The organism is Micromonospora echinospora, from assembly GCF_014203425.1.
GTDB lineage: Bacteria > Actinomycetota > Actinomycetes > Mycobacteriales > Micromonosporaceae > Micromonospora > Micromonospora echinospora_A.
Genome location: NZ_JACHJC010000001.1, coordinates 5601813 through 5715242 on the forward strand (window position 1 = coordinate 5601813; position 113430 = coordinate 5715242).

At 73.4% G+C, this 113430-nt stretch carries 104 protein-coding genes, 1 tRNA gene and 6 pseudogenes (2 of these 111 running past the window's edge); 29 read left to right on the forward strand and 82 right to left on the reverse strand.

Features of this window, described 5'->3' with window-relative positions; all coding sequences use genetic code 11:
- From polA to FHU28_RS25015, 11 genes are all read right to left on the reverse strand, one after another.
- On the reverse strand, nt 1-387 hold the beginning of the coding sequence (gene polA / locus FHU28_RS24965) for a DNA polymerase I (protein WP_184686844.1). Its footprint begins 2313 nt before the window's first position; only the first 387 of its 2700 coding nucleotides appear in the window; its start codon is at nt 385-387; its stop codon lies beyond the left edge, outside the window.
- Nucleotides 388-459: 72 nt separating this feature from the next.
- Entirely contained in the window at nt 460-1263 is an 804-nt protein-coding gene (locus FHU28_RS24970; RefSeq protein WP_311773647.1) for an amino acid ABC transporter ATP-binding protein, read from the reverse strand.
- The gene (locus FHU28_RS24975; protein WP_184686845.1) at nt 1260-2231 is read right to left on the reverse strand and encodes an amino acid ABC transporter permease; all 972 of its coding nucleotides are present in this window, start codon (nt 2229-2231) and stop codon (nt 1260-1262) included. Before FHU28_RS24975 ends, FHU28_RS24970 begins: the two co-directional genes overlap by 4 nt.
- 2 nt (nt 2232-2233) lie before the next feature.
- Nucleotides 2234-3145 (reverse strand): ABC transporter substrate-binding protein, encoded by a 912-nt coding sequence (locus FHU28_RS24980; protein WP_184686846.1) that lies wholly within the window; start codon nt 3143-3145, stop codon nt 2234-2236.
- A 32-nt stretch (nt 3146-3177) separates the two neighbouring features.
- Nucleotides 3178-3888 (reverse strand): ABC transporter ATP-binding protein, encoded by a 711-nt coding sequence (locus FHU28_RS24985; protein WP_184686847.1) that lies wholly within the window; start codon nt 3886-3888, stop codon nt 3178-3180.
- Nucleotides 3878-4723 (reverse strand): ABC transporter ATP-binding protein, encoded by an 846-nt coding sequence (locus tag FHU28_RS24990; RefSeq protein WP_376700829.1) that lies wholly within the window; start codon nt 4721-4723, stop codon nt 3878-3880. The genes FHU28_RS24985 and FHU28_RS24990 overlap by 11 nt, the downstream gene beginning before the upstream one ends.
- Nucleotides 4716-5855: a branched-chain amino acid ABC transporter permease gene (locus tag FHU28_RS24995; RefSeq protein ID WP_184686848.1), complete on the reverse strand. Its 1140-nt coding sequence runs from the start codon at nt 5853-5855 to the stop codon at nt 4716-4718. Before FHU28_RS24995 ends, FHU28_RS24990 begins: the two co-directional genes overlap by 8 nt.
- Nucleotides 5852-6802, reverse strand: a complete 951-nt coding sequence (locus FHU28_RS25000) for a branched-chain amino acid ABC transporter permease (RefSeq protein WP_116507345.1) — start codon at nt 6800-6802, stop codon at nt 5852-5854. Before FHU28_RS25000 ends, FHU28_RS24995 begins: the two co-directional genes overlap by 4 nt.
- Nucleotides 6803-6907: 105 nt before the next feature.
- A complete protein-coding gene (locus FHU28_RS25005; protein ID WP_116507347.1) occupies nt 6908-8068 on the reverse strand; it encodes a branched-chain amino acid ABC transporter substrate-binding protein in 1161 nt (386 codons plus the stop codon).
- A gap of 257 nt (nt 8069-8325) precedes the next feature.
- Nucleotides 8326-9534 (reverse strand): beta propeller repeat protein, encoded by a 1209-nt coding sequence (locus tag FHU28_RS25010; protein WP_184686849.1) that lies wholly within the window; start codon nt 9532-9534, stop codon nt 8326-8328.
- 36 nt (nt 9535-9570) lie between these two features.
- Nucleotides 9571-10191 (reverse strand): ANTAR domain-containing response regulator, encoded by a 621-nt coding sequence (locus FHU28_RS25015; RefSeq protein ID WP_030503803.1) that lies wholly within the window; start codon nt 10189-10191, stop codon nt 9571-9573.
- 104 nt (nt 10192-10295) lie between these two features.
- Between FHU28_RS25015 and FHU28_RS25020 the strand changes: the two genes are divergently transcribed.
- Together FHU28_RS25020 and FHU28_RS25025 are read left to right on the forward strand one after the other, a co-directional pair.
- Nucleotides 10296-10372 (forward strand) — tRNA-Leu (locus FHU28_RS25020).
- A gap of 31 nt (nt 10373-10403) precedes the next feature.
- Nucleotides 10404-11153: a helix-turn-helix domain-containing protein gene (locus FHU28_RS25025; RefSeq protein ID WP_184686850.1), complete on the forward strand. Its 750-nt coding sequence runs from the start codon at nt 10404-10406 to the stop codon at nt 11151-11153.
- A 30-nt stretch (nt 11154-11183) separates the two neighbouring features.
- Here FHU28_RS25025 and FHU28_RS25030 read toward each other — a convergent pair whose 3' ends face one another.
- Nucleotides 11184-12359: a trans-sulfuration enzyme family protein gene (locus FHU28_RS25030; RefSeq protein WP_184686851.1), complete on the reverse strand. Its 1176-nt coding sequence runs from the start codon at nt 12357-12359 to the stop codon at nt 11184-11186.
- Nucleotides 12360-12442: 83 nt separating this feature from the next.
- Here FHU28_RS25030 and FHU28_RS25035 point away from each other — a divergent pair, with 83 nt between their 5' ends.
- Nucleotides 12443-12922: an Lrp/AsnC family transcriptional regulator gene (locus tag FHU28_RS25035; protein WP_184686852.1), complete on the forward strand. Its 480-nt coding sequence runs from the start codon at nt 12443-12445 to the stop codon at nt 12920-12922.
- A gap of 61 nt (nt 12923-12983) precedes the next feature.
- Nucleotides 12984-13979, forward strand: coding sequence for an LLM class flavin-dependent oxidoreductase (locus FHU28_RS25040; protein WP_184686853.1), 996 nt, complete (start codon nt 12984-12986; stop codon nt 13977-13979).
- 167 nt (nt 13980-14146) lie between these two features.
- Here the strand turns inward: FHU28_RS25040 and FHU28_RS25045 are convergent, their stop codons facing one another.
- The 7 genes from FHU28_RS25045 to FHU28_RS25075 all read right to left on the reverse strand — a co-directional run bounded on the left by FHU28_RS25045 (nt 14147) and on the right by FHU28_RS25075 (nt 22835).
- Nucleotides 14147-16429, reverse strand: a complete 2283-nt coding sequence (locus FHU28_RS25045) for a rhamnogalacturonan lyase family protein (RefSeq protein ID WP_184686854.1) — start codon at nt 16427-16429, stop codon at nt 14147-14149.
- 353 nt (nt 16430-16782) lie between these two features.
- Nucleotides 16783-17820: a sulfite exporter TauE/SafE family protein gene (locus tag FHU28_RS25050; RefSeq protein ID WP_184686855.1), complete on the reverse strand. Its 1038-nt coding sequence runs from the start codon at nt 17818-17820 to the stop codon at nt 16783-16785.
- Between the two features lie 111 nt (nt 17821-17931).
- Nucleotides 17932-18399 carry an RrF2 family transcriptional regulator gene (locus FHU28_RS25055; protein ID WP_184686856.1) on the reverse strand — a complete coding sequence of 156 codons (468 nt, stop codon included), beginning with the start codon at nt 18397-18399 and terminating at the stop codon, nt 17932-17934.
- A gap of 9 nt (nt 18400-18408) precedes the next feature.
- A complete protein-coding gene (locus FHU28_RS25060; RefSeq protein WP_116507359.1) occupies nt 18409-19308 on the reverse strand; it encodes an acyl-CoA thioesterase in 900 nt (299 codons plus the stop codon).
- Nucleotides 19305-20753, reverse strand: coding sequence for a pyruvate kinase (gene pyk / locus FHU28_RS25065; RefSeq protein WP_184686857.1), 1449 nt, complete (start codon nt 20751-20753; stop codon nt 19305-19307). Before pyk ends, FHU28_RS25060 begins: the two co-directional genes overlap by 4 nt.
- 168 nt (nt 20754-20921) lie before the next feature.
- Nucleotides 20922-22349: an FAD-binding oxidoreductase gene (locus FHU28_RS25070; RefSeq protein ID WP_184686858.1), complete on the reverse strand. Its 1428-nt coding sequence runs from the start codon at nt 22347-22349 to the stop codon at nt 20922-20924.
- A gap of 120 nt (nt 22350-22469) precedes the next feature.
- Nucleotides 22470-22835 (reverse strand): YciI family protein, encoded by a 366-nt coding sequence (locus FHU28_RS25075; protein WP_184686859.1) that lies wholly within the window; start codon nt 22833-22835, stop codon nt 22470-22472.
- Between the two features lie 175 nt (nt 22836-23010).
- Here FHU28_RS25075 and FHU28_RS25080 point away from each other — a divergent pair, with 175 nt between their 5' ends.
- Nucleotides 23011-23877 carry an aldo/keto reductase gene (locus FHU28_RS25080; protein ID WP_184686860.1) on the forward strand — a complete coding sequence of 289 codons (867 nt, stop codon included), beginning with the start codon at nt 23011-23013 and terminating at the stop codon, nt 23875-23877.
- A gap of 89 nt (nt 23878-23966) precedes the next feature.
- Nucleotides 23967-25559: a GMC family oxidoreductase gene (locus tag FHU28_RS25085; protein ID WP_184686861.1), complete on the forward strand. Its 1593-nt coding sequence runs from the start codon at nt 23967-23969 to the stop codon at nt 25557-25559.
- A gap of 52 nt (nt 25560-25611) precedes the next feature.
- Here the strand turns inward: FHU28_RS25085 and FHU28_RS25090 are convergent, their stop codons facing one another.
- From FHU28_RS25090 to FHU28_RS25110, 5 genes and pseudogenes are all read right to left on the reverse strand, one after another.
- A complete protein-coding gene (locus FHU28_RS25090) occupies nt 25612-26415 on the reverse strand; it encodes a lipase family alpha/beta hydrolase (protein ID WP_184686862.1) in 804 nt (267 codons plus the stop codon).
- 169 nt (nt 26416-26584) lie between these two features.
- The gene (locus tag FHU28_RS25095; RefSeq protein WP_184686863.1) at nt 26585-26848 is read right to left on the reverse strand and encodes a DUF6244 family protein; all 264 of its coding nucleotides are present in this window, start codon (nt 26846-26848) and stop codon (nt 26585-26587) included.
- Nucleotides 26849-27012: 164 nt separating this feature from the next.
- The gene (locus tag FHU28_RS25100; RefSeq protein WP_184686864.1) at nt 27013-27819 is read right to left on the reverse strand and encodes a hypothetical protein; all 807 of its coding nucleotides are present in this window, start codon (nt 27817-27819) and stop codon (nt 27013-27015) included.
- Nucleotides 27820-27877: 58 nt separating this feature from the next.
- Entirely contained in the window at nt 27878-30394 is a 2517-nt protein-coding gene (locus tag FHU28_RS25105) for an FtsK/SpoIIIE domain-containing protein (protein WP_184686865.1), read from the reverse strand.
- A gap of 679 nt (nt 30395-31073) precedes the next feature.
- A pseudogene (locus FHU28_RS25110) lies at nt 31074-31371 on the reverse strand (transposase family protein); the annotation flags it as partial.
- Between the two features lie 17 nt (nt 31372-31388).
- Between FHU28_RS25110 and FHU28_RS25115 the strand changes: the two are divergent.
- Nucleotides 31389-31793 carry a transposase gene (locus FHU28_RS25115; protein WP_184686866.1) on the forward strand — a complete coding sequence of 135 codons (405 nt, stop codon included), beginning with the start codon at nt 31389-31391 and terminating at the stop codon, nt 31791-31793.
- Between the two features lie 169 nt (nt 31794-31962).
- Nucleotides 31963-32181: a hypothetical protein gene (locus tag FHU28_RS25120; RefSeq protein WP_184686867.1), complete on the forward strand. Its 219-nt coding sequence runs from the start codon at nt 31963-31965 to the stop codon at nt 32179-32181.
- Between the two features lie 506 nt (nt 32182-32687).
- Here the strand turns inward: FHU28_RS25120 and FHU28_RS25125 are convergent.
- Nucleotides 32688-33752 (reverse strand): annotated as a pseudogene (locus FHU28_RS25125) (IS701 family transposase).
- A gap of 213 nt (nt 33753-33965) precedes the next feature.
- Nucleotides 33966-34747, reverse strand: a pseudogene (locus tag FHU28_RS25130) (transposase family protein).
- Between the two features lie 417 nt (nt 34748-35164).
- Here FHU28_RS25130 and FHU28_RS25135 point away from each other — a divergent pair.
- The 3 genes and pseudogenes from FHU28_RS25135 to FHU28_RS25145 all read left to right on the forward strand — a co-directional run bounded on the left by FHU28_RS25135 (nt 35165) and on the right by FHU28_RS25145 (nt 37830).
- Nucleotides 35165-36508: pseudogene (locus FHU28_RS25135) on the forward strand (alkaline phosphatase PhoX).
- Between the two features lie 156 nt (nt 36509-36664).
- On the forward strand, nt 36665-37252 hold the full coding sequence (locus tag FHU28_RS25140; RefSeq protein ID WP_116507373.1) for a Panacea domain-containing protein: 588 nt from the start codon (nt 36665-36667) through the stop codon (nt 37250-37252).
- The gene (locus FHU28_RS25145) at nt 37249-37830 is read left to right on the forward strand and encodes a Fic/DOC family protein (protein ID WP_116507375.1); all 582 of its coding nucleotides are present in this window, start codon (nt 37249-37251) and stop codon (nt 37828-37830) included. Before FHU28_RS25140 ends, FHU28_RS25145 begins: the two co-directional genes overlap by 4 nt.
- Nucleotides 37831-37943: 113 nt before the next feature.
- Here the strand turns inward: FHU28_RS25145 and FHU28_RS25150 are convergent, their stop codons facing one another.
- Complete coding sequence (locus FHU28_RS25150; protein ID WP_184686868.1) at nt 37944-38525, reverse strand: TetR/AcrR family transcriptional regulator; 582 nt, start codon at nt 38523-38525, stop codon at nt 37944-37946.
- Nucleotides 38526-38802: 277 nt separating this feature from the next.
- On the opposite strand from FHU28_RS25150, the gene FHU28_RS25155 reads away from it, so the two are divergent.
- The gene (locus FHU28_RS25155) at nt 38803-40257 is read left to right on the forward strand and encodes an MFS transporter (RefSeq protein WP_184686869.1); all 1455 of its coding nucleotides are present in this window, start codon (nt 38803-38805) and stop codon (nt 40255-40257) included.
- Between the two features lie 63 nt (nt 40258-40320).
- Here the strand turns inward: FHU28_RS25155 and FHU28_RS25160 are convergent, their stop codons facing one another.
- Nucleotides 40321-41106, reverse strand: coding sequence for an SGNH/GDSL hydrolase family protein (locus tag FHU28_RS25160; protein WP_184686870.1), 786 nt, complete (start codon nt 41104-41106; stop codon nt 40321-40323).
- Nucleotides 41107-41302: 196 nt separating this feature from the next.
- Here FHU28_RS25160 and FHU28_RS25165 point away from each other — a divergent pair, with 196 nt between their 5' ends.
- Nucleotides 41303-42838 (forward strand): M1 family metallopeptidase, encoded by a 1536-nt coding sequence (locus tag FHU28_RS25165; protein WP_184686871.1) that lies wholly within the window; start codon nt 41303-41305, stop codon nt 42836-42838.
- Between the two features lie 62 nt (nt 42839-42900).
- Complete coding sequence (locus FHU28_RS25170; RefSeq protein ID WP_184686872.1) at nt 42901-43419, forward strand: SRPBCC family protein; 519 nt, start codon at nt 42901-42903, stop codon at nt 43417-43419.
- Nucleotides 43420-43466: 47 nt separating this feature from the next.
- Here the strand turns inward: FHU28_RS25170 and FHU28_RS25175 are convergent, their stop codons facing one another.
- Entirely contained in the window at nt 43467-44972 is a 1506-nt protein-coding gene (locus FHU28_RS25175; protein WP_184686873.1) for a glutamate synthase subunit beta, read from the reverse strand.
- Entirely contained in the window at nt 44965-49632 is a 4668-nt protein-coding gene (gltB, locus tag FHU28_RS25180) for a glutamate synthase large subunit (RefSeq protein WP_184686874.1), read from the reverse strand. Before gltB ends, FHU28_RS25175 begins: the two co-directional genes overlap by 8 nt.
- Nucleotides 49633-49777: 145 nt before the next feature.
- Between gltB and FHU28_RS25185 the strand changes: the two genes are divergently transcribed.
- A complete protein-coding gene (locus FHU28_RS25185) occupies nt 49778-50620 on the forward strand; it encodes a GNAT family N-acetyltransferase (RefSeq protein WP_184686875.1) in 843 nt (280 codons plus the stop codon).
- 158 nt (nt 50621-50778) lie between these two features.
- On the opposite strand, the gene FHU28_RS25190 is transcribed toward FHU28_RS25185, so the two are convergent.
- Nucleotides 50779-51966 carry an FAD-dependent oxidoreductase gene (locus FHU28_RS25190; protein ID WP_184686876.1) on the reverse strand — a complete coding sequence of 396 codons (1188 nt, stop codon included), beginning with the start codon at nt 51964-51966 and terminating at the stop codon, nt 50779-50781.
- Between the two features lie 11 nt (nt 51967-51977).
- Nucleotides 51978-53198 carry a prolipoprotein diacylglyceryl transferase gene (gene lgt, locus FHU28_RS25195; protein WP_184686877.1) on the reverse strand — a complete coding sequence of 407 codons (1221 nt, stop codon included), beginning with the start codon at nt 53196-53198 and terminating at the stop codon, nt 51978-51980.
- A 102-nt stretch (nt 53199-53300) separates the two neighbouring features.
- Here lgt and FHU28_RS25200 point away from each other — a divergent pair, with 102 nt between their 5' ends.
- Nucleotides 53301-53834 carry an NUDIX hydrolase gene (locus FHU28_RS25200; RefSeq protein WP_184686878.1) on the forward strand — a complete coding sequence of 178 codons (534 nt, stop codon included), beginning with the start codon at nt 53301-53303 and terminating at the stop codon, nt 53832-53834.
- A gap of 136 nt (nt 53835-53970) precedes the next feature.
- Here the strand turns inward: FHU28_RS25200 and trpA are convergent, their stop codons facing one another.
- The 3 genes from trpA to trpC are packed head-to-tail and all read right to left on the reverse strand — an operon-like array spanning nt 53971 to nt 56844.
- A complete protein-coding gene (trpA, locus tag FHU28_RS25205; RefSeq protein WP_030500292.1) occupies nt 53971-54774 on the reverse strand; it encodes a tryptophan synthase subunit alpha in 804 nt (267 codons plus the stop codon).
- Nucleotides 54775-54778: 4 nt separating this feature from the next.
- Nucleotides 54779-56005, reverse strand: coding sequence for a tryptophan synthase subunit beta (gene trpB / locus FHU28_RS25210; protein WP_184686879.1), 1227 nt, complete (start codon nt 56003-56005; stop codon nt 54779-54781).
- A 35-nt stretch (nt 56006-56040) separates the two neighbouring features.
- A complete protein-coding gene (gene trpC, locus FHU28_RS25215) occupies nt 56041-56844 on the reverse strand; it encodes an indole-3-glycerol phosphate synthase TrpC (RefSeq protein ID WP_030271968.1) in 804 nt (267 codons plus the stop codon).
- A 443-nt stretch (nt 56845-57287) separates the two neighbouring features.
- On the opposite strand from trpC, the gene FHU28_RS25220 reads away from it, so the two are divergent.
- A complete protein-coding gene (locus FHU28_RS25220) occupies nt 57288-57563 on the forward strand; it encodes a hypothetical protein (RefSeq protein ID WP_184686880.1) in 276 nt (91 codons plus the stop codon).
- Here the strand turns inward: FHU28_RS25220 and FHU28_RS25225 are convergent.
- The 5 genes and pseudogenes from FHU28_RS25225 to FHU28_RS25240 form a co-directional block, all read right to left on the reverse strand.
- On the reverse strand, nt 57556-58113 hold the full coding sequence (locus FHU28_RS25225; protein ID WP_184686881.1) for a Trp biosynthesis-associated membrane protein: 558 nt from the start codon (nt 58111-58113) through the stop codon (nt 57556-57558). The two genes, FHU28_RS25220 and FHU28_RS25225, sit on opposite strands and share 8 nt — an antisense overlap.
- Nucleotides 58110-59663 carry an anthranilate synthase component I gene (locus FHU28_RS25230; RefSeq protein ID WP_184686882.1) on the reverse strand — a complete coding sequence of 518 codons (1554 nt, stop codon included), beginning with the start codon at nt 59661-59663 and terminating at the stop codon, nt 58110-58112. Before FHU28_RS25230 ends, FHU28_RS25225 begins: the two co-directional genes overlap by 4 nt.
- Nucleotides 59660-60073, reverse strand: coding sequence for a phosphoribosyl-AMP cyclohydrolase (gene hisI / locus FHU28_RS32850; protein ID WP_311773707.1), 414 nt, complete (start codon nt 60071-60073; stop codon nt 59660-59662). Before hisI ends, FHU28_RS25230 begins: the two co-directional genes overlap by 4 nt.
- A gap of 195 nt (nt 60074-60268) precedes the next feature.
- Nucleotides 60269-60904: pseudogene (locus tag FHU28_RS32855) on the reverse strand (phosphoribosyl-AMP cyclohydrolase); the annotation flags it as partial.
- Between the two features lie 151 nt (nt 60905-61055).
- On the reverse strand, nt 61056-61445 hold the full coding sequence (locus tag FHU28_RS25240; protein WP_184686884.1) for a MerR family transcriptional regulator: 390 nt from the start codon (nt 61443-61445) through the stop codon (nt 61056-61058).
- A 110-nt stretch (nt 61446-61555) separates the two neighbouring features.
- On the opposite strand from FHU28_RS25240, the gene FHU28_RS25245 reads away from it, so the two are divergent.
- The 3 genes from FHU28_RS25245 to FHU28_RS25255 are packed head-to-tail and all read left to right on the forward strand — an operon-like array spanning nt 61556 to nt 63623.
- Complete coding sequence (locus FHU28_RS25245; protein WP_184686885.1) at nt 61556-62278, forward strand: ABC transporter ATP-binding protein; 723 nt, start codon at nt 61556-61558, stop codon at nt 62276-62278.
- Nucleotides 62275-63030 (forward strand): ABC transporter permease, encoded by a 756-nt coding sequence (locus FHU28_RS25250; RefSeq protein WP_184686886.1) that lies wholly within the window; start codon nt 62275-62277, stop codon nt 63028-63030. Before FHU28_RS25245 ends, FHU28_RS25250 begins: the two co-directional genes overlap by 4 nt.
- Nucleotides 63027-63623: a TetR/AcrR family transcriptional regulator gene (locus FHU28_RS25255; protein WP_184686887.1), complete on the forward strand. Its 597-nt coding sequence runs from the start codon at nt 63027-63029 to the stop codon at nt 63621-63623. Before FHU28_RS25250 ends, FHU28_RS25255 begins: the two co-directional genes overlap by 4 nt.
- Before the next feature lie 43 nt (nt 63624-63666).
- On the opposite strand, the gene FHU28_RS25260 is transcribed toward FHU28_RS25255, so the two are convergent.
- Nucleotides 63667-64395 (reverse strand): DUF2470 domain-containing protein, encoded by a 729-nt coding sequence (locus FHU28_RS25260; RefSeq protein WP_184686888.1) that lies wholly within the window; start codon nt 64393-64395, stop codon nt 63667-63669.
- Nucleotides 64396-64523: 128 nt separating this feature from the next.
- Between FHU28_RS25260 and FHU28_RS32315 the strand changes: the two are divergent.
- Nucleotides 64524-64626: pseudogene (locus FHU28_RS32315) on the forward strand (S4 domain-containing protein); the annotation flags it as partial.
- 26 nt (nt 64627-64652) lie between these two features.
- On the opposite strand, the gene FHU28_RS25270 reads toward FHU28_RS32315, so the two are convergent.
- Together FHU28_RS25270 and FHU28_RS25275 are read right to left on the reverse strand one after the other, a co-directional pair.
- The gene (locus tag FHU28_RS25270) at nt 64653-66434 is read right to left on the reverse strand and encodes an ABC transporter ATP-binding protein (protein ID WP_184686889.1); all 1782 of its coding nucleotides are present in this window, start codon (nt 66432-66434) and stop codon (nt 64653-64655) included.
- Complete coding sequence (locus tag FHU28_RS25275) at nt 66431-68329, reverse strand: ABC transporter ATP-binding protein (protein WP_221453290.1); 1899 nt, start codon at nt 68327-68329, stop codon at nt 66431-66433. Before FHU28_RS25275 ends, FHU28_RS25270 begins: the two co-directional genes overlap by 4 nt.
- 168 nt (nt 68330-68497) lie before the next feature.
- On the opposite strand from FHU28_RS25275, the gene FHU28_RS25280 reads away from it, so the two are divergent.
- From FHU28_RS25280 to FHU28_RS25290, 3 genes are all read left to right on the forward strand, one after another.
- Nucleotides 68498-69127: a TIGR03085 family metal-binding protein gene (locus tag FHU28_RS25280; RefSeq protein ID WP_073830975.1), complete on the forward strand. Its 630-nt coding sequence runs from the start codon at nt 68498-68500 to the stop codon at nt 69125-69127.
- Nucleotides 69128-69253: 126 nt separating this feature from the next.
- Nucleotides 69254-70204, forward strand: coding sequence for a terpene synthase family protein (locus FHU28_RS25285; RefSeq protein ID WP_184686890.1), 951 nt, complete (start codon nt 69254-69256; stop codon nt 70202-70204).
- A gap of 139 nt (nt 70205-70343) precedes the next feature.
- Nucleotides 70344-72170: an AMP-dependent synthetase/ligase gene (locus FHU28_RS25290; RefSeq protein WP_184686891.1), complete on the forward strand. Its 1827-nt coding sequence runs from the start codon at nt 70344-70346 to the stop codon at nt 72168-72170.
- A gap of 63 nt (nt 72171-72233) precedes the next feature.
- On the opposite strand, the gene FHU28_RS25295 is transcribed toward FHU28_RS25290, so the two are convergent.
- On the reverse strand, nt 72234-73505 hold the full coding sequence (locus FHU28_RS25295) for a low temperature requirement protein A (protein ID WP_184689894.1): 1272 nt from the start codon (nt 73503-73505) through the stop codon (nt 72234-72236).
- 113 nt (nt 73506-73618) lie between these two features.
- Entirely contained in the window at nt 73619-75070 is a 1452-nt protein-coding gene (gene yczR / locus FHU28_RS25300) for a MocR-like transcription factor YczR (RefSeq protein ID WP_184686892.1), read from the reverse strand.
- 59 nt (nt 75071-75129) lie between these two features.
- Between yczR and yczE the strand changes: the two genes are divergently transcribed.
- Nucleotides 75130-75765 carry a membrane protein YczE gene (gene yczE / locus FHU28_RS25305; RefSeq protein WP_184686893.1) on the forward strand — a complete coding sequence of 212 codons (636 nt, stop codon included), beginning with the start codon at nt 75130-75132 and terminating at the stop codon, nt 75763-75765.
- Between the two features lie 116 nt (nt 75766-75881).
- Nucleotides 75882-76343: a hypothetical protein gene (locus tag FHU28_RS25310; RefSeq protein ID WP_073830981.1), complete on the forward strand. Its 462-nt coding sequence runs from the start codon at nt 75882-75884 to the stop codon at nt 76341-76343.
- A 9-nt stretch (nt 76344-76352) separates the two neighbouring features.
- Here the strand turns inward: FHU28_RS25310 and hisF are convergent, their stop codons facing one another.
- The 12 genes from hisF to hisD all read right to left on the reverse strand — a co-directional run bounded on the left by hisF (nt 76353) and on the right by hisD (nt 84576).
- Complete coding sequence (gene hisF, locus FHU28_RS25315; RefSeq protein ID WP_184686894.1) at nt 76353-77120, reverse strand: imidazole glycerol phosphate synthase subunit HisF; 768 nt, start codon at nt 77118-77120, stop codon at nt 76353-76355.
- A gap of 86 nt (nt 77121-77206) precedes the next feature.
- On the reverse strand, nt 77207-78214 hold the full coding sequence (locus FHU28_RS25320) for an NADP-dependent oxidoreductase (protein ID WP_184686895.1): 1008 nt from the start codon (nt 78212-78214) through the stop codon (nt 77207-77209).
- Nucleotides 78211-78636 carry an organic hydroperoxide resistance protein gene (locus FHU28_RS25325; RefSeq protein ID WP_064445243.1) on the reverse strand — a complete coding sequence of 142 codons (426 nt, stop codon included), beginning with the start codon at nt 78634-78636 and terminating at the stop codon, nt 78211-78213. The genes FHU28_RS25320 and FHU28_RS25325 overlap by 4 nt, the downstream gene beginning before the upstream one ends.
- A 1-nt stretch (nt 78637) precedes the next feature.
- The gene (locus tag FHU28_RS25330) at nt 78638-79084 is read right to left on the reverse strand and encodes a MarR family winged helix-turn-helix transcriptional regulator (protein WP_184686896.1); all 447 of its coding nucleotides are present in this window, start codon (nt 79082-79084) and stop codon (nt 78638-78640) included.
- A gap of 79 nt (nt 79085-79163) precedes the next feature.
- Nucleotides 79164-79550 carry a RidA family protein gene (locus FHU28_RS25335; protein ID WP_311773648.1) on the reverse strand — a complete coding sequence of 129 codons (387 nt, stop codon included), beginning with the start codon at nt 79548-79550 and terminating at the stop codon, nt 79164-79166.
- Nucleotides 79551-79576: 26 nt separating this feature from the next.
- Nucleotides 79577-80305: a bifunctional 1-(5-phosphoribosyl)-5-((5-phosphoribosylamino)methylideneamino)imidazole-4-carboxamide isomerase/phosphoribosylanthranilate isomerase PriA gene (gene priA, locus FHU28_RS25340; protein WP_184686898.1), complete on the reverse strand. Its 729-nt coding sequence runs from the start codon at nt 80303-80305 to the stop codon at nt 79577-79579.
- A 19-nt stretch (nt 80306-80324) separates the two neighbouring features.
- Nucleotides 80325-80645: a hypothetical protein gene (locus FHU28_RS25345; protein ID WP_073830987.1), complete on the reverse strand. Its 321-nt coding sequence runs from the start codon at nt 80643-80645 to the stop codon at nt 80325-80327.
- A gap of 19 nt (nt 80646-80664) precedes the next feature.
- Nucleotides 80665-81288 (reverse strand): imidazole glycerol phosphate synthase subunit HisH, encoded by a 624-nt coding sequence (gene hisH, locus FHU28_RS25350; protein WP_073830988.1) that lies wholly within the window; start codon nt 81286-81288, stop codon nt 80665-80667.
- Nucleotides 81288-81455, reverse strand: coding sequence for a hypothetical protein (locus FHU28_RS25355; protein WP_184686899.1), 168 nt, complete (start codon nt 81453-81455; stop codon nt 81288-81290). Before FHU28_RS25355 ends, hisH begins: the two co-directional genes overlap by 1 nt.
- Before the next feature lie 117 nt (nt 81456-81572).
- Entirely contained in the window at nt 81573-82184 is a 612-nt protein-coding gene (gene hisB / locus FHU28_RS25360) for an imidazoleglycerol-phosphate dehydratase HisB (protein ID WP_030500263.1), read from the reverse strand.
- Nucleotides 82181-83254 (reverse strand): histidinol-phosphate transaminase, encoded by a 1074-nt coding sequence (locus FHU28_RS25365; RefSeq protein ID WP_184686900.1) that lies wholly within the window; start codon nt 83252-83254, stop codon nt 82181-82183. The genes hisB and FHU28_RS25365 overlap by 4 nt, the downstream gene beginning before the upstream one ends.
- Nucleotides 83251-84576: a histidinol dehydrogenase gene (gene hisD / locus FHU28_RS25370; RefSeq protein WP_184686901.1), complete on the reverse strand. Its 1326-nt coding sequence runs from the start codon at nt 84574-84576 to the stop codon at nt 83251-83253. The genes FHU28_RS25365 and hisD overlap by 4 nt, the downstream gene beginning before the upstream one ends.
- A 108-nt stretch (nt 84577-84684) precedes the next feature.
- Between hisD and FHU28_RS25375 the strand changes: the two genes are divergently transcribed.
- Entirely contained in the window at nt 84685-85389 is a 705-nt protein-coding gene (locus FHU28_RS25375; protein ID WP_184686902.1) for an LON peptidase substrate-binding domain-containing protein, read from the forward strand.
- On the opposite strand, the gene FHU28_RS25380 is transcribed toward FHU28_RS25375, so the two are convergent.
- From FHU28_RS25380 to mraZ, 25 genes are all read right to left on the reverse strand, one after another.
- Complete coding sequence (locus tag FHU28_RS25380) at nt 85355-86188, reverse strand: DUF2567 domain-containing protein (protein ID WP_184686903.1); 834 nt, start codon at nt 86186-86188, stop codon at nt 85355-85357. The two genes, FHU28_RS25375 and FHU28_RS25380, sit on opposite strands and share 35 nt — an antisense overlap.
- A gap of 49 nt (nt 86189-86237) precedes the next feature.
- Nucleotides 86238-87842, reverse strand: a complete 1605-nt coding sequence (locus FHU28_RS25385; protein ID WP_184686904.1) for a MinD/ParA family ATP-binding protein — start codon at nt 87840-87842, stop codon at nt 86238-86240.
- A 140-nt stretch (nt 87843-87982) separates the two neighbouring features.
- Entirely contained in the window at nt 87983-88837 is an 855-nt protein-coding gene (locus tag FHU28_RS25390; protein ID WP_184686905.1) for a hypothetical protein, read from the reverse strand.
- Nucleotides 88838-88839: 2 nt separating this feature from the next.
- Nucleotides 88840-89784, reverse strand: a complete 945-nt coding sequence (locus FHU28_RS25395) for an RluA family pseudouridine synthase (RefSeq protein ID WP_184686906.1) — start codon at nt 89782-89784, stop codon at nt 88840-88842.
- Nucleotides 89781-90380: a signal peptidase II gene (gene lspA, locus FHU28_RS25400; protein ID WP_184686907.1), complete on the reverse strand. Its 600-nt coding sequence runs from the start codon at nt 90378-90380 to the stop codon at nt 89781-89783. The genes FHU28_RS25395 and lspA overlap by 4 nt, the downstream gene beginning before the upstream one ends.
- Nucleotides 90381-90446: 66 nt before the next feature.
- A complete protein-coding gene (locus FHU28_RS25405) occupies nt 90447-90866 on the reverse strand; it encodes a TraR/DksA family transcriptional regulator (RefSeq protein WP_184686908.1) in 420 nt (139 codons plus the stop codon).
- A gap of 223 nt (nt 90867-91089) precedes the next feature.
- Nucleotides 91090-92595, reverse strand: a complete 1506-nt coding sequence (locus FHU28_RS25410) for a potassium/proton antiporter (RefSeq protein ID WP_184686909.1) — start codon at nt 92593-92595, stop codon at nt 91090-91092.
- A gap of 22 nt (nt 92596-92617) precedes the next feature.
- Nucleotides 92618-92926, reverse strand: a complete 309-nt coding sequence (locus FHU28_RS25415; protein WP_184686910.1) for a DUF167 domain-containing protein — start codon at nt 92924-92926, stop codon at nt 92618-92620.
- A gap of 2 nt (nt 92927-92928) precedes the next feature.
- The gene (locus FHU28_RS25420) at nt 92929-93690 is read right to left on the reverse strand and encodes a hypothetical protein (protein WP_184686911.1); all 762 of its coding nucleotides are present in this window, start codon (nt 93688-93690) and stop codon (nt 92929-92931) included.
- A 72-nt stretch (nt 93691-93762) separates the two neighbouring features.
- Nucleotides 93763-94563, reverse strand: coding sequence for a DivIVA domain-containing protein (locus tag FHU28_RS25425; protein WP_073831001.1), 801 nt, complete (start codon nt 94561-94563; stop codon nt 93763-93765).
- A gap of 41 nt (nt 94564-94604) precedes the next feature.
- Nucleotides 94605-94910: a YggT family protein gene (locus tag FHU28_RS25430; protein ID WP_030500249.1), complete on the reverse strand. Its 306-nt coding sequence runs from the start codon at nt 94908-94910 to the stop codon at nt 94605-94607.
- Between the two features lie 28 nt (nt 94911-94938).
- Nucleotides 94939-95637, reverse strand: coding sequence for a cell division protein SepF (locus FHU28_RS25435; protein ID WP_184686912.1), 699 nt, complete (start codon nt 95635-95637; stop codon nt 94939-94941).
- A 193-nt stretch (nt 95638-95830) separates the two neighbouring features.
- Nucleotides 95831-96577 carry a YggS family pyridoxal phosphate-dependent enzyme gene (locus tag FHU28_RS25440; RefSeq protein ID WP_184686913.1) on the reverse strand — a complete coding sequence of 249 codons (747 nt, stop codon included), beginning with the start codon at nt 96575-96577 and terminating at the stop codon, nt 95831-95833.
- 9 nt (nt 96578-96586) lie between these two features.
- A complete protein-coding gene (gene ftsZ / locus FHU28_RS25445) occupies nt 96587-97702 on the reverse strand; it encodes a cell division protein FtsZ (protein ID WP_184686914.1) in 1116 nt (371 codons plus the stop codon).
- 248 nt (nt 97703-97950) lie between these two features.
- Nucleotides 97951-98769, reverse strand: a complete 819-nt coding sequence (locus FHU28_RS25450; RefSeq protein ID WP_184686915.1) for a cell division protein FtsQ/DivIB — start codon at nt 98767-98769, stop codon at nt 97951-97953.
- Complete coding sequence (murC, locus tag FHU28_RS25455) at nt 98766-100247, reverse strand: UDP-N-acetylmuramate--L-alanine ligase (protein ID WP_184686916.1); 1482 nt, start codon at nt 100245-100247, stop codon at nt 98766-98768. The genes FHU28_RS25450 and murC overlap by 4 nt, the downstream gene beginning before the upstream one ends.
- 31 nt (nt 100248-100278) lie before the next feature.
- Entirely contained in the window at nt 100279-101385 is a 1107-nt protein-coding gene (murG, locus tag FHU28_RS25460) for an undecaprenyldiphospho-muramoylpentapeptide beta-N-acetylglucosaminyltransferase (protein ID WP_073831006.1), read from the reverse strand.
- A complete protein-coding gene (locus tag FHU28_RS25465) occupies nt 101385-102800 on the reverse strand; it encodes an FtsW/RodA/SpoVE family cell cycle protein (RefSeq protein ID WP_184689896.1) in 1416 nt (471 codons plus the stop codon). The genes murG and FHU28_RS25465 overlap by 1 nt, the downstream gene beginning before the upstream one ends.
- 240 nt (nt 102801-103040) lie before the next feature.
- Nucleotides 103041-104168 carry a phospho-N-acetylmuramoyl-pentapeptide-transferase gene (mraY, locus tag FHU28_RS25470; protein WP_073831008.1) on the reverse strand — a complete coding sequence of 376 codons (1128 nt, stop codon included), beginning with the start codon at nt 104166-104168 and terminating at the stop codon, nt 103041-103043.
- Nucleotides 104165-105574: a UDP-N-acetylmuramoyl-tripeptide--D-alanyl-D-alanine ligase gene (locus tag FHU28_RS25475; RefSeq protein ID WP_184686917.1), complete on the reverse strand. Its 1410-nt coding sequence runs from the start codon at nt 105572-105574 to the stop codon at nt 104165-104167. The genes mraY and FHU28_RS25475 overlap by 4 nt, the downstream gene beginning before the upstream one ends.
- Nucleotides 105571-107133 (reverse strand): UDP-N-acetylmuramoyl-L-alanyl-D-glutamate--2,6-diaminopimelate ligase, encoded by a 1563-nt coding sequence (locus FHU28_RS25480; RefSeq protein ID WP_184686918.1) that lies wholly within the window; start codon nt 107131-107133, stop codon nt 105571-105573. The genes FHU28_RS25475 and FHU28_RS25480 overlap by 4 nt, the downstream gene beginning before the upstream one ends.
- Nucleotides 107134-107185: 52 nt before the next feature.
- Nucleotides 107186-109399 carry a peptidoglycan D,D-transpeptidase FtsI family protein gene (locus FHU28_RS25485; protein ID WP_184686919.1) on the reverse strand — a complete coding sequence of 738 codons (2214 nt, stop codon included), beginning with the start codon at nt 109397-109399 and terminating at the stop codon, nt 107186-107188.
- 3 nt (nt 109400-109402) lie between these two features.
- Entirely contained in the window at nt 109403-109984 is a 582-nt protein-coding gene (ftsL, locus tag FHU28_RS25490) for a cell division protein FtsL (RefSeq protein ID WP_184686920.1), read from the reverse strand.
- Nucleotides 109981-111090 carry a 16S rRNA (cytosine(1402)-N(4))-methyltransferase RsmH gene (gene rsmH / locus FHU28_RS25495; protein ID WP_184689898.1) on the reverse strand — a complete coding sequence of 370 codons (1110 nt, stop codon included), beginning with the start codon at nt 111088-111090 and terminating at the stop codon, nt 109981-109983. The genes ftsL and rsmH overlap by 4 nt, the downstream gene beginning before the upstream one ends.
- 204 nt (nt 111091-111294) lie before the next feature.
- Nucleotides 111295-111726 (reverse strand): division/cell wall cluster transcriptional repressor MraZ, encoded by a 432-nt coding sequence (gene mraZ / locus FHU28_RS25500; protein WP_073831045.1) that lies wholly within the window; start codon nt 111724-111726, stop codon nt 111295-111297.
- 355 nt (nt 111727-112081) lie between these two features.
- Between mraZ and FHU28_RS25505 the strand changes: the two genes are divergently transcribed.
- Nucleotides 112082-113329 (forward strand): MurT ligase domain-containing protein, encoded by a 1248-nt coding sequence (locus FHU28_RS25505; RefSeq protein WP_184689900.1) that lies wholly within the window; start codon nt 112082-112084, stop codon nt 113327-113329.
- Nucleotides 113319-113430: the start of a type 1 glutamine amidotransferase gene (locus tag FHU28_RS25510; protein ID WP_073831013.1), read on the forward strand. It continues 611 nt past the right edge of the window; only the first 112 of its 723 coding nucleotides appear in the window; its start codon is at nt 113319-113321; the stop codon falls past the right edge of the window. The genes FHU28_RS25505 and FHU28_RS25510 overlap by 11 nt, the downstream gene beginning before the upstream one ends.

The following is a 113430-nucleotide window of genomic DNA, read 5'->3' on the forward strand; positions in this document are numbered from 1 at the left end:
CTGGTCGCGGGCCTGGCAGGCGAGCGTCGCGATGACGTCGTCGGCCTCGTAGCCCTCCCGCTCGACCACCGGCACGCGCAGCGCGGCGAGGACCTCCTTGACCAGGCTGACCTGGCCCTTGAAGTCGGTCGGGGTCTCGCTGCGGCCGGCCTTGTATTCGGCGTACCTGTCCGTGCGGAAGGAGCGGCGGGAGACGTCGAACGCCACGACGATGTGCGTCGGCTGCTCGTCGCGCAGCACGTTGATCAGCATCGAGGTGAAGCCGTAGACGGCGTTGGTCGGCTGCCCCGTCGTGGTGGAGAAGTTCTCCACAGGCAGGGCGAAGAAAGCCCGGTATGCCAGGGAATGTCCGTCGACGAGGAGCAGGCGCGGCGTCGTAGCTGTCACGGCAGCGACTCTAGTCCGTACGCCCGACAACTCCGGCCTCCGGTGCGGCGCGCGCCGCACCGGAGGCCGAGGTCAGAGAACCTTGGCCAGGAACGCCTTGGTCCGCTCGTGCTTCGGTGCCGAGATCACCTCGCGCGGGTCGCCCTGCTCGACGACCACGCCACCGTCCATGAACACGAGGTGGTCGCCGACCTCCCGGGCGAAGCCGATCTCGTGGGTCACCACGATCATCGTCATGCCGTCGCGGGCCAGGTCCTTCATCGTGTCCAGCACCTCGCCCACCAGCTCCGGGTCGAGCGCGCTGGTCGGCTCGTCGAACAGCATCAGCTTCGGCCGCATGGCCAGCGCCCGGGCGATCGCCACCCGCTGCTGCTGTCCGCCGGAGAGCTGACCGGGGTACGCGCCGAGCTTGTCGCCCAGTCCCACCCGGTCCAGCAGCTGAGCGGCGTGCTCCCGGGCCTGCGCCTTCTTGGCCTGGCGCAGCAGCACCGGGGCCTCCATGACGTTCTGCAGCACCGTCATGTGCGGGAACAGGTTGAACCGCTGGAACACCATGCCGATGGCGCGGCGCTGCGCGGCCACGTCCTTGTCCCGCATCTCGTACAGCTTGCCGCCGCGCTCCCGGTAGCCGATCAGGTCGCCGTCCACCCGGATCCGGCCGGCGTCGATCTTCTCCAGGTGGTTGATGCAGCGCAGGAACGTCGACTTGCCGGAGCCGGAGGGCCCGAGCAGGCAGCACACCTCGCCGGAGCGGACCTCCAGGTCGATGCCCTTGAGCACCTCCAGCGGCCCGAACGACTTGTGCACCTGCTCGGCCCGCACCATCAGCCCGGACTCGGCGGTCGGCGCCTGCGGGGAAGCGGTCGTGTCCGTCATTGCGCCGTCCCACTCGTCGTGCTGCCGCTCTCGGCGGCGAGCCCTCGCAGCCGCTGTCGAGCCCGCGTACTGCGCCCGAAACCCTTCGAGTAGTGCCGCTCCAGGTAGTACTGCCCCACCAGCAGGACGCTGGTCAGCAGCAGATACCACAGCGTCGCGGCGACGTACATCGGGAAGGGCTGGAAGGTTCGGGAACCGACGGCCTTGAGCTGGAAGAACAGCTCCATCGACACCGGCACGAAGGCCACCAGCGAGGTGTCCTTGAGCATCGCGATGGTCTCGTTCCCGGTCGGCGGAATGATCACCCGCATCGCCTGCGGCAACACGATCCGCCGCAGGATCTGCGCCCGGCTCATGCCCAGCGCCTGAGCCGCCTCGGTCTGCCCCTCGTCCACCGACTGGATGCCGGCCCGGACGATCTCGGCCATGTACGCGGCCTCGGACAGACCCAGCGCCAGCATGCCGGCGACGAAGCCGGTCAGGATGTCCACCGCGCTGAACCCGAACAGCCGGGCCTCGAAGTCGTGCAACCCGAACAGGGCGCCGATCTGCCTGTCGAACGGCAGACCGAACTCCAGCCGCGACCAGAGGATGCCGAGGTTGCCGAAGAGGATCGCCAGCACCAGCCGCGGCACCGCCCGGAAGAACCAGGTGTAGACCCAGGCCACGCCGCGCAGCACCGGGTTGGGCGACAGCCGCATGATCGCGATGACGATGCCCAGGCCGATGCCGATCACCATCGACGTGATCAGCAGCAGGATGGTGCCGCGCAGCCCTTCGATGATCGGCGGGCGGAACATCTCGTCCACCATGAACGACCACTGGAACGCGGAGTTCGTGACCAGCATGTGCACGAACATCGCTACCAGCACGGCGATGACCGCCACACCGGCCCAGCGCCCGGGGTGCCGCACGGGCACGGCCTTGATCGGTTCAGGCCGTGCCCGTCCGGATGTGTCGGCCGACATGGTCAGACCGACGGGTTCAGTTCAGCGTTGGTGATCGCGCCGCCCTCGACACCCCACTTGCTGAGCGCCGCCTTGTAGCTGCCGTCGGCGATGACCGCCTGCACGGCCTCCTTGAGCACCTCGGCGAACGCCTGCTGCTCCTTGTTCACCGCGTAGCCGTACGGCGCCGACTCGTAGATGTCGCCGAGCACCTCGAGCTGACCGTTGCTCTGCTTCACCGCGTACGCGCCGACCGGGGAGTCGGCCAGCATGGCGTCGTTCTTGCCGCTGCCCACGGCGGCGGTGGCGTCGCTCTGCGCCTGGTACTGGTCGATCTTGATCGCCGGCTTGCCGGCGTCGGTGCACTTCTTCGACCGGGCGGTGATGTCGTCGAGCTGGACCGTACCGACCTGCACGGCGATCTTCTTGCCGCAGGCGTTCTCCGGGTCCACCCCGGCCGGGTTGCCCTTCTTGGTCGCCCACTGGGTGCCCGCCGAGTAGTAGCTCACCATGTTGACCGTCTTCAGACGGTCGGCGTTGATGGTGAACGACGAGACGCCGACCTCGTACTTGCCCGAACCCACGCCGGGCAGGATCGCGTCGAACGGCGCCGACTCGTACTCGGCCTTGAGGCCGAGCTTCTGGGCCACCGCGTTGAACAGCTCCACGTCGAAGCCGACCACCGTCTTGCCGTCCTGGTCGAGGAACTCGGCCGGGGCGTACGTCGAGTCGGTGCCGACCTTGATCACGCCGTCGGCCTTGATCGCGTCCGGCACCTTCGCGGCCAGGTTGGAATCGGCCGTGGCGGACACCGACGGGCCGTCGCCCGGCTCGGCCGAGTTCTCCTTCTCGCCGCAGGCGGCGAGGGAGAGCAGCAGGACGGCCGCACCGGCGACGCCGAGCGCCGCCCGCCGTCCGGGGTTGGAGTGGAACATGGCTGTACTCCTTATTGCGAGGGGTCGGTCGGTCAGGCCACGCCGAGGTATGCCTCTTTGACCGAGGGGTCGTGCAGCAGGTCCGTGCCGGAACCGCTCTTGACGATCCGGCCGGTCTCCAGCACGTACGCCCGGTGGGCGCGCGCCAGCGCCTGCTGGGCGTTCTGCTCCACCAGCAGGATCGTGGTGCCCTGCTGGTTGATCTCCGTGATGATCGTGAAGATCTGCTGGATGAGCATCGGCGCGAGACCCATCGACGGCTCGTCGAGCAGCAGCAGCTTCGGCCGGCTCATCAGCGCCCGGCCGACGGCGAGCATCTGCTGCTCACCGCCGGAGAGCGTGCCGCCGGCCTGCTTGCGCCGCTCGGCCAGCCGCGGGAACAGGTCCAGCACCCGGGCCAGGTCCTGCGCGATGCCGGCCTTGTCGCGCCGCGTGTACGCGCCCATGTCCAGGTTCTCCAGCACCGACATGCCGGGGAAGATGCCCCGGCCCTCGGGCGCCTGGCACAGCCCGCGCCGCACCCGCAGGTCGGCCCGGAGCTTGGTGATGTCCTCACCGGCGAACTTGATCCGGCCGGAGGCGACCGGCCGGATGCCGGAGATCGCCCGCATGGTGGTGGACTTGCCGGCGCCGTTCGCGCCGATCAGCGCGACGATCTCCCCCTCGTCCACGGTCAGGCTGATGCCGTGCAGCGCCTGGATCCGCCCGTAGAGCAGGCTCACGTCCTCGATCTCAAGCAGCATCGTCCGGCACCCCCAGGTACGCCGCGACCACCTTCGGGTTGTCCCGCACCTCGGCGGGCAGCCCTTCGGCGATCTTCTTTCCGAACTCCAGGACCACGATCCGGTCGGTCACGCCCATCACCAGGCGCATGTCGTGCTCGATCAGCAGCACCGTCACGCCCTGGTCCCGGATCTGCCGGATGAGCTGGAGCAGCTCCTCCTTCTCCGCCGGGTTGAAGCCGGCGGCCGGCTCGTCCAGGCAGAGCAGCTTCGGGTCGGTGGCCAGCGCGCGGGCGATCTCCAGCCGCCGCTGCTCGCCGTAGGACAGGTTGCGGGCGAACTCGTGCATCCGCTTGCTGATGCCGACGAACTCCAGCAGGCGCTCGGCCTTCTCCCGGCCCTCGCGCTCCTCCTTCCAGTGCCGCGGCAGGCGCAGCAGGGCGGAGATCACGCTGGTCTTGTGGTGCGCGTCCGCGCCGACCTGGACGTTCTCCAGCGCGGTCATCTCCGGGAAGAGACGGATGTTCTGGAACGTACGCGCCATGCCCATCCGGGTGATCTGGTGGCGCTTCTTGCCACTGATCTTCTGGCCCAGGAACCGGATCTGTCCCTCGCTGGGCTGGTAGATGCCGGTCATCGCGTTGAAGCAGGTGGTCTTGCCGGCGCCGTTCGGGCCGATCAGACCGAGGATCTCCCCCTTGTAGAGGGTGAAGTCCACGTCGTTGAGGGCCACCACGCCGCCGAAGCGCAGCGTGACGTGGTCGACCTCCAACAACGGCTCCCGCTCGCTCACCGTCTCGACGACGGGGGCCGCCGCCTGGACCGGAACCTTCGGATTCTGCTCGGTGTCACTCACCGACGATCACCTCCTTGCGGCGGTCCTTGAACTCCGCCGCCCGTCGCCGGTTCGGGATCAGGCCCTGCGGCCGGAAGATCATCATCACCACGAGCACCAGGCCGAAGAAGAGGAACCGGTACTCGTACAGCTCGATGCCGAACAGCTCGATGCCGCGGAACCGCTCGATCATGTACGCCACCAGGCCGCCGCCGACGATCGCGCCGACGATGTTGCCCGAGCCGCCGAAGATGACAGCGGCCAGGATGATGATCGAGTTGAGCAGCTCGAAGTTCTGCGAGTTGACGAAGTTCTGCTTACCGGCGAACAACGCGCCGGCCAGGCCGGCGATGGCCGCGCCGGAGGCGAACGCCCACAGCTTGAACTTGAACGTCGGCACGCCCATCAGCTGGGCCGCGTCCTCGTCCTCGCGGATCGAGATCCAGGCCCGGCCGACCCGGCTGTGGGTCAGGTTCCGCACCCCGATGACCACCAGGATGATCAGCGTGAGCACCAGCCAGTAGTACGGGCGGGCGTCGAGCACGCCGAACCACGGCCGGCCGTCGGCGTACTGGCCGGGCGGGTGCGGGATCTGGTTGAAGCCGCGCTGTCCCTTGAGGAACTCGGAGCTGACCGCCGCGATCCGGATCATCTCGGCGAAGCCGAGCGTCACCAGCGCCAGGTAGTCGCCGCGCAGACGCAGCGTCGGCGTACCGAGCATGACGCCGGAGACCATGGTCAGGCCGATCGCGATCGGCACCACCACCAGCCACGGCCACAGCGTCTTGACGTTGCTGCTCGGCGAGGTCAGCACCGCCACGGTGTACGCGCCGACGGCGAAGAAGCCGAAGTAGCCGAGGTCGAGCAGGCCGGCGAAGCCGACCACGATGTTGAGCCCGACCGCCAGCAGCACGTAGATCGAGACCGTGAACATCACCTGGGTGAAGTTCGCGCCGGGCGTCGGGATCGGCCCGAGGTACTGGTAGAACTCCTTGTTCGGCAGCGCGTAGAAGAACGCGATGACCGCGACCAGCAGCACCCAGCGCACCCAGCGCGGCGCGTGGTGCCAGCGCTCCGAGATCGCGTGCCGGCCCTGCCGCAGCTTGTCCGCCGCCGTCTCCCGCCGCTCCGGCGGGTCGATGGTGGTCGTCATGCGCGTGCCCTCCCCAGTGATTCGCCGAGCAGACCGGTCGGCCGGAACATCAGCAGCACGACCAGCACCGCGAACGCGGCGAAGTCCTTCCACTGACTGCCGAACAGGCCCGCGGCGTAGTTCTCCACGACGCCGAGCAGCAACCCGCCGACGAGCGCGCCCCGCAGATTGCCGATACCGCCGAGCACCGCCGCGGTGAACGCCTTGAGGCCCAGCAGGAAGCCGACGCTGTACGTGAGCGTCTGGATCCGCACGTCGTAGAGCAGGCCCGCGACGCCGGCCATGGTGCCACCGGCGATGAAGACCATCAGGATGATGCGGTCCTTGTTGACGCCCATCAGGGCCGCCGTGTTGGCGTCCTGGGCCACCGCCCGGATGCCGCGGCCGGTACGGCTGCGGTTGATGAACTGGTCCAGCGCGAACATCATCACCAGCGCGGAGCCGACAGTGAGCAGCTGCACCGCGTCGATCGGCACCCCGGCGATGTGGAACAGCGGCTTCGAGCTGACCAGGATCGGCGCGCCCTCCGGCCGACGCCGGGTGTAGACGCCGAACGCCTCGGAGATGGCGATCGAGGCGCCGATGGCGGTGATGAGGAACGCCAGCGGCGGCGCGTTGCGCTTGCGCAGCGGCCGGTACGCCACCCGTTCGATCACCGTCGCGGTGCCCGCCGAGGCGATGGCTGCCACGATCATCGCCACCAGCAGGTAGAACAGGATCGAGCCGAGGCCGCTGACCTGCGAGTTCTGGTCGAGTCCGAATCCGTTCCAGGTCCAGATCGCGGCGAACGCGCCGGCGATGAAGACCTCGGAGTGGGCGAAGTTGATGAGCCTTAGCACGCCGTACACAAGCGTGTAGCCGAGCGCGACCAGGGCGTAGATGGCGCCCTGCGTCAAGCCGGTCGTGGTGAGTTCCCCGAAGTTGGAGAACAATCCGTCGAAGTCCAAGGGAGGGACGCTCCGTCGCTCAAGAGAAAAAGAGGGTGCGGCCGGGAGCCAGCTCCCGGCCGCACCCGCGATCACTACTCAATCGCCAGTCCAGCGATCGAACGCTCAGGACTTGGGGATCTCCTGGTCCGGGACGACCTTGCCGCCCTGCACCTTGAACGCCCAGACCTTGACCTGCGCCGGGTCGAGCTCGCCGCCCTCGACGAACTTGTAGCTGGCGGCCACGCCCTCGCCGCTGTAGCCCTTCACGAACTCCAGCAGGTCGGCGCGGGTGCTCTTGCCGGCCTTGATGCCCGCCAGCAGGATGGTCGCCGCGTCGTAGGCGGTGTCGCTGTAGGTGCCCGGGTCGGTGCCGTTGAGCGCCTTGAAGTCGGCGGCGAAGGTGCCGCGCGCCTCGGTGGACGGAGCGCAGGGGCAGGTGAGGATGGTGCCCTCGGCGGCGGCAGCACCGGCGGAGGTGATGTACGCGCCGTCGTTCACGCCGTCACCGGCGACCAGCGGAGCGGTGACACCGGCAGCGGTGAGCTGCTTACGGATCAGGCCGGCCTCCTGGTAGTAGCCGCCGTAGAAGACCGCCTTCACGTTGGCGGCCTTGACCTTGGTGACCACACCGGAGAACTCGACCTGCTTGCCCTCGCCCTGGACCTTGTCGCTGCCCACGACCGAGGCGCCGAGCACCTTCTTGACCTCGTCGGCCAGGCCGGCGCCGTACGCGGACTGGTCGTCGATGACGTAGACCCGGTCGGCCTTCATCACGTTCTTGATGTAGTTACCGGCGGCGGGGCCCTGGCTCAGGTCGTTGCCGACCGCGCGGAAGAACGTCTTCCAGCCCTGCTCGGCGAGGCTGGGACGGGTCGCGGAGGGGGTGATGGTGACCAGACCGGCCTCGTTGAACAGCGGACCGGCGGCCTCGGACTCGCCCGAGTAGGCCGGACCCACGACACCCAGGATCTTGGTGTCGTCGATCGCCTTCTGGGCCAGCTGCGGCGCCTGGTCCGGGCTGCCCTGCGAGTCGAGCTCGGCGAGCTCGACCTTGCAGTCCGGGTTCTCCTTGTTGTACTTGTCGACGGCCAGCTTGACGCCGTTCTTCTCGTTGATGCCCAGCGCGGCCGAGCTACCGGTCAGCGCGCCGAAGAAAGCGATCTTGCTCCCGCAGGCGCTGCCCCCGGAACCCTCATCGTCGCTGCCGCTGGAACAAGCGGTGCCACCGGCGACGAGCGCCAGCATGGCGACCCCGCCGATCACGCGTGCGAGCTTCTGCCTCAAGGCCCGAACCCTCCTCCGTCCATGATCCGAACCACCCACCGCCGATTGGCCCTTGCGGGGTGGACGAACCAAGACCGTCGTCGCCGGTCTGGGGCGGGACGTTATCCCACCGCGAGCGGCGGCGTAAGACCTGGAAAGCGGGGTTGACCGAACCGTTACACGCGGTGGCGGATTCAAGCCGATCGCCGTAAGAACCGAAGGCGGGGAAAGGCTCTGACCGACTAATCCTCGGTAACGGGCCCATCATCGATCACCCGCTACCGATCGATGGCCGGCAACGACCCCCACCAGGCACGGGACGTTTTCCCGTCGTCGGTGGCCACGAACAGCCCGGCGTCGCCGACGGCCACCGCCAGCGCGGCGTCGCCACCGTCCGGCACCGGCACCGGAGTGATCACCGGAAGCCACGACGCGCCGCCGTCACGCGACATCCAGAGCCGTCGCTGAGCCCCGTCACCGGTCACCGCGACGAGCCGCCGCCCCGACGCCGCGAGCGCATCCACCGACGGCACCCCGGGACCCGCCGTACCGAACCCGCCGACCCGCCGCCATCCCTGCGCCGTACCCACCGGCCCCGCGGACCGCGAGCCGCAGTCGTCGCACCCGCGCCACACCGCGAACCGGTCGCCCACCGGCCCGAGGACCACCGGCCCGCCGTCGGCCGGCGCCACCCGCTCCGCCGCCCCGGCGGCGCCCTTCGGCACCGGCAACGCCGCCCGCCGCCACACCCGCCCGTCGGCCGAGAACCACGCGAGCGGCGCCCGGGCCGCCCCGCCGGGCGGCAGCAGTGACCCCACCACCAGCCAGCCCGAGCCCACCGCCGCCACGTCGTAGGCAGCAGTCCGGCCCCGGCCGTCACTTCCCAGCTCGTCGACGCCCTCGCGCAGGACGAACCCCTCGGCGTCCGGTGACGTCCACACCGCCGCGCCGCCGACGCGCGCCCCGGCGACCAGCCACCCGCCCGGCCCGGCCGCCAGCCGCGACGCGCTGACCGCGCGCGGGCCGCCGAACAGCTCGAACGCCGCCGGCGCCTCCCGCAACGGCCCGCCCGGCCGCCAGACCCACGTCCCGGTACGCGGATTGCCGTGCACGCCACCCGTCTTCGCGCCCAGCGCCGCCATCCCGTCGCCCCGGCAGGCGACCGCGTAGAGCACGTGCTGGCGGCCGTAGAACGACTGCGCGCGTACCGGGATCGGCGACCAGGTCACGCCGTCCGATGAGGACCATGCCGCCGGCCGGGTCTCCCCCGCCGGATCGATCAGCCCGCCCACCACGTACCAGCGGCCGGCGCAGCGCGCCGCGTCACGTGGCACCGGGCGGCCCACGGCGCCGGCGGGAAGCGCCAACTCCACGGCCCGCCACTGCGGACGCACCGGCGCGGGCACCGGAAGCGGGCGCGGGGTGGCGTGACAGGCTGCCAGGAGCAACACGGCGACGAGCGCCGGCCGGACGCGCGCGGAAGGCATGGATCCGATCCTATCGATCGGACGCCTTCCGGCAGGTCAGGAAGCCGGCTGCTCGACCTCGCCGCCGGTGGTCTCGGCGAGGATCCGCTCGGCGACCTCCTTCATGGTCATTCGGTGGTCCATCGCGGTGCGCTGGATCCACTTGAACGCCTGCGGCTCGGTCATGCCGTACGTCGTCATCAGCGCGCCCTTGGCGCGCTCCACGGTCTTGCGGATCTCCAGCCGGTCGGTGAGGCCGGCCACCTCCGACTCCAGCGCGGCGATCTCCGAGTAGCGGGACAGCGCAATCTCGACCGCCGGCACCAGGTCGCTCTTCTGGAACGGCTTGACCAGGTACGCCATCGCGCCCGCCGCCCGCGCCCGCTCCACCAGGTCACGCTGGCTGAACGCGGTCAGGATGATGACCGGGGCGATGCGCGCGCCGGCGATCCGCTCGGCGGCGGCCAGCCCGTCCATGATCGGCATCTTGATGTCAAGGATGACCAGGTCCGGCTTGAGTTCCTCGGCGAGCTTGACGGCGGTCTCGCCGTCACCGGCCTCGCCGACCACCTCGTAGCCCTCTTCGACGAGCATCTCGGCCAGGTCCAGCCGGATGAGCGCCTCGTCCTCGGCGATCAGAACGCGCTTGCGCTCGGCGTCCGCCTGCATCTCGCCCACGAGCCACTCCCACCGGTTCGAACTCGACACCCGCCCTGCCGGGTGTCGCCGCCCCTAGCGTAGTAGGTAACCTATGGCACGACGCGAGAGCGTCGCGCGAGCCTGTCCCCGTATTCCAATCGGTAGAGAAACGGAGCTCAAACCTCCGACAGTGTGGGTTCGAATCCCACCGGGGACACCAAATCGTCGTACGCGCGTTCGAAGATGGCCGCGTGCATCCACCCGAGATACGCGCGCGAGCACGTCAGGCCTTCCTGTCCGGGGCCACCGTCGCGGAGGCGGCCCGCGCAGTGGGCCTCAACTACCGCACCGTCTGGCACTGGTGCAGGGATCGGCCGGAACCGAAGCAGCACGGCACCGCGCTGCGGTGTTTCCGCTGCCGCGAGGGTGTCCGCGTTCCGACAGATCCGGCGGCCTATGCCTATCTCCTCGGGCTCTACCTGGGCGACGGGCATCTCGTGACCAGCGCGCGGGTGCCGGTGCTCCGGATCTCCTGCAGTGACAGCTGGCCCGGGCTGATCGAGGCGTGCGACGACGCCATGCGACGGGTCCTGGCGGAGAAGGTCCAGCGCGTCCGGCATCCGGGCTGCGTCAGCGTGCAGAGCTACGGCACGCACTGGCCGTGCCTGTTCCCCCAACACGGGCCCGGTAGGAAGCACCAGCGTCCGATCGTCCTCGCGGACTGGCAGCGCCCCATCGTCGAGGCCCAGGCGGGCGACCTCCTGCGCGGCCTCTTCCACTCCGACGGGTGCCGCTTCGCCAACCGGGTCGTCGTGCGGGGCAAGGAGTACGTCTATCCCCGTTACATGTTCAACAACGAGTCGGCCGACATCATGGGCCTGTGCCAGCAGGCCCTCGACCGGCTCGGCATCGCCTGGCGGATGAACCGCCGCAACTCGCTGTCGGTGGCCCGCCGGGAGGCAGTGGCCGCCCTCGACCAGCACGTCGGCCCGAAGTCGTGACCGGCCCCCGACGCGGGCGACCGGCGCGCGTCAGATCCGCGCCAGCGCCCGGGCGAGATCCGCCCGCAGGTCCTCCGGGTCCTCCAGGCCGACCGAGACGCGCAGCAGCCCGCCGCAGGGTTTGGCGTCGCCCTCGACCGGCCGGTGGGTGAGCGAGGCCGGGTGCTGGATCAGCGTGTCGACGCCGCCGAGCGACACCGCGTGCGTGATCAGTTCGCAGGCGCCGGCGACCTCGGCCGCGGCGGGCGCGCCGCCGCGTACCTCGAAGGCGAGCAGGCTGCCGGTGCCGGACATCTGCCGGCCGACGAGCCCGGCCGGGTCGTGCAGCGACGGGTGGTGGACGCGCTCGACGGCGGGGTGCCCGGCGAGCCAGGCGGCGAGCTTCTCCGCGCCGGCCTGCTGGGCGCGGACGCGCAGCGGGAGGGTCTGGATGCCGCGGTGCAGCAGGTACGCGCCGAGCGGGTGCAGGACGGCGCCGGTGACGGCGCGGACCTGGCGCAGCCGGGCCGCCCACTCGGGGGCGCAGGCGATCACACCGGCGAGCACGTCGCCGTGGCCGCCGATGCTCTTGGTGGCGCTGTGCAGCACGAGCGCGGCGCCGTGGCGGGCGGGCTGCTGGAGCACCGGGGTGGCGACGGTGTTGTCGACGAGCAGCGGGACGTCACCGGCGGCCTCGGCGAGCGCGGCGATGTCGACCAGGTCGAGGCTGGGGTTGGCCGGTGTCTCGACCAGCACCAGCGCGGTGTCGGGGCGGATCGCGGCGGCCACGTCGGCGGGGGTGGCCCAGGTGACCTCGGTGCCGAGCAGGCCGGTGGCGAGGACGTGGTCGGTGCCGCCGTAGAGGGGGCGCACGGCGACGACGTGACGCTTGCCGTCCCGGGTGGCGGCGAGCAGGGCGGCGGTGAGCGCGGCCATGCCGCTGGCGAAGGCTACGGCCTCGGCGGTGCCTTCGAGCTGGGCGAGCGCGGTCTCGAACCGGGCCACTGTGGGGTTCCACAGGCGCTGGTAGACGGCGCTGCCGCCGGGCGGGAGCGGGCCACCGGTGGCGAGCGTCTCGTAGTCGTCGCCGCCGCCGGCCACCGAGGGCAGCGGGTTGGTGGTGGACAGGTCGATGGGCGGGACGTGGACGCCGAGCCCGGCGAGATCGGCGCGCCCGGCGTGTACGGCTGCGGTGTCCACGGAAGTCATGACGGAACTGTCGAACATGACGACGCTGATAGGCAAGAGCAGCGAACAAGATTCTGCCGGTGATGCTTTCGCCCGGCCGGGATTCGGTGAAGGATGGTCACATGCCTGCCGCACCGAATGATGTACGGCCGTTCGCCGGCCTGGACGACACCGACCGCGCGATCCTCACCGAGCTGGCGGCCGACGGCCGGCTGCCGAACAACGCGCTGGCCGAGCGCGTCGGGGTGGCGCCGTCGACGTGCCTGACGCGTACCCGGGCGCTGCGCGAGTGCGGGGCGATCCGCGGGTTCCACGCCGAGGTGGACCCGGCGGCGGTGGGTATGCCGTTGCAGGCGCTGGTCTCGGTGCGGCTGACAGCGCACGAACGGGCCGCCGTGGACGCGTTCCGCGCCCGGTCGGTGCGGCTGCCCGGGGTGGTGTCGGTGTTCCACGTGGCCGGCGCGGAGGACTACGTGCTGCACGTGCGGGCCGCCTCCGGCGACGCGCTGCGGGACTTCGTGCTCGACCATCTGGCTGTCGATCCGGCGGTGCAGCACACCCAGACCAGCCTGATCTTCGAGCAGGCCCGGGGTATGGGGTAGCGCACCTGGCGGAACAATTCCGGCACGTGGCCTGTTGCACCACGCTGTGATCGACGTACCCATGTCTGTTCTTGATCTTGCCCCGGTGGCGGCGACCGGCAACGCCGGTGAGGCGCTGCGGTTCACCACAGAGCTGGCCCGCCGTACCGAGGAGCTGGGCTACCGCCGGTTCTGGGTGGCCGAGCACCACAACATGCCGGCCATCGCCAGCTCCGCCCCGGCGGTGCTGCTCGCGCACCTGGCCGCGAACACCAGCACCATCCGGCTCGGCTCCGGCGGGGTGATGCTGCCCAACCACGCGCCGCTGGTGGTGGCCGAGCAGTTCGGCACCCTGGAGGCGCTGCACCCGGGCCGGATCGACCTGGGCATCGGCCGGGCGCCCGGCACCGACCAGGTGACCGCGCTGGCGCTGCGCCGCACCATGGAGGGCCTGTCCGCCGAGCACTTCCCGCGCGAGCTGGCCGACCTGATGAACTACTTCTCCGGCGCCGAGCCGGGCCCGATCACCGCGACGCCGGGGCGGGGCCAGTCGCCGCAGGTGTGGCTGCTCGGGTCCAGCGGGTTCAGCGCGCAGCTGGCCGGTCTGCTCGGGTTGCCGTTCTCGTTCGCGCACCACTTCAGCTCGCAGAACACGATCCCGGCGTTGCAGCTCTACCGGCAGAACTTCCGGCCGTCGCAGTGGCTGGACCGGCCGTACGCGATGGTGGCGGTGAACGCGGTCTGCGCGGAGACCGACGAGCGGGCCGAGTGGCTCGCCGGGCCGGCCGGGCTGTCGTTCCTGAAGCTGCGGTCGGGGCGGCCGGAGCCGCTGGTCACGCCGGAGGAGGCGGCGGCGTACCCGTACTCGGAGTTCGAGCGGGAGTTCGTCGCCCAGCGCCGCGACGGGCAGGCGACCGGTTCGCCCGAGACGGTGGCCCGGCAGCTCGGGGAACTGCTGGGGCGCACCGGCGCGGACGAGCTGATGCTCACCACGATGGTCTACGACGTGGCCGACCGGATCCGCTCGTTCGAGCTGATCGCCGAGAAGGTGGCGGGCGGGCTGCGCCGGGAGGGCTGAAACACGCTCTTCATAGCCACGTCACCGCAGCGTCGCGCGGGACGCATAGCTTTATCCCCGGTGGTGGTACGGCATTCCCGGTCGGGACGGGTCGGGAATGCTGCGGTGTGGTGCACCGGGTCGCCGGCGGAGCGGATTCCGCGGCCGGCGACCCGGTGCCTGCCGTTTCAGCGCAGGTAGATGTTCGGCGCGGGCGGGGTGCTCATGCCGTCGCCCAGGGCGAAGCCGGGGTGCGGCGGCTGGTTGTAGGCGGTGTTCTGCCAGGCCACTGCCACCCGGTACTGCGGGTCGTGCATCAGCGTCGGCAGCCGCAGGCCGGTGGTGACCGGCGTGCTGTAGATCCGTAGCGCGGTGCTGTCGCTGGTGCGCCAGACGACCTCCTCGCGCCAGTCGCCGAGCAGGTCCGCCGAGAGGGCCGGGGTGGACTTGGTGCCGTTGTTGGACGCGACGCCGCTGCCGGTGAGCAGCCGGGTCTCGCCGCCGGTGCCGTACTTGTCGATCTTCGTGGCGTCGAGCAGTTCCCGTACCGGGTCGCCGTCCCACCAGATCAGGAAGTTCGCCGACGACGGTTTGCGCCCGACGTTCTGCCCCCGGGTGTTCAGCAGCCCGTCGACCGCCGACGACCACGACTCTGCGCCCGGGCTGCCGGCCCAGACGTCGCCGGAGACGCCGCGGCCGTTGTCGCCGTTCGGCGCGGTCTGCCAGAGGATCTGGCCGGTACGCGCGTCGGCCATCCAGGAACTGGGCTTGCTGCCGTCCTCGTCGACCTTGAACACCTCCAGGCCGGAGCGGGAGGGGTCGAGGTCGCCGACGTGCAGCGCGTCGCCGTGGCCGTTGCCGGTGGAGTACAGCAGCCGGCCGTTGTCGTCGATGGTGGCGGCCCCGTACACGATCTCCTGGCGGCCGTCGTTGTCGACGTCGGCCACGGAGAGCTGGTGGTTGCCCTGGCCGGCGGCGGCGCCGTTGCCGGAGGCGTTCGAGTCGAACGTCCAGCGCTTGCGCAGCGTGCCGTCGCGGAAGTCCCAGGCCGCGACGACGGCCCGGGTGTAGTAGCCGCGCGCCATGATCAGCGAGGGGCGCTGCCCGTCCAGGTACGCGGTGCCGGCGAGGAACCGGTCGACCCGGTTGCCGTACGAGTCGCCCCAGGACGAGACGGTGCCGCGCGACGGGTCGTAGTCGACAGTGGACGCCGCCGCGCCGGTGCGGCCGTCGAACATGGTCAGGTACTCCGGGCCGGCGAGCACGTAGCCGCTGGAGTTGCGGTGGTCGGCCGAGCCGTTGCCGATCACCTGGCCGGTGCCGGAGCGGGTGCCGTCGGCGGTCTTCATGGCCACCTCGGCGTCCCCGTCGCCGTCGTAGTCGTACACCTGGAACTGGGTGTAGTGGGCGCCGGCGCGGATGTTGCGGCCCAGGTCGATGCGCCACAGCCGGGCGCCGGTGAGCGTGTACGCGTCGACGTAGACGTTGCCGGTGTAGCCGGACTGCGAGTTGTCCTTGGCGTTCGACGGGTCCCACTTGAGCACGAACTCGTAGCGGCCGTCGCCGTCGAGGTCACCGACGCTCGCGTCGTTGGCGGAGTAGCTGTACCCCTCCCCGGACGGGGTGGTGCCGCCGGGCGGCGGCTGGATCGGGACGTCCAGGTAACCGTTGGCGAACTGGAGCGCCGGGGCGGACGTCGCCTGCTCGGCGCCGTTCACCACGGCCCGCACGGTGTACGCCGATCCGGCCGCCGCGCCGCTGTCCAGGTACGTGGTGGCGCCGGTGATCGGGCTGGCGTTCACCTTCGTGCCGCCGCGGTAGAGGTTGAACGACACGCCGGTGGTCTCGGTGCCGAGCAGCCGCCAGGAGACGAGGTTCCCGCTGCCGGAGCGGACGCTGACCAGCCCTCGGTCGAGCTTCTCCATCTGCTTGGCGCCGGCCGGCGGGTCGGTGGGCGGTGGCGTGGTGGGCGGTGGTGTCGACGGCGGCGGGGTGCTGGGCGGCGGTGTCGACGGTGGCGGAGTCGACGGTGGCGGGGTGGTGGACGGCGCGCCGGTGCAGGCGGTGCCGTTGAGCGTGAACGCGGCCGGTACCGGGTTCGCCGTGTTGTTCCACGAGCCGTTGAAGCCGAAGTTCGCGGTGCCGCCGGTGCCGAGCGCCGCGTTGTAGCCGGCGTCGCGCGCGCTCACCTGCGCGCCGGACTGGCTGACAGTGGCGTTCCACGCCTGGACGACCTGCTGACCGGCGGCGAAGCTCCAGCCGAGGGTCCAGCCGTTGACCGGGTCGCCGAGGTTGGTGACTGTCACATCGGCGCCGAAGCCGCCGCTCCACTGGTTGGTGATCCGGTAGTCGACCCGGCAGGCGGCGGCCGCCGCCGCGGCGGTCATCGTGGTGAGCGCGCCGGCCGACAGGGTGACCGCCGAGGCCGCGGCGAGCAGCGCGAGCCGGCGGCGTGGGGTGGTGAGGTGCACGGGGATGCCTTTCGCGGAGGTCAGGCACGCGACGACGCCGGCCTGCCCGGGCCGGCGGGGAAGGTACGTGCCCTGCTGCGAGGGGCGACGTCAATGTATCGACGTCGGTGATTTGGCTCCGCGCTCCGTCAGCCTAGGTCACCCCCGGACACCCCCACAAGCGCGGTGGAGCGGTGCAGCGGCGGCCGGCGAGAAGGAATGGCCGACACCCGATATACCTGAGAGTCATAAATATGACCGAGAGGCATATCGAGTCAGCAGGACGTCTCTCTCCGGCGGGCGACACGCCGAGGCAGACCCCTCCCGGGCGAAGACGCGGCCGGGCGATGGCCCGGCCCGGGAGCGCGAGCGGCTCAGCCCTCGACGGCGGCGGCGAGCTTCCGCGACTCCGCGGCCTCGGCGGTGGCCACCGGCTCCGGGACCTGCCCCGACTTCGCGGCCTCCACCGGCTCGACGGACTCCCCCGGCTGGGCGGACTCCCCCGCCTCGGTCGGCGACGCGGAGGCCAGCGCCGCATCGACTGTGGCGCGGGCGCGGCGGGTACGGCGCAGCGCACGCACCGCCAGCGCGACGGCGACCATCCAGGCGACGCCGAGCAGCACGTAGACCACCACCGGCGCCGAGCCGCTCACGCCACCGGCGCTCAGCAGGGTGCGGGCGTTGGTCAGCACGATCACGCCGCCGATCACGGCGCCGAGCAGCTGGGCGGGAACGATGCGGACCAGCCAGGCCGCGATCGGCGCGGCGATCAGGCCACCGATCAGGAGCGCGGCCACTGTGGGCAGCAGGAAGCCCTCGGTGCCCAGGCCGATCAGGAAGCCGACGCTCGCCGCGCCGGCCACGACGAACTCGGAGGTGTCCACCGAGCCGATGACCTTGCGGGGTTCCATCCGGCCGGAGACCAGCAGCGCCGGGGTGGCGACCGGACCCCAGCCTCCGCCGCCGGTGGCGTCGACGAAGCCGGCGACCAGTCCCAGCGGGGCGAGGAAGCGGCTACGCAGCCGGCCGGCGGCGCGGTTTGCCCGCAACGGCCGGGAGAACCGCACCAGCAGGTACGCGCCGAGCGTGAACAGGATGGCCGCCATCCACGGCGCGGCGGCCTCGGTGGAGATGGAGCTGAGGAACGTGGCCCCGGCGAACGCGCCGATCGCGCCGGGCAGCGCGATCCGGCCAACCACCCGCCAGTCGACGTTGCCGAAGCGCCAGTGCGAGACGCCCGCGGCGAGCGTGGTGCCGATCTCGGCCAGGTGCACCGAGGCCGACGCGGCGGCCGGCGCGACACCGGCGAACAGGAGCAGCGTCGAGGAGGTCAGCCCGTACGCCATGCCGAGCGAGCCGTCGACCAGTTGCGCGGCGAGCCCGACGAGGGCGAGGACCAGCAGCTTGCGCACGAGCGCCCCCTGACTTTTCGGTATCTCCTATCAACTTGGTCGACAATGCGGCACGGAGGCGGTCCCGGTCAAGTCCCCCATCCGGTTGGTAGGACGCGCCGGACGGCGCGTTCAGCTCCAGGCGCGCGGGTCGGCGGCCAGCTCGTTGACCCGGCCGGGCAGGGCGCCGGAGGCCACGTCGGCGATCGTGACCAGCTCCAGGATCTCCCGCTCGCTGGCCCGCAACGCGATCCAGACGTCCTGCAACGCGCGGGCCGCGCCGTGGTAGCCGAGCTGTTCCGGACGCTGGCCGCGCACGTGCGCGAGCGGACCGTCGATGACGCGGATCACCTCGGCCAGGGAGATCTCGCCCGCCGGCCGGGCCAGCCAGTAGCCACCCTCGGGGCCACGCTGGGCGTGCACGATGCCGCCCCGGCGAAGCTGGAGCAGGATGCTCTCCAGGAACTTCGGCGGGATGTCCTGGGACCGGGCGATCTGCTCGGCGGTCACCGGGCGACTCCGCTCGGCGGTCCCGTCCGCGACCGAGGCCAGCTCAGCGGCCGCGCGGAGGGCATAGTCGACCCGGGCGGAAAGACGCATACGGCCAGGCTAGTCCGCTGCCTCGCGGGCCGCCCCGCCGACCCGGCGCAGCAGTCCCTCCTGCACGGCGCTGGCGATGTGCCGCCCGTCGGCGGTGAACATGCGGCCGGTGGCCAGGCCACGGGCGCCCGACGCGGACGGGCTCCAGCAGTCGTACAGGAACCACTCGTCGGCGCGGAACGACCTGTGGAACCACAACGCGTGGTCGAGGCTCGCGCCGACCACGCCGCCCGGACCCCACACCTCGCCGTGCACGGACAGCACCGAGTCCAGCAGCGTCAGGTCGGAGGCGTACGTGAGCGCGCAAGCGTGCAGCAGCGGGTCGTCCGGCAGCTTGCCGTCCACGCGCATCCACACCCGCTGGTGCGGTTCGGCCGGGCGGTCGCCGGGGCGTACCCAGCCGGGCTCGCCGACGTAGCGCACGTCGATCGGGCGCGGGATCATCCCCCAGATGCCGAGCCGCTCCGGGTAGCGGGCGAGCCGGTCGGCCATGGTCGGCACGTCGTCCGGACCGGGCACGTCCGGCGGCAGCGGGGCGTGGTGGTCCAGCCCTTCGTCCTGCCGCTGGAACGACGCCGACATGAAGAAGATCGGCTTGTCGTGCTGCAGCGCCACCGAGCGGCGCACCGAGAAGGACCGGCCGTCCCGGACGTTCTCCACCTGGTACTCGATCGGCTCGGCCGGATCACCGGGGCGCACGAAGTAGCCGTGCAGGGAGTGCACGGCCCGCTCCGCGTCGACGGTGCGGCCGGCCGCGACCAGGGCCTGCCCGGCGACCTGCCCGCCGTAGACCCGCTGCGGGCCCACCGGCGGGCTCATGCCCCGGAAGGCCATCTCCCCGGTACGGGCGAGGTCGAGCACCTCCAGCAGCTGGTCGACCGCCGCCTGCCCGGTCGCCGCAGCACTCACTGAAGCGCTCGCGCCGAGGCTGCGTCCACGAGCGAGCCCAGCTGGTGCACGCGCAGCGTGTTGGTGGAGCCGGGGGTGCCGGGCGGGCTGCCCGCCACGATCACCACGTAGTCGCCCGGGTTGGCCCGGTTGAGGCCGAGCAGCGCCTGGTCGACCTGGCGGAACATGTCGTCGGTGTGCTGGACGAACGGCATCAGGAACGTCTCCACGCCCCAGGAGAGCGCGAGCTGGTTGCGCACCTCCGGCACCGGCGTGAAGGCCAGCAGCGGCAGGTCGCAGTGCAGCCGGGCGAGCCGCTTGACGGTGTCGCCGGTCTGCGAGAACGCCACCATGGCCTTCGCGCCGATGGCCCGGGCGATGGAGGAGGCGGCCACGGTGAGCGCGCCGCCGTGCGTACGCGGGTCGTGCTGCAACCGGGGGACGGCGATCGAGCCGGCCTCGGTGGTGGTGATGATCTTGGCCATGGTGCTGACGGTGAGCACCGGGTACTTGCCGACGCTCGTCTCGCCGGAGAGCATCACCGCGTCCGCGCCGTCGAGCACCGCGTTCGCCACGTCGGAGGCCTCGGCGCGGGTCGGTCGGGAGTTCTCGATCATCGAGTCGAGCATCTGGGTGGCCACGATGACGGCCTTGGCGTTCTCCCGGCAGAGCTGCACGGCGCGCTTCTGCACCAGCGGCACCTGGTCCAGCGGCAGCTCGACGCCGAGGTCGCCGCGGGCGACCATGACGCCGTCGAAGGCCAGCACGATCGCCTCCAGGTGGTCCACCGCCTCCGGCTTCTCCACCTTGGCCAGGACCGGGCGGCGCACGCCCTCCTCGTCCATGATCGAGTGGACGAGCTTGATGTCCTCGGGCGAGCGGACGAACGAGAGCGCGACCAGGTCGACACCGAGGCCGAGGGCGAAGCGCAGGTCCTCCGCGTCCTTGTCCGACATGGCCGGGACGCTGACCGCCACGTTCGGCAGCGAGACGCCCTTGTTGTTGGAGACCGGGCCACCCTCGGTGACCAGGCACCGGATGTCGTTGCCGGTGACGTCGCTGACCTCGACCGCGACGCGGCCGTCGTCGATCAGCAGCCGGTCGCCCGGCTTCACCTCCTGCGGCAGCTTGCGGTAGGTGCAGGAGACCCGCTCCTTCGAGCCGATGACGTCGTCACCGGTGATCACGACCGAGTCGCCGGTGCGCCACTCGTGCGGACCGTCGGCGAACCGGCCCAGCCGGATCTTGGGCCCCTGGAGGTCGGCGAGCACCGCGACCGGACGCCCGGACGCCTCGGCGGCCTCCCGGACCAGCCGGTAGACCGATTCGTGGTCGGCGTGACTGCCGTGGCTGAAGTTGAGCCTCGCCACGTTCATGCCCGCCTCGACAAGTCCTCGGATACGCTCCGGGGACGAGGTGGCGGGGCCGAGAGTACAGACGATCTTCGCGCGGCGTGTCACGCCCATCAGGCTAGTCTCTCCTCCGGATCGGCCTCCCGGCCGACCCCTTGCGGACAGCGGAACAGTTGTCCAACGACGCGCGTCTACGCGCGGGCGGGCGGTTGGCGTACCGCACCGGAACGTCGTGTGTGGCGGGCATCGGCGACCGCGCGGCGGAAATGGTACCCCTCGCCGTCACGTGCCGGCCGGGTGCTCCCGCGGTTGCCGCCCGCCCTCGCCGTGGCGCGGCCCCGGTGGACCAGCCGGGGGCAGCGTGGGCACGGCCGAGAACATCCCGCGCGGGTCGTAGCGGCGCTTGGCCCGGCGCAGCCGCTCCCAGTTCGATCCGTACGCGAGGCGCACCCGATCGGTCTCCTCGGGCGCGAGCAGGTTCGGGTAGCCGCCGGGCAGCGCGTGCGGGGCCAGGGCCGCGCTCGTGTGCTCGGCCCACGCCCGGTGCGGCGCCGGGTCGCCGCCGGGCGTCCAGACCGCGATGATCTCGGCGAGCAGGTGGTCGGCGCGCAGCCCGAACGCGGTCCGCTGCACCGGGACCCGGCTCGCGGCGCCGTGGAAGTGGTGCAGCGCGATCGCCGAGAACGGCGACGAGACCGCGCCGGCCGCCGCGGTCAGCGCCGCCACCACCGGCTCGTCCACCCGGGCCAGCCATCGGGTACGCAGCAGGTAGTGGTTGCCGTCGGCCATGCCGCCGTCGAACAGGCGCAGCACGTCCTCGTACGCCAGCGGGGCGACCTGGTCGACGACCGGGGTGCCGAGCGCGCGCAGCCGGTCCACCGCGGCCTGTCCCGCCGCCGCGTCGTCGCCGGTGAAGACCGGGGCGAGGAACACCACCGGCTCCCCGGCCGGGCCGGGCAGGAACCCGGCCATCACGGTCAGCTCGTCCGGGGCGTCCCGCACGGCCTGCCCGTAGCCGCGCAGCACCGCCGTCGCCTGGGCCGCCGGGAACAGCAGCATGCCGGCGAGCGCGGCGGCCAGCGGGTGGGTACGCAGGCGCAGCGCGGTGACCACGCCGAAGTTGCCGCCCCCGCCGCGCAGGGCCCAGTACAGCTCGGGCTCGTGCTCCGGGTCGGCGGTGACCCGCCGGCCGTCGGCGAGCACCACCTCGGCGCCGAGCAGGTTGTCCAGCGCCAGCCCGTGCCGGCCGCAGAGCGGGCCGTACCCGCCGGCCATGGTCAGCCCGGCCAGCCCGACCGCCCGCACCACGCCGGTGACCACGACCCGGTCGTACGGCCGCAGGGCGGCGATCGCGTCGGCGGCCGTCGCCCCGCCGCCCACTGTGACAGTCGACGCGCCGGGGCCGATGTCGACCTGGCGCATACCGGTGAGGTCGACGACCAGGCCGCCGTCGCGCAGCGCACGGCCGGCCCAGTCGTGGCCGCCGCCGCGCACCGACAGCGGCAGCCGGCAGCGCCCGGCGACGCGGACCGCGAGCGCGACCTCGTCGGCGTCCTGGCACCGGGCGACGAGCGCGGGCGTGCCGGCCGGGGCGCCGTTCCAGAGCCGGACGGCGGCCGGGAAGCCCGGGTCGGCGGGGGTGAGCAGGCGGGCGCCGAGCGCCTCGCGGAGCAGGCCGGTGGCGCGGGGCAGGTCCGGGGCGGAGGTCATGGCGACTCCTCGGCCGACCCGGGCCGGCGGCGCCGGACGCGCCGGGATCGGCTCACTGCGCCGGACGCTAGCACCGCCGCACCGGGCCCGCCGTCGCCCGCACGACAGTGCCCCGGGGCGTCAGCTCTCCGTCTTGACCAGCGGGAACTCCAGCGAGCCGGCCGGGCAGAGGAAGGTCAGCACCTCGACCCGGTAGAGACCGGCCTGCACCGCCGGGTCGGCCTCCATGACGCTGCGCACGTCGTCCACCGAGCCGGTGCGCGCCAGGCCGAAACCGATCGGCGGGTCCGGTTCCCGGGCCGGGCCGTCCACCGAGCCGTCGACGAGCACGATGCCGCGCCGTTGCAGCGCCCGCATGTGCTGCAGATGCTCGGCCTGCAGCCGCTGCACGGTCTCATCCGGCAGGGCCCGGCCGGAGGGCCCCGGGTAGAGCACGATGCACTCGTACGTGTCCAGCGCGAAGTCGAGCTGTGGCGTCGCGCCCATGCGCACCTCCTGACCAGCGTTGCGCTCAGCCTCGCACGGCGGTCCGGTGCGCCGGGCCCGCTCGCCGCAACTGCCCCGCCGGTCGTCCCGCTGGCTTCGCCGCCGCGATTCGGGGAATGTCCAGGGGTCGGGGCGCGCGCCGCCCGCGACCGCGTACGAGCACAGGAGGACCGCGATGGCCACCAGCACCCAGCCCGCCAAGGCGTCGGGCAGCTACCGGATCGGTGGTGACCTGCGGGTCGACCGCCTCGGCTACGGGGCGATGCAGCTCACCGGCCCCGGCGTGTGGGGCGACCCGAAGGACCCGGCCGAGGCGATACGGGTGCTGCGCCGCGCGTACGAGCTTGGCGTCACGTTCATCGACACCGCCGACTCGTACGGGCCGTTCGTCAGTGAGCTGCTGATCCGCGAGGCGCTGCACCCGTACGCCGACGACCTGGTCATCGCGACCAAGGCCGGGCTGACCCGGTCCGGCCCGGACGACTGGCGGCCGGTGGGGCGCCCGGAGTACCTGCGCCAGCAGTGTGAGCTGAGCCTGCGCCACCTGGGCCTGGACTGCATCCCGCTCTACCAGCTGCACCGCGTCGACGCGAAGGTGCCGCTGGCCGACCAGCTCGGCGAGCTGGCGCTGCTGCGGCAGGAGGGCAAGATCCGGCACATCGGGCTCTCGCAGGTCAGCGTCGAGCAGATCGAGGCGGCCCGGGAGATCGTCCCGATCGTGTCCGTGCAGAACCTGTACAACCTGGCCGACCGCGGCGCGGAGGACGTGCTGGCGCACTGCGAGCGTCACGACCTGGCGTTCATCCCCTGGTTCCCGATCGCCACCGGCAACCTGGCCCGGCCCGGCGGCCCGCTGGACGCGATCTCGACCGGCCACGGCGCCACCCCGGCGCAGCTCGCGCTGGCCTGGCTGCTGCGCCGGTCGCCGGTGATGCTGCCGATCCCGGGTACGTCGTCGGTGGCGCATCTGGAGGAGAACGTCGCGGCGGCCGAGGTGGAGCTGACCGACGACGAGTTCGAGGCGCTGGCCAAGGCGACCTGAGTCGGCCGTCACACCCACCCGAGCGGCCCTTTCGCGGAATGTGATCGAACAACTACCGTCAGAAGGATTCTCGCGAGTGGGGGTCCGCTGTGGAGGAGTTCGACTACGTCATCGTGGGGGCCGGCGCGGCGGGATGCGTGCTGGCCAACCGGCTCACCGAGGATCCGGGGACGCGGGTGCTGCTGCTGGAGGCGGGCGGCTGGGACCGCAGCCCGTACGTGCGGGTGCCGAAGGCGTTCTCCCGGCTGATGGACGACGAGCGCACCGCCTGGCACTACCCGGCCGGCACCGGGCCGGGCCGCGAGGAGATCTGGCAGCGCGGCCGGATGATCGGCGGCTCGACGTCGGTCAACGGCATGATCTGGAGCCGCGGCGCGGCCCGCGACTGGGACGCCCTCGACCCGCTGGGCTGGGGCTGGTCGGCCATGCGGCAGGTGTTCACGCGGCTGGAGGACCACCCGCTGGGTCCCGCGCCGCACCGGGGCGTGGGCGGCCCGGTGCGGCTGTCGATCGCCACCGCCACCGATCCCCTCGCCGAGGAGATGGTGGCCACCGGCGCCGAGCTGGGCTGGCGCCGGGCCGACGACCTGGACGCCGACGACGACGAGCGGATCGGCTACCCCACCGCGACCATCCACGACGGACGGCGGGTCAGCGCCGCCGACGCGTTCCTGCACCCGGTACGGCGCCGGCCCAACCTGACCGTCGAGGTCGGCGCCGTCGTGCTGCGGGTGCTCGTCGAGGGCGGCCGGGCGGTCGGCGTACGGATGGCGCGCGACGGCCGGGAGGTCGAGCGCCGGGCGGCCGCGGAGGTGATCCTCGCCGCGGGCGCCCTCGCGACCCCGCACCTGTTGCAGGTCTCCGGCATCGGACCGGCGGACACGCTGCGCGCCGCGGGCGTGCCGGTGCTGCTCGACCGGCCCCGGGTCGGCGCAGGGCTGCGCGAGCACCGGTCGATGGTGCTCCAGTACCGCCTCGCCGAGCCCGGCGGCCACAACATGACCATCGGCAGCCCGTTCGGGCAGGCCCGGGCGGCGCTGCGCTGGCTGCTCACCCGGGGCGGCCCGCTCGCCCTGCCGGTGCTCGACGTGGCGGCCCACGTCAAGTCCCGGCCCGACCTGGACCGCCCGGACGCGCACCTGCTGATGGCGCCGTTCTCCGCCGCGCCGCCGCGGCCCGGCAAGGCCCTCGAACTGGAACGGGAGCCGGGCCTGATGTGCCTGGGCACCGTCACCCGGCCGGACAGCGAGGGAAGCCTGGCGATCACCGACGCGGACCCACGTACGCCGCCGGCCATCGTGGCGAACTACCTCACCACTGAGCACGACCGGCGGGTGGCGGCGGACCTGTTCCGCCGGATGCGGGAGTTCTTCGGCACCGGGCCGATCGCGAAGCGGATCAAGGCCGAGACGGTGCCCGGCCCGGCGGTCCGCACCGACGCGGAGATCGTCGAGGCGGCGGTGGCGCGCGGCTACTGCGGTTACCACGCCATCGGCACCTGCGCGATGGGCGACGGCGACGACCACGTGGTCGACCCGCGGCTGCGGGTACGCGGCGTCGACGGGCTGCGGGTGGTCGACGCGTCGGTGCTGCCGGTGATGGTGGCGGGCTGGACCAGCGCCCCGGTGAGCGCGCTGGCCTGGCGGGCCGCCGACGTGATCACCGGGCGGGACGCGAACTGACCGTCGCGGCGGTTGATGCCGGGCCCGCGCGGCGGCGGGCCCGGCACGTGCCTCAGACCGCGAAGCAGTTCGGCTGGACCGGGGCGCCGGCGAGCACCTGGCGCACCACCGTGTACGTGGTGCCGTCCAGCACCAGCCCGAGGTGGCCGACGACCCGCAGCGGGCACCACGCCTGCACCAGGACGTTCGTGGCGCCGTCGGCGAGCAGCGCGTTGTCCACCGGCCGGACCAGTTCGTCCTGCCAGGTGCGCACGGTGGCCCAGCGGACCGGCCCGGGGGTGTCGTCCCCGGCGTTGAGGTCGGCCAGGAAGCTCGACCCGATCGTCATCTGCTGGCAGGCGATCACCCCGGCGCAGCTGCCCAGCCCGAGGAAGGCGACCAGGTTGGCGACGTAGGTGCCGTACTGCGGGCTGCCGAGGCTGACGTACTGGTCGACGGTCGCGGCGCCGCCGAGGTACTTGACGTACCAGCGGCTCACCAGGCCGCCCTCGGAGTGGCCGACCAGGTCGACCCGGGCCGCCCCGGTGGCGGCGCGGACCCGGTCCACGTAGGACGAGAGCGCCCGGGCGGACTCGCGGATGTCGCCGAGGCCGAGGTTCGGCAACTGGTAGATCGAGACCCGGTAGCCGTCGGCGCGCAGCCGGGCGGCGAGCGGCTCGTACGCGATGGAGATTCCACTCAGGCCGCCGACCACGATCACCGGGTCGGCGGCCGCGGCGGCGGCCCGTTGCGCGGCGGTGGTGACGGTGGCCGTCGTCGACGGGGCGGCGGGTTCGGCGGCGGCCGCCTGGGCGGCGGCCGGGACGAGCAGGACGGTGGCGGCGGTGGTGGCGGCCAGGATCGTTCGGAGCAGCATGGGCTGCACCTCCGGGGGGAGGCACCCGGGCGGACCGGGAGGGGACGGGTGGGATCCGATCGATCGTGGACACGATGATGCGTGTCCGATTTCACACACGTCAATGAAAAGTTACGCGGCGGTAACCCTTGTCGCGCCCTCCGCGCAAACCGGCAAGCCGGGCCGGCCCTCAGTTGCCCAGTGCCTGGACCTTCGCGATGGTCTCCTGGACGTGCTGCCGGGCCGGCTCCCCGCCCTGCGCGGCCTGCGTTAGCGCCTGCCGGTAGGAGTCGATGACGCCGATCAGCGGCCCGGCCGTGGCCCCCTCCAGTGCGCCCGCCACCAGCGCCCGCGCCTCCGCCGCGTCCTGCGCCGCGGCAGCCGTGCGCGCCTTGGCCTCGTCCAGCTTCTGCGCCGCTGCCGCCAGCCTCGCGATGATCTCCGCCGCGCTCACATGCCCTCCCCCAGCTCACCCACCCGCGGCGAGCCTACCGCCCTCCCCCGCCTCCACGCCTTCGCGATCTTGCAGTTTCCGCCCCGGCAAAAGCCACATCAAGCCCACCTCAGGGGCCACAAGTCCATGATCGACGGCGCGAGGCGGGGGCGGGGCAGGGCGGGTCAGCGGAGGAGGCGGAACAGGAGCAGGTAGACGCAGAACAGGGACGGGGAGACCAGCGCGCAGATCACGAAGCCCAGCGGCACGTACCGCCCGGTCGTGGCCTCACCGCCGGCCAGCGCGGGGCGGCCCCAGCGGGCCAGCACGACCTGACCGGCCACGAAGGACAGCAGCGGCACCCCGGCGCAGGACAGCGCCGCCACCAGGTCCAGCCCGGCCACCGGCACCGGCGACCCCACGAGCGCGACCAGCATCAGCAGCGAGCCGACGAGCGCGCAGCCGCCGTACACCGCGACCGCCCGGGCCGGCGCCGACCAGGTCGGCAGCAGCACCGGCGTGCGCGCCAGCGCGTCGGCCTGCTGCCCGTACCCGTCGGCCTCCCCGGCGAGCCGCTCCGCCGCCGCCAGCTCCGCCGCCGGGTCGCCCGCCCGCGGCGCGGGCACACCCGGAGAGGGGTACGCCCCGACGCCCGCCTGCCCCGGCGCGGCGGCTGCGCCGCCGGTCGCGCCGTCCCCCGGTCCGGCGCCCGTCCCACCGCCCGGGCCGGCCGAAGCCACCGCCTCCGGCGCGGCCGGTCCGGCGGCGACAGCGACCGGCGCCTCCGCCGGTACCGAGGTCATCGGCACGCCTATCGCCTGCCCCAGCCGGTCCAGGTGCTGTCCCTGGGCGGCGAGCCGCTGCCCCAGCTTGTCGACGCCAGCCTGCAGACCACGGCGACGCTCCGCCTCGGCGGCGATCTCCCGCTCCCCGCCCCGCTGCCGGGTGGACAGCTCCCGCAGCAGCGCCGCGTACTCGTCGAATCCACTCATGCTGGGCCGTCTTCCGTTCGCGACTGCGGGGCTCGCAGGACCGGCTCACTCCTCGCGCTCACGTGACGTCGCTCCCGGCGGCGAACGGCACGATCAGCGCGGTGCGGTGCTCGTGCCGGTCGACAAGCAGGGCGCGGCCCTCGCGCGGCACGTACGCGAGGTCGTGCACGCCGAGGTGCAGGCCCAGGTCGGCGGCGGGCACGTTGAGCGCGACCAGCCCGGTGACGTCGTCGCGCTGCCCGCTGCCGCCCAGGTCCTCGGCGAGCCGGCGCAGCCCGCGCCACCAGCCGAGCACGTGCACCCCGCGCGCGGGCCCCTGACGTAGCACGGCGCGCAGGTCGTCGTACCCGGAGCGGAACGTCGCCGGGTCGGAGGCGGCGAGCGTCGTGGCGGCGGCGTCCATCCCGAACACCACCAGGTACGTGCGCCCGGACGCCGGATCGTCAGCGGTGACGGCCTCGGCGAGCTGGGCGCGCAGCGCCTCGGCGTCCAGGCGGCGGACCGGATGCCCGGCGGCGGCGAGCGTCATGGCCAGGTCGTCGGCGGCGTCTGTGGTGCCGGGCGCCAGCGGCGCGAACAGGAACCGGGCGGTGCCGGGCGCGTGCTGCCGGGCCAGGGAGAGCGCGGCCGACCGGAGCACCTCCGCGCCGACCGCCGCGGTGCCGACCACCGCCAGGTGCCGGCCCGGGCTGGCGTCGAGCGCGAATCCGGCCGGGCTGCCGGCGACGTCGACCACGCGGCCGACGAGCGCGTACGGCGGGTCGCCGCCGGGCACCAGCGCGGTCCAGGCGGGGTCGTCGGCGAGCCGGGGCGTCTCGTGTCCCCGGAAGACCGACGGCGGGCGCGATCCGGCCGGGCGGGCCGCGTGCAGCTCGTGGCGCAGCGCCGCCAGGTCGGCCGAGGCGGCGTGCGCGTCCGGGAACCGCACCTCCGCGTCCGCGCCGGGCGCGCCGGCGGCGGTGTTGATCACTGCTGTGCCGACGGTGAGCCCGCGCGCGGAGTCGTTGCGCGGGTCCAGCACGGCGTCCCCGCCGGGCAGCGCGATCCGCAGCGGGAACTGGCCGAAGATGGCCTCGGCCCGGCCGTAGAGCGCCTCGATCCCGGTGGTGCTCTGGCTGGCCAGCACCAGGTGCAGGCCGTACGAGCGGCCCTTGCGGGCCAGCTCCTCGATCAGGTCGACCGCCTGCCGGGCCAGCGCGTCGTTGCCGGCGAACAGCACGTGGAACTCGTCGATCACGGTGACGATCCGGGGCGGCCGGGCGTTCGGCGGCAGGTCGGCGAGCCGGCTGACGCCGTGCCGCTTGAGCAGGTCGGCCCGGCGGCCCAGCTCGGCGCGCAGCTCGCGCAGCACCGCCACGCCGTACTCGCGGTCGGACTCGATGCCCACCGCGTCGGCGTGCGGCAGCCAGGACGGGTCCCGGTCGGTGGGCACGAACTCGGTGAAGCTCACGCCTTCCTTGAAGTCGAGCAGCATCAGCCGCAGCTCGGCCGGGGAGTAGCGGGCGGCCAGCCCGTAGAGCACGTCGAGCAGCAGCACCGTCTTGCCGGCGCCGGTCCGCCCGCCGATCAGCCAGTGCGGCGTGGCGTCGTCGAACGCCACTGCCAGCGGGCGGCGGCCGGCCCGGCCGAGCACGGTACGCAGGCCGGAGGCGGCGGACCCGGCCCAGCGCTGCGCCGGCAGCAGGTCGGCGAACGTGACGCCGTCCTGGTCGGCGGCCTCGGCGTACCGGCGGGCCAGCGCGGTCACCGCGGCGTGCGACGGGTCGCCGTCGAGCACCACCGGCGCGGCCAGCCCGCTGCCGTCGGCGCTGAACGGGCGGCCGGGCGGGTCACCGACGAGCGTGTACCGCTCGGTGATCCGCAGCTGGGTGGTGGCGCCGAGCGGCGGCGCGGCGCTCGGGCCGGCGGCCGGGTGACCGGCCAGCAGCACACAGACCGCCGCTGCGGGGCCGGCGTGGGTGAGCGCTGCGAGCCGGGCCAGCTCCCGGGGCGGCGGCGCGGACGCGGCGACCACCACCAGCAGCTCCCGGTCCTCCGGCGCGGATCGCTGGGCGGTACGCGCGTGCCGCTCGGCCGCGTCGAGCAGGGCCGTCGTCTCCGCCTCGGTGGTCGCCGCCGCGGCGAGCACCCCGGCGTCGTGCAGCGGGCGCAGCGGCAGGAACGCCGCGCCGAAGGCGGCCTGGTCGATGCCGACGACCCGGATCGTCCCGGCCGGAGCGGCGGTCAGCAGCCGCACCACCACCGCCCGCAGCAGCTCGCCGACGCGCGGGTCGCGGGCGTCCTGATCGAGCGCCAGGTGCGCGCCCGCCCCCACCGGCACGAGCACCGGGAACGCGCCGTCGACAGTGGTCGCCGCGCCGAGGCGTACCGGAACGGGGTGGGTCGCGACCCGGGCGGTGCCGGGCACCGCGGCGGCCAGCTCACCGCCGAGGCGGGCCAGCCGCGCGACAAGTTCGGGGCTGCCGACCGGCGCCGGACCGGCGGCGCCGAGCAGGTGCCGGGCCGCTTCCCAGTGGCGCAGGGCCCGCCGGTGCCGATCGACCGCCTGCCGGTACGCCGAAGCGAGTCTTCCCACCGTCCGCCCTCCGACGTCATGCGATCGAGGGAACCCTAACGGACGCGCACCACAGCGGCACGTGGCGCTCCGCACCGGGGATTCGTCCACTGTTCACCGGCGGCGGGCGGGCGCGCCGCCCGCCGTTCCCCCGGCCCCGCTTGCCTTCCTCCAGGCAATCGTGGCGCACAGGAAGGCGACGACGTGACCTCCTCACCTCTTTCCCGGCGGTCCCTGCTGCGCGGCGGCGCGGCCGGCGGGCTCGGCATCGTGGTGGCCGGCAGTCTGTGATGCTGACGTAACGTGTCTGTGGTGTAGAGGGGGCCGAAGTGAAACAGGTCTGTCGTTGCCCCGTTGGCGCTTCTCGGCGAGGACGTCTCGCCGCAGGCGGCCGACGCGATCGTCCAAGGCTCCTGCCCAAGCATGTAGCAGCGGGCTCGGCTGGTGTTGATGGCCGCCGGAGAGTCTGCCGTCTCCCGGGATCGATCGGCGGCCGGGATGGCGCAGACCGCGATCGCCCGAAGCTCTCTGTATGAGGCCGTCGGGATTGCCACGCTGACCGGCCTGCCGCGTTCGTGTCGGCCATGGCTGCGGTCATCGTGTCGATGCTTATCCGCAGCCGTCGGGTCACTCGGTTAGGCATTGGTGGGCGCCTCTGCTCGCGAACCAGGCCTGCCGAGTGATCTCCAGTGAGCCATTTTCATCCTGCGTAGCGGTCGGTCTCGACGTGGTGCAGGACGAGGATGGCCTGCACGATCGCGGTCGCTCGGCGTGGGCACCAGCGCAGCTTGACCAGGATTCTCCAGGTCTTGAGTGTGGCGATCGCGCGTTCGCCGCGGGCGCGGATCTCCGCGTGGGCCCGGTTGACCGTCTTCTGCCGGCGTGACAGCTTCGGCCGGAAGCGGCGCCGCTTGAACGGGGTGCGCATCGCTGCCATGGGTGCCTTGATAGCCCTTGTCCGAGAAGGTCATCACGTCGGCGCTGGTCAGGGCGTCCAGCCCTACTCAGCGCCTACATGCTCACCCCGATCCGGCACGTCTTCGCCGACCAGGGCTTCACCGGCCGCTTGATCGACTGGACCCGCGACACCCTGCGCACCACGCTGCAGATCGTCCGCAAACCCGCCGACCAACGCGGCTTCGCTGTCCACCCACGCCGCTGGGTCGCCGAACGCACCCTGGCCTGGCTCACCGCCTGCCGCCGGCTCGCCCGCGACTACGAGCGCCAACCTGCCGTCTCCGCAGCCCTCATCCGCTGGGCCGCGATCGCCGGCATGACCCGCCGCATCACCCGCGGCCAACCAGCACGCCGGCAAGCCCGCCGGACCTTCACCTGGACCCAATCAACCCCATCTCAAACACGCACTCAGGGATCGTGTGCGATCCGAGTCGAGCACCAACGCCGCGGCCGGACGACGTAACTCATCCTCAAGGTAATTGGACTGTCGAGCCGCGGCGGTTAGCGGCAGCCACTTGGAAAGTCAATACACCCAACGCCTTGCACTCATAGAAGTTGAACCATATTGTTTAGCCACAACAACGAGGAGGGCAAATATGCGCACACCTTCTGCACTAAGCAGAATCGCCACCGTGACCGCCATGACTGCGGCCGCGATCGCCGTTTCGGCATCGCCTGCCCTAGCCGACCATGGCGCCTTCATGACTGTGGGCTACTACACGAAGTATCAATCGCAGGCCTGCACGAGCCATGCGGCACAGCTAAACCTGAACCCCTTCGATGACTGGTCCGAAGCGTCATGCCACCCCATGTCGGACGGTAGGATCGCGCTCGTCGCGAAGCACAGCTAGCCGTAAGCTCGTGGAGGGAGGACGAGCCTGGCACGTCTCCCTCCACGAGTGACCGATACAGTGGCGCAAACGGAGGCTCGAGCGGCGCTCATCGCAAAACAACAATTCCTCCGCACAAGGCCCGGAGAAATCCACCTCAACATTACGCGCGGCACCGCCTCCGCCAGGCCAGGCCAGGCCAGGTACAGTTCTTCGGGAACTGCAATATCGCTTCCATTCCCCATCGAGGCCGAAGCTCGCCCTGGAAATTCCGGCAGCGACCCCCTGAAACCTGTTAATGCCACCACTTTCCTGGGTATCATATACGACTGGCACACTCTTGGCAGAACTGCAGGCCAGGAAACTCAACAACGAACATCCACTGGCGGCCACTACAGCCTAATACTCCAGCCGCACCTGACGAAGCCGGAGTCTTCGCTGGTAGTGGGCTCTTTTGGCGCGATACTGGTGTCGGCGTCGCCATCGTGACCATCGATGGAAGTGGTCGAAGGGTCGGATGGCGGTGATCAGGTGTGCCAGGAGACGGCGGACCTCGCCGAGGGTGAGCGGAGTGAGGCCGTCATCGGATTCAGTGCCCCCTTTTTGGCCTGCGCGGCGGTGACGGCGAGGTAGGCGTGGGCGCACAGAACGAGCGTTATGCGACGGTACCAGGCGTCGTACCGACGCACCTGGTAGTGGTCCAGGCCGACCTCGTTCTTGGCGGTCTGGAAGCACTCCTCGACCGCCCACCGGGTCCCGGCGATCCGGATCAGATCCTCGTCGAGGGTCTCACTCGCGTAGAGTCGTGGCCCTTTGGCGCCGTCGCCGCAGCTGCGGCGCTTCCATGCCAGGGCGGGCGCGTTGGCGGCCAGGACGTCGGGACGGGAACTGCCCGCTGCAGTGGGGACCCGCTGGTGGCGGGGCACGGCCAGGACTCAACCAATGCGCTGCTGCTGCAGCCAGGCCCGGAACTTGGAGTCCTGTCCGTATGCCTCGTCGGCGGTGACCCACCTCGCCGGCAGGCCGGCGGTAATAGCGCGTTCGAGCATCCGCAGGCCCAGCGCGGGCTTCGTGGCAAACCCGAGGGTCGTCTCGATGCCGGCTCCGACACAGCTGGCAGGGTCGTCGCACCAGCCGCGGGGCAGATACAACTCCCGGTCGATCAGCGTGCGCCCGACCGGGCTGGCATAGGCAAGGAACACCCCGAGCTGGCAGTTCTCCGTCCGCCCGGCCGTGCCCGAGTACTGACGCTGCACGCCCGCCGATTTCACGCCCTTCTTCAGGAAGCCGGTCTCGTCGACGATCAGCACCCCGTCGTCGTGTCCGAGGTGCTCGGACACGTAGGCAAACAGGTCGTCGCGGACCGCGTCCGGGTCCCACGCTGACCGGTTGAGCAGCCGCTGCATCCGGTCCGGCGTCGCATCACCGGCGGCCTCAGCCAAGGTCCAGCCGTTCTTGGCCGCCAGAGGTGACAATAACCCCACCAGGTAAGTCAGCGCCTGCCGGCGCGGCTCTGCGCGCCCGAAGCGGTGCGCGAACCGCGCCAACAGATCATCCAGACCCGCCCGCCAGCCCACGATTTCATCGATCAACACAAGCCCGAGAGCCTGCCCGCCCACTGAACGACCACAACAGACAGAGAGTGCGATCGACTGATCCATCGCCCGAATAGCATCGACACGCGCAGCTACACGGACGACGCCACCCACGCGCCGATCATCTCGATGAGCTGCCGAAAATCTAAATCATGAAAGTGCGGCTGGAGTACTAAGCAGTACCTCGAAGCGCATTTCAGTGAGCGTTTTTCATCCTGCGTAGCGGTTGGCTTCGACGTGGTGCAGGACGAGGATGGCCTGCACGATCGCGGTCGCGCGGCGCGGGCAGCAGCGCAGTTTGGCCAGGACCTTCCAGGATTTGAGGGTGGCGATCGCGCGCTCGCCGCAGGCGCGGATCCTTGCGTGGGCCCGGTTGCCTGGCTTCTGCCGGCGTGACAGCTTCGGCCGGAATCGGCGCCGTTTGAACGGGGTACGCACGCTGCCACGAGCCCCTTGATAACCCTTGTCGGCGAAGGTCATCACGTCGGCGCTGGTCAAGGCGTCGATGATGCCGTGGGTGCGGGCGGCGGTCAGGTCGTGGGTCGAGCCGGGCAGCGCGGCCGAGGCCCAGACGAGCCGCCCGACCACATCCGCGATGACCTGGACGTTCACCCCGTGACGCTTGTGCTTGCCGCAGTAGTACGGCTTCTGGTCAGCGACCCGGTCGATCGGGATCAGCGTGCCGTCCAGGATCGCGTACGCCAGCAACCGGATGCGCCGCATCGCGGTGTCCAGGTCGTCGGCGGCCGAGCTGAGCAGGGCGATTGCTTCTGGACGTAGCGCCAGGCGGTGGAGATCCCGATGTCGAAGCCGGCGGCGAGGCGGGTGTAGGTGTCGCCATTGCGCAGGTGGGCCAGGACCAGCAGAGCCTGATGGCCGGGGTTCAGTCGCCGCCATCGGGATCTGCGCTGCTGGCGGTAGCTGCGGATGCGGTCGGCGAGGTGGTTCAAGGTCCGGCTGGACAACGGAATCGCGGCAGGGTAGGACAGCATGGCGAGGCTCCCGGTCGGGGCATCGGGTTTTGGTCGATTTGCTGTCCTACCTGGAGCCTCACCCTCATCGCTCGACACCCCCTGCCAACCCGGGCTGACCTGCAAGATCAGGTTGGAAAAGGCTCATTGGTGACGATCTGCTGCCAGACCCCGGCCCGCTGCCGACCTCGGAACAGTGCACAGATCGCTTGCAGGAGGCCGCATTGCATTGGCACATCCCGTCACGATACGCCGACCGCCATCCCGGGATTCGTCCACTGTTCACCCGGCGGCGGACCGGCGCGCCGCCCGCCGTTCCCCCGGCCCCGCTTGCCTTCCTCCAGGCAATCGTGCGCACAGGAAGGCGACGACGTGACCTCACCTCTTCCCCGGCGGTCCCTGCTGCGCGGCGGCGTGGCCGGCGGGCTCGGCATCGTGGTGGCCGGCAGCCTGGAGGCGATCGCCGGCCCGGCCGCGGCCCGGCCCGCGTGCCGTCCCGCCGTCGGCTACGGCGACCTGGTGCCGGACCCGGCCGGCCTGCTGGCGCTGCCGCCCGGTTTCTCGTACACGGTGGTCGCGCAGGCGGGCGCGACGCTGCTGGAGTCCGGGCAGCCCACCCCCAGCGACGCCGACGGCACCGGCTGCTTCCGCGGCCCGCGCGGCTCGGTGCTGGTGAACAACCACGAGATCGGCGGCGACGAGCCGTACCCGGTGCCGGCGCTGGCAGGTCTCACCTACGACCCGGGCGCCCGCGGCGGCACCACCACCATCGAGGTGGACCGGCACGGGCGGCGGCTGCGCGAGTACGTCAGCGTGGCCGGCACGCACAACAACTGCGCCGGTGGCATCACCCCGTGGGGCACGTGGCTGACCTGCTAGGAGACCGAGCAGCGGGCCGGTGGTCGGTATCTGAAGGACCACGGGTACGTCTTCGAGGTCGACCCGCACGACCGGTCCGCCAACACCGACCCGGTGCCGCTGACGTTCCTCGGGCGCTACTCGCACGAGGCGGTCGCGGTCGACCCGTACACGCACTCGATCTACCTGACCGAGGACGCGAGCGGGCCCAACGGCCTGTACTTCCGGTGGACGCCGCCGCCCGGCTTCCGGGCCGGCAAGGGCGCGCTGCGGGCGCTCGCCCAGTGACCCGACGGCGGCACCGCCGGCAGCCTCGCGGCGATGCGCTGCCTGCGCGGCGACGGCCACGTGGCCGACCTGTCCGAGGCCACCACGCCCGGCACCCGCTACCGGGTGGAGTGGGTCGAGGTACCCGACCGCGACGCCCGCACCGTGTCCGTACGCAAGCAGTTCACCGACGCGGAGGTGACCCGCAGCCGCAAGCTGGAGGGCGCGTGGTGGGGCGACGGCGGCGCGTACTTCGTGGCCAGCTACGCCCGGCACGACGACGGCAGCGCCAACGAGCACGACGGGCAGGTGTGGTTCTACGACCCGCGCCGGCAGACCGTCACGTTGAAGACCATCTTCGGGGTGAACACCGACCCGGAGGCCGACAACGGCAACTACGACGGGCCGGACAACATCACCGTGTCGCCGTACGGCGGGGTGATCCTGGCCGAGGACGGCGAGGGCGTGTCGCACCTGGTCGGCGTCACCGAGCAGGGCAAGGCGTATCCGCTGGCTCGCAACGAGCTGAACGACAGCGAGTTCACCGGGCCGACGTTCAGCGCGGACGGGAGGACGTTGTTCGCCAACATCCAGTCGCCGGGGTACGTGTTCGCGATCAGCGGGCCGTGGGGGCGGCCGGGCAACGGGCACCGCTGACGGGACGGTGAGCGGCCGGCGGTTCTCGCTCGGGAGCCGCCGGCCGGGCAGTGCCGGTATGCGGCGGACGTCCCATTCGACACAGCTCCGCGGGTCGCCTGGCCAGGCGCATCATCGGTACGCTCTGAGCAGGGCCGAAGAAGGAGGTGTCCCCCGATGGCCAACGCACACGACGTTGCCGCGGCAGTGCTCGCCGAGGTCGGCCGCGTCACGGCGATGAAGCTGGAGAAGCTCGTCTACTACTGCCAGGGGTGGCACCTGGCCCGCACCGGAGCACCGCTGTTCGCCGAGCCGATCGAGGCCTGGCGGGAAGGCCCTGTCGTTCCCCTGCTCTACCGGCAGCACCGCCAGCAGCTCTACGTGTCGGATTGGCCGCTCGGGGATGCCTCCCGGCTCACGGACGCCCAGCTCGGCTGTATCCGCTGGGTCACCCGCGAGTACGGAAAATTCTCGGCGGCCGAGTTGTCTACCATGACGCACAACGAGCTGCCCTGGCGAGCTGCTCGGGGGGCACTGCCCGAGTCCGCCAGTTCCTCCGAACCTCTCGACACCGACCTGATGCGGACCTACTACGCGAGGCAGATGGCGAGCACAGAAACGGCTGTCGCCCTGGCCACTGCGAACGCCGCGATCGAGGGCGAGGAGTTCGACGAGGAGTGGCAGGAGCGCCTTCGCGACGTGGCCTCGGGTCTGGTGAGCGCTGAGGATCTGATCGCCGAAGAGATCGCCCGCCTGCGCGGATGACCGATCCGTACTGCTGGCCGGGTACGGATTGCCTGGCCAACAAGTTGGGCCTGAGGGATGCCGCCGCCCTACGCGACGCCGAGTTTCGCCTCGTCTCGATCCGGGACGTGCAGGCCGCTCGGACCATCATCCCTGGCAACTACGGTTTGGGTCACCTCCAGGCGTTCCACCGCCATCTCTTCGGTGACCTGTATAAGTGGGCGGGTCAGACCCGTACGGTCGACATCAGCAAGCCCGGGGCCCGTTTCTGCCACTGGCGGTTCATCGACGACCAGGTGAGTACCGTCCTCACCGGACTGTCCGAGGACGGTTTCCTGCTCGGGTTGAGGCGCGAGGCGTTCGTCGAGTCACTCGCCCACTACTACGGGGAGCTGAACGTCTGCCATCCGTTCCGGGAGGGCAACGGACGGACCCTGCGCGCCTTCCTGCGCCAGCTCGGCGCCGCGGCCGGCTACCTGCTCGACTGGTCGGAACTCGATGCGGCGGACAACATCGCCGCATGCGTCCAGCACCTGAACACCGGCGAGACGGACCTCCTGACGGCAGCGCTCGATCCGGTCGTCCGGCGGATCAGCTGAGCCACGCTCCTCAGTCATGGATCATGGAGGGATACGGCCGCGCCCGCCACTTCCTCCCGCGCGGAGCAGCCCTTGATGCGTTACGTCGACAGATTGCCGGGCGACGAGACGTATCAGGTCACGCCGGCCGGCGGGCGCAGGCCGTCCAGCGCGATGGCCAGGACGCGGTCGCGCTGCGCCGGGTCCGGGAACTGGTACGCGGCCAGCCCGCTGATCAGCCGGATCACGTCGTCGAACCCGGCGTCCGGCCGGGCGGCCCCGGCCTCCTGGGCACGGCGCAGCAGCGGCTCGCCGGTCGCGTAGATCTCGGTGCGGCAGCTGCGGAAGACCTCGGAGTCGTGCACCAGTTCCTCGGCCAGCGCCCGCTTGGTGGCCACGTAGGCGACGAACCGGTGCAGCCAGCCGACCAGGGCGTCCCACGGCGGCTCGTCGGCCAGGTCGGCGGCGGAGGCGCTGAGCGCACGCACCTCCTCGACGTAGACCGCCTCGAACAGGTCCCGCCGGTGGGGGAAGTTGCGGTAGAGCGTGCCGATGCCCACGCCGGCCCGGCGGGCGATCTCCTCCAGCGACGCGCCCGCGCCGTGCTCGCCGAAGACCTCGCGGGCGGCGGCGATGAGCGCGTCGTAGTTGCGGCGGGCGTCGGCCCGCTTCGGGCGGCGGGAGAAGACCTCACCGGGCACGTCGGCGTCGGTCATGACGCGCGCCACCCCTCTCCGTCTTGCAACCGGAGGCAACCCTCCGCTAGGTTAATGGAGGCGCGCCTCCGGTTACTGACCGGAGCCACCCCTCCGGATAGCTTACTCCGGACTTCCGGCCGCCCGTCCGGCCACGCGATCCTCGCGCCCCGACACGAACCCGGGGAGGTCCCACCATGCCCGCCGACCGCTGAGCACCCGCGCCACCCGGCCGCCACCGCCGCACGACCGCGCGAGCGGCCACCAGTCTCGTACCGAGAACGGGGAGTCCTCCCACATGATCCACTCGTCCCGGCGCGGCTCGCGCCGGCTCACCTTCCTCGTGCTGGCCGCCGGCACCGGATTCTTCGCGATGCTCCAGTCGCTGATCACGCCGGTGCTGCCCACCATCCAGCACGACCTGCACACCTCGCCGAGCACGGTGACCTGGGTGCTCACCGCGTACCTGCTCTCCGCGTCCGTCTTCACGCCGATCGTCGGCCGCATCGGCGACATGGTCGGCAAGGAGAAGACGCTCGTCTTCTCGCTCGCCGCGCTCGCGCTGGGCTGCCTGCTGGCGGCCGTCGCCCCCAGCATCGGCGTGCTGATCGCCGCCCGCGTGGTGCAGGGCGTCGGCGGCGCCGTCTTCCCGCTGTCGTTCGGCATCATCCGCGACGAGTTCCCGGCCGCCCGGGTCAGCTCGGCGGTGGCCTCGATCTCCGCGGTCGTCGCCGTCGGCGGCGGGCTGGGCGTGGTCTTGGCCGGGCCGATCGTGGCCACGCTGGGCTACCGGTGGCTGTTCTGGATCCCGCTGGTGGTGGTCGGGCTGACCGCGCTCGCCGCGCACCGGTTCGTGCCGCGCTCACCGGTACGCACCCCGGGCCGGATCAACTGGCTCAGCGCCGTACTCCTGTCCGGCTGGCTGGTGGCGCTGCTGCTGCCGGTCAGCAAGGGCGCCGCGTGGGGTTGGGGCTCCGGCCGGGTGGTCGGGCTGCTGGCGCTGGCCGCGCTGCTCGCGGTCGCCTGGCTGGCGACCGAGGCCCGGGCCGCGAACCCGCTGATCGACCTGCGGATGATGCGCCTGCCGGCGGTGTGGACCACGAACCTCGTCGGGTTGCTCTACGGCGCCTCGATGTTCGCCGTCTACGCGTTCGTGCCGCAGTTCGCGCAGATCCCGACCAGCGCCGGCTACGGCTTCGGCGCCAGCATCACCCAGGCCGGGCTGCTGATGCTGCCGATGCTCGTCGGCATGTTCGTGGCCGGCCTGCTGGCCGGGCGCCTGCAGTCCCGGTTCAGCGCCAAGGCGCAGCTGTGCACCGGCGCAGTGTTCAACGTGGCGGCCGCCGCCATGCTGACAGTCGCGCACGACACCCGCTGGCAGGTCGGGATCGCCGGTGGCCTGGTCGGCCTCGGCATCGGGCTGGCGTTCGCCTCGATGGCCAACCTGATCGTGGCGAACGTGCCGGCCGGGCAGACCGGCGCGGCGACCGGCATGAACGCCAACATCCGTACCATCGGCGGCGCGATCGGCGCGGCGCTCGCCAGCGCGGTGATCACCGCGAATCCGCAGCCGAGCGGGCTGCCCCGGGAGGCCGGTTTCACGGCGGGCTTCCTGCTGCTCACCGGCATCTCGGTGGCCGCGGCACTGGCCGCGCTCGCCGTACCATCCGGCCGCCGTCGCCGGCCGCGGCGGCGGATCGGGCCGGCGACGGCGGACCTGACGCCGGCGGCGGAGCTGGTCCCGGCCCGCTGACCCCATGGGGTACGCAGACGGAAGCCCCGCCCGGCGGTGCCGGGCGGGGCTTCGCCGTGCCGGTCAGCCGATCGCTGCGGTCAGCGCGGCCAGGTAGCCGTAGCGGTAGCCGCTGGCGTTCGGGTGGTACGCCTCGATGACGCCGCTGACGTCACGGATCCACGGGTCGGCGGCGCACACGCCGTGCCCGGCGAAGAACGGCCGCGCGTCGACGAACGTGCCCCCGGCGGCGGCGGCCCGGCCGGCGATGACGCCGTTGAGCGTGTCGGCGGCCTGGTTGAGGATGGTGCGCTTGTAGCTGCTCATGGCGAGCAGTCCACAGGAGCCGGTCTCGAACAGCCGCGGGTAGCCGAGCACCACCAGACGGGCGTTCGGGGCCCGGTTGCGGATCGCGGTGTACGTGGCGTCGAGCCGGCCGGGCAGCGTCGCGGTGGTGAACGCCTTGGACTCGTTCACCGCGCTCTCGCAGCTGGACGTGCTGCCGAAGCGGCAACTGGTCATCACGTCGGCGAAACCGGCGTCGTTGCCGCCGATGGTGATGGTGACCAGCGTGGTGCTGGTGCTGAGCTGGCCGACCTGGTTGTTCAGCACGTCGGCGGTGACCGCGCCGCCGCAGGCCGGGAACTTGAAGCTGGTGACCGAGTGGGCGGCGGCCCACAGGGGGGCGTACGACTTCTGGCTGCGCAGGCAGGTGGACAGGTCGTACGGGCTGGCGCCGACCCCGGAGGAGTAGGAGTCGCCGAGGGCGACGTAGTTGACGGTGGCCGCCCGGGCGGCGCCGGGCAGGAGCACGGCGCCGAGGACGGCCGCCAGGACGGCGGCGAGCGCGGTACGGACGCGACGGGACATGACAGAGCCTCCACGGGGCAGGGGTGGTGGAGCCCGTTGACCGCGCGCGTGGCCGAGGGATCGGTGCTGTTACTGGTCGGTAATGCTATCGAAACATTCGCAAAAATTGAATAGCCGAGATCGGCCGGACGGGACAGATGCGTTCACATGTGTCGATTAGCTTGGCGGTGACGACACCCGACGGAGGGAGTCCCCCGTGCGACGCGCACTCACGGCGGCCATCGCCGCCCTGACCCTCACCGCGGCCGGCACCACAGTGACCGGCGCGCCCGCCCAGGCCGCCCCGGCCGGATCGGGACGGCCGCAACCCGCGGCGGCCACCCCGACCCCGGGTGGCCCCGGCCTGGGCGACAGCTACTTCCCCGACTACGGCAACGGTGGCTACGACGTCGGGCACTACGACATCCGGCTGCGCTACGAGCCGGCCACCGACCGGCTCAGCGGCACCACCACGATCCTGGCCACCGCCACCAAGGACCTGTCCCGGTTCAACCTGGACTTCCTCCTCGACGTCGAGTCGGTGCGCGTGAACGGCTGGGTCGCCGGCTTCGCCCGCACCGGCGACCACGAGCTGGTCGTCACCCCGGCCCGGCCGCTGACAAAGGGACAGCAGCTCACCGTCGTGGTGAAGTACGCCGGCGTGCCGTCGCAGACCACCGTCTACGGCTACACCGCGTGGACGCGTACCGCCGACGGGGCGCTCGCCGTCAACGAGCCCGAGTCGGCCTGGTGGTGGTACCCGAGCAACGACCACCCGAAGGACAAGGCCACCTGGGACATCTCGGTCTCGGTGCCGACCGGCGTCGAGGTGATCAGCAACGGCGTGCAGCCGCGTGACCCGCTGCCCGAGGCCGGCAACCGCACCCGGTGGAGCTGGCGCAGCGTGAAACCCGGCGCCACGTACCAGGCGTTCCTGGCCATCGGGCAGTACGAGATCGTCACCGACGTCGCGCCGAACGGGCAGCCGGTGGTGAACGCGTACAGCACCACGCTGGGCGAGCGCCTGCCCGCCGCGCGGGCCAGCATCGAACGCACCGCCGAGATCGTCGACTGGGAGAGCGGGCTGTTCGGCCCGTACCCGTTCGAGGCGCAGGGCGGCGTGGCCGGGCCGGTCGACGGCATCGGCTTCGCGCTGGAGACGCAGACCCGCCCGGTGTACGGCCCCGGCTTCTGGCGGCGCGGCGCCAACCCGTACGTCGTGGTGCACGAGAACGCCCACCAGTGGTTCGGCGACTCGGTGTCGGTGGCGGACTGGCGGCACATCTGGCTCAACGAGGGCTTCGCCTCGTACGCCGAGTGGCTCTGGTCCGAGGAGCAGGGCGAGGGCACCGCGCAGGAGTTGTTCGACTTCACCTACGACAGCTACCCGGCCGACTCCGAGTTCTGGCAGGTGCGCCCCGGCGACCCGGGCCCGAGCGGGATCTTCGACGACGCCGTCTACGACCGGGGCGCGATGGCGCTGCACCAGATCCGCCTCGCCGTCGGCGACGCCGCGTTCTTCCGCATCCTGCGTGCCTGGACCGCCAAGCGTCAGTACGGCAACGGCACCGTCGCGCAGTTCCAGGCGCTCGCCGAGCGGATCTCCGGGCGGGACCTCGACGCGGTGTTCACCACCTGGCTGTTCACGCCCGGCCGGCCCGACGTGGCCGCCGCCGCGCGGACGAGCGCCGCACCGGCGCAGCCGGCCTCGTGGACGAAGATCCGCGCGGCGCACGACCTGCTCGGCCGCTGACTGTGTCGTCCGGGCCGGTCCGCTTCCGGCGGGCCGGCCCGGTTCGTCCGAGGAGGAGACCGGTGATACGCAACGTCCATGAACGACACCTGCCGGTGCCGGCTTCGGCGGCCGGGGCGCTGATCGACTCGCTGGCCGGGCCGGAGGACCGCCTCTGGCCGCCGCGGCGCTGGCCGGCCATGCGCCTGGACCGGCCGTTGGGGATCGGTGCCACCGGCGGCCACGGGCCGGTCCGCTACACCGTGCAGGACTACCGGCCCGGCGCGTACGTCCGCTTCCGGTTCCTCGCCCCGGCCGGCTTCCGCGGCCACCACGAGTTCGAGGTGCTGCCCGGGATCGGCGACGGGTGTCTGCTGCGCCACCAGCTGGTGATGACCGCGCACGGGTCCGCGCGGGTGAGCTGGCCGCTGTTCTTCCGTCCGCTGCACGACGCGCTGGTGGAGGACAGCCTCGACACCGCTGTGGTCAGCCTCGGGCTGGCTCGGCCCGCGCCGAGGCGATGGCCGGCGCGGGTACGCGTCCTGCGCCGGCTGGCCCGGACGGTGAGCCACGGCCGGGCCCGCGGTCCGGTGAATAGTTAAGAAGGGCCCCCTCCTCTACCCGAGGCGTTAAGAGGGGGCCCTTCCTTTCACCTGGCGGCGAGCGGCTGGCGGGCCGGGTCGACCGGGGCGGGCAGGTCGCCCACCCCACCCAGGTACGTGTGGATCGCCGCCGCGGCGGCGCGTCCCTCGGCGATCGCCCAGACGATCAGCGACGCGCCCCGGTGCATGTCACCGGCGACGAAGACGCCGTCGGCGGCCTGCCAGTCTCCGCGGGCGTCGATCGCGCCCCGGCCGTTGCGGGACACCCCGAACTGCGCCAGCAGCGGCTGCTCCTCGGTGCCCTCGAAGCCGATGGCGAGCAGTACCAGGTCGGCCGGGATCTCCCGCTCGGAGCCGGGCAGCGCGGTGACGATGCGGCGACCGTCCACCTTCTCCACTGTCACCTCGGCGATCCGGACCGCGCGGACCTGGCCGGTGCCGTCGTCCACGAACTCCTGCACGGCGACCGCGAAGACCCGGTCGCCGCCCTCCTCGTGCGCCGGGTAGTTGCGCAGCACCCACGGCCAGGTCGGCCACGGGTCGCGCTCCGCGTCCCGTTCCGACGGCGGCTGCGGGTAGAGGTCGAGCTGGTGTACGCCCGCCGTGCCCTGCCGGTGCGCCACGCCGAGGCAGTCCGCGGCGGTGTCGCCACCACCGATGATCACCACGTGCTTGCCGGCGGCGTCGATCGGCGTGCCGTCGGGCAGCGTGGCCAGGGCGGGCTTCCCCTCCCCGGCGGCGGCCACGACCCGGTTCGCGGCGACCAGGTGCGCCATCGCCTGATGGACGCCGCGCAGCGCCCGGCCCGGCGTCCCCGGGGTGTCCCGGCCCTGCAACGCGCCGCAGGCCAGCAGCACCGCGTCGTGCTCGGCGCGCAACTGCTCGGCGGTCACGTCGACGCCGACCTCGACGCCGGTACGGAACCGCACGCCCTCGGCGGTGAGCTGGGCCAGCCGCTTGTCGATGTGCTGCTTCTCCAGCTTGAAGTCGGGGATGCCGTAGCGGAGCAGCCCGCCGATCGCGTCGTCGCGCTCGTAAACGGTGACCGTGTGACCGGCGCGGGCGAGCTGCTGCGCGGCGGCCAGCCCGGCCGGGCCGGAGCCGACCACCGCCACCGACCGGCCGGTGGGGACTGATGCGGGCCGGGGCCGCAGGCCGTCGCGGGCCACCGCGGCGTCGGCGATCTCCACCTCGACCTGCTTGATGGTGACCGGCTGCTGGCCGCCCAGGCCGAGCACGCAGGCCGCCTCGCACGGCGCCGGGCAGAGCCGGCCGGTGAACTCGGGGAAGTTGTTCGTGGCGTGCAGCGACTCCACCGCCGCGTCCCAGTTGCCGGTGCGGACCAGGTCGTTCCAGTCCGGGATGCGGTTGCCCAGCGGGCAGCCGTCGTGGCAGAACGGGATGCCGCAGTCCATGCACCGGGTGGCCTGCTCGCGGATCAGCTCCTCGCCGGCCGGCGGGTACACCTCCCGCCAGTCGGAGATCCGCACCGGGACCGGACGCCGGGCGGGCAGCCGCCGGTCGTAACGCAGGAAACCGTTCGGGTCAGGCACGAGCCACCTCCTGGGCGACCACCCGGGGCGCGGGCGGTACCGGCGCGGCCGACGGCACGCTGAGCGCACTCATCACCGCGTCGTCGACGTCTCGGCCGGCGGCTTCGGCGGCCCGCATGATCTCCATGACCCGGCGATAGTCGCGGGGCACCACTGCGGTGAACTCCTCCACCGCCTGCGGCCAGCGCTTGAGCAGGTCCTCGGCGACCGCCGAGTCCGTCTCGGCGAAGTGCCGCTGGACCAGCTCGTGCAGCCGGTCGCGTTCCTCGTCGCGCAGCGGCGACAGGTCGACCAGCTCGGTGTTCACCAGTCGCCGGTCGAGCCGGTGCACGAAGGCGGTGCCGCCGGACATGCCGGCGGCGAAGTTGCGCCCGGTCGGCCCGAGCACCACGACGATGCCGCCGGTCATGTACTCGCAGCCGTGGTCGCCGAGGCCCTCGACCACCGCGACCGCGCCGGAGTTGCGCACCGCGAACCGCTCCCCCACCCGGCCGCGCAGGTAGACCTCGCCACCGGTCGCGCCGTACAGGATGGTGTTGCCGGCGATGATCTGGTCCTCGGCCCGGCGGCCGGGCGCGGCGTCCACGCCGACGAACGGCGCGACGGTGTCCGGCCGGACCACGATGCGCCCGCCGGACAGTCCCTTGCCGACGTAGTCGTTGGCGTCGCCGTGCAGGCGCAGCGTGACCCCACGCGGCAGGAACGCGCCGAACGACTGGCCGGCGGTGCCGCGCAGCAGGAACTCGACGGTGTCGTCGGGCAGCCCGGCGCCGCCGAAGCGGCGGGTCACCTCGCCGCCGAGCATCGCGCCGACGCTGCGGTGCTCGTTGCGCACCTCGACCTCGACCCGGACCGGGCTACTGTCGCGCAGCGCCGGCCCGGCCAGCTCGATGAGCCGGTTGTCCAGCGCCGCGTCGAGGCCGTGGTCCTGGGCGCGGACACCGCGCCGGGCCGCGCCCTCGGGCAGTTCGGGCAGGTGCAGCACGCGGCTCAGGTCGAGCCCGTGGCCCTTCCAGTGGTCGATCGCGCCGACCACGTCGAGCAGCTCGGTGTGACCGATCGCCTCGTCGATGCTGCGGAAGCCCAGCTCGGCCAGGTAGCCGCGGACCTCCTCGGCGAGGAAGAGGAAGAAGTTCTCCACGAACTCGGGCCGGCCGGTGAAGCGCTCGCGCAGCACCGGGTTCTGAGTGGCGATGCCGACCGGACAGGTGTCCAGGTGGCACACGCGCATCATCACGCAGCCCTCGACGATGAGCGGCGCGGTGGCGAACCCGAACTCCTCGGCGCCGAGCAGCGCGGCGATCAGCACGTCCCGGCCGGTCTTGAGCTGGCCGTCGACCTGCACGGTGACCCGGTCGCGCAGCTTGTTGAGCAGCAGCGTCTGCTGCGCCTCGGCCAGGCCCAGCTCCCACGGGGTGCCGGCGTGCTTGAGCGAGTTCAGCGGGGACGCGCCGGTGCCGCCGTCGTGCCCGGAGATCAGGATGACGTCGGCCTTGAGCTTGGCCACGCCGGCCGCGACGGTGCCCACGCCCACCTCGCTGACCAGCTTCACGTGCACCCGGGCGGCCGGGTTGACGCACTTCAGGTCGTGGACGAGCTGGGCCAGGTCCTCGATGGAGTAGATGTCGTGGTGCGGCGGCGGGGAGATCAGGCCGACGCCAGGGGTGGCGTGCCGGGTCCGGGCGATCCACGGCCAGACCTTGTTGCCGGGAAGCTGCCCGCCCTCGCCGGGCTTCGCGCCCTGCGCCATCTTGATCTGGAGGTCGTCGGCGTTGACCAGGTATTCGCTTGTCACGCCGAAGCGGCCGCTGGCGATCTGCTTGACCGCGGAGCGGCGCGCCGGGTCGTGCAGCCGCTCGACGTCCTCGCCACCCTCGCCGGTGTTGGACTTGCCGCCGAGCCTGTTCATCGCGATGGCGAGCGTCTCGTGCGCCTCCGCCGAGATCGACCCGTACGACATGGCGCCGGTGGCGAAACGCTTCACGATCTCGGTGGCCGGCTCGACCTCGTCCAGCGGCACCGCCGGGCGTACGCCGGTGCGCAGCGTGAACAGCCCGCGCAGCGAGCCCGCCTTCGCGGCCAGCTCGTCGACCTTGGCGGTGTACTGCCGGAACACGTCGTACTGGCGGCTGCGGGTGGCGTGCTGGAGCAGGAAGACGGTCTCCGGGTTGAACAGGTGCAGCTCGCCCTCGCGGCGCCACTGGTACTCGCCGCCGACGTCCAGCCGGTCGTCCGCCTGCGCGCCCGGCGCCGGCCAGGCCCGCGCGTGCCGGGCCGCCACCTCGGCGTGGATCTCGGCCAGCCCGATGCCGCCGATGGTGCTCGGCGTGCCCCGGAAGTACCTGTCGACCAGGCGGGTCTCCAGGCCGACCGCCTCGAAGACCTGCGCCCCGCAGTACGACGACACTGTCGAGATGCCCATCTTGGACATGATCTTCAGGACGCCCTTGCCGAGCGCCTTGACGTAGTTGCGGACCGCCTTGACCCGGTCGACGCCGGCCAGCACGCCGGTGGAGATCATGTCCTCGACCGACTCGAAGGCCAGGTACGGGTTGACCGCCGCCGCGCCGTACCCGATCAGCACTGCCGCGTGGTGCACCTCGCGGCAGTCGCCGGACTCGACGACCAGCGCCACCTGGGTACGGGTCTGCTCGCGGACCAGGTGCTGGTGCACCGCGGCGGTGAGCAGCAGCGACGGGATCGGGGCCAGGTCGGCGTTGGAGTCCCGGTCGGAGAGCACCAGGATGCGCACGCCGTCCTCGATCGCCTCGGAGACGTGCCGGCAGATCTCGGTCAGCCGGGCCTTGATGCCGGCGCCGCCGTCGCGCAGGCGGTAGAGCCCGGAGACCCGGACCGCCTTGAAGCCGGGCAGGTCGCCGTCCTCGTCGATGGAGAGGATCTTGGCCAGCTCGTCGTTGTCGATCACCGGGTACGGCAGCACGATCTGCCGGCAGCTCGCCGGGCCCGGGTCCAGCAGGTTGCCCTCCGGCCCGATCGTGGACGCCAGGCTGGTCACCAGCTCCTCCCGGATGGCGTCCAGCGGCGGGTTGGTGACCTGCGCGAAGAGCTGATGGAAGTAGTCGTAGAGCAGCCGCGGCCGGGTGGACAGCGGGGCGATCGGCGTGTCGGTGCCCATCGAGCCGATCGGTTCCGCGCCGCTGCGGGCCATCGGGCCGAGCAGGATCTTCAGCTCCTCCTCGGTGTAGCCGAACACCTGCTGGCGGCGGCGCACCGAGTCGTGGGTGTAGACGGTGTGCTCGCGGGCGGGCAGGTCGTCCAGCTCGATCAGGCCGGCGTGCAGCCACTCCTGGTACGGCTGCTCGGCGGCCAGCTCGGTCTTGATCTCGTCGTCGGAGACGATCCGGCCGTTGACGGTGTCGACAAGGAACATCCGGCCCGGCTGGAGCCGGCCCTTGGCGATCACGGTGGACGGGTCCAGGTCGAGCACGCCCGCCTCGCTGCCCAGCACCACCAGCCCGTCGGCGGTGTGCCACCAGCGGCCCGGGCGCAGCCCGTTGCGGTCGAGCACCGCGCCGACGACCTCGCCGTCGGTGAAGGCCACCGAGGCCGGGCCGTCCCACGGCTCCATCAGGCTGGCGTGGAAGCGGTAGAACGCGCGCTTGTCGGCGCGCATGTCCGGGTCGTTCTCCCACGCCTCGGGGATCATCATGAGCACCGCGTGCGGCAGGCTCCGCCCGGCCAGGTGCAGCAGCTCCAGGACCTCGTCGAAGTTCGCCGAGTCGGACGCCGCCGGGGTGCACACCGGGAAGACCCGGCGGATGTTGCCGGGCAGGTTCGGGCTGCGCAGCAGCGCCTCGCGGGCCTGCATCCAGTTGCGGTTGCCGCGGATCGTGTTGATCTCGCCGTTGTGCGCGATGAACCGGTACGGGTGCGCCAGCGGCCAGGACGGAAACGTGTTCGTGGAGAAGCGGGAGTGCACCAGCGCGATGGCGCTGACCACCCGCTCGTCGGTCAGCTCCGGGTAGAACTCCGGGAGCTGGTCCGGGGTGAGCATGCCCTTCCACACCATGGTGCGGCCGGACAGCGACGGGAAGTACGCCGGCACGCCCCGCTCGGCGGTCTCCCGCTCGACCTGCTTGCGCAGGCAGAACGCCACCCGGTCCAGGTCGAGCCCGGTCAGCGGGGAGCCGGCCGGGCCGGCGGGCGAGTCGGTCAGCCGGTGCGCGGCGAGGAAGAGCTGCCGGACCCGGGGCATCGCCGCGAGGGCCGTCTCCCCCAGGCCGGACGGGTCGGTCGGCACCTCGCGCCAGCCGAGCACGTCGGCGCCCTCGACCAGCGCGTACTTGTCGACCACCTGGCGGGCGCGGATCTCGGCCGCGTCGTCGTCGGGCAGGAACACCAGACCGGTGGCGTACTGGCCGGCCGGGGGCAGCGGGAAGTCGACGGTGGCGCGCAGGAACGCGTCCGGCACCTGGATCATGATGCCGGCGCCGTCCCCGGTGTTGTGCTCCGCGCCCCGGGCGCCCCGGTGGTCCAGCCGGCACAGCGCCCCGAGGCCGTTCGCGACGACCTGGTGCGAGCGCCGCCCGTACAGGTCGGCCACGAAGGCCACGCCGCAGGCGTCGTGCTCGTACGCGGGGTCGTAGAGCCCGGTCGCCTGTGGGGCCGACTGCGGGCTGTGAGGGTACGGAAAGGCCACCGGGCCTCCTGTCGTCACTCAGGATGGATCATGATGGGGACGACGTCGGCCCTCTGCGGTTTATTGAGTCTACGTTAGGGCTTCCGGCGCAAGGCCAGTTCAGATTGATCACACTTCCAGATGCTGGGACGTGTAGTCTCGCGCGGTGGATCTCGCACGCGCTGACGTACTCGACCGGTTGGAGCGGTTCTACGACGCGGTGCCCCGCGACGTGGCCCGCTGCGAGGAGTACGACGCCCTGGTGCTCTTCGTCCGGGAAGGTGCCGGATGGCCGTTCTACGCCCGGCCCCGGCTCGACGCCACCGAGCACCCCACGCTCGCCGACGTCACGGCGGTCCGCGCCCGCCAACGGGAGCTGGGCCTGCCGGAGGTGTTCGAGTGGGTGCACGAGCATCAGCCGGACCTGCTGGCGGTGGCCCGCTCGGCCGGGCTGAGCGTGCTGGAGGCGCCGCTGATGCTGCTGGAACCGGAGCGGCTGCCCGAACCGGGGACGTTCAGCGACGTACCGGTGCGGGTGCTGGACCCCGCCGAGCCCGGCTTCGCCGCGGACATCGCGCTGCGACGGGCCGTCGCCGCGGTCGGCTTCGCCAACGGCGGCACCGCGCGCGGCGAGGCCGGACCGGCCGAACGGGATGCCGCCGTCGCCGGGCTGGACGTGGCCGCGCTGGAGGAGGAGGCGACCCGGGTCGCCGACGGCAGGCGCGTCTCCGTGCTCGCCGGCACGCCCGGGGAAGGCGCGCTCGCCAGCGGCATGGCCATGCGGGTGGGCGACGTGGCGGAGATCGCCGGGGTGGCCACGCTGCCGTCCGCGCGGCGGCGCGGCCTCGGCGCTGCGGTGACCGCCACCCTCGCGCGGGAACTGCGCGCCGCCGGCACCGACCTGATCTTCCTCAGCGCCGGCAGCGAGGACATCGCCCGGGTCTACCTGCGGGTCGGGTTCCGCCGGATCGGCACCGCCTGCATCGCCGAGCCCGCCGCCGTCATCTGAGCACCGACCCGGCTGTCGGGCCGGGCCGGTCGCCCGGGGACCGCGCTGACTGAGGGGCCGGGCCGGTCGCCCGGGGACCGCGCTGACTGAGGGGCCCGGCCGCCGGGGACCGTGCCGTTGCCCGACGGCCGCGCGCCGACAGGGCCGCACGCGGACGGTCAGGACGGCGGCTGCCAGGCGGCGGCCGCGGCGGCGGCCGTGTTGCGCATCCGAGGGCTGATCGTGCCGAGGGCGGCGTCGCGGGCGCGCAGCGCCAGCCGGCCCCGGGCCTGCAGGACCGCCGACATCCGCCGGGTCTGCCGGACCATCGTGGCCGCGCGAGGGCGGCGCAGCCGGTCGTACGCGGTCACCGCGTCCGGCAGCCGCGACTCCCGCAGCAGCCCGGCCAGCGTCGCCGCGTCCTCGAACGCCAGGCAGGCGCCCTGGCCGAGGTGCGGCGGCATGGCGTGCGCGGCGTCGCCGAGCAGCACCACGCCGCCCGGGCCGGCCGGGAAGCCGTACGCCTTCGGCAGCGGGCGCAGCTCACGGATCTCCTGCTGCACCACGTCGTCCGGGTCGGTCGCCTCCAGCAGCGTGCCGATCGGCGCGGGCCAGCCGGCGAACCAGCGTTTGAGCAGGGCGAGCTGGACCTCGGGCGGCTCCGGTCGGGGCGCGCCCGCCGCGGTGGCCACCCAGTAGACGCCGCCCCGGCGGGAGGCCCCGGCGTTGCCCCGCTCGCCGAGCGAGGCGGCCAGGAACCGGTACCCGGCGCCCAGCGTCTCGCCGTGCAGCGGCTGGTCGTCGGGCAGCTGCGGGGCCCGGTACCAGGGGATGACCGCCCGCCACGCGGCGCACCCGGAGCTGACCACAGAGCTCTCCGGCGCCAGTTGCCTGCGGATCTCGCTGTCGGCGCCGTCGGCGGCCACCACCAGATCCGCCTCGTAGGTGTGCCGGCCGTCGCCCACCGCCGGGCGCTCGCCGGAGGCGGCGCGCACCGTCCGCACTGTCACGCCGGTACGCAGCTCGACCCGGTCGCCGAGGCCGGCGATGAGCGCGTCGTGCAGGTCCTCCCGGTGCACCACCACCGGCATCCGCTCGGCCGGGGTGGACCGGGGCTGCACCAGCCAGTGCCCGTCCGGGCGGCGTACGCCGCCGTCGGGCAGCGGGGTGGCGATCGCGTCCAGCCCGTCGCCCAGCCCGAGGGCGCGCAGCGCGCGTACCCCGTTGGGCCAGAGCACCACGGCGGTCGCCTCCGGCCGGACCCGGTCGGCGCGTTCCAGCAGCGTGACCTGCCATCCCGAACGGGCCAGCACGCCGGCCACCGCCATCCCGCCGAGTCCGGCGCCGACCACCACCGCGCTGCGCATGACTCCCCCGCTCAGCTGTCCCGGTCGGTGGGGCGCGCGCCGGCGTCGGCCCGGCCCGCGTTCGTGCGCTCGGCGTCCGCCCGCTCCGGACCGGCGTCGGAGTCGGCGCCGTCGGCGTCCGCGCGGTCGGCGGCGTCCGCGTCGGCCGTGGTGGCGTCCGCCGCTTCGGCAGTGGTGGCGTCGTCGTCCGGGGATTCGGTCCGCTCGTCGTCGGCCGGGGGCAGCACGCCGGTCTTGCGGTACGTGTCGAACTGCTCCTCGCTCACCACCCGGTAGCCCTCCGGCACGACCGGCCGGGCGGCGGCCTCCCGGGCGGAGAGGTCGACCTGGGAGACGTCCCCGGAGGGGGTAGGCGCGAGGGCCGGCTCGCCCACCGGCACGAGGTATTCGCGGGGGCCCCGGACCCGGACGAAGTAGGCCAGCGCGCCGAGGAAGACGAGCACGGCGGTCCAGACGTTGAGCCGTACGCCGAGGATGAGGTTGGCCTCGTCGGTGCGCATCAGCTCGATCCAGAACCGGCCCACCGTGTAGCCCATCACGTAGAGCGCGAACGCCCGGCCGCGGCCGAGCCGCAGCTTGCGGTCGAGGTAGAGCACCAGCGCGGCGACGCCGACGTTCCAGAGCGCCTCGTAGAGGAACGCCGGGTGGTAGAGCCCGGGCTGGAGCACCGGATTGCCGGCGTCGTCGCGCAGCGCGTGGCCCGGGTTGTCCGGGTCCATCACGTGCACCTCAAGACCCCAGGGCAGTGTGGTCCGCCCGCCGTACAGCTCGTTGTTGAACCAGTTGCCCAGCCGGCCGACGGCCTGTGCCAGCGGCAGCCCCGGCGCCAGCGCGTCGGCGATCACCGTGAACGGGATGCCGAGCTGCCGGGCGGCGAGCCACGCGCCGACCGCGCCACCGGCCACCGCGCCCCAGATGCCGAGCCCGCCCTCCCAGATGTAGAGCGCCTTGATCGGCTCACCGCCGGCGCCGAAGTATTTCTCCGGCGACGTGATCACGTGGTAGATCCGCGCGCCGATGATGCCCGCCGGCACCGCCCAGACGGCGATGTCGAGCACCGCGCCCGGAGCGACGCCGCGGCGGCGCAGCCGGTACTCGGTGACCACGCAGGCCACCACGATGCCGAGGATGATGCAGAGCGCGTACGCCCGGATCGGAACCGGACCGAGCTGCCAGACGGCAGTGCTGGGGCTGGGCATGGCCGCCAGTGGGGTCATCGGGGCGAGGGTCACGGGTGCACACGGTACCTGTGCGGACTGTGTGTGCGGCACCCCGGTCGGCCTGCCGCGCGGGTCGGATGACTTCTGGTTTGCGCGGTCGTAGGCTCTTTGTCCATGAGCCCGCTCACATGGGCGGTCGCCGCGGTCGTCATCGACGGGTCGGGCCGGCTGCTGCTCTGCCGCCGCTCCGACGGGGCGCGTCGCTGGGCGCTGCCGGGCGGGCGGCTGCGCCACGACGAGAGCCCGGCGGACGCCGTCGTCCGGGCGGTCCGCGCGGAGTCCGGCTGGGCGGTCGAACCGGTCGACCTGGTCGGCCTCTACCGGGTGAGCGGCCCGCGGGCGCCCGCGCCACCGGCCGGGCGGTGCGGCGCGCGCCCCGACGTGCTGGTGCACGTGTTCCGCGCCGGGCCGGCCGGCGTCGAGCCGCTGAGCGAGGCGGCGGCCGGGTGCCTGCCGCGGTGGTGGCCGCCGCAGGAGCTGCCCGACGTGCTGACCCCCGCAACGAGCGCGGCGATCGCGGACGCGCTCGCCGGCCGCTCCGGCGTGCTGCGCCACACCGGCGCCGGTGACGCGCTCACGCCGTCCGGTGACGGGCAGCCCGCCCCGCCCGGCCAGCGCGCGTCCGAGCAGGCCGACAGCAAGCGCTGACCGCCCTTCCCGCCGCGCGTGATCGACACCAGGTCGGCGGAGTGGCGGTGTCCCGGCGTGTTCGACCACGCCAGTTCGGCGACCTGGAGTCGATCACGCAGGCGGGCGGCCAGGGCTGGACACGCAACCGCAGCGGTCAGCGGGCCGGGTTGCGGACGCCCTCGGCCAGTTCGGCGCTGAGCTTGCGCAGGGCGGTCAGGCCGGTGGCCTGGTCCGGGGCGTCCAGCACGCAGCGGACCAGCGCGCTGCCCACGATCACCGCGTCGGCGTACCCGGCGACGGTGGCGGCCTGCGCGCCGGTGCCCACGCCCAACCCGACGCCGACCGGGATGTCGGTGACCTCGCGCAGCCGGGAGACCAGCACCGGGGCGGCCTCGGAGGTCTGCGCCCGGGCGCCTGTGACACCCATGATCGCGGTGGCGTAGACGAAGCCACGGCAGTGCTCGGCGGTCATCCGCAGCCGCGCGTCGGTCGAGGACGGGGAGACCAGGAACGTCCGGTCCAGGCCGTGCGCGTCCGAGGCGGCCAGCCACTCGGCGGCCTCGTCGGGGATCAGGTCCGGCGTGACCAGGCCGGTGCCACCGGCGGCGGCCATGTCGCGGGCGAACGCGTCGACGCCGTACTGCTCGATCGGGTTCCAGTAGGTCATGGTGACGACGCTGGCCCCGGTCGCGGCGACCGCCTCGACGGCGCGCAGCGTGTCCGCGACGCGGACGCCACCGGCGAGCGCGATGTCGCTCGCCTTCTGGATGACCGGGCCGTCCATCACCGGGTCGGAGTACGGGATCTCCACCTCGATGACGTCCACGCCCGCCTCGACCATGGCCTTCATGGCGGCGATGCTGCCCTCGACGGTCGGGAAGCCCGCCGGCATGCAGCCGACCAGCACGGCCCGTCCGTCCGCGCGCGCCTTGTCGAAGGCGACCCCGATGCGGCTCACGCTGTCACTCCTTGTCGAGGATGCCGAAGTACGCGCCGGCGGTGTGCACGTCCTTGTCGCCCCGGCCGGACAGGTTGACCACGATCAACGGCTCGCGGCCCAGCTCCTCGGCGAGCCGGGGGGCGATCGCGCGGGCGCCGGCGAGCGCGTGCGCGCTCTCGATCGCCGGGATCACGCCCTCGGTGCGGCAGAGCAGCTCGAACGCGGCCATCGCGTCGGCGTCGTCGACCGGCAGGTAGGTGGCCCGGCCGGTGTCGTGCAGCCAGGCGTGCTCCGGCCCGACGCCCGGGTAGTCCAGGCCGGCCGAGATCGAGTGCGACTCGATGGTCTGCCCGTCGGCGTCCTGCAGGACGTACGTGCGGGTGCCGTGCAGCACGCCCGACGAGCCGCCGGTGATGCTGGCGGCGTGCCGGCCGGTGTCGACGCCCTCGCCGCCGGCCTCGAAGCCGTAGAGGCGCACCCCGGCGTCCGGCACGAACGCGTGGAAGATGCCGAGCGCGTTGGAGCCGCCGCCGACGCAGGCCGCGACCGCGTCCGGCAGCGTGCCGGTCAGGTCCAGGCACTGCTGGCGTGCCTCCACGCCGATGCCGCGCACGAAGTCGCGGACCATCTCCGGGAACGGGTGCGGTCCGGCGGCGGTGCCGATCAGGTAGTGGGTGCTGTCGACGTTGGCGACCCAGTCCCGCATCGCCTCGTTCATCGCGTCCTTGAGCGTGCGCGAGCCGGTGGTCACCGGTACGACAGTGGCGCCGAGCATCCGCATCCGGGCCACGTTGAGCGCCTGCCGCTCGGTGTCCACCTGGCCCATGTAGACGACGCATTCCAGGTCGAACAGCGCGGCGGCGGTGGCGGTGGCCACGCCGTGCTGGCCGGCGCCGGTCTCCGCGATCACCCGCTGCTTGCCCATCCGCTTGGTGAGCAGCGCCTGGCCCAGCACGTTGCGGACCTTGTGCGCGCCGGTGTGGTTGAGGTCCTCGCGCTTGAGCAGGACCCGCGCGCCGATCTGCGCGGAGAAGCGCCGGGCTTCGTAGAGCATCGAGGGCGTCCCGGCGTAGTCACGCAGCAGCGAGTCGAACTCGGCGAGGAAGTCCTCGTCGCCCATCGCCTTGCGGTACGCCGCGTCCAGCTCGTCCAGCGCGGCGACGAGCGCCTCGGGGACGAACCGGCCGCCGAACCGGCCGAAGTGACCGGCGGCGTCGGGAACCTGGCCGGCTGCGGGTACGGCGCTCATCGCGGGCGTCCTCTCGGGTCGGGTGGCCCGGCGGCTCAGCGCACCGGGCGGGGCGTGGCCGGGTGGTTGCCGGCGTTGACCAGCTCGGCGACCGCTTCGCGCGGGCTCTTCTGGGTGACCAGGCCCTCGCCCACCAGGACGGCGTCGGCACCGGCCGAGGCGTACCGGATCAGGTCGTGCGGGCCACGCACGCCGGACTCGGCGATCTTGACGACGCTGCTCGGCAGGCCGGGCGCGATCCGCTCGAACACCGAGCGGTCGACCTCCAGCGTACGCAGGTCACGGGCGTTGACGCCGATGACCTGGGCACCGGCCTCCAGGGCGCGGTCCGCCTCCTCCTCGGTGTGCACCTCGACGAGCGCCGTCATGCCCAGCGACTCGATCCGCTCCAGCAGCCCGACCAGCACGTTCTGCTCCAGCGCGGCGACGATCAGCAGCACCAGGTCGGCGCCGTGCGCGCGGGCCTCGTGCACCTGGTAGCTGGAGACGACGAAGTCCTTGCGCAGCACCGGCACGTTCACCGCGGCCCGCACCGCCGCCAGGTCGTCGAGCGACCCGCCGAACCAGCGGCCCTCGGTGAGCACGCTGATCGCCCGCGCTCCCCCGGCCGCGTAGTCACCGGCCAGGTCCGCCGGGTCGGCGATCTCGGCCAGCCGCCCCTTGGACGGCGACGAGCGCTTCACCTCGGCGATCACGGCCACGCCAGGGCGGCGCAGGGCCGCGTACGCGTCCAGCGGTGGCGGCGCGGCGGCGGCCAGTTCACGGATCCGCTCCAGCGGAACCTGCTCCTGGCGCCGGGCCACGTCCTCGCGTACGCCGGCCAGGATCTCGTCGAGCACCCCTGCGGACGGCGCCGCTCCGGCGTCGTCCCCCTCCGCGTGCGCATGCTCAGCAGTCACCAACGGACTCCCCTCTCCGGGCGTCATGGGCCGATGCTAGGGGGCGCCACCTGGCGACAAGTGCCCGGGGGTATGGCGCACCTCACGACATGGGCTGTGGCATGATGGCCGACTTCCGGTGAACGCCATGTCACGCAGCGCCACGCTGGCATCGACCGTCACCCATCCCTATCTCACCACGATCGGTCCCGGGCCCGCAGCACGGGTTCCGGCGACGGCTGTGACCAAGCTCAAGGACCTCCGGCCCTGCCCAGGTCGGACCCGCTGCAGGACCGTTGACCTGTGCTTCATGAGGGCGAAACGTGAGCCCGGCAGCATCGTCCTCAGGCAGACTCGACACCGGCGGCTGCCGACCGCCGACAACCATCTCGTGCGGGGTGACCATGAGCGTCAACGGGCCGAACCAGACCATCGGCTTGACCACCATCTCCCGGACCGTCGCCTCCCTCGCCTTCGGCGTGGTGCACACGCTGGAGCGCGCGGTGGCCGGTGACGGCCGGACGCGTACCGCCCAGGGCAACGCCTGGGAGGCCGTCTGCGCGGACCGGGCCCGTGCCGCCCAGCGCCGCGAGCTGGAGCGGCTGGTGACCGAACTGACCGCCGCACGGGCCGCGGCCCGACGGCGGCGCGACGCGCGCGAGGCGCAGCCGGTCAGCTGACCGTCGGGTCCTCGCCCCGGTCCAGCGCGTCCCACGCGTCCCGGGTGCCCCGCTCTACCGCCGGCCGGCCGGGCTCGGCCGCCGGCGCGGCCCGTCGCTCGTAGCGCGCGCCCATCGCCGGCCAGTCGTCGCCGCGCAACGCGGTGAACGCGCCGCCGGCCGCGAGGGCCAGGCCACCGGCCAGCACCAGCGCGGGCCACTGCCGGCTCACCCCGGCCTCGGTGAGGCCGATCCCGCCGCCGACCGCCACGGCCAGGCCGACCGCGCCCAGCAGCAGGCCCAGCAGCCGGCGCAGGCGGCCCCGGGTGGCGAGCACCGCGCCGCCGCCGGCCAGCCCCACGTAGGTCAGCGCCAGCACCCACGGCAGCAGGTCCGCGCCGGTGCGGTCGGCCCGGCCGGGCGGCAGCGAGCCGCGGGCGGTCACCTCCGCCGACCAGGTCCGGGTCACCGCCCAGCAGGCCAGACCCGCGCCGGCCAGGCAGAGCAGCACCGCGTACGCGAGTTCGCGCCGGCCGCGGGCCGCCGGCGCGGTGGAGCCGGGCGCGCTCACCGGGCTGCCCGCAGCGTCTCGGCGGCGGCGATCGCGGCGAGGACGGCGGCGGCCTTGCTCCGCGTCTCCTGATCCTCGGCGGCCGGGTCGGAATCGGCCACGATCCCGGCCCCGGCCTGCACGTAGGCGCGGCCGTCGCGGATCAGCGCGGTACGGATCGCGATGGCCATGTCCAGGTCGCCGCCGAAGGCGAAGTAGCCGACGGTGCCGCCGTAGACGCCGCGCCGGACCGGTTCCAGCTCCTCGATGATCTCCATGGCGCGTACCTTTGGCGCGCCGCTGAGCGTGCCGGCCGGGAACGTCGCGGCGAGCGCGTCGAACGCGGTGCGGTCGGCGCGCAGCTCGCCGACGACTGTCGAGACGATGTGCATGACGTGGCTGTAGCGCTCGATGGTGGCGAACTCGGGCACCTCCACCGTCCCCGGCCGGCAGACCCGCCCCAGGTCGTTGCGGCCCAGATCGACGAGCATGACGTGCTCGGCGCGCTCCTTGGGGTCGGCGAGCAGCTCGGCGGCGAGCCGGGCGTCGGCCTCCGGGGAGCGGCCGCGCGGCCGGGTGCCGGCGATCGGGTGCAGCAGGGCCCGCCGCCGCCCGTCCGGGCCGGCGCTGACCTTGAGGTGCGCCTCCGGGGACGACCCGACGATGTCGAAGCCGTCGAAGCGCAGCAGGTACATGTACGGGCTGGGGTTGGTGGTGCGCAGCACCCGGTACACGTCGAGCGGGTCGGCGTCGGTGGGGCGCTCGAAGCGCTGGCTGAGCACGATCTGGAAGCACTCGCCGGCCCGGATCGCCTCCTTGGCCGCCACCACCGCCTTGGGATAGCCGCCCTCCGGGGTCCGGCTGACCACCTCGCCGACGCCCGGCCGGTCGACGGTGGAGACCATGGGCGGGATCGGTCGGGACAACGCGCTGGTCATGGCGTCCAGGCGACCGACTGCGTGGTGGTACGCGGCGTCGACCCGCTCCGCCCGCCCGGGCGCGTCGAGCGGGGGCAGCACCGCGTTGGCGACGAGGATCGCCGAGCCCTCGTAGTGGTCGAGCACCACCAGGTCGGTGGCGAGCATCATGCCCAGCTCGGGCACGTCCAGCTCGTCCTCGGTCAGCTCGGGCAGCCGCTCGAAGCGGCGGACCAGGTCGTAGGCGAGGAAGCCGACCAGCCCGCCGGTCAGCGGCGGCATTCCGCCGGCCGGGTCCCAGGCCGGGCCGGCGAGCGCGTCGACCGACTCGCGGAGCACGGTGACCGGATCGCCGGTGGTCGGTACGCCCGCGGGCGGCGTGCCGGTCCAGCTCGCCTCGCCGTCGCGCTCGGTGAGCGTGGCGCTGCTGCGGACGCCGATGAACGAGTACCGAGACCAGGCCGTGCCGGCCGAGCCCACGCCCTGCTCGGCGGATTCCAGCAGGAACGTGCCGGGACCGCCGGCCAGCTTGCGGTAGACCCCGACCGGGGTCTCGGCGTCGGCGAGCAGCCGCCGGGTCACCGGCACGACGCGCCAGCGAGCGGCCAGGTCGGCGAAAGTGGACCGGTCCGGGCTGACCGCGCCGTCGGTCACGGGGTCACCTCCGGGGAGCTGACCGGCAGGTCGGTGAAGAAGCACGTGCGCTGCCCGGTGTGACAGGCCGCGCCGACCTGCTCCACGCTGACCAGCAGCGCGTCGCCGTCGCAGTCCAGCGCCACCGAGCGCACGTACTGGTGGTTGCCGGAGGTGGCGCCCTTGACCCAGTACTCGCCGCGGCTGCGCGACCAGTAGGTGGCCCGGCCGGTGGTGAGCGTGCGGTGCAGCGCCTCGTCGTCCATCCAGGCGACCATCAGCACCTCGCCCGAGTCGTGGGCGCGGACCACGGCGGCGACCAGGCCGTCCGGGGTGCGGCGGAGCCTGGCCGCGATGGCCGGGTCGAGCCGGGACGGGCGGACCGGGCCGGGAGCGGGGGCGCCGTTCAGCGGCGCGTCAGGGGCGGGCACGGTTGACCATTCTCCCGCACGCGGCCCCGGCACCGCCGACGTGTCCCGGGAGGCGGGCGTCACCGTCTCCAACGCCCGGCCCAACTGCCGCAGGTAGCGGTCCACCCGGCCGTCGGTGAGCGCCTCGGCCAGGTCGGTCCCGGCGACCCGGGCGATCTCCGCCGCGTACGGGCGCACCAGGGGGAGGATGCCGGTGACCAGCCGTCCGGCGGCGGCGGCGACCTCGGCCGGGTCGCCGTGGCGCAGCCCGAGGCAGAGCAGCATGTCGTCGCGGTAGCCGGGCGGGGCGACCGGGAGGTCCAGCGCGGCGGTCAGGGCCGCCCGGCGGGACACCACACGCACCGACGGGTTGGCCGGCCGCAGCACCGAGGGGCAGAGCCGGGCGAGGTCGGCCGCGGCGAGCCGGACCCCGACCGGGTCACCGGCCCAGCGGTTGGCGGCGACCTTGCCCAGCGTGGCGATCAACTCCTCCAGGCGCGGCTCGTCGGCGGGTTGGCAGAGCACGGGCAGGTCGATCCGGCGCCGCCATTCCGGCACCGCCCAGAGCAGCCGGGCCGGCGCGGTCACCGGCAGCCCGAACGCCCAGTCGGCGGGCTGGCCGAGCCTGCGCACCCAGGACCGGACGTCGCGGGCGGCCACCGAGACGTGCACGAGGCGACCGCCGAAATCGGTCAGGTACGCCCGCCGGGCGGCGTAGTGGCCGCCGCGCCGGGCAGCGGCGCGGGTTCCCGCGCCAGTGGCGGCGCGCCCTTCGTCGGCGACCACGAGCACGTCCACGTCGACGTCGCTGTGCTCGGTGGCGGCCCGCCGGGCGTGGCTGCCCCGCAGCATGATCCCGACGACCGGACGGTCGGCGGTCTGCCGCAGGCGGGCGGCCCAGTGGTCGAGGAATCCGGTGTCGGGCAACTGCGCTGGACCCACGGCGTCATGGTGCCGAGATCCGATCTTCCGGTGCCGGACTCCCTGTCCGCCACCGAGGCGTTCAGCCGGACTCCTCCTCTGCCCGCCGGTACGCGTCGATCTTGTACTCGAGGACCTTCAGGTCCTCCTCCAGCTCGGTCATCCGGGCCAGCACCCGGGCCCGGTGCGCCTCGAACAGCGCTCGGCGCGCGCCGAGCGTGCTGTCGCCGTGCCGGGCCAGCTCGGCGTAGCGGCGCATGTCGCGCACCGGCATCCCGGTGCGCCGCAGCCGGGTGAGCAGGAACAGCCAGTTGACGTCGGACTCGGTGTAGCGCCGGCGGCCCGAGGAGTCCCGTCCGACGCGGCCCACCAGGCCCTCCTGCTCGTACCAGCGCAGCGTGTAGGTGGTCAGGCCGACCCGTTCCGCCGCCTCACCCACGGTGAGGCTCATCTCCCGCGTGCTGATGTCCACGCCCTCCAGGTTTCCAGTTCGAGCGCACTCGAAGTCAAGTCCCTCATTGCCTTGCCGGCAGAATTCATCTAGCGTTGAGTTCAACGAGTGATGAATTGACGGAGGCGAGCATGGACGACGCGGTGTCGGTCCGCGAGCTGGTGGTCGACCGGGGCGGGCGGCGGGTGCTGCACGGCATCACCTGCGGGGTCCCCCGGGGCGCCGTGACCGGGCTGCTCGGGCCCAGCGGCAGCGGCAAGACCACGCTGATGCGCGCGGTGGTCGGCGTACAGACGGTCGGCTCCGGCGCGGTCGACGTGCTCGGCCGCCCGGCCGGCTCGGCCGACCTGCGCCGCCGGGTGGGCTACCTGACCCAGGCGCCGAGCGTCTACGCCGACCTGACCGTGCGGGAGAACGCCCGCTACTTCGCGGCGATCCAGGGCCGGGGCCGTGCCGAGGCCGACCGCGCGGTCACCGACGTCGGCCTGGGCAAGGCGGCCGACCAGCTCGTCGGCACGCTCTCCGGCGGCCAGCGCAGCCGCGCCTCGCTCGCCTGCGCCCTGGTCGGCGAGCCGGAGCTGGTGGTGCTGGACGAACCCACTGTCGGCCAGGACCCGGTGCTGCGCGCCGACCTGTGGGCCCGGTTCCACGCCATGGCCGCGAACGGCACCACGCTGCTGGTCTCCAGCCACGTGATGGACGAGGCCGCCCGCTGCGACCGGCTGCTGCTGATCCGCGAGGGCCGGCTGGTCGCCGACGACACCCCGGCCGCGGTCCGCGCCGCCACCGGGACCGACGACCTGGAAGAGGCGTTCCTGCGCCTGATCCGCGAGGCCGAGGGAGAGGCGCGATGAACGGACGAATCCTGGCCGCCACCACCGGGCGCATCCTGCGCCAGCTCCGGCACGACCGGCGGACCGTGGCGCTGCTCGTCGTGGTGCCGTCGGTGCTGCTCACGCTCGTCTACTTCATGTACGTCGACCAGCCCGCCCCGCCCGGCGCTCCCAGCACGTTCGACCGGGTTGCCCTGATCATGCTCGGCTTCTTCCCGTTCATCATCATGTTCCTCGTGACCAGCATCGCCATGCTCCGCGAGCGCACCACGGGCACGCTGGAGCGCCTGCTCACCACGCCGCTGGGCAAGCTCGACCTGCTCTTCGGGTACGGCATCGCGTTCGGCCTGGCCGGGGTGCTCCAGTCCACTGTCGCCTCGGTCGTCGCGTACCGGGTGTTCGGGCTGGAGACCGCCGGCAGCGCGTGGCTGGTCGTGCTGATCGCCGGGGTGAACGCGGTGCTGGCCGTGGCGCTCGGGCTGTTCTGCTCGGCGTTCGCCCGCACCGAGTTCCAGGCGGTCCAGTTCATGCCGGTGGTGGTGGCCCCGCAACTGCTGCTCTGCGGCCTGTTCGTGCCGCGCGACGAGATGGCCGGCTGGCTCCAGGCGATCAGCGACGCGCTGCCGCTGTCGTACGCGGTCGAGGCGCTGCAGGAGGTCGGCGCGCACGCCGAGCCCACCGGGACGATGTGGCGGGACGTGGCGATCGTGGCCGGGGCGGCGGTGGCGGCGCTGGTGCTGGCTGCCGCGACGCTGCGCCGGCGCAGCGGGTGAACGCGCGGCGCACCGGGCGGCGGCCCGGCACTCCGGACACCCGGGAAACCATCCTCGCCGCCGCGCGGGAGGCGTTCGCCGAGCGGGGCTTCGACGCCGCGTCGATCCGGGCCATCGCCGCCGCGGCCGGCGTGGACCCGGCGCTCGTGCACCACTACTTCGGCGGCAAGGAGGAGCTGTTCCGGGCCGCGACGGCGTTCCCGGCCGACCCGGGACGGCTGCTGCCGGCGGTGCTCACCGGCGGCCCGGACAGGGTCGGCGAGCGGATGGTCCGGGTGTTCCTGGAGGTCTGGGACTCCCCCGCCGGGAGCGCCGCGGTCGCGCTGCTGCGCTCGGCGGTCAGCAACGACTGGAGCGCCCGCCTGCTGCGCGAGTTCCTGGTCACGCAGGTGCTGCGCCGGGTGCTCGACCATCTCGACGTCGACCCGGCGCAGCGCGCGCTACGCGGCGGGCTGGTCGCCACCCAGCTCGCCGGGCTGGCCATGATGCGGTACGTGCTCCGCCTCGACGCGGTCGCCACCGCCGAGCCGGCGACGCTGGTGGCCGCCATCGGACCGACGGTTCAGCGGTACCTCACCGGCGACATCGCCTGAGCCGCCGCCGCCCCCCGCGGCGTCGACGGCGGTCCGGCCCGCCTCAGGCCGCGGCCTGGGGGCACAGCATCGGGTGCAGCAGGCGGGACAGCTCCGCCACGTCGGCCACGGGCCGCGCGAAGGCGATCCGGGCCCGCCGGGTCGCGCCGGGCCGCCCGTCCGCGACCAGCAGGCCGTACCTGTCGATCCGGACCACCCGCGGCGTCCGGTCGCCGGGCAGGTCCAGCCGCCGCCGCAGATAGTCACCGACCTGCTCGGCGTGGTGGTCGGCCAGGTCGGCCAGCAGGGCGGCCTCGACCGGGTGCAGCGGGTCCGGCTCGGCCTCGGCGAACGCCTCCGGGTCGATGCGCCGCACCCGCCCGGCGCGCTCCCAGCGGGCCTCGGCCACCTCGAAGCGGTGCAGGTGGAACCGGCGGCCCACGTCGAGCAGGTCGCCGGTGGGTTCGGTGGCGGCGAAGTCGACAGCGGCCCGGCGCGCCTCGTCCCCGTCGAGGCGGGCCGCCCAGCCGGACACCCAGGCCCGGCCGAGCGAGGGCGCGCCGGCGGTCGGCGGCAGGTCCAGCACGTCGAGCACGGTGGCCACGTCGGTGTCGCCCGGCGGCACGAGCGCGGCGGCCAGGTCGCTGACCACCGGTACGAGCAGCAGCACCCGCCCGTCCGGGTCGACGGCGTGCCGGACCTGATGCGGACCGGGCTGCCGGGCCAGGTGGACGAGGGCGGGCAACCGGCCCGCGACCAGGGTACGCACGATCTCCGCCGGGCTGGGCCGCATGATCCGCCTCCTCAAAGTAGGTAAGGCTTACCTAAGAAGCAGGCTAGACGATCGGCGACGTCGACGTGAACCACCCCCGGCCCAAGGCCCGGCTCTCCCGGGCCCTCGGCATCCCGCTCACCCGCGACGTCGGGCACGGCCACGTCACGGTCGACGGGCGCAAGGTCGACAGGCCCTCGTACCGGCTGCGGCCCGGCCGGGTGGTCGCGGTACGCGAGCGCAGCCGCGCGCTGCCAACCCTGGTGGATCCGCCACTGTCAGCGGGTCTGCTCCAGCCAGGAGGCGTACAGCAGCGCGTAGACCGAGTCGGTGTCGCGGACCAGCTCCTCGTGCGGGCCGCGCTGCACGATCCGGCCCCGGTCCACCACGATCACCTCGTCGGCCGCCTGCGCGGTGGAGAGCCGGTGCGCGATGGCGAGCGTGGTCCGCCCCCGGGTCACCGCGTCGAGCGTCCGTTGCAGGCGTACCTCGGTGGCCGGGTCGACAGCGCTCGTCGCCTCGTCGAGCACCAGCAGGTCCGGGTCGGCGACGTACGCGCGGGCCAGCGCCACGAGCTGCCGCTCGCCGACGCTGAGCGCCTCCCCGCGTTCCCCGACCGGCGTGTCCAGGCCGGACGGCAGCCCGTCCAGCCAGTCGGCCAGGCCCAGCTCGCCGAAGGCGGCGGTGAGCCGCTCGTCGGTCAGGTCGGGGCGGGCGAAGCGGACGTTCTCGCCGACCGTGGCGTCGAACAGGAAGCCGTCCTGCGGCACCATCACCACCCGGGCGCGCAGCGAGTCGAAGCGCACCTGCCGCAGGTCGACCCCGGAGAGCAGCACCGCGCCCTCGCTCGGGTCCATCAGCCGGGTGAGCAGCTTGGCGAACGTGGTCTTGCCGCTGCCGGTCTCGCCCACCACCGCCACCCGGCTCTTCGCCGGGATGTCGAGCGTGACGTCGTGCAGCACCGGCGGGCCGCCCGGATAGGCGAACGTCACACCGGCGAACCGGACGTCGAGCGGGCCGGCGGGCAGGTCCCGCCCCTGCTCGCCCGGATCGGCCACGTCCGGCGCGACGTCCAGCACGTCCAGCACCCGGCGCCAGCCGGCGATCGCGTTCTGCGCCTCGTTGAGCACCTCGGTGGCGATCTGCACCGGCTGGATGAAGAGCGTGACCAGGAACAGGAACGCGGTGAGCTGGCCGATCGACAGCGTGCCGTCGACGCCGAGGCTCACCCCGACCACCACCACGCCGGCCAGCGCCAGCCCGGCCGCCAGCTCCCCCACCGAGCTGCCCATGATGCTGATCCGGATCGCCCGCTGCTGGGCCACCCGCTGGCCGTCGATCGCCGTGTCCAGCCGCCGCGCGGTGCGCCCGGCGATCCCGTACGCCCGGATCACCGGCGCGCCCACCACGCTCTCGCCGATCGCGCCGAGCAGCGTGCCGGTGCGCTGCCGCACCAGCCCGTACGCCCCGGCGAGGCGGCGCTGCAACTGCCGGATCACCAGCACCGCCGGCGCGAACGCGACGAGCACCACGAGCGTCAACTGCCAGGAGTACGCGAGCATCACCGCTGTGGTCACCAGCAGCTGGCCCAGGTTGACGAGGAGGATCACGCCGCCCCACTGGAGGAACTGGGTGATCTGGTCGACGTCGCTGGTGACCCGGGAGACCAGCGAGCCGCGCCGCTCGGACTGCTGGTGCAGCATCGACAGGTCGTGCACGTGCCGGAACGCCCGCGTACGCACGCCGGCCAGGGCCGTCTCGCTCACAGTGAACAGCCGGCGCATCATCAGGTAGCCACAGATGGTGGTGACGACCAGCACCCCGGCGGTGATCGCCACGGTGAGCGAGATGACGTCCAGGTCGAGCCCGTCGACGATGCCGTGGTCGATGCCGCGCTGCACCGCCACCGGCACCGCGACCCGGCCGACCATGTAGACAAGCGCCAGCGCGATCGTGCCGGCGAGACCGGTGCGCAGCTCCGGGGAGAGCGCCAGCCCGCGCCGCAGCGTCTGCCAGGTGGTCTCGGCGGTCTCGGTGTTCTCCCCCGTGGTCGTACTCACCGGTCAACCTCGATCTCCAGGCCGGAGGTCATCGGCGTGACCTCGTCGTACGTCTGCTTCTGCTCGCGTTCCTGCTCGGCCTGCTCGTACGCGGTGACCAGGTCGGCGTAGCCAGGCACGGTGGCCAGCAGCTCGGTGTGGGTGCCGCGGGCGACCACCCGGCCCTGCTCCACGTAGATCACCTCGTCGGCGAGCGCGATGGTGGCCCGGCGGTACGCGACCACCAGGATCGACGCCGGGGCGCCGCCGTCGGCGGGGGCGCGCAGCCCGGCCAGGATGGCCGCCTCGACGCGCGGGTCGACAGCGCTCGTGGCGTCGTCGAGCACCAGCAGCCGGGGGCGGCCGGCGAGCGCCCGGGCCAGCGTCAGCCGCTGGCGTTGCCCGCCGGACAGCGAGGTGCCCCGCTCGCCGACCATGGTGTCCAGCCCGTCCGGCAGCGCGGCCACGAAGCCGTCCGCCTCGGCCAGCCGCAGCGCCGCCCACACCTCGTCGTCGCCGATGCCGGCGCGGTCCAGCGCGATGTTGGCCCGGACCGTGTCGTCGAAGACGAACGGCACCTGCGCCACGAGCGCCACGTTGCCGGCGAGCGAGGCGGCGGTCAGCTCCCGCACGTCCACGCCCTCCAGCGTGACCCGCCCGGCGCCCGGGTCGACCAGCCGCACTGCGAGCGAGGCGATCGTGGACTTGCCCGCTCCGGTGGGCCCCACCAGGGCGACAGTCTTCCCGGCCGGCACGGTGAACGTCACCGCGCCGAGCACCTGGGCGCCGGGCAGGTGCGCCTCGGCCGGCTCGTACGCGAAGTGCACGTCGTGGAAGGCGAGCGTGGCCGGTGTGCGGGTGGCCGGGTCGAGCGTCCTCGTGCCGTACGGCATCTCGCCCGTCGCGTCGAGCACGCGGCGGACCCGGTCCCACCCGGCGACGCTGCGCGGCAGCTCGGCCAGCACCCAGCCGATGGCGCGCACCGGGAAGGCCAGCACGGTGAACAGGAAGGCGACGCTGACCAGCTCGGTCACGGTGATCGCGCCCTGCCGCAGCCGGATCGCGCCGACCACCAGCACGGCGAGCGTGCCGAGGCTGGGCAGCGTCTCCAGCATCGGGTCGAAGACGCCGCGCAGCCGGCCGACCGAGATCAGCGCGTCCCGCAGGTCACCGGCGCGGGCCCCGAAGCGGGCGGTCTCCTGCGCCTCGCGGCCCATCGTCTTGACCACCAGCGCGCCGTCGAAGCTCTCGTGCGCGATGCCGCTGACCTCGGCGCGCAGCCGCTGCGCGCGGGCCTGGCGGGGCGCCATCCGGCGGGAGTAGACCACGTTGAGCGCGAACAGCGCGGGGAACACGGCGAGGCCGACCAGGGCCAGCGCCCAGTCGGTGAAGAACAGCGAGGCCACCGCGCCGACCAGCATCACCAGCGTGCCGACCGCGAACGGCATGGGCGCGATCGGGTACCAGGCGGCCTCCACGTCGGAGTTCGCGTTCGACAGCAGCGTGCCGGTGGAGTTGCGGTGGTGCCAGGCCAGCGGCAGCTCCAGGTAGCGGCGGGTGACCCGGCGGCGGTAGGCGGCCTGGAGCCGGTACTGCATGTAGCCGGCGCCGAGCCGCCGGGCGAAGATGCCGACGACCCGCAGCACGCTGATGCCGAACAGCGCCGTCGCGGCCAGCGCCAAGGCCCCGCGGGCCACCTCGCCGTGCTCGACCGCCGGCACGACGACATTGCCGACCACCCCGCCGACCACGTACGCGCTGGCGATCACCAGGAGGCCGAAGAGCACGCTGCCGCTGACTGCCACCGCGAAGATCCGCGGCTGTTCCCGGATGGCCTGGCCCAGCACCCGTAGCCCTCTGCCGAGGACGTCCCGACTTGTCCCGCTCGCCACGCTCTCCCCCGCCGTAAGCCGCATCTTTCTCCCCCATCCTTACCGCTCGTCGCCGGCTCCGCCGACCCGGCCGGGATATGTCCGCCGTCACGTTCCGCCCGACCTGGGCGGACAACGGCCGCTGACGCTCCCGGCCCGTCCCCGCGCCGGGCCTGGCGCGCCGAACTGCCCGCGCGGGCCTACGATCGGGCCATGCCGCGGTACGCCCGAGCGGAGCGCGAGGCGCTCGCCGACCTGATGCTGGAACTGGGACCGGACGCGCCGACCGTCAACGAGGGGTGGACCACCCGCGACCTGGCCGCGCACCTGCTGGTGCGGGAACGCCGGCCGGACGCGGCCGGCGGCATCCTGCTGCCGCCGCTGCGCGGCTACGGCGAGTCGGTGCGCCGGCGGATCGCCGCCGGGCCGTACGCCGACCTGATCGCCCGGGTCCGCCGTCCCCCGGTGTGGAGCCCGGTGAGCAACCCGCTCACCGACGAGCTGGCGAACGGGATGGAGTTCTTCATCCACCACGAGGACGTCCGCCGGGCCCGGCCGGGCTGGCAGCCGCGGAACCTGCCCGCCGGGCAGCAGGCGGTGCTCTGGAAGCGGGTCGCCCTGCTGGCCCGGATGGCGCTGCGGCGCTTCCCGGCCGAGGTGCTGGTGCAGGCACCGGGGCACGGCGAGCTGCGGGCCGGTGGCGGCGGCGAGCGGCTGCGGCTCGTCGGCGCGCCGGGGGAACTCGTGCTGTTCCTCACCGGACGGCAGCGGGTGGCCCGGGTCCAGGTGGACGGCCCGGCCGAACGCGCCGAGCGCCTGCGTAACGCCGAACTGGGCCTGTGAGCGACGTTTCCGCCCGTTCACAAGCGATCGTGGAATGTGGACACCCGGCATTCGATAACGCCCGCCGGCTCCCGTACGCTCCTGCGAACCGTCCCGACCCCGCGGGGCGGCGGACAGGGGACGACGATGCGGGACTTCGCGCTCTCGGCGTTGCACGAGCCGCCCTTTCCCTCCCGATGTCACCCGGCCACCGACGAGGTGGCCGCGCAGAGCGTCGCCTGGGTGCGCGGGTTCGGCCTGATCAAGGACCGGGCCGGCCTGCTCCGGCTGACCGGGGCCCACGCCTCGGAGCTGGCCGGACGGGCCTGCCCCGATGCCTCCCCGACCGGCCTGCGGCTGCTCACCGACCTGATCAACTGGCTGTTCGTGGTGGACGACGCCTGCGACGACGACGGGCTGGGCGCCGCACCGACAGTGCTCGCGCCCACCCTGGCGGCCCTGCTGGCGGTGCTCGACCGGCACGGTGACCCGGACGCGCCCGCGCCCACCGACGCCGGCCCGATGGGCCTGGCATTGCACGACCTGTGCCGGCGGGCCCGCGGCCGGGGGCGGCCGGCGCACCTGATGCGACTGGTGAGCCAGTTGCGGGAGTACCTGCTGGCGCTGCTCTGGGAGGCCGCGAACCGGGAGCGCCGACGCGTGCCCGGGGTCGCCGAGTACGTGCAGATGCGCCGCCACACCGGAGGCGTACGCCCCAGCTTCACGGTGACCGACCTGGCCCGCCCGTCCCTGCCGCGGCCCGACCAGCGGGCGAACCCGGCGCTCACCGCGCTGGACGCCCTCGCCACCGACCTGGTCTGCTGGTGCAACGACATGTTCTCCTACGGCAAGGAGCGGGGCGTCGCCCCGGAGGCGCACAACCTGGTGACCACCATCGCGGGCGAGACCGGGAAGGACGAGTCGGCGGCGTTGAACGCGGCGGCGAACTGCTTCAACACGGCCCTCGCCTCGTACGCGGAGCGGGACGCGGCGTTGAGCGCCGGGGCCGACGAGGGGATGCGGGCGTTCCTGGACACCCGCCGGGACTGGGTCCGGGCCACCTACGACTGGTCCCGCGCCGCCAGCCGGTACGCCTGATCCGGTTCCAGAAGTCGGGACCGGTGGCGACTCGGCCGATCAGGGCTAGCCGCTGGCCGGGTGCAGGCAATACCCTTCGGTAACCGCAGATCGACGTGACCCCCGTCACGTCCCTCCACCCCTGAAGGCGGCTACAGCGATGGCTCTCGATGTACCGTACCGTTCCGTACCCGACATGTTCCTCAAGCGCGTGGCGGATTCCCCCGACCGGCAGGCGTTCGCCCACCCCGCACCCGACGACTCGGGCCCGGTCTGGCTGACGTGGGAGCAGGTCGGGCAGCGCGCGAAGGCGATCGCCGCCGGGTTGCACGGGCTCGGTGTCGGCCTGGAGAACCCGGTGGCGATCCTGGCCAACACCCGGCTGGACTGGGTGCTGGCCGACTTCGGCATCATGTGCGCCGGCGGGGCCACCACCACCGTCTACCCGACCACCGAGCCCGACGAAGCGGTCTTCATCATCGCCGACTCCGGCTCGAAGGTGCTGTTCGCGGAGAACCCGGCCCAGGCGGCGAAGATCGCCGGGGCGGACCTGCCCGCGCTGACCCACGTGGTGCTCTTCGACGGCTCGCCCGATCCGGCCGCCGCCGTCCCGCAGCTCACCCTGGCCGAACTGGAGGAGCGCGGCGCCGCCGCGTTGAGCGCCGAGCCCGACCTGATCGACATGCTCGTCGGCGGCATCGGCCCGGACCACCTGGCGACGCTCATCTACACCTCGGGCACCACCGGCCGCCCGAAGGGCGTGGAGCTACTGCACGGCGGCTGGTGCTGGGAGGGCGTGGCGCAGGCCGAGCTCGGCCTGCTGCGAACCGACGACCTGCAGTACCTGTGGCTGCCGCTGTCGCACTCGTTCGGCAAGACGCTGCTCTGCGGCGCCACCCACGTCGGCCTGCCCACGTACGTCGACGGCCGGGTGGACAAGCTGGTCGACCTGCTCGGCGTGGTCCGGCCGACGCTGATGTGCGGCGCGCCCCGGGTCTTCGAGAAGGTCTACAACAAGGCGGTCACCACCGCGCAGGGCGCGGGCGGCGCGAAGGCCAAGATCTTCGCGTGGGGCGTCGCGGTCGGCAAGGAGAAGGTGGCGCTGGAGCAGGCAGGCAAGCCGGTGCCGGCCGGGCTGCGGATGAAGTACGCGCTGGCCGAGAAGCTGGTGTTCAGCAAGCTGCAGGCCCGGCTCGGCGGCCGGATGCGGGTGCTGGTCTCCGGCGCGGCGCCGCTGAGCCAGGAGATCGCGACCTTCTTCGCCGCCGCCAACCTGCCCATCTCCGAGGGCTACGGCCTGACCGAGACCAGCGCCGGCGCGTTCGTCAACCCGCCCGACGGGTTGAAGATCGGCAGCGTGGGCCGGGCCATGGGTGACCTGGAGTGCCGGATCGACAGCGACGGCGAGGTCCTCATGCGGGGCAAGCCGGTCATGCGGGGTTACCACAACCTGCCGGAGGAGACCGCCGCCGCGTTCACCGAGGACGGCTTCTTCCGCACCGGTGACATCGGCACGCTCGACTCCGACGGCTACCTGCGCATCACCGACCGGAAGAAGGACCTGGTCAAGACGTCCGGCGGCAAGTACGTCGCGCCGTCGCACATCGAGGGCATGTTCAAGGCGGTCTGCCCGTACACCTCGCAGGCAGTGGTGATCGGCCAGGCGCGCAACTACTGCACCATGCTCGTCACGCTGGACCCGGACGCGATCAAGGCCTGGGCCGCCGGCACCCCGCTGGAGGGCAGCGACTACACCACGATCGTCACCTCGCCGCAGGCGCGGGAGATGGTCGAGGGCTACGTGGCCGAGCTCAACGCCAAGCTCAACCGCTGGGAGACGATCAAGAAGGTGTCGATCCTCCCCCGTGACCTCACCATCGAGGACGGCGAGGTCACGCCGTCGCTGAAGATCAAGCGTCGCAGCGTGGAGACGAACTTCGCCTCCGAGATCGACAAGATGTACGAGGGCACGCTCGCCGAGCTGTAGCCCGCACCGCCAGTCGGTAGCGCCGGCCGTGCCCCACCGTCCCGGGGCACGGCCGCGTGCCGTTCAGAGGTGCTGCTGCCGCCAATGGCTCTGCTCGGCCTCGGCGGCGATCTGCTCCTCCAGCGCGAGCTGGCGTACCCGGCGCCGGTGACCGTTCTCGCCCCGGGTCTCCCAGGCCACGCCCGCGGCGGTGAGCACCGCCAGCACGACGAGCGCGTTCAGCTCGTGCAGCGGGGCGACGGCCGGGACGGCGGCGACGAGCAGCAGCACCGTCACCAGCAGCGGCGGCCGCACCCGGCGGTCCGCCAGCCACCAGCACGCGGCGATGCTGAGCAGGTAGAGCCCGACGCCGCCGAACAGGATCCCGGCCCAGAAGGTGCCCAGCGGCGGGCCCCACGCGGGCGTCGCCGGTGAGGTCGCCTCGGCCAGCAGGTCCTTGAGGCCGAGGGCGAAGAGGATGATCCCGGCGACCATCGGCAGGTGCAGGAACGTGTAGACGGTACGGGCCAGCCGCAGCCGCGCGGCCCGGTCCCGGGCCTGGTGCAGCGCCTGTTCCAGCGCGAACGACAGCGTGTCGAAGTACGCCCACCACAGCGTCGCCACGATCACCACGCCGAGCAGCGCGGCGACCGCGACCGGGCCGGTGAGCGGCAGCCCGCGCTTCGGGCCGAGCCCGAGCGCGATGAGCGACTCGCCGAGCGCGACGAGCACGATCAGCGCGTGCCGTTCCGCCCAGTGCCCGGCCGAGACGACCACCCACCACTGCTGGCCCAGGATCGCCCCGCTGAGGTATTCGACGAGCAGCGCCAGCGTCCAGAGCGCCAGTTGCAGCCCCACCGCGAACCGCTCCTGCGCCAGCCGGCCGGGAAGGATGCCGGCGACGACCAGCAGCGCCGTGGCCACCGTCGGGGCCAGGAAGCGGATCCGCAGCCCCCGGCGCCGGGCCGGGTCGGCACGGTCGGCCCAGGCGAAGACGGTGAGCTGGGCCGTCCGGATCACGAAGTAGCACCCGGCGAAGACGAGCGGCCCGGGCAGCCAGCCGCCGCGGTTGGCGAACGCGCTGGGTGTGCTGAGCACGAGCAGGAACGTCGCCGCCACGGTGACGACGCCGACCAGCGGCAGCACCCCCTGGTCGGCGCGGAAGGCGTTGCCCATCCGCGCGAAGCCGGTCCACGACCACCAGAGCAATGCCAGCACCAGCAGGAAGCGGTAGAGGTTGACCGGCGTGAGCACCGAGGCGGTGAGCGTGGTGACGCTCAGGAACGCGAAGACGAAGACCAGGTCGTAGAAGAGCTCCAGGCGGGTGGTGCGGGAGCCCGGCGCGCTGCGCCGCACCGTCCACGACCACCGGACCCCGCCCCCGTTCCCCACTCGGGCAGTCTGCGGTCGCCGTCCCGCCCGGAGCCGGGGTTCGGAGCTTCACCACCGGATCGGGCGGGCGCGCCGGGTCAGGCGATGACGCCGGCCTCGCGCCACTGCGGGCGGCCGGCCCGGTCCAGGTCGTAGCGCACCGCGGCGAGCCGGCCCACCGCCTCCACCAGCTCCTCGGCGGGCAGGGTGAAGGGCAGACGCAGGAAGCGCTCAAGCGTCCCGTCCAGGCCGAACCGGGGTCCGGGCGCCAGCCGTACGCCGACTTCCTCGGCGGCCCGGGCCAGCGCGCTGGAGATCGGGCCGTCCAGCTCGGCCCAGAGCGTCACGCCGCCGCGCGGCACCGTGACCCGCCAGTCGGGCAGCTGCTCGGCGAGCGCCGCGACCAGGGCGTCCCGCTGGGCGGCGAGCTGGGCGCGGCGGGCGGCCACGATGGCGGGCGCCTCGGCGAGCAGGTGCACGGCGACGAGCTGGTCGAGCACCGGGCTGGCCATGTCCACCCCGACCCGGGCCGCGGCCAGCCGCTGCACCTGGGGCGCGGAGGCGCGGACCCAGCCGATCCGCAGCCCGCCCCAGTAGGGCTTGCTCATCCCGCCGATGCTGATCACCCGGGAGTGCCTGTCGAAGACCGCCACGGGTGGCGGCAGCGGGGTGTCGTCCAGCGGCAGGTCGACGAAGGACTCGTCGACGACGAGGTCGGTGCCGGCCGCGTGGGCCGCGCCGACCAGCCGTTCGCGCAGGTCGGCCGCCATCAGGTGACCGGTCGGGTTGTGGAACTCCGGGATCACGTACGCGAGCTTCGGCCGGGTCTGCCGGATGCTGCCGAGCAGCAGCTCGGCGTCCCAGCCCTCGTCGGACAGGCCGTGGGTGGCGATCCGGGCCCGCCGGGCGGACAGCGCGGCCAGGGCGTTGGGGTAGGTGGGTGACTCGACGAGCACCGCGCCGCCGGGCGACAGGGCCAGCCGCAGCACCAGGTCCAGCGCGTGCTGGGTGCCGCTGGTGACCATGATCTGCTCCGGGCTGGTGGGCAGACCGCGCTCGGTGTACCCGCGGGCCACCGCCTCCCGCAGCTCGATGATGCCGGTCGGGTGGTAGCCGGCGCCGCCCAGGTAGCGGGGCAGGTCCTCGGCGGCCGCCCGGGCGGCCGGGACGAGCTGCGGCGGCGCGGACAGCGCGGCCACGCCGAGGTCGATCATGTCGCGGTCGTCCAGCGGCGTCCACAGCCCGGTGCTGGCCACCCGGTGGCCGCCGGGCAGCATGGTCCAGCTCCCGGCGCCCCGGCGGCTGGCCAGGTGGCCGCTCTCCCGCAGTTCCCGGTACGCGGCGGTGACAGTGGTCCGGCTGATCCGCAGCGCCTCGGCCAGTTCCCGCTCGGCCGGCAGGCGTACCCCCAGCGGCAGCCGGCCGTCGGCGAGCAGGCCCCGGACGGCGGCGGCGAGCGCGGCGTAGTCGGGGCTCCGCCGGCGGCCCGGCAATGCGTGCCACTGGCCGAGGAGTCGCGCCAATTGGACGCCGCGCACCTGGCTGGTCATGGCCACACCTCCAGAATTGGCCCCCTTGCGGCCTGCAATTGGCCCCTAGGGTGGCATGCATGGCACCGCTTGGCAATCTCGGGCACCGCCCGGCGCGACGACTCACCCAGCTCTACGCCGGGCTCGTCCTGTACGGCCTCAGCATGGCGCTGATGATCCGCTCGGAGCTGGGACTGGACCCGTGGGACGTGTTCCACCAGGGGCTCTCCCGGCAGACCGGTCTCTCCTTCGGCACCGTCACCATCGCCGTCGGCGCTCTCGTCCTGCTGCTCTGGATCCCGCTGCGGCAGCGGCCCGGCCTCGGCACGGTCAGCAACGTCGTGGCCATCGGGCTGGTCGTCGACGCCACGCTCGCCGTGCTGCCGCCCGGTGACGGCATGCCGGCGCGCACCGCGATGCTGGTGGCCGGGATCGTCGCCAACGGCGCCGCCACCGGGCTCTACCTCGGCGCCGGGCTCGGCCCCGGACCCCGCGACGGTCTGATGACCGGCTTCGTCGCCCGCCATCCCCGCTTCTCGGTCCGGCTGGTCCGCACGAGCATCGAGATCACCGTGCTGGGCCTCGGCTGGCTGCTCGGCGGGACCGTCGGTCTCGGCACCGTGGCGTACGCGCTGACCATCGGCCCGCTCGCCCAGTTCTTCATCCCGGTCTTCGCGCTGCCCGCGCGGCCGCCGAGCGGCGCCTACGCTACGTGATCAGCGCCGGGCCGACCGCCACGGCCCGAGGCGCTCCGCAACGCGCTGAGCTGCGGTGACACAGAACAGCGAAACCAGGTGTTTCCTCCGCCGTCGCGGCCGGGCATCATTCCTGCATGGGGGAGAACGGATGGCGTTGGAGCGACGCCTGGATCTTCGTCGCGTTGGTCATCGCCAGTGGCGCCGGCCGGCACCGGCGGTCCGCGTCGACACGCCGCCCTGAAGGCGTGCGGCTGGCTGACGTCCTCTCCACAGCCGACCACCTCAACCAGGCCATCCCCGAGCGGCACGAGGTGGAGGGCGCGGTCCGGCGGCTCGTCGGCGCGGGCCTGGTCAGCGTCTCCGACGGCTGGTTCCGGGTCACCCCGGACGGTGAGCGGCTCTGGCGCACCCGTCCCAGCGCCGGGCTCGGCACCACTGTGGACACGGTGCAGGGCGTGCTGACCCGCCGGCACCCGCCCGGCGAATCCGAGTGGCAGCTCGACGAGGACGACCACGCCGCCGCCGTGCAGGAGTACGTGGTCCGCTCGATCCCGATGCCGCGCCGCTCCCCCGAGGGGCGCTCCGGCCGGCAGTGACCGCCCGCCTCAGCGCACCGGGTGCCCGGCGCCGCGCAGCGCGTCCTTGACCTGGCCGACGGTCAGCTCGCCGAAGTGGAAGACGCTCGCGGCGAGCACCGCGTCCGCACCCGCGCCGACGGCCGGCGGGAAGTGCGCCACCTCGCCCGCGCCGCCGCTGGCGATCACCGGCACGTCGACCACCTCCCGCACCGCCTGGATCAGCGGCAGGTCGAACCCGGCCTTGGTGCCGTCGGCGTCCATCGAGTTGAGCAGGATCTCACCCGCGCCCAGCTCGGCGCCGCGCGCCGCCCACTCGACCGCGTCCAGGCCGGTGCCGCGCCGCCCACCATGCGTGGTCACCTCGAAGCCGCTCGGCGTCGTGCCGTCCGCGGCGCGGCGCACGTCCAGCGAGAGCACGAGCACCTGGCGGCCGAACCGGTCGGCGATCTCGGCGATCAGCTCCGGGCGGGCGATGGCGGCGGTGTTCACGCCCACCTTGTCCGCCCCGGCCCGCAGCAGCGTGTCGACGTCGGCGACCTGACGGACGCCACCGCCCACCGTGAGCGGGATGAAGACCGACTCGGCGGTACGTCGCACCACGTCGAGCATGGTGCCCCGGTCGCTCGACGAGGCGGTGACGTCGAGGAAGGTCAGCTCGTCCGCGCCGGCCCGGTCGTACGCCGCCGCCAGCTCCACCGGGTCGCCCGCGTCGCGCAGGTCGAGGAAGTTGACTCCCTTGACCACGCGCCCGGCGTCCACGTCCAGACACGGGATGACCCGTACCGCCACCGTCATGCCCCGAGCCTAGCCAACGCGCGGGCGGTGGTGACCGGCCGGTGAGGCCGGTCACCACCGCCCGTGGTGGTGTGCGTTCGCGCCGGTCAGAGACGAACCAGCATCTTGCCGAGGTTCTCGCCGCGCAGCAGGCCGAGGAACGCCTCGGGGGCCTGCTCGATGCCGTCGATCACCGTCTCGTCGTACGACAGCCGGCCCTCGCGCAGCCAGCCCGCCACCTCCTGCACGAACTGCTCCCGCAGGTGACCGTGGTCACTGACGAGGAAGCCGCGCAGCGTCAGGCGCTTGCCGATCACCAGCGCCAGGTTGCGCGGGGCGGCCGGCGGCTCGGTGGCGTTGTACTGCGCGATCATGCCGCAGATGGCGGCCCGGCCGTGCAGGTTCATCGCCCCGATCGCGGCCTCCAGGTGATCGCCGCCGACGTTGTCGAAGTACACGTCGACACCGTCCGGGGCGGCCGCCCTGAGCTGCTTGGACACCGGGCCGTCGTGATAGTCGAACGCGGCGTCGAAGCCGAGCGCGGTGAGCCGCTCGACCTTGGCCCGGGAGCCGGCGCTGCCGATCACCCGGCCGGCGCCGCGCAGCTTCGCGATCTGACCGACCATGCTGCCCACCGCGCCGGCCGCGCCGGAGACGAAGACGGTCTCCCCCGGCTTCATGGCGGCCACGTCCAGCAGCCCGGCGTACGCGGTCAGCCCGGTCATGCCGAGCACGCCCAGGTACGCGGTCACCGGCGCCAGGTCGGGGTCGACCTTGCGCGCGCCCCGGGCGTCCACGAGCGCGTACTCACGCCAGCCGAGCCCGTGCAGCACGACGTCGCCGGGCTTGACGCCCCCGGCCTCGCCGGCCACCACCTCACCGATCGCGCCCCCGTCGAGCGGGGCGTCGAGCGCGAACGGCGGCACGTACGACTTGACGTCGTTCATCCGCCCGCGCATGTACGGGTCGACGGACATGAACCGGTTGCGGACCACGACCTGGCCCGGGCCCGGCGTCGGCACCTCGGTGGTGACCAGCCGGAAGTTCTCCGGAGTCGGCCAGCCGTCCGGCCGGGACACCAGGTGGATCTCCCGGTTCACCGCGCCCTCGCTCATCGGGCCTCGCGGACCGTGCGGGTGACCTCGACGTTGCCACGGGTCGCGTTGGAGTAGGGGCAGACCTGGTGGGCCGCGTCGACGAGCTGCTCGGCGGCCGCGCGCTCGACCGCGGGCAGGTCCACCACGAGCGTCACGGCCAGGCCGAATCCGCCGCTGCCGTTCGGGCCGATGCCCACCTCGGCCTCGACGACCGAGCCGGAGACGTCCGCCTTGGCCTTGCGGGCGACCACGCGCAGCGCGGAGTGGAAGCAGGCCGCGTAGCCGGCCGCGAAGAGCTGCTCCGGGTTGGCCGCGCCGCCGGCGCCGCCCATCTCCTTCGGTACGGCGAGGTCCAGCTCGACGGTGCCGTCGGAGGTGCGGACGTGACCGTCGCGGCCGTCGCCGGTGGCGCGGGCGGAGGCGGTGTAGAGCACCTGCATGTCACTGCTCCTTCTGTCGGTGGATCGTCTCGGTGACCCGGGTGAGGATGCCGTGGAGGAAGACCAGTTCGGCCTCGGTGAGCCCGGTGGCGGTGGCCACCTGCCGCGGCACGTCGCACATCCGCTCCCGCAGGGCCCGGCCCTGGTCGGTGAGGCCCACCTCGACCCGGCGCTCATCGGCGGCCGAGCGGGTACGCACCACCAGCCCGGCCGCCTCCAGCCGCTTGAGCAGCGGGGAGAGCGTGCCGGAGTCGAGCCGGAGCGCAGCGCCGAGCTCGGAGACCGTGGGGGCGTCGTCGTCGCGCTCCCAGAGCACCAGCAGCACCAGGTACTGCGGGTAGGTCAGGCCGTGCTCGTCGAGGATGGGCCGGTAGACGTCGGTCAGGGCGCGCGACGCCGCGTAGAGGGCAAAGCACACCTGCCGGCGCAGCACCAGATCATCGGTCACCGTGAAACCGTAGCGCACAATTAAGTTGTGCACAACCGATCGGCGCGCGGTCCGGGGCGGGCGACGCGCCCCGGAACCGTCAGCCGGCGGGTAGGTACGCCTCCAGCTCGACCTCGACCAGCAGGTCCGGGTCGATCAGCCCGGCCACCACCACCATCGTCGCCACCGGGCGCACCGGACCGAACACCGCGTTGTGCGCCCGGCCCACCTCGTCGGCGTAGATCCGGTCGGTCACGTACATCCGGGTCCGCACCACGTCGCCCGGCCCGGCGCCGACCTCGGCCAGCGCGTCCAGGCCGATCCGGATCGCCTGCGCGGTCTGCGCCGCCGCGTCGCCCGCGTGCGCCACCCGGCCGTCCACAGTAGAGGTGCAGCCGGCCGTGATCGCCAGCGAACCGGCCCGGACCACCCGCGAGTAGCCGTACAGCGCCTCCCACGGGCCGCCCGATCCGAGCCGGGTAACCACCCCGGCATCCACGGGCGGCTCGGCCGTCACGCGCCGGCCCGCAACGTGGCCAGCGCCTCGGCGACGGTGAACGCGCCCGCGTAGAGCGCCTTCCCGGCGATCACGCCCTCCACGCCCACCGGCTCCAGCGCGGCCAGCGCCCGCAGGTCGTCGAGCGTGGACACGCCGCCGGAGGCGATGACCGGGGCATCGGTACGCCCGCACACCTCGCGCAGCAGCTCCAGGTTCGGCCCGCGCATGGTGCCGTCCTTGGTGATGTCGGTGACCACGTACCGCGCGGCGCCCGCGGCGTCGAGCCGGGCCAGCACCTCGTAGAGGTCACCGCCGTCGCGGGTCCAGCCGCGCGCCGACAGGGTACGGCCGCGCACGTCCAGCCCGATCGCCACCCGGTCGCCGTACTCGCCGCAGATCCGGTCGCACCACTGCGGGTCCTCCAGCGCGGCGGTGCCGATGTTGACCCGGGCCGCCCCGGTGGCCAGCGCCGCGCGCAGCGACTCGTCGTCCCGGATACCGCCGGACAGCTCCACCTGCACGTCCAGCTTGCCGACCACCTCGGCGAGCAGCGCGGCGTTGGAGCCCCGCCCGAACGCGGCGTCCAGATCCACCAGGTGGATCCACTCCGCGCCGTCGGACTGCCAGGCCAGCGCCGCGTCCAGCGGGTCGCCGTACGTGGTCTCGCTACCGGCGGCGCCCTGCACGAGCCGGACGGCCTGGCCGTCGGCGACGTCCACGGCGGGCAACAGGGTGAGGCTCAACGCTTCTCTCCTCGGGTCCTCAACGACGGTCCAGCGCGATCACCACGACCGCGGGCAGGACCAGCAACAACAACGCGACCAGCACCAGCCGCAGCGCCAGGTCGTCCACCAGGCTCCAGATCGCGACCACCGCCACGGCGGTGAGCACCAGGATCGTCGCCCGTTCGCGCCGGGTGTGCCGGCGCAGCCGGCCGGTACGCCCGCGCCGCAGCGACGGCGTCAGCCGGCGTACCAGAGAATGCCGCCGCTCCCGGCGGGCCACCCGGCGGGCACGGACGGCACGCTCCCGCTCCTGCTCGGCCTCGCGCTCCGCCCGGCGGCGGGCCCGCTCCTTGCTCACGCGGACGCCCGCGGGCCGGTCACAGCGTGCCGAGCCAGTTACGCAGCAGCGCGGCCCCGGCGTCGGCCGACTTCTCCGGGTGGAACTGCGCGGCCGACAGCGCGCCCCGCTCCACCGCCGCCACGAAGTCCGTGCCGTGGTGCGCGGTGGTCACAGTGGCGCCCGCCTCGGCCAGCGCCGCCGGCTCGGTCACCCCGTAGGAGTGCACGAAGTAGAACCGGGTGTCGGCCGGCAGGCCGGCGAACAGCGTCGAGCCGGCCGGCGGGCGCACGGTGTTCCAGCCCATGTGCGGCAGCCGCCGCGCGGGCAGCCGGCTCACCCCGCCGGGCAGCAGCCCCAGCCCCTTGGTGACCACGCCGTGCTCCTCGCCGTGCCCGAAGAGGATCTGCATGCCGACGCAGATGCCCAGCACCGGCCGCCCCGCGGCGACCCGCTCGGCGATGACCGGCCCGGCGCCCAGCGCCTCGATCCCGGCCATGCAGGCGGCGAACGCGCCGACGCCCGGCACCACCAGGCCGTCGGCCGACGCGGCGGCGGCCAGGTCGTCGGTGACTGTCACCTCGGCGCCGGCCCGCGCCACCGCGCGCTCGGCCGAGCGCAGGTTGCCCGAGCCGTAGTCGAGCACCACCACCCGCCGCGCCATCAGCTCTCCCCCGGCAGCAGCCAGAGCACCCCGGCGACGGTGGCCAGCACGGCCAGCAGGCCGGTGATCACGACAGCGGGGCGGGGCGCGCCCTGCTTGATCAGCGACCACGTCCCGCCGACCAGCAGCCCGGCCAGGATCAACACCAGAGTGGGCAGCACCTTCATCAGAGCCCGCCTTCATTCGCGACTGCGGGACTCCGCTGCGCTGCGTTCCTCGCGCTCATCAGAGCCGCCCTTCATTCGCGACTGCGGGACTCCGCTGCGCTGCGTTCCTCGCGCTCATCAGAGCGCGCCCTTCGTGGACGGCACCACGCCCGCGTTACGCGGGTCCAGCGCGGTGGCCTCGCGCAGCGCGCGGGAGACGGCCTTGAACTGCGCCTCGACCACGTGGTGCGCGTCCGGGTGACCGCCGGGGCGGGCCGCGCGCAGCACGTCCACGTGCAGCGTGATCCGGGCCGACTGGCCGAACGACTCCCAGATGTGCCGGGTCATGCTCGTCGGGTAGACCGGCCCGATGTACGGGGCCAGCGCCGGCTCGTCGTGCACCACGTACGGGCGGCCGGACAGGTCGACGGCGGCCCGGACCAGCACCTCGTCCATCGGGACGGTGGCCGAGCCGTACCGCCGGATGCCGGCCTTGTCGCCCAGCGCCCGGTCGAACGCGGCGCCCAGCGCGAGCGCGGTGTCCTCCATCGTGTGGTGCGCGTCGATCTCCAGGTCGCCGACGGTGTGCACGGTCAGGTCGAAGCCGCCGTGCCGGGCGATCTGGTTGAGCATGTGGTCGTAGAAGCCGACGCCGGTCTCGATGTCGGCCTTGCCGGTGCCGTCGAGGTCGATCTCGACGAGCACCTTGGTCTCGTTTGTGACCCGCTCGATCCGGGCGATCCGGCTCATGAAACGTTCTCCATCGCGGTGAGGAAGGCGTCGGTCTCGGTCGGGGTGCCGGCGGTGACGCGCAGCCAGCCGGGCAGGCCGACGTCACGCACCAGCACGCCGGCATCGAGCAGGGTACGCCAGGCCACCGCCTGGTCCCCGTCGACGGCGAACAGCACAAAGTTGGCGTCGCTGTCGGCCACCCGGTGGCCCCGCGCGCGCAGCTCGGCGACGATCCGGTCGCGCTGCCGCATGATCGCGGCCACGGTGCCGAGCAGGGCGTCCCGGTGCGCCAGCGCCGCGCGGGCGGCGGCCTGGGTGAGCGCGGACAGGTGGTACGGCAGCCGGACCAGCTGCACCGCGTCCACCACCGCCGGGTCGGCGGCCAGGTAGCCGAGCCGGCCACCGGCGAAGCCGAACGCCTTGCTCATGGTGCGGGTCACCACCAGCCGCGGGTGGCCGGGCAGCACGGCGAGCGCGCTCACCGTGCCCGGCCGGGCGAACTCGGCGTACGCCTCGTCCACGACCACCATGCCGGGCGCCTCGTCCAGCACGGCGGCGACCACCGCCGGGTCGAGCGCGGTGCCGGTCGGGTTGTTCGGCGAGCAGAGGAACACCACGTCCGGCCGGTGCTCCCGGACCTGGGCCACCGCCTCGTCGGCGGTGAGCCCGAAGTCCTCGCCGCGCCGGGCGGGCACCCACCGGGTGCCGGTGCCGAGCGCCAGCAGCGGGTGCATCGAGTACGCCGGGGTGAAGCCGAGCGCGGTGCGCCCGGGACCACCGAACGCCTGCAGCAGCTGCTGCTGGATCTCGTTGGAGCCGTTCGCGGCCCACACGTGGTCGGCGGTGAGCCCGTGCCCCAGGTAGGCGGCCAGGTCGGCGCGCAGCGCCACCGCGTCCCGGTCCGGATAGCGGTTGAGGTCCCGCAGCTCGGCGGCGACCGCCTTGCCGATCGCCTCGACCACCGGCTCGGGCACCGGGTAGGAGTTCTCGTTGGTGTTCAGCCGCACCGGCACGTCGAGCTGCGGCGCGCCGTACGGTGTGCGTCCGCGCAGGTCGTCGCGGATCGGCAGGTCGTCGAGCGTGGTCACGACGCGCCGCCGTCGGGGAACCGGACGCTGACCGCCTGGCCGTGCGCCGGCAGGTCCTCCACCGTCGCCAGCGTGACCACGTGCGGGGCCACGTCGCGCAGCGCGTCCTGCGTGTATTCGATCAGGTGGACGCCGCGCAGGAAGGACTGCACGGACAGCCCGGAGGAGTGCCGGGCGCAGCCGCCGGTGGGCAGCACGTGGTTGGAGCCCGCGCAGTAGTCGCCGAGCGACACCGGCGACCAGGCGCCCACGAACACCGCCCCGGCGTTGCGGACCCGCAGCGCCCACTCGCGGGCGTTCTCGGTCTGGATCTCCAGGTGCTCGGCCGCGTACGCGTCGACCACCCGCAGCCCTGCCTCCAGGTCGTCGACCAGGACCACGCCGCTCTGCTCGCCGCGCAGCGCGGTGCCGATCCGCTCGGCGTGCTTGGCCGCGGGCGCCTGCCGGGCCAGCTCGGCGTCGACCGCGTCGGCAAGCGCCGTGGACGGGGTGACCAGCACGCTGGCGGCGAGGGGGTCGTGCTCGGCCTGGCTGATCAGGTCGGCGGCGACGTGCGCCGGGTCGGCGGTGTCGTCGGCCAGGATCGCGATCTCGGTCGGCCCGGCCTCGGCGTCGATGCCGACCACGCCGCGCAGCAGCCGCTTCGCGGCGGTGACCCAGATGTTGCCCGGACCGGTGATCATGTCGACCGGCTCGCAGCGCTCGTCCCCGGCCGGGTCGACGCCCGCGCCGTACGCGAGCATGGCGACCGCCTGGGCGCCGCCGACGGCGTACACCTCGTCCACGCCGAGCAGCGCGCAGGCGGCGAGGACCCGCCGGTCGGGCAGGCCGTCGTTGTCCTTCTGCGGCGGGCTCACCACCACCAGCGAGCGCACTCCGGCCGCCTGGGCCGGCACCACGTTCATCACCACTGTCGACGGGTACATGGCCAGGCCGCCGGGGACGTAGAGACCGACCCGGTCGACCGGCACCCACCGCTCGGTCACCGTGCCGCCGGGCACCACGTTCGTGGTGTGATCGGTGCGGCGCTGGTCGGCGTGGACCTTGCGGGCCCGGGTGATCGACTCCAGCAGCGCGGCGCGTACCTGCGGGTCCAGCTCGCCCTCGGCGGCGCGGATCGTCTCGACCGGCACCCGCAGCCGCTCCGGGGAGACGCCGTCGAACCGTTCGCTGGCCTCCCGGATCGCCGGGTACCCATGCTCCCGGACCGCCTCGACCAGGGGGCGGATCCGCTCGACCGCCACGGAGACGTCGAGCTGGGCACGGGGCAGCAGGCGGCGCGGGTCACGTGCCCCGCCGCGCAGGTCGATCCGATTCAGCACGCCTGCGAGTCTAGGCCGCCGTTCCGGCGACCGGCCCGGGCCGCCCGCACGCCGGGACGGTGAGCCGGGACACGCGCGGGCGGGCGCGTTGGGGATACGCTCGATCGCGTGAGCGCACGGCTGCCGGTGTTCCCGCTCGGGACCGTCCTCTTCCCGGGGCTGGTCCTTCCGCTGCACATCTTCGAGGAGCGCTACCGGGCGCTGGTGCGCCACCTGGTGGCGCTGCCCGAGGGCGCGCCGCGCGAGTTCGGCGTGGTGGCGATCCGGGCCGGCTGGGAGGTGGCGCCGGCCGGGCCGCCGGGGCGCTTCGGGCTGACCGCCGGCGAGGTCACGCTGCACGAGGTGGGCTGCACCGCCGAGCTGCGGCAGGTCACCGAGCTGGCCGACGGCGGATTCGACATCGTCACAGTGGGCCGGCGCCGGTTCCGCCTCGCCGAGGTCGACCACGCCGCCGAGCCCTACCTCACCGCGGAGGTGCAGTGGCTGCCCGAGCCGGGCGGCCCGGACGAGGTCGCCGACCTGCTGGCGGCCCGGGTGATCTCGGTGTTCCGGCAGTATCTCGGCCTGATCCGGCCGGACCAGCAGGAGATCTCCGAGCAGTTGCCGGAGGACCCGACGGTGCTGTCGCACCTGGTCGCCGCGACCGCCGCGCTGACCGTGGACGACCGGCAGCGGCTGCTCGCGATCGACGACACGGCCGCCCGCCTGCGGGCCGAGCTGCGCCTGCTCAACCGGGAGACGGCGTTGCTGCGGCAGGTCCGGGCGGTGCCGGTGCCGCTCAGCGAGCTGGCTGGTCTCCCGGCGCCGAACTGAACCCCGGCGGGGGCGGCGGCCACCCGCCGTCGAACTCCGGCTCCGGCCGCAGCGACGGCCACCGCGACCAGCCCGCAAGCAGCGTGTACGTCACAGCCGCGCCGAACGCGGCGAGCAGCAGGTTGCCGTGCGGCAGCGGGAGCGGGCCGAACCAGTCGACGCCACCGGCGCGCAGGTCGACGGGTTTGGTGAAGGCGGTGCCCGGCGGCGCGGTCTCCACCAGCCGCTGGAACGTGGACAGGCCGATCCGGCGGCCGACCTGCCAGGCCACCACCGCCGCGCCGAGGCCGCCGAGGGTGACCGCGAGCAGGCCCGCCGGGCCGCGCCGGCGGCGCAGCACCACCCACAGGGCGATCGCGGCGAGCACGCCGAAGCCGAGGGTCAGGAGGCTGAACCAGCCGTCCGCGGCGATCGGCTGCTCCGGCTGCGTCGTGGCGTAGACCGCGCCGGCCGGTGTCTGCCGCACCGGGGTGGCGGGCGCCGCCCACGCCCAGAGCAGCCCGAGCGGCGCGCCGAGCGCGGTGAGCAGCGCGGCCACGCCGAGGGTGGTCGTCACGACCCGGCCGGCGGATCGCCGGGCCGCGGGCGACGCCCCGGGCAGCTGCGCCACGACGCCCGGATGCCCGGCGAGCGGGTCGGCGCCAGGCGCGGTGACCGGGGTGCCGGCCGGCACCGGCAGTCCGCCGGGCCAGCCGGGCGGTCCGCCGGGCCAGCCGGAGGGCTGCTCGCCCGCGGGCCGCGCCTCGCTGCCGTCGGTACGCTCGCGCGTCCGCTCGGGATCAGGGGTGTCCGGAGTCACCCGTTGATCCTCTCAGGCCGGGGCACGGCGCGGGGCGGTGGTCGCCGCCTCAGCGCGCAAACGGTTCCACCATCACCGCGGCGGCCTTGAGCCAGGCGTTGCGGGTCTCGGCCTGGAGCTGGTGGTACTCGATCGAGGAGCCGGTCTCCAGCGCCGGGTCGTAGGGCACCACCGCTACCGCCCGGGTCCGGGTGGCGAAGTGCCGTTCCAGGTCGTCCTGCAGGGAGGTGCGGCCCGGCGTCGGGCAGGAGATCAGCGTGACCGCGTTGTCGGCCAGCTCGCCCATGCCCTCCTCGTGCAGCAGGTCGAGCATCCAGTCCGCGCTGAACGCCGCGTCCTCGCGCGGCACGGTGGTCACCACGAGCTGGTCGGCGGCCTGCATCACGGTGCGCCAGTTCGGGCTCTCCACGTTGTTGCCGGTGTCCACGCAGACCACCTCGTGGGTGCGGCGCAACAGCTCCAGCACCCGCTTGACGGTGAACTGGTCGAGCCGCTGGGCGAAGCGCGGGCTCTCCTCGCCGGCCAGCACGTCGTACGAGCCGTCGGAGGCGTGCCGCAGGTAGTCGTCGAGGTGGGACAGCAACGTGTTGCCCTCGAGGATCTCGATCTGCGCCAGGTCGTGGATCAGGTGGCGGATGGTGCGGGCGTGCCGGGCGCTGCCGGCCCGCAGGCCGAGCGTGCCGCGCAGCTCGTTGTCGTCCCAGGCGAGCACACCGCGCCCGCGGACGCTGCCCACGGTGGCCGCGGCGAGCACGGTGGCGGTGGTCTTGTGCACCCCGCCCTTGGGGTTGGCGAACGCGAGCACCCGGGGCGTGCCCAGCTCGCGGCGCAGCACACTGGTGGCGCGTTCCAGCTCGGCGTCCGGCTCGGGGGCACGCCACTTCGCCTGGGCCGGCGCGGCCCGGCCCGCCCGGCCGGAGCGGCCCTCCAGCGGGCTGCGCGGCGCGGGCACCACCGGTTCCGGTGCGGGCGGGACGTCCGGCCGGTAGCGGCCCCGGTCGAGCAGGGCGTACCGGGACTCGGCAGGCGGCGGCGCGGGCCGGTAGCCACCGTCGAGGAGGGAGTACCGGGACTCGGCCGGCGCGTCGGCCCGGCCGTGCGGCTCCGGCCGTGCCGGTTCGGCGCGCCAGGACGGCTCCGGCCGGGGCTCGGCGACGAGGGACGGGTCCGGCGCGATCGACGGCTCGGCGCGCCAGGACGGCTCCGGCCGGGGCTCGGCGGCGAAGGACGGGTCCGGCGCGATCGACGGCTCGGCGCGCCAGGACGGCTCGGCCGGATAGGGCTGCCCGGTGCGCCAGGACGGCTCCGGGTCGGTGCGGTACGTCGGCTCGGCCTGGTAGGCCGGTTCGCCCTCGTGGCGCGGGTCGGCGCGGAAGGCGGGGTCGACCCGGAACGTGGCCTCGGCCCGGTAGGCGGGCTCGGCGCCGTACGACCCGTCAGGGGCGCGGCCGACGGCCGCGGCGCGCCCGGTCCATCCGGTGCCGGAGGCGCGGCGCGGCAGCGGGTCGGGCGGCGGCGCGTGGTGCTCCTCGCCGTGCCGGTCGGCGTCGGCGTGCTCCGCGCCGCGACCGCCGAGCCGGGCCCGGTCGAGCAGCGCCCGCCACCGCGGTGCCGGCTCGCCCTGCCGACCCCAGCCGGTCTCGCTGCCGTCCAAGGATTCGCCCTCCCCCAGCCCATCGATCTCCGCCTGACAGGCTACGAACGAAACCCTATTCGGACCACTCCCCGCGCCGCACATCGCCCGGTGTCCCGCCGCACCGTGGGATCGACCGGGCAGCCGGGCCCGCCGATGTCTCAGGAGGTGGGAGCGGGATTGGGTGACCCGGATCCGGGGACCGGCGCGGGGGCGGTCGGTGAAGGTCCGCTCACCGTCCGTGCGGCTTCCGACGAATCGCCCATTCCGCCACCCTGGTCCGGTCCGGTGTCCGCCGGCGGCCGGGCCACGTCACGCTGCTCGGGCAGCGGCGGGGTGAACACCGTCCGGTCCAGCCGGGCGACCTCCGGCGCCGGGTCCACCACCCGCACACCGGGGCGCCCGGCGAGCGCGCGCAGCGCGTCCGGCGCGGCACGGACCACCGCGGCGTACACACACGCGCATCCGGCCCGGTAGGCGACCGCCTCCCGGGCCGCGACCACGGCCCCGCTCTCGTACACCCGGCGCAGCTCCGGATCGGCGGTGGCCGCCGGGGCGGCGGCGCGCGCCCGGTAGTCGGCGGCCTCCCGGTCCTTGCGGCCGGCGACGTCGGCCATCCCGGCGACCACGTCGCCCGGCAGCCGCAGCGCCGCGATCCGGACGATCTCGGTCTGCCGGCCGGGCAGCGGCACCCGCGCCACCACCGCCGAGACCGGCGCGCCGTCCAGCGCGGCGGCCGCCCGCGCCGGGGTGAGGTAGTCGGCGAACGAGACGAGCGCGTAGGCGTCTGGCGCGTCGAGCCGGGCCAGCTCCTCCCCGGCGGCGCGCAGGTACGCCGGGATGCTCGCGCCGCCGGCCACCCCGACCCGGGTCACCTCACCGACCGTGCGGTCGCTCACCGGACGGTCCCGCCGCTGCGCCACCGCGACCACCAGCACCACCAGCGCGCAGGCCAGCGCGAGCCAGGTCAGCGCGGCGAAGCGGGACCGGCGCGGCGGCGCGGCGTCGTCGCTCATGGTCAGTCGCGCAGGATCTCCAGCGCCCGGGCCAGATCCTGCGGGTAGTCGCTGACGAACGTCACCTCGTCGCCGGTGCCCGGGTGCGCGAAGCTCAGCGAACGGGCGTGCAGCCACTGCCGGGCCAGCCCGAGCCGGGCCGACAGCGTCGGGTCCGCGCCGTAGGTCAGGTCGCCCACGCAGGGGTGCCGCATGCTGGAGAAGTGCACCCGGATCTGGTGCGTACGCCCGGTCTCCAGTCGCACGTCGAGCAGGCTGGCGGAGGGGAACGCCTCCAGCGTGTCGTAGTGGGTGATGCTCGGCTTGCCGCCGGAGACCACGGCCCAGCGGTAGTCGTGGTGCGGGTGCCTGTCGATCGGCGCGTCGATGGTGCCGCGCAGCGGGTCCGGGTGGCCCTGCACCACGGCGTGGTAGCGCTTCTCCACCTCGCGCTCCTTGAACGCCCGCTTCAGCGCGGTGTACGCGCGCTCGCTCTTGGCCACCACCATGATGCCGGTGGTGCCCACGTCGAGCCGGTGCACCACGCCCTGCCGCTCGGCCGCGCCGCTGGTGGAGATGCGGTGGCCGATGCCGGCCAGCCCGCCGATCACGGTCGGGCCGGTCCAGCCGGGGCTCGGGTGCGCGGCCACCCCGACCGGCTTGTCGACCACCACGATGTCGTCGTCGGCGTACACCACTGTCAGGCCGGGCACCGCCTGCGGCACCACAGTCGGCGGGGCGGGCGGCGCGGGCAGCGTGACCTCCAGCCACGAGCCCGCCTTGACCTTGTGCGAGTTGGGCCGGGCCACGCCGTCGACGAGCGCGTCCCCGCCGTCGATCAGGCCGGCGGCGGCGGTGCGGGAGAGCCCGAACAGCCGGGACACGGCCTGGTCCAGGCGCATGCCGTCGAGCCCGTCCGGGACGGGCAGGGAGCGGGTGTCGCCGCCGGCGGCGAATGCGGAGGTCACGCGGTCTCCCGCTGCTCGGCCGGGGCGGCGTCGCGCTTCTCGTCGCGCAGCCGGGAGCCGTCGCGCTGCCGGCCGGTCAGCTCCAGGAAGACCGCCAGCACCACGCCGCAGACCAGCGAGCTGTCGGCCAGGTTGAACACCGGCCAGACCTGGCCGTACGGGTCGAAGAGGCTGATCATGTCGACCACGTGGCCGACGAAGTGCCCGGGCGCGCGGAAGATCCGGTCGATCAGATTGCCCAGCGCGCCGCCCAGCACCAGGCCGAGCGACACCGCCCACGGCAGCGAGCGCAGCCGCAGCGCCATCCAGGCGATCCACCCGATCACCACGAACGTGATGATCGGGAAGATCCAGGTGTGGTCGGAGCCGATGCTCCAGGCGGCGCCGCTGTTGCGGGTGAGGCTGAAGTAGACCGCGCCGCCCAGCACCGACACCGGCTCCCGGCCGGTCAGCTCGGCCAGCGCGAGCTGTTTGGTGCCCAGATCCGCCAGCAGCGAGAACAGGGACACGCCGAGCAGCAGGCCGACGGCCCTGCGGCGGGGCGCGCCGGCACCCGACTCGGTGGTGCCGGATCCGGCGGGCGGTGCTTCGGTCATCTGCTCCCCATCGACGCTTGCGACGGCGTGGTCACCGTCTGCCGTACGGCCGCCGGGGAGCGGTGATCAGCGCCGCTCCGCCAGCTGCTTGCAGGTCACGCAGAGGGTGGCCGACGGGAACGCGGCGAGCCGCTCCACCGGGATCGGTTTGCCGCACCGCTCGCACCAGCCGTAGCCGCCCTCGTCGAGGCGCTCCAGCGCGCGCTCGACCTGCGTGATCCGCTCCTTGATGCTGTTGGCGAGAGAGATCTCCTGCTCCCGCTCGAACGTCTTGGTGCCGGTGTCGGCCTGGTCGTCCCCGGCCGAGTCGGTCAGCCGCTCGCGCTGCAGCTCGGTGATCTCGCTCAGCGTCTGATCGTACTCGGCGTTCAGCTCGTCCCGCCGCGCCGCCAGGGCGGCCCGGATCTTCTCGGTCTCCGCGGCGCTGCGGGTGGCCTTCGGCGCGGGCTTGCGGCCGGCGGTCCTGGTGTCGGCTGGCTTCGCCATGTCAGCTCCCTCAGCCGCGTGGCGCGGCGGTCAGTGGTACGTGAGCGGGACGCCTTCGTCGGCGTCGTCCGCGTACGGAAGGGTGCACGGCGAGCGAGTCCGCCGTGCACTCCGGAGGTTGGCAAGAATACGGAACGTACAGGCGTCCGACAACGTGCCGCACCGTCGTCCCACGTATCCGCCCCGGACTGCCATCAATCGGGGCAAAAGGAACCGTAGCAGATCAGCGGGCCGTCTCCTCGCCGTACTCCCCGAACCACCGCGCCAGGCGGCCCCGGCGGCTCACCGCCCGCAACCGCCGCTCGGTCTCGTCGCGGACGCCCGCGGTGGCGACGATGAGCAGGCTGTCCCCGACCTTGAGCCGGGTGTCCGGGCCGGGCACGAAACCGGCGCCGTCGCGCAGCACCAGCGTGACCGCGGCGCCCACCGGCAGCCGCAGCTCGTCCACGTGCACCCCGGCCAGCCGGGACCCCTCGGGCACCTCCAGCTGGAGCAGGTCCGCGCGCATCCGCTCCAGCGGGGCGGTCTCCAGCATGATCTCGTTCGGCTCGGCCGGGGCGATCACGCCCAGCCGGCGGGCCGCCGACGCCAGCGTGCCGGCTTGGAGCAGCGTGAAGATCACCACCAGCACGAAGACCGCGTCGAAGAGCCGGTCCGCCCCCGGCACGTGCAACGACAGCGGGATGGTGGCCAGCACCACCGGCACCGCGCCGCGCAGCCCTGCCCAGGACAGGAAGAGCTGCTCGCGCAGATTGACCCGGAACGCCAGCGCGGAGACCGCCACCGACAACGGCCGGGCGAGCAGCAGCAGGGCCAGGCCGGTGATCACGGCGGGCAGCACCGCGGCGTCCAGCCGGCTCGGCGAGACCAGCAGGCCGAGCAGCACGAACAGGCCGATCTGAGCCAGCCAGGCCAGCCCGTCGGCGAAGCCGAGGATGGCCTGCCGGTGCGGCAGGCGGGAGTTGCCGAGCAGCACGCCGGCCACGTACACGGCGAGGAAGCCGGAGGCGTGCAGCACCGAGCCGGCCGCGTACGCCAGCACGGTGAAGCCGACCACCGCGATCGGGTACAGGCCGGCCGACGGGAGCGCGGCCCGGCGCAGCGCGTACCGCCCGGTCAGCCCGGCGCCGACTCCCACCGCCGCGCCGACGCCCAGCTCGTAGCCGAGCAGCAGCCCTTCGTACCACCACGGGTGAGCCACCTGGGCTCCGGCGCGGGAGAGCAGCAGCACCACGAGCACGACGGGCGCGTCGTTCACCCCGGACTCGGCCTCCAGCGCGGCCACCAGCCGGGGCGGCAGGCGCAACCGGCGCAGCGTGGCGAACACGGCCGCGGCGTCGGTCGAGGAGAGCACCGCGCCGTAGAGCAGCGCGAGCCGCCAGTCCAGGTCGAGCAGCAGGTGCACCACCACGCCGACGACCACGATGCTGACCACCACGCCGACAGTGGACAGCGTGGCCGCCAGCCCGAGCACCGGCCGCAGCGTGCTCCACCGGGCGGTCAGGCCGCCCTCCGCGATGATCACGATGAGCGCGCAGAAGCCGAGCACCCGGGTCAGCTCGACGTCGTCGAAGCGGATACCCAGCCCGGCCTCGCCGAGCAGCACCCCGAGCGCCAGGTAGACCAGCAGGCTCGGCACGCCGAGCCGGGTGGAGAACCGCACCGCACCCACCGCGACCAGCAGCACGGCGGCGCCCACCAGCAACGCGACGTCCAGCCCGGGGGTCATCGCCGACCGGCCCGGGCGGATCTCACGGCGTGCTGCCGTCGCGCAGTCGCAGCAGCACCCCGGGCAGCCCGTCGTGCGCGCGTTCCACCTGGAAGAGCTTGTCCCGGCTGGCCGCGCCGGAGCGCAGCGACACGGTCGCCGGCCGGACGCCGAGCGCGTCGGCGAGCGCCCGCCGGGCCGCCTCGGTCGCGCGGCCGTCCACCGCCGGCGCGTGCACCGCGACGACGAGCGCCGGACCGTACGGCCCGTCGTACCGGCCGCCGACCCGGGCCCGGGCCGCGCCGGGCTTCACCCGCACCGCGACGGTGAGCGTGTCGTCCGCGATCGTCATGGTCAGCGGGGCCGGGCCTCGGCCAGCAGGGTGGTGGCGGCGGCGCACTGCGCGCACGGGGTGAAGCCCAGCCCGACCGCCTCGGCGACCGGAACCGGCTCGTCCTCCCGGCCCACCAGGTGCGGGCAGTCGGGCAGGTGGAAGCGGGGGTGGCCGTCGACCACCAGGACCTCGTCGGGCAGCCGCACCAGCCGGGCCACCTGCCCGGGGGAAAGGAACTCGGCCGGCGGGTCGCCGTCGAACGGCTCGCCCGGCGCGGGCGAGGTGGGCCGGGTGGTCTCCGTGGCGCGCGGGCCGGGCGGCGAGTAGGGCGCCGGTTCCGCGTCGGCCACCGGCTCGGCGGCGGCGCGCTCGTACGACTCGGCGGCGGCCGGCTCGTAGGGCGCGGTGTACGGATCGGCGTCGAACGGATCGGCCGGTGGTGAGTACGCGGCCGGCGGCGGAGCGTCCGGCTCGGTCACCGGCGACCCGGGCGGTTGCCGCCACCCGGATTCGCCGGCGCTGACCGTGTACGTGTGGTGCGGGACCGGGCTCACCGGGTCGTCCGGGGACGGGACGGTGTGCGCGGTCCGGGTACGCGGCCCGGTCGCCCGGCCCGCCGTGGCCCGCGTCGCTGCCGCCTGGCGGGCGAACGCGACGAAGACGACGGCGGACAGGACGCTGGCCGCGATCGAGACGATGAGCAGGAGGCTGGATCCGCCGGCGAGCCCGGCGACCAGCAGCACGACCGCGACGAGGATGAGCAGGATGCTGGCGGCTACCACGGCTCACCCCCGGCCGCGTCGTGTCGGTCTGGGCGGTCGGTGGCCGTCACGGGGACGGCCACCGACGCGGGATCAGCGGCCGGACTCGAGCGAGCCCGCGCGGCCACCGCCGTAGGAGCCGGCGAGGCCGGCCGCGGCGAGACCGTTGCTGCCGGCGGCACGGGTGCCCTCGCGGTTCATCTCGACCTCGAGGCCCTGGCCGCGACCGTCGAGGTCCCGCAGCTGGCTCTCCAGGTACGCCTTGAGCCGGGTGCGGTACTCGCGCTCGAACTGCTTGAGCTCCTCGATGTGCTTCTGCAGAGCGGTGCGCTTGGCGTCCAGGCCGCCCATGGCCTCCTGGTGCCGCTGGCGGGCGTCCCGCTCCAGGGCGTCGGCCTTGGCGCGCGCCTCCCGGGTGACCTCCTCGGCCTTGGAACGGGCCTCGGAGAGCAGCTGGTCGGCCTCGCGACGGGCGTCGGAGACGTGGTCGTCGGCGGTGCGCTGGGCCATCATGAGCACCCGCAGCGCCTGCTGCTCGCCGTCCCCGGTCACCCCGGCCGGGCCACCCTGCGCGCGTACCTGCTCCAGCTCGGCCTGCATCGCGCGGGCCGCCTGCTCGGCGGCCGCCTTGTCGCGCTGCACCCGGTCGAGCTGGGCCTTGACGTCGTTGAGCTCCGCCGCGAGGCGGGCGTCACCGCCGGGGCCGGCGGGAGCGCCACCCCGACCGCCGCGCTCCACCTGGGCGCGCAGCTCGTTGTTCTCCTCGATCAGACGGGCCAGCTCGCGCTCGACCTCGTCAAGGAAGGCGTCGACCTCCTCCTCGTCATACCCCCGCTTGCCGATCGGCGGCTTTTTGAAGGCGACGTTGTGAACGTCGGCCGGGGTCAGCGGCATCGAAACTCCTCGGGTCAGTTGCGGCCGCGAAAGCGCTCTGGTCAGGCAAACGCGAAGATCAGGCGCCTAAACACGAACTCCATCAGCACGAACAGGATAACCAGGAGCACAAGGGAGGCCAGGTCGATGCTCACGGTACCAATTCGCAGTGGCGGGATCACACGCCTCAACGCTCGCAGGGGCGGATCAGTGACGCTCCACACGACTTCCAGTCCCGCCGACGCTCCCCGGCCCGGTTGCCAGCGGCGACCATAAGCCAGTACCGCCCCCATAACAAATCGCGCCAAAAGGACAATTAGGAAGATGTACAGCAGCAGGTAGAGCACCTGGAACAGGATCGACAACACGGCAGGCGACGTCCCTCGGTCATGTGGGTCAGCTCAGGCTGAAGAAGCCGCCCTCAGCGATCTTGGCCTTGTCCTCCGCGGTGACCTGGACGTTGGCCGGTGAGAGCAGGAACACCCGGTTGGTCACGCGCTCGATCGTACCGCGCAGGCCGAACGCGAGCCCGGCGGCGAAGTCGACAAGCCTGCGGGCGTCCGCCTCGTCCATCTCGGTGAGATTGATGATCACCGGTACGCCGTCGCGGAAGTGCTCGCCGATGGTCCGCGCCTCGCGGTAGGTGGTCGGGTGCAGCGTGGTGATCTGGTAGCGCTGCTCGTCCTCCGGCGCCACCGCCCGCTCGCGCGGCTGGGCCTGCGGCGCGAGCGCGAGATTGTCCCGCGTGTGGTAGGTCAGGGCGCCCGACGTGTCGCCGCCGGAGGACCGGGTGATCGACCGGACGCTGGAGCGTTCGCCCCGCTCCGGGCGCTCTACCTCGGCCCGGTCGGTGTCGACCGCCCGGCTGGAGGCGCGCTCACTCAGCCGGCCCCGGTCACCGAGGCGGGACCGCGTCGCCGGCGGCTCCTCGGCCTCGTCGTCGTCCTCGTCGGCGAACTCCTCGGCGTACCGGCTCGACCGGTAGCGCGACGAGTCGCGGTAGCTACCCTTGTCGTAGCCACCGTCCTCGTACGCCCGCTCGTCGTCCTCCTCGACCAGACCGAGCCAGACCCCCGCCTTGCGCAGTGCACCCATCCCCGCGCCCTTCCGTCCGCCGTGCGGCACGCGCCCCCGTGCCGTGTCGCTTGATCACGAGTGGACGATCATGCCCACCGGACCGGATCGGCAATCCCCTGACGTGCGGTTCGCGGTCCGCCCGTCACGGCCCCCGGCTACGGGAACGCCGTCCTGAACAACACTGATGTAATTTGCTTCCGTCTTGCTGAGGCTACCGCAGCGCAGGGCGCATTCCGAGCAACGCGCTGCCGACACGGACATGTGTCGCGCCGTGCCCGATCGCGCTTTCCAGGTCCCCGCTCATCCCCGCCGACAGCACAGTGGCGCCCGGATGGTCGGCCCGCAGACGCGCCGCCACCTCGGCCAGCCGGGCGAACGCCCGGTCCGGCTCCCAGCCCAGCGGCGCCACCGCCATCAGGCCGGCCAGCCGCAGCGCGTCCGCTCCGGCCACCGCAGCGGCCACCGGGTCGAGCCCTCGCTGCGGATCGGCATCGCCCGGCAGCGCCCCGCCCCGGGCCGGATCGCCGTCGATGCTCACCTGCACCAGCACGTCCAGCGGCCGGTCCCGGACCGCGCCCGCGGCGGCGTCCAGCGCGGCGGCTAGCCGCACGCTGTCCACCGACTGGACCACGTCGGCGTACCGGACCACCGACCGGGCCTTGTTGCGCTGCAACTGGCCGATGAAGTGCCAGCGCGGCGCCTCCCCGGCCTCGGCCACCGCCGCCGCCTTGCCGGCCGCCTCCTGGTCCCGGTTCTCCCCCACGTCGGTCACGCCCAGCCCGGCCAGCGCGACCACGTCCGACGCCGGATACGTCTTGGTCACCGCGACCAGGGTGACCTCGTCCCGCTGCCGCCCGGCCGCCGCGCAGGCGTCGGCGACGCGGGCCCGGACCCGGGCCAGCCCGGCCGCGAGTTCGGCGCGGCGCTCGGGCCGCACCGTCGTTGCTGACTCCGTCATCGGCGCGGCTCAGGAGCCGTTCTTGAGGAAGTCGGGCACGTCGACGTCATCGAAGAGCACCCGCCGTGACGGCTGCTGCGGAGCCGGCATGGTGGCCGGCGGGCTCACCGGCGCGTTCTGCTGCGCCGGCGGGTTCTGGTTGCTCTTACGCGGCTGCTCGACCGCCTTGTACGCGGGCGTGCCGCCGTCGAAGCCCGCCGCGATCACGGTGACCCGCACCTCGTCGCCGAGCGCGTCGTCGATGACCGCGCCGAAGATGATGTTCGCGTCCGGGTGGGCCGCGTCGGTGACCAGCTGAGCCGCGTCGTTGATCTCGAACAGGCCGAGGTCCGACCCGCCGGCGATGGACAGCAGCACGCCGCGCGCGCCGTCCATGCTCTGCTCCAGCAGCGGGCTGGAGATGGCCGCCTCGGCCGCCTCGACGGCGCGGTTCTCGCCCCGGGCGCTGCCGATGCCCATGAGCGCGCTGCCGGCGCCACTCATCACGCTCTTCACGTCGGCGAAGTCCAGGTTGATCAGACCCGGCGTGGTGATCAGGTCGGTGATGCCCTGGACACCGGAGAGGAGCACCTGGTCCGCGGTGCGGAAAGCGTCCATCATGGAGATGTTGCGGTCGCCGAGCGCGAGCAGCCGGTCGTTCGGGATCACGATGAGCGTGTCGCACTGGTTGCGCAGCTCCTCGATGCCCGCCTCGGCCTGGACCTGCCGGCGCTTGCCCTCGAACGAGAACGGCCGGGTGACCACGCCGATGGTGAGCGCGCCGAGCTTACGGGCGATGTTCGCCACGACCGGGGCGCCGCCGGTGCCGGTGCCGCCGCCCTCGCCGCAGGTCACGAACACCATGTCGGCGCCCTTGAGGACCTCCTCGATCTCGTCGCGGTGGTCCTCGGCGGCGTTCTTGCCGACGTCCGGGTTGGCGCCCGCGCCCAGTCCCCGGGTCAGCTCCCGGCCCACGTCGAGCTTGACGTCGGCGTCGCTCATCAGCAACGCCTGCGCGTCGGTGTTGATCGCGATGAACTCGACGCCCTTGAGCCCAACCTCGATCATCCGGTTGACGGCGTTGACTCCGCCGCCCCCGATGCCGACGACCTTGATGACCGCCAGGTAGTTGTGCGGAGGTGTCATCTCCGGTCCTTTCCCTTCGAGATTGGCATGGGCCGACCCCACACGGCTTGGCCGGATCAGCGGTCGAACACGTCCCTCGCGGCCTCCGACGGGCTGAACCCTCACCCTCTACTAGAGGCTTAAGGTTATGTCAACCACTGATCTCTTCGGGGCAACGTATGCGCCGCCGCGCCAGGAGCCAAGGACCTGTTCCGGCGTGTCGCCGACGGAGCGATCGGGGACACAGCGCCTGATCGCTGAGCCGCGGGTCACTCGAACGTGACCACGTCCGGCGCGCTGACGTCGATCCGGTCCGCCTTACGGCTCAGCAACGCGGTGGCCACGGTCGACTTGTCCGCGCCCCGGGAGGCGTCGCCCCAGAAGACCTGACGCTCACCGCGCAGCAGCAGCGTGATCCGGGCCAGCCCGGCGACGTCCACCGCTACCAGCTCCGCGCGCAGCTTCTCGCCCAGCGCGGCGAGCACCGCCAGGCCGGCCCGCGTACCCGGGTCGTCGGGGCCCGGCCGGGCCACCTTGACCAGCGGCAACCCGCCCGGCGCCCGGTCCAGGCGCTGGAAGACCACACCCGAGCCGTCGACCACCACGAAGCCGTCACCCTGCGGCACCGCCGCCACCGGCGTGCGCTCCTGCACCCGGATCACCAGCGTGCCCGGCCACTCCCGCTCCACAGTGGCGCGGGCCACCGGCGGCAGCGTGCCGACCCGGCGCGCGGTAGCGGCCAGGTCCACCCGGGCCAGCGGCTCGTTGTCCCGTACCGCCGCCGCGTCGCGGATCTGCACCGGGGTGACCAGCCGCGCGCCGACCACCCGTACCTCGCGCACGCCGAACAGGCCGGTGCCCAGCACCGTCCACGCCACCAGGCCCGCGACGGTCAGCACCGCGGCCGCCACCGCCCAGGGCAGCGCGGCGCGCATCCGCCGCTGCCGGGCCCGGGCCATGAACCGGCGGGTGGACGGCGGCACGGCGTCCGAGTTGGCCCGCACGAGCTGCCAGCGCCGCGCCGGGCTGCGCCGGCCCGCCCCGCCGTCCGAGCCGGGGGTGCGGCCGCGGGCCGGGCCGGGACTCATCCGGCGGTGGTCGCCGCGCCGTCCGGGCCGACGCCGGCGCCGAGCTCCGTGCCGCCGCCGGAGCGGGCCAGCAGCGCGTCGAGCAACTGGTCACCCATCAGCGAAGTCGGCGGCGCGCCCATTGTCACCACCACGTCGCCGGCCCGGGCCCGGCGGGCCACCTCGGCCGGCACGTCGTCCCACGCCTCGACGAACACCTTGCGCTCGGCCGGCAGCGGCACGTCCTGGATCAACGCGGCCGAGCCCTCACCGGGGCGGCGCGCCTCGCCGGGGCCGAACACCTCCAGCAGCACCACCTCGTCGGCGATGCCGAGCGCCGCGGCGATCTCCGCATGGTTGTCGCGGGTGCGGTAGAGCCGGTACGGCTGGAACACCACGATCAGCCGGCCGTCGCCGGCCACCTCACGCAGCGTCTGCAGCGCCAGCGTCATCGAGGTCGGGTGGTAGGCGTACTCGTCGTAGACCAGCACGCCGTCGGCCACGCCCTTGCGCTCGAAGCGCCGCCGCACGCCGGGGAACGCGCCGAGCGCGGCCTCCGCCGCCGAGACCGGCAGCTCCAGCAGGTACGCGGCGAGCACCGCGGCGCCGCTGTTGAGCGCCATGTGCCGCCCCGGTACGGGCAGCCGGAACTCGCCGAACGCCCGGCCCTCGATCTCGGCCTGGTAGCGCACGCCGTGCGCGGACGAGACCACCTCGCTCATCCGCAGGTCCGCGTCGGCGGACTCGCCGTACGTCCAGACCCGGCGGCCCTCGGCGCGCAGCGTCTCGGCCAGCCGCCGCCCGCCCGGGTCGTCCGCGCAGGTGACCACGAAGCCGGCCGGGTCGGTGAGCCGGGCGAACTCGGCGAAGGCCGCCTCCAGCGTGGCCAGGTCGCCGTAGGTGTTGAGGTGGTCCGCCTCGACGTTCGTGATGATCGACACGAACGGGCGGTAGATGAGGAAGGAGCGGTCGCTCTCGTCCGCCTCGACCACGAAGTGCTCGCCGGTGCCGTGGTGTGCGCCGGAGCCGACCTCGGAGATCTCACCGCCGATCACGAAGGACGGATCGGTGCCGGCCTGCTGGAGCACCATGGTGACCATCGAGGTGGTGGAGGTCTTGCCGTGGGTGCCCGCCACCGCCACCGTGCGGCGGCCGGTCATCGCGGCGGCGAGCGCTTCGGAGCGGTGCAGCACCCGCAGGCCCCGTCGGCGCGCCTCGACCATCTCCAGGTGGTCCTGCGGGATCGCCGAGGAGTAGACGACCGTGTCCACCCCGTCGAGGTTGGACGTTTCGTGGGCGGAGTGGATGGTGCCGCCGAGCGCCCGCAGGCCGGCCAGCGACGGCCACTCCCGCAGCTCGCTGCCGGAGACCGGCAGGCCACGGGTGAGGAACAGCCGGGCCAGCCCGGCCATCCCGACCCCGCCCACGCCGATCAGGTGGATCCGGCCCAGATCCTCCGCGGTCATGGTGCCGGCGGGGGTGAACTGCACGGTGTTCATCAGACGTACCTTCCCGTCACGGCGCCCCGCATCAGCGGGCCACCGCCTCGTAGACGAAGTTCAGCAACGCCACGTCGCCGTCGCGGCGGCCGTAGCCGGCTGCGGCGTGGCTCATCGCCCAGAGCCGCTGCGGGTCCCGGATCAGCGGGATCACCGTCCGCTCCACCCAGGCCGGGGTCATCTCGGCGTCGTCGACCAGCAGGCCGCCGCCCGCCTCCACCACCGGCAGCGCGTTGCGCTTCTGCTCCTGGTTGCTGTGCGGGTAGGGCACGTAGACGGTGGGCAGGCCGATCGCGGCCACCTCGGCGCAGGTCATCGCGCCGCCCCGGGCCAGCATCAGGTCGGCGGCGGCGTAGCCCAGCTCCATCTCGGACAGGTAGGGCAGCGTGACGTACGGCACCGGCAGGTCGGTGGGCACCGAGACCGGCTCGTTGCGGGCGCCGATGACGTGCAGCACCTGCACGCCGTTGCGGGCCAGTTCCTTCGCCGCGCCGGAGACGGCCAGGTTGATCGAGCGGGCGCCCTGCGAGCCACCGGCGACGAAGAGCACCGGCAGGTCGGGGCGGAGTCCGAAGTGGGCGCGGGCGGCGTCACGCAGGGCGGCCCGGTCCAGCCCGGCGATGCCCCGGCGCAACGGCACCCCGACCACCCGGGCGTCGCGCAGCGCCTCGGCCTGGGCCGGCTGGTGCGGGAAGCCCACCGCGACGTTCTTGGTGAACTTCATCCCGAGCCGGTTCGCCACGCCCGGCGGCACGTTCACCTCGTGGATGACGATCGGCAGCTCCCGCCGCCACGCGGCCAGGTAACCGGGCACCGAGACGTACCCGCCGAAGCCGACCACGGCGTCGGCCTGGACCTCGTCGATCACCTTTCCCGCGGCGCGGGCCGCCTTCCACATCCGGTCCGGGGTACGCACCAGGCTCATGTTCACCGACCGGGGCAGCTGGTACGCCGGGATCTGCCGCAGGTCGTAGCCGGCCGGCGGGATCAGCTCGTTCTCCAGCCCCTTCGGTGTGCCCAGACAGGTGATCCGGACGCTCGGGTCGTGTCGGCGCAGGCAGTCGGCGAAGGCGAGCAGCGGATAGATGTGCCCGCCCGTACCCCCTCCGCAGAGCACCACCGAACGCAGCGGACCCATCAGCGTCTCCTCTCGCTCGCCGCGCCGGAGCGCGCCCGGTCGGACCGGGCGCCGCGGGGCGCGGCCTGGTCGTCCTGCCGCCGCTGCCGGGACCGGGGCACGGACCCTCGGTCGGCCGGAGGCGGCGCCGGTCGACGGCGCCGGCCGGGAAGCGGCGGCAACGGGGCCCACACTAGTCGGACCCATCGGGCGGGCGGACGGGCATGCAGCGCTCGCGCCGCGTCCGGCTCGGCGCGGGCGAAGGAGGCGAGCATGCCGATCGCGGCGAGGGTCACCACGAGGGCGCTGCCGCCGTCGGAGATGAACGGCAGCGGTACGCCGGTCAGCGGCAGCAGCCCGGTCACGCCACCGATGTTGATGACGGCCTGGCCGACCAGCCAGGCGGTCACGCCGGCGGCGGCGAGCCGGCGGAACGGGTCCTCGACCCGGCGGGCGATGCGCATCCCGGTGTACGCGAGCACGGCGAACAGCACCAGGATCACGGTGCAGCCGACCACCCCCAGCTCCTCGGCGATGATGGCGAAGATGAAGTCGTTGTGCGCCTCGGGCAGCCAGCCGTACTTGAAGCTGCTCTGGCCCAGGCCGACGCCGAACCAGCCGCCGTTGCCGATCGCGTAGCGGGCCTGCACGAGCTGGTAGCAGTAGTCCAGCTCCTGCTCGAAGCAGGTACGCGGGGACGGCGGGTCGAGCCACATGGTGAGGCGGCCGAGCCGGTAGTTGTCGGCGCCCCGGGAGCCGGAGCCGGCGCCGAGCGAGGCCGCGGCCACCAGCAGGCCGACGCCGGCCAGGCCGATCCCGGTGAGCGCGGCGAAGACCCGGGTCCGTACGCCCGCCGCCCAGAGCATGCCGACCACGAGCGCGAGCAGGCAGAGCATGCTGCCCAGGTCGTTGTAGCCGACCAGCACGAACAGCAGGCCGACCACCGGGAACAGCGGGGTGGCCAGCTCCTTCCACCAGCCCAGCGCCGCGCCCTTGCGGGCGAGCACGTGCGCGCCCCACAGCGCCAGCGCGAACTTCGCCACCTCGACCGGCTGCACGGAGATCGGGCCGAGGTAGAGCCAGAGCAGGTGCGCCTTCAACGGCCCGATCGACGCCACCCCGAACAGCGAGTTCAGCGCCACCAGCAGGTTGAGCAGCAGCAGCAGCGCCACCGCCACACCCAGCGCCGGGCGGCTGACCGCGCGGAACGTGCGCGCGGGCAGCCGCTGGCAGGCCCAGAACGCGCCGATGCCGATCACCGCGAAGACGGTCTGCTTGGTCAGCGACGCCGCCGCGTCGCCGTCCATGACGTAGTCCCGCACGCTGGTCGCGGAGAAGACCATCGTGAGGCCGATCAGCAGCAGCAGGCCGGCGCTGGACAGCAGCAGGTAGTAGGAGGCCAGCGGCCGGGCCAGCAGACCGCGCAGCGCGGCCAGGCCACCGGCCGGGTCCCAGCGCGCCGCCGGCGGGTCGGCCGGGGGCGTGGCCGCCGGCGCACGGCGGGCCGGCGGGTCGGTGGTCACCTGGTTGTCTCGTCCCTCCCCCACAGGCCCATCATGGCCGCTCGGCCCGCCCGCCCGTGGCGCAACCGCCCGGTCGGCGTGTCGGATCTGAAGGAAGGGCCCCTTATTAACAGACGTCTGTTAATAAGGGGCCCTTCCTTACACCCGGGGGCGTCAGCTCACCGCGGCGAGGAACTCGCTGTAGAACAGGCCCAGCGCGATGGCCACGCCGATGCCGGCGATGATCCAGAACCGGACGACGATGTTGACCTCGCTCCAGCCGGCCAGCTCGAAGTGGTGCTGCAGCGGCGACATCCGGAACACGCGCTTGCCGGTGGTACGGAAGGAGATGATCTGGATGACCACGGACATGGTGATGATCACGAAGAGGCCGCCCAGGATCGGCAGCAGCAGGATGGTGCGGGTGGACATCGCCATGCCGGCGATCAGGCCGCCCAGCCCGAGCGCGCCGGTGTCGCCCATGAAGATCCGCGCCGGGGACGTGTTCCACCAGAGGAAGCCCACGCAGGCGCCCGCGGCCGCGCCGGCGATCAGCGCGATCTCCAGCGGATCGCGCACGGTGTAGCAGTACGCCTCGGTGTAGTTCGGGTCGGCGCACCAGTGCCGGTACTGCCAGAACGCGATGAGCGCGTACGCCGCGAGCACCATCACCGAGGCGCCGGTGGCCAGGCCGTCCAGGCCGTCGGTGAGGTTGACGCCGTTGGTGGCCGCCATGACCACCATGATGATGACGATCACCGAGCCGATCTTGCCGATCTCCAGCGCCGGGATGTCCCGGATGAAGCTCAGCGTGGTGCTGGCCACCGTCTCGGTGTTCGTCGCGTTCCCGCCGGCGTCGGTCATGCTCGACGGGAAGTAGACCGCCACCGCGCCGAAGACCGCGCCGACCAGGATCTGCCCGGCCAGCTTGCCCCGCTTGTTGAGGCCGCCGCTGTGCCGCTTGCGCACCTTCAGGAAGTCGTCGATGAAGCCGACCGCGCCGGAGAACACCATCAGCCCCAGCAGCACCAGCGCCGTGATGGTCGGCTCGACCTGGGCGATCTGCGCGTCCGGCAGCGTGGTCAGGGCCAGGTGCCCGGCGACGTACGCGATGACCGTGGCCAGGATGAAGACCACGCCGCCCATCGTCGGCGTGCCCTTCTTGCCCTCGTTGCTGGCGAGCCCGAGGTTCGACCGGATCGGCTGGCCGGCCTTCAGCCGGGCGAACACCTTGATCGCGATCGGGGTGCCGAACAGCGAGATCAGGAACGCGACCCCGATGGCGACGATGACCGCCCTCATGCGGCGCCGCCCTCCGTCGCACCCTCGCGGGCGTCCGCGCGCAGCGCGTCGGCCACCTCCCAGGTCCGGTACCGGGAGCCCTTAACCAGCACCACGTCTCCCGGACGCAGCTCGCTCCGCAGCACCTCGACGGCCGCCGCCTGATCGCTGAGCAGCACCGACTCTCCTCCCCAATTGCCTACCGCTGTCGCGCCCTCGTGGATCGGCGCCGCCGGCTCGCCCACCACGAGCAGCCGGTCCACTCCCAGCTCGGCCGCGAGCCGGCCGACCTGCTGATGCCCCTCCCGTTCGAAGTCACCCAGCTCGGCCATGTAGCCGAGCACCGCGACCGTACGCCCCTGCCCGCGCATGCTGGCCAACGCCCGCAGCGCCACGCCGGTGGAGGCCGGGTTCGCGTTGTACGAGTCGTCGATCACGGTCACCCCGTCGGGACGCTCGAAGACGTCCATCCGCCGGGTGGAGACCAGGCCCAGCTCGTTCAGCGCCGCCGCCAGGTCCGGCAGCGCGAGGCCCAGCTCGCGACCGACCGCCGCCGCGGCGAGCGAGTTGGAGACCTGGTGCCGGCCGGTCAGCCCGAGCCGCACCGGCGCGCTCCCCTCCGGAATGACAAGCGTGTACGACGGCCGCCCCCGGCCGTCGAGCGTCACGTCCACGGCGCGCACGTCGGCGCGCTCCGACTCGCCGTAGCGCACCACCCGCGCCTGCGTACGCGCCGACATCGCGTCCACCCGCGGGTCGTCGGCGTTGAGCACCGCCAGCCCGTCCGCGGGCAGCGCCTCGACCAGTTCGCCCTTGGCGAGCGCGATGGTCTCCACCGAGCCGAACTCGCCCAGGTGCGCCACGCCGACGTTGAGCACCACCGAGATCCGGGGCGGCACCACCTCGCACAGGTACCGGACGTGCCCCACCCCGCGGGCGCCCTTCTCCATCACCAGGTAGCGGGTCTCGGGGGTGGCCTGCAACGCCGTGTACGGGTGCCCCAGCTCGTTGTTGAACGAGCCGGGCGGGGCCACTGTCGGGCCGAGCCGGACCGCGAGCTGGGCGATCAGGTCCTTGGTGGTGGTCTTGCCGGACGAGCCGGTCAGCCCGATCACTGTGAGCCCGGGCAACCGGTCGACGACGGCGCGGGCCAGCCGGCCCATCGCGTCGAGCGCGTCGCCGACGAGCACCATCGGCACGCCCGGCACCTCCCGGGTGCCGAGCACCGCCACCGCGCCCGAGGAGATCGCGCCGGCCGCGTAGTCGTGGCCGTCCACCTGCTCGCCGGGGAACGCGACGAAGAGCCCGCCCGGGGTGACCTTGCGGGAGTCGAACTCCACGGTGCCGGTGACCCGGCCGTCCGGGTCGGCGCCGGCCAGCCGGCCGTCGACAGCGGCGGCCACCTCGGCCAGCGTCAGCGGGATCACCGCTGACCCACCGGGTCGCCGAAGCGGGCGCGCAGCGCCGCCGCCAACTCCACCCGGTCGTCGAACGGCAGCACCTCGCCGCCGATCTCCTGGCCGCGTTCCTGGCCCTTGCCCAGCACCGCCACCACGTCACCCGGTTCGGCCACCCGGACCGCCTCCTCGATCGCCGCCCGCCGCCCGGGCACCTCGATGACGCGGGCCGGGGTCGCGGCGGCGTACGCGCCGGCCAGCACCTCGGCCCGGATCGCGGCCGGGTCCTCGGTCCGCGGGTTGTCGTCGGTCACCAGCACCACGTCGGCGCCGCGCGCGGCCACGCCGCCCATCACCGGCCGCTTGCCACGGTCCCGGTCGCCGCCGGCGCCCAGCACGCAGATCAGCCGGCCGCCGGTCAGGTCGCGCAGCGCGGTCAGCACCGCCTCGATCGCGTTGGCCTTGTGCGCGTAGTCGACCACCCCGCGTACCGGGGCGTCGCCGCTGACCAGTTCCAGCCGGCCGGGCACGCCGCCGCAGGCGGCCACGCCGCGCGCCGCGGTCTGCGCGTCCACCCCGACGGCGACCAGGAGGGCGACCGCCAGCAGCGCGTTCGCCACGTTGTGCCGGCCGGGCAGCGCCACGCCGGTGGGCAGCGTGAGCCCGTCCGGCCCGTGCAGCGTGAAGCGCTGCGCGTACCCCTCGCCGTCGACCCGGTCGGCCCACCAGGTCGCGGCCGGGTCGCCGGCCGCCGAGTAGGTGACGGTGCCGGGCTTGTACAGCGGACGCAGCGCCGGGTCGTCGTGGTTGAGCACCTCGACGCGGCAGCGGCCGTCGAAGAGCCGGGCCTTGGCCGCGAAGTAGTCGGCCTCGTCGGCGTGGAAGTCCAGGTGGTCGGAGCCGAAGTTGGTGTAGCCGCCGACGTCGAAGCGGACCCCGCCGACCCGGCCCATGGCGAGGGCGTGGCTGGACACCTCCATGACCACGGTGTCCACCCCGTGCTCGCGGGCCACCGCGAGCATGGCGTGCAGGTCGGTGGCCTCCGGGGTGGTCCGGACGCTGTCGATCACCAGGTCGCCGAGGCGGGTCTCCACGGTGCCGATCAGGCCGGTGACACGCCCGGCGGCGCGCAGCCCGGACTCGACCAGGTAGCTGGTGGACGTCTTGCCGGCGGTGCCGGTCACGCCGATCACGGTCAGGCCGGCGGTCGGGTCGCCGTAGACCGTCGCGGCCACCTCGCCGAGCGCCTCGCGCGGGTCGTCGACGACGAGCACGGGCAGGTCCGTGCCGGCGGCCAGCGCCACGCCGGCCGCGTCGGTGAGCAGCGCCACCGCGCCCGCCTCGGCGGCGGCGGCGGCGAACTCCGCGCCGTGGCGCCGGGCGCCGGGCAGGGCCGCGTACAGGTCGCCGGGGCGGACCTCCTGGCTGGCGTGGGTCACGCCGGTGACAGCCACCTCGGCGGCCCCCTCCGGCGGGGTCACCGCCACGCGGGCGGCGAGATCGCCGAGCCGTACGGGAAGCACGGTGGCGGGACGTGGATTGCCGGGCACGGCGTCAGACCCTACCCGGTCGTCCGGTTCCGACCGCACAGCCGCCCCGGTGGTTCGTCGCCACTCACCGATGATGTCCCGCCGTCCCCGCTCAGCGCGGAAAGACCTCGAACTTCGGGGACTTGTTGGTCAGCGACGGCGGCACCCGGTAGTGGCGGAGAGTGAAGCCCATCATCTCCCGGAACGCGGGCGCGGCGACCGCGCCGCCACCGCCACCGGGGCTCCACACGAAGACCGCCACCACGTACCGGGGGTTCTCCGCCGGGGCCATGCCGATGAACGAGCCGACCTCGCCGGGCTGCTGCTTGCCGTTGTCGTAGCGCAGCCCGGTGCCGGTCTTTCCGGCCACCCGGTAGCCGGGCACGGCGGCGGCCAGCCCGGTGGCCTGCCCCTCCGGACCGTCGACGGTGGTGACCGCCTCCATCATCCGGCGCAGCGCGGCCGCGTTGGCCGGACTGAGCACGGACCGGGTGGTCGGCTTCGCGGCGGGGCTGCGATCGCCGTCCGCGCCGACGGTCTCCTTGACCAGGTGCGGCTGCACGTACGTGCCGTTGTTGGCGATGGCGGCGTACGCGGCGGCCATCTGCAGCGGCGTGGCGTCCACGCTGTGCCCGATCGGCACCGACCCGTACGCCGAGCCGCTCCACTGGTCGGGCGGAAGCAGCCGGCCGGGTGCCTCACCCGGCATGCCCTCACCCGTCGCCTGGCCCAGCCCGAACCGCTTCTGGTAGTCGAACAGCCGTTCCTTGCCCAGCCTCTCGCCGATCTCGATGGTGCCGACGTTCGACGAGAAGGCGAGCATGCCGGGGATGCTCAGGGTGCGGCCGTCGACCGGGTGGGTGTCGCGGAAGGTGACCCCGCCCCGTTCGACGGTGTTGGCGACCGGGAACGCGGTGTCCGGGGTGATCACGCCTTCCTGGAGCGCCGCGCCGAAGGTGATGGCCTTGTGGATCGAGCCCGGGTCGACGACGAACGTGGTGGCCGCGTCGTCCCGGTCCGACGGCGAGCTGACCTTGGTGGGGTTGGCCGCGTCGTACGTCGGCTGGCTGGCCTGGGCCAGCACCTCGCCGCTGGGGATCTCGATGATCACCGCCGCGCCGACGCTGCCCTTCACCGCCGCCGTCTGCTTGGCCAGGATCCGCTGCGTCATGAACTGCAGGTCCCGGTCGACTGTGAGCTGCAGCGAGCTGCCCGGCTTCGGCTGGGTGGTCCGGCTGTAGCCGCCCGGGATCGGCGCGGCCAGGTCGCCCTGGCCCACCTCGTAGGTCCGTTTGCCGGCCTGCCCGCGCAGCACGTCGTCGTACTTGGCCTCCAGCCCTTCCAGGCCGTTCATGTCCTGGCTGACGAAGCCGATCAGGTTGGCGGCCAGGTCGCCGCCGGGCACCTCGCGCCGCTCGTCCCGGTGCGTGTTGATGCCGGCCAGGTCGAGCGCCATGATCTGCTTGGCGGTGCCGATCTCGACGCCCCGGGCCAGGTAGACGAACTGCAACGGGGTGTCGGTGCCGGGCAGGGTGCGCTCGCGCATCTTCTCGGCCAGGTCCGAGGCGGGCACGCCGAGCAGCGGGGACAGCGCCCGCGCGGTGGCGAACCGGTCCTTGACCCGGGTCGGGTCGGCGAAGACGTACCGGGCCTCCACGCTGTGCGCCAGCGGCTCACCGTTGCGGTCGAGGATCGCCCCGCGCGGGGCGGGCAGCTCGACCACGGCGAGCCGGTTGGGCAGGCCGCCGTCGGCGTACGCCGGGGTGTCGACGGTCTGGAGGTAGACCAGCCGCACGCCGATGCTGGCGAACAACGTCAGCGCCAGCAGCGTGCCGAGGCGCAGCCGCCGGCGCGGGTCACCGAGTCGCGGCGGCCGGCGCGGCTTGCGGACCGGGCGGCGCGGCTGGGCGGCGGGACGGCGCGGCTGGGACCGGCGGCGCGGCGGCGGCGCGTCCTCCTCGTCGTCGAACGGCTCCCGCACCGGGCGGGGCGAGACGGTCCGCACCACGCCCGCACGGCCGCCCGCCGCGGTGGCCCGGCGACCGGTCCGGCCGCCGTCACCCGCGGTATCGCGCTGGCCGCCGCGCCCGGTCCGGCCGCCGTCGAGCACCTGCAAGGCGGGCCGGAACGGGTCGCCGGACCGGGTGCTGCGGGGGGTACGCCGTTGCTCGGCGCCGCCGCCCTCGCGCACGGTCCGCCCGCGTGGGGTGTACGCCCGGGCGTCGGAGATCCCGCCGAGACCCGGCTCGCGCGGCTCCGACCCCCGCGACGATCCGCGCCGGGAGCCCGTGGCGTCCCGGCGCGGATCCTCCGATCTCGGCGGCACCGCTCAGCCTCCGTTGCCCTGCTGACTGGTGACCGACGGGGCGCCCTGGGCGGGGTGCGGCACCCCGATGGTCTGCCCGTCCGGCAGCCGGATGTAGGCCGGGTCCTCGGACTCGACCAGGCCCAGCTTGCGGGCGTTGGCGGTCAGGTTGCCCGGCGCCTTCTGGTCGGCGATCTCCTTCTTGAGCTCCTGCTCGTCCACGTCGAGCTTGGCCTGCTGCTGCTGGAGCTTCTCCAGCTTGAAGGCGTTCTCGTTGATCTTGGTGTTGACGGCCAGGATGCCCAGCACCCCACCGACCACGAGCACCAGGATCAGTGCGACGAAGGGCGCCCGGGGCACCCGGATCGGCGCCGGCGGGGCGACCCGCAGACGCGGCGCCGGCGTACCCGTGACCCGGGTCCGCTCGGCCGGCCGCAGGGCGGCGCTGCCCTGCGTCGGGAACTCGCGCGCCCCCCGGGCGTGAGTGGCCTCCCGGCGGTCGGTCGAAGTCGTGTCCCGCGTGGTGCGCTGCGCCGCGGTCCGGCCCCCCGACCGCGGTGCGCGCTGCCCGACGGCTCCCCGGCCGTCGCGCTTCTCGACGTTCATGTCCCCTCCCCCTCCTCGTCCGTCCCGATCCCGTCCCCCGGAGCCGACGCGGGGTCCGTCACGGACCCCGGTGACCCCGTCCCCGGTTGGTGCATCGCCTTCACCCGGCGGCGGTACCGTTCGCGGTCGGTACGCCCCTGCTGGGCCGCCTCCGGGTCGAGCCGTTCCGCTGCCCGCAGCCGCACCGAGGCGGCGCGCGGATTCGCGGCGACCTCCGCCTCCCCGGGCAGCTCGGCGCCCCGGCTCAACAGCCGGAACGTCGGGCCCGACCCGGGCAGTTCGACCGGGAGGTCGACCGGGCCCTTACTGCGGACCCGGTCGGCGAGCGCGTGCTTGGTGAGCCGGTCCTCCAGCGAGTGGTAGGACAGGACCACCATGCGGCCGCCCACTGTGAGCTTGTCCAGAGCGGCCGGCAGCGCTGTCTCCAGCACTGCCAGCTCTCTGTTTACCTCGATCCTCAAAGCCTGAAACGTTCTCTTTGCCGGGTGTCCACCAGTTCGTCGGGCCGGTGCCGGGATGCTCTCCCGGACCAGCTCGGCCAGCCGGGCCGACGACGTGATCCGGGCCCGCTCCCGTTCCCGGATGATCGCCGAGGCGATCTTCCCGGCGAACTTCTCCTCGCCGTACACCCGCAGCAGGCGGGCCAGGTCCGGGTGGGAGTAGGTGTTGACCACCTCCTCGGCGGTCACCCCCCGGGTCTGGTCCATCCGCATGTCCAGCGGCGCGTCCTGCGCGTACGCGAACCCGCGGTCGGGCGCGTCGAGTTGCAGGGACGAGACGCCGAGGTCGAACAGCACCCCGTCGACGGCCGGGTAACCGAGCCGGTCGAGCACCTCGGGCAGCTCGTCATAGACGGCGTGCTCCAGGTGGATCCGGTCGGCGAACCGGGCCAGGCGGACCCGCGCGTGGGCGAGCGCCTCGGTGTCCCGGTCCAGGCCGATCAGCACCGTGTCCGGATGCGCCGTGAGCACCGCCTCGGCGTGCCCGGCCAAGCCGAGCGTGGCGTCGACGTGGACGGTGCGACCGGGCCGGCCCAGTGCGGGGGCCAGCAGCTCGAGACACCGCTCGAGCAGCACCGGCACGTGCGTGCCGCGTAGCTCCCCCATCTCGACCCCCACCCCGTTCGTCAACCGTTCCGTCACGTGTCCGTCGTCGCCACGGCGCCTCGCCATACCGCCAGATCCCCATCCGCTCCCGCCCGCCGGAGGCCGCGGCCCTCCGTGTCGGATCGTGCGCCTGGCACCGGGGAAGGGGTGCCAGGAACTCGAAAGCGGCTGGAGATCTCGCAGTACGTCGGGCGCCGTCACGCCCTACAGACCGCCGGGCAGCACCCCCTCCTCGATGTCGGCGAAGTCGTCTTCGCTCTCCGCGAGGTAGGCCTCCCAGGCCGCCCTGTCCCAGATCTCCACCCGGGTGCTCGCCCCGATCACGACCAGATCCCGGTCCAGTGCCGCGTACGACCGCAGGTGGCCGGGAATGGTGACCCGCCCCTGCTTGTCCGGCACCTCGTCGTGCGCGCTGGCGAAGAAGACCCGGCTGTAGGCCCGGGCCGCCTTGCTCGTCATCGGCTGCGCGCGCAACTGGTCGGCGATCCGCTGGAACTCGGGCATCGGGAAGACGTAGAGGCAGCGCTCCTGCCCTTTGGTGATCACGACACCCCCCGCCAGTTCGTCCCGGAACTTCGCCGGCAGGATCAACCGGCCTTTGTCGTCCAGGCGCGGAGTGTGGGTGCCGAGGAACATCGGCCCAACCCCCTCGCCCTGAGCGGCGTTCGCGGCGCCGCTGACCCCCCGGGCCGGTGTGGCCCTCCCGGCCTCACCATCGCGCCCCACTCTACTCCACTTCCCTCCACCTGCAACCAGAATCGCCCGCGCGGCGTGGCGTTTCCGCGCGCAAAACAGCACGTCAACGCGGGTGGGGCGGAGTGGAGGGGGCGGGGAGCGCCCGGCACCGTCCGCTACCCGACATCGACCGACGCCGTCCGGCCCAGCGCGCTCCGGCCGTCCGCCGCGCCGTCCCCGGCCGAACGGTTCGCCGTCGGCGGCGATCTGGTGAGGGTGGCGGTCCGGTAACCTCGCTCGCGTGACGGACGCGAAGATGCCCTTGCGGGCAAAGGTGGCCAGCTCCGTGTCGCGCACCGCTGCGGCGCTGTCGCGGGCTGCGGGCCGTGGCGACGGTTCGGTGATCGGCGGCTGGATCGGCCTCAAGATCGACCCGGACCTGCTCGCCCACCTCTCGACCGGGCGCGCCATCGCCCTGGTGTCCGGCACCAACGGCAAGACCACCACCACCCGGCTCACCACAGCCGCGGTCGGCGTGCTGGGCCGGGTCGCCACCAACTCCTTCGGCGCGAACATGCCCACCGGCCACACCTCGGCGCTGGCCAAGGCCGGCAGCACCCCGTACGCGGTGCTGGAGGTGGACGAGCACTACCTCGCCCAGGTGCTGGAGGCGACCGAGCCGCACGTGGTGGCGCTGCTCAACCTCTCCCGCGACCAGCTCGACCGGGCCAAGGAGGTCGCCATGATGGCGCAGCTCTGGCGCGCCGCCCTGGTCCGGCACCCGCGGGTACGGGTGGTCGCCAACGCCGACGACCCGATGGTGGTGTGGGCCGCCTGCCCGCCGGCCGACCCGGCCCAGGGCCACGTGCCGCCGCACGTCACCTGGTTCAGCGCCGGGCAGCGCTGGCACGACGACTCCTGGGTCTGCCCCGAGTGCGGCTCCACCATCCAGCGCTCCGGCGAGCAGTGGTGGTGCACCGGCTGCCCGTTGCGCCGCCCCGAGCCGAACTGGACGGTCGAGGACGACGGCGTGCTCGACCCCACCGGCGCCTGGCACAAGATCCAGCTCCAGCTTCCCGGCAAGGTCAACCTCGGCAACGCGGCCACCGCCCTGGCCGTCGCCGCCGAGTTCGGCGTACGCCCGGTGGACGCGGTCTCCCGGCTCGGCAGCGTCACCTCGGTGGCCGGCCGCTACGCCCAGGTGGACCGCGACGGGCGCAACATCCGGCTGCTGCTGGCGAAGAACCCGGCGAGCTGGCTGGAGGCGTTCGACATGGCCGACGTCGCGCCGACACTGCTGTCCATCAACGCCCGCGACCCCGACGGGCTGGACACGTCCTGGCTGTTCGACGTGGACTTCTCCCCGCTGACCGGCCGGCAGGTGCTGATCACCGGCGACCGGGCGTACGACCTGGCGGTGCGGCTGGAGGTCAACGGCGTGCCGTTCCAGCACGTCCGCAGCTTCGACGAGGCGGTCCGCGCGGTGCCGCCGGGCCGGCTGGAGGTCATCGCCAACTACACCGCCTTCCAGGACATCCGAGCGGAGCTTGACCGTGTCAACTGAGAGCCTGCGCATCGTCTGGATCTATCCCGACCTGCTGTCCACCTACGGCGACCGGGGCAACGCGCTGATCCTGGCCCGCCGGGCCCAGCTGCGCGGCATGC

Bases quoted from the DNA above. Each gene is read 5' to 3' on its own strand.
- FHU28_RS24970 (WP_311773647.1), bottom strand. From the start codon at position 1,263: ATGACGGACACGACCGCTTCCCCGCAGGCGCCGACCGCCGAGTCCGGG.
- FHU28_RS24975 (WP_184686845.1), bottom strand. From the start codon at position 2,231: ATGTCGGCCGACACATCCGGACGGGCACGGCCTGAACCGATCAAGGCC.
- FHU28_RS24980 (WP_184686846.1), bottom strand. From the start codon at position 3,145: ATGTTCCACTCCAACCCCGGACGGCGGGCGGCGCTCGGCGTCGCCGGT.
- FHU28_RS24985 (WP_184686847.1), bottom strand. From the start codon at position 3,888: ATGCTGCTTGAGATCGAGGACGTGAGCCTGCTCTACGGGCGGATCCAG.
- FHU28_RS24995 (WP_184686848.1), bottom strand. From the start codon at position 5,855: ATGACGACCACCATCGACCCGCCGGAGCGGCGGGAGACGGCGGCGGAC.
- FHU28_RS25010 (WP_184686849.1), bottom strand. From the start codon at position 9,534: ATGCCTTCCGCGCGCGTCCGGCCGGCGCTCGTCGCCGTGTTGCTCCTG.
- FHU28_RS25030 (WP_184686851.1), bottom strand. From the start codon at position 12,359: ATGTTCGACAGTTCCGTCATGACTTCCGTGGACACCGCAGCCGTACAC.
- FHU28_RS25035 (WP_184686852.1), top strand. From the start codon at position 12,443: ATGCCTGCCGCACCGAATGATGTACGGCCGTTCGCCGGCCTGGACGAC.
- FHU28_RS25040 (WP_184686853.1), top strand. From the start codon at position 12,984: ATGTCTGTTCTTGATCTTGCCCCGGTGGCGGCGACCGGCAACGCCGGT.
- FHU28_RS25055 (WP_184686856.1), bottom strand. From the start codon at position 18,399: ATGCGTCTTTCCGCCCGGGTCGACTATGCCCTCCGCGCGGCCGCTGAG.
- pyk (WP_184686857.1), bottom strand. From the start codon at position 20,753: ATGGGCGTGACACGCCGCGCGAAGATCGTCTGTACTCTCGGCCCCGCC.
- FHU28_RS25070 (WP_184686858.1), bottom strand. From the start codon at position 22,349: ATGACCTCCGCCCCGGACCTGCCCCGCGCCACCGGCCTGCTCCGCGAG.
- FHU28_RS25075 (WP_184686859.1), bottom strand. From the start codon at position 22,835: ATGGGCGCGACGCCACAGCTCGACTTCGCGCTGGACACGTACGAGTGC.
- FHU28_RS25080 (WP_184686860.1), top strand. From the start codon at position 23,011: ATGGCCACCAGCACCCAGCCCGCCAAGGCGTCGGGCAGCTACCGGATC.
- FHU28_RS25090 (WP_184686862.1), bottom strand. From the start codon at position 26,415: ATGCTGCTCCGAACGATCCTGGCCGCCACCACCGCCGCCACCGTCCTG.
- FHU28_RS25100 (WP_184686864.1), bottom strand. From the start codon at position 27,819: ATGAGTGGATTCGACGAGTACGCGGCGCTGCTGCGGGAGCTGTCCACC.
- FHU28_RS25115 (WP_184686866.1), top strand. From the start codon at position 31,389: ATGCTCACCCCGATCCGGCACGTCTTCGCCGACCAGGGCTTCACCGGC.
- FHU28_RS25140 (WP_116507373.1), top strand. From the start codon at position 36,665: ATGGCCAACGCACACGACGTTGCCGCGGCAGTGCTCGCCGAGGTCGGC.
- FHU28_RS25145 (WP_116507375.1), top strand. From the start codon at position 37,249: ATGACCGATCCGTACTGCTGGCCGGGTACGGATTGCCTGGCCAACAAG.
- FHU28_RS25150 (WP_184686868.1), bottom strand. From the start codon at position 38,525: ATGACCGACGCCGACGTGCCCGGTGAGGTCTTCTCCCGCCGCCCGAAG.
- FHU28_RS25155 (WP_184686869.1), top strand. From the start codon at position 38,803: ATGATCCACTCGTCCCGGCGCGGCTCGCGCCGGCTCACCTTCCTCGTG.
- FHU28_RS25160 (WP_184686870.1), bottom strand. From the start codon at position 41,106: ATGTCCCGTCGCGTCCGTACCGCGCTCGCCGCCGTCCTGGCGGCCGTC.
- FHU28_RS25190 (WP_184686876.1), bottom strand. From the start codon at position 51,966: ATGCGCAGCGCGGTGGTGGTCGGCGCCGGACTCGGCGGGATGGCGGTG.
- FHU28_RS25200 (WP_184686878.1), top strand. From the start codon at position 53,301: ATGAGCCCGCTCACATGGGCGGTCGCCGCGGTCGTCATCGACGGGTCG.
- trpB (WP_184686879.1), bottom strand. From the start codon at position 56,005: ATGAGCGCCGTACCCGCAGCCGGCCAGGTTCCCGACGCCGCCGGTCAC.
- FHU28_RS25220 (WP_184686880.1), top strand. From the start codon at position 57,288: ATGAGCGTCAACGGGCCGAACCAGACCATCGGCTTGACCACCATCTCC.
- FHU28_RS25245 (WP_184686885.1), top strand. From the start codon at position 61,556: ATGGACGACGCGGTGTCGGTCCGCGAGCTGGTGGTCGACCGGGGCGGG.
- FHU28_RS25250 (WP_184686886.1), top strand. From the start codon at position 62,275: ATGAACGGACGAATCCTGGCCGCCACCACCGGGCGCATCCTGCGCCAG.
- FHU28_RS25260 (WP_184686888.1), bottom strand. From the start codon at position 64,395: ATGCGGCCCAGCCCGGCGGAGATCGTGCGTACCCTGGTCGCGGGCCGG.
- FHU28_RS25275 (WP_221453290.1), bottom strand. From the start codon at position 68,329: ATGCGGCTTACGGCGGGGGAGAGCGTGGCGAGCGGGACAAGTCGGGAC.
- FHU28_RS25280 (WP_073830975.1), top strand. From the start codon at position 68,498: ATGCCGCGGTACGCCCGAGCGGAGCGCGAGGCGCTCGCCGACCTGATG.
- FHU28_RS25285 (WP_184686890.1), top strand. From the start codon at position 69,254: ATGCGGGACTTCGCGCTCTCGGCGTTGCACGAGCCGCCCTTTCCCTCC.
- FHU28_RS25290 (WP_184686891.1), top strand. From the start codon at position 70,344: ATGGCTCTCGATGTACCGTACCGTTCCGTACCCGACATGTTCCTCAAG.
- yczR (WP_184686892.1), bottom strand. From the start codon at position 75,070: ATGACCAGCCAGGTGCGCGGCGTCCAATTGGCGCGACTCCTCGGCCAG.
- yczE (WP_184686893.1), top strand. From the start codon at position 75,130: ATGGCACCGCTTGGCAATCTCGGGCACCGCCCGGCGCGACGACTCACC.
- FHU28_RS25310 (WP_073830981.1), top strand. From the start codon at position 75,882: ATGGGGGAGAACGGATGGCGTTGGAGCGACGCCTGGATCTTCGTCGCG.
- hisF (WP_184686894.1), bottom strand. From the start codon at position 77,120: ATGACGGTGGCGGTACGGGTCATCCCGTGTCTGGACGTGGACGCCGGG.
- FHU28_RS25320 (WP_184686895.1), bottom strand. From the start codon at position 78,214: ATGAGCGAGGGCGCGGTGAACCGGGAGATCCACCTGGTGTCCCGGCCG.
- FHU28_RS25325 (WP_064445243.1), bottom strand. From the start codon at position 78,636: ATGCAGGTGCTCTACACCGCCTCCGCCCGCGCCACCGGCGACGGCCGC.
- hisH (WP_073830988.1), bottom strand. From the start codon at position 81,288: ATGGCGCGGCGGGTGGTGGTGCTCGACTACGGCTCGGGCAACCTGCGC.
- FHU28_RS25355 (WP_184686899.1), bottom strand. From the start codon at position 81,455: ATGAAGGTGCTGCCCACTCTGGTGTTGATCCTGGCCGGGCTGCTGGTC.
- hisB (WP_030500263.1), bottom strand. From the start codon at position 82,184: ATGAGCCGGATCGCCCGGATCGAGCGGGTCACAAACGAGACCAAGGTG.
- FHU28_RS25390 (WP_184686905.1), bottom strand. From the start codon at position 88,837: ATGAGCGACGACGCCGCGCCGCCGCGCCGGTCCCGCTTCGCCGCGCTG.
- lspA (WP_184686907.1), bottom strand. From the start codon at position 90,380: ATGACCGAAGCACCGCCCGCCGGATCCGGCACCACCGAGTCGGGTGCC.
- FHU28_RS25405 (WP_184686908.1), bottom strand. From the start codon at position 90,866: ATGGCGAAGCCAGCCGACACCAGGACCGCCGGCCGCAAGCCCGCGCCG.
- FHU28_RS25410 (WP_184686909.1), bottom strand. From the start codon at position 92,595: ATGACCCCCGGGCTGGACGTCGCGTTGCTGGTGGGCGCCGCCGTGCTG.
- FHU28_RS25415 (WP_184686910.1), bottom strand. From the start codon at position 92,926: ATGACGATCGCGGACGACACGCTCACCGTCGCGGTGCGGGTGAAGCCC.
- FHU28_RS25425 (WP_073831001.1), bottom strand. From the start codon at position 94,563: ATGCCGCTGACCCCGGCCGACGTTCACAACGTCGCCTTCAAAAAGCCG.
- FHU28_RS25435 (WP_184686912.1), bottom strand. From the start codon at position 95,637: ATGGGTGCACTGCGCAAGGCGGGGGTCTGGCTCGGTCTGGTCGAGGAG.
- FHU28_RS25440 (WP_184686913.1), bottom strand. From the start codon at position 96,577: ATGACGGAGTCAGCAACGACGGTGCGGCCCGAGCGCCGCGCCGAACTC.
- ftsZ (WP_184686914.1), bottom strand. From the start codon at position 97,702: ATGACACCTCCGCACAACTACCTGGCGGTCATCAAGGTCGTCGGCATC.
- FHU28_RS25450 (WP_184686915.1), bottom strand. From the start codon at position 98,769: ATGAGTCCCGGCCCGGCCCGCGGCCGCACCCCCGGCTCGGACGGCGGG.
- murC (WP_184686916.1), bottom strand. From the start codon at position 100,247: ATGAACACCGTGCAGTTCACCCCCGCCGGCACCATGACCGCGGAGGAT.
- murG (WP_073831006.1), bottom strand. From the start codon at position 101,385: ATGGGTCCGCTGCGTTCGGTGGTGCTCTGCGGAGGGGGTACGGGCGGG.
- mraY (WP_073831008.1), bottom strand. From the start codon at position 104,168: ATGAGGGCGGTCATCGTCGCCATCGGGGTCGCGTTCCTGATCTCGCTG.
- ftsL (WP_184686920.1), bottom strand. From the start codon at position 109,984: ATGAACGTCGAGAAGCGCGACGGCCGGGGAGCCGTCGGGCAGCGCGCA.
- rsmH (WP_184689898.1), bottom strand. From the start codon at position 111,090: ATGGGGGAGCTACGCGGCACGCACGTGCCGGTGCTGCTCGAGCGGTGT.
- mraZ (WP_073831045.1), bottom strand. From the start codon at position 111,726: ATGTTCCTCGGCACCCACACTCCGCGCCTGGACGACAAAGGCCGGTTG.
- FHU28_RS25505 (WP_184689900.1), top strand. From the start codon at position 112,082: ATGCCCTTGCGGGCAAAGGTGGCCAGCTCCGTGTCGCGCACCGCTGCG.